This is a genomic window from Lichenibacterium minor, from assembly GCF_004137685.1.
Classification (GTDB): Bacteria; Pseudomonadota; Alphaproteobacteria; order Rhizobiales; family Beijerinckiaceae; genus Lichenihabitans; species Lichenihabitans minor.
Map to the genome: position 1 here is coordinate 1 of NZ_QYBB01000015.1, position 110,067 is coordinate 110,067.

The window sequence follows — 110,067 nt, forward strand, 5'->3', positions numbered from 1 at the left end:
TGACGCAGCAGAACGCCGCCATGGTGGAGGAGTCCACGGCCGCCAGCCACGCCCTGTCGCGGGAAACGGCGGAGCTCAGCCGGCTGATCGACGGGTTCCGGCTGGGCGACGCCGCCCCGGCGGCGCGCCACGCCCCGGCACCCGCACCCGCACCCGTTCCGGCCCGTCGCCCGGCCTCGACCCCGGTCCCGGCCCTCCGCACCACGGGCCGGGGCGGCGCCGCGCTCGCCCCGGCCGCCACCGCCGCAGATTGGGAAGAGTTCTGATGGCCGCCGCCCCCCGCACCAACCGCCGCCGGGTTCGTCCCAGTCCCGCCCCGGCCGACCTCACACCCGAACCGGTGCAGACCATGACCCCCTTCAGGCTTGACGAGACCCTGGACCTCCGCGCGGCGGGCGTGCTCCGCGCGGCTCTCCTGGAGCGCCGCGGCGCGGACCTCCAGGTCGACGCCTCGTCGGTCGTCCACCTCGGCGGCCTCTGCGCCCAGGTGCTCGCCGCCGCCGCCCTGACCTGGGCCGCCGACGGCGTCGCCCTCACCTTCCCGGCCGCTTCCGACGCCTTCGAGCAGGGCGCGCGGCTGCTGGGCCTCCATTCAACTCTGCTTTCCGAAGGTTTTCCCACATGACCAAGACGGTTCTCACGGTCGACGACAGCCGAACCATCAGGGACATGCTGCGCGTGACCCTGTCCTCCGCCGGCTATGCGGTCCTCCAGGCCGAGGACGGCCAGCAGGGCCTCGACATGTTGGGCGACGCCAAGCCCGACGTGATCATCACGGACATCAACATGCCCCGGCTCGACGGCTACGGCTTCATCGCGGGCGTGCGCGCCCACGGCGACCTGCGCGCCGTGCCGATCCTGGTGCTGTCGACCGAAAGCGACGCTGAAAAGAAGCAGCGCGCCCGCGCCGCCGGCGCGACCGGCTGGATCGTCAAGCCGTTCGACCCCGCGAAGCTCGTGGACGCCGTCCGCCGCGTCGCCGCCTGACAGCCCAGACCGCCGACATCGAGGAACCCCCATCGTGGACGCTCTGGCCGAAATCAAACAGACCTTCTTCGCGGAATGCGAGGAGCAGCTCGTCGAGCTCGAGACGGGCCTGCTCGCCATCGAGGCGGGCGACCACGATTCCGAGACCATCAACGCGGTGTTCCGCGCGGTCCATTCCGTGAAGGGCGGGGCCGGAGCGTTCAACCTCACCGACCTCGTCCACTTCGCCCACACGTTCGAGAACGCGATGGACCTCGTCCGGGTCGGGCGCCTCGCCCCCGCCCCGGCGCTGATCCGGGTGATGCTGCGCGCCGCCGACATCCTGGCCGACCTCGTGCGCGCCGCGAGGGCCGACGCCCCCCACGACGCCGCGAGCGCCGCCGTGGTGGCGGCGGATCTGACGGTCGCCTGCGCGGGCGCCGCCCCCAAGGGCAGCACCGCGGCGGCCCAGGCCGCCGCCGCGCCGGCCGAGGACGCCTTCGCCTTCGTGCCGCTCGCCGTCGACCTGTCGGAGTTCGGCGACCTCGGGGACGCGGTCGACCTCGCGCCCGCCCCGGCGGCGAACCGCTTCCGCATCGTGTTCCAGCCGCGGCCCGAGCTCTACGCCAAGGGCAACGACACCACGATCCTGATGCGCGAGCTGGCGTTGCTCGGCGCGCTCGACGTGTCCTGCGACGCGTCGGGCCTGCCCGGCCTCGCCGACATCGACCCCGAAGGCGCCTACCTCACCTGGACGGCGACGCTCGACACGGAGCGCGACGAGGCGGCGGTGCGCGACATCTTCGACTTCGTCGAGTGGGACAGCAGCCTGACGATCGAGGCCGTCGCCGACGCGGCGCCCCCGGCCGAGCCGGAGTTCGAGTTCCAGGCCATCCCGGTGCTGGAACTGCCCGACCTCGACCTGCCCGAGCCGGAGCCCGCCCCCGAGGTGCAGCAGCCCGCCGCCGCCAACGTGGTGGCCCTGCCGACCCCGTCCCGCGAGGCCGCGCCTTCCGCCGAGGCCGCAGCTCAGCCCGGCGTGCAGGCGTCGCCGACGATCCGCGTCGACCTCGTGCGCGTCGATCGCCTGATCGACCTCGTGGGCGAACTCGTGATCAACCAGGCCATGCTGGCCGAGCGCGTGAACGAGGCGGGCCTCGCCCGCATGTCGCAGGTCGCGGTGGGCCTCGACGAACTGGAGCAGCTGACGCGCGAAATCCAGGACAGCGTCATGGCGATCCGGGCGCAGCCGGTGAAGTCGGTGTTCCAGCGCATGCCGCGCCTCGCCCGCGAGGTGGCGGCCCAGGTCGGAAAGACCGTGCGCCTCGTCACCGAGGGCGAGAACACCGAAGTCGACAAGACCGTGATCGAGCGGCTGTCCGACCCCCTCACCCACATGATCCGCAACGCCATCGACCACGGGCTCGAGAAGCCCGAAGCGCGGCGCGCGGCCGGCAAGCCCGAGGAAGGGCAGGTGCGCCTGTCGGCGCTGCACCGTTCGGGCCGGATCGTCATCGAGATCTCGGACGACGGCGTGGGCATCAACCGCGAGCGCGTGCGCGCCATCGCGGTCGAGAAGGGGCTCATCCCGGCCGACAGCAAGCTGACCGACGACGAGACGGACAACCTCATCTTCCTGCCCGGCTTCTCGACCGCCGCCGTGGTGTCCGACATTTCGGGCCGGGGCGTGGGCATGGACGTGGTGAAGCGCTCCATCCAGGCGCTCGGCGGCCGCATCTCCATCGCGTCGGTGCCCGGCAAGGGCTCCACCTTCACGATGAGCCTGCCGCTGACCCTGGCGGTGCTGGACGGCATGGTGGTGACGGTGGCGGGCCACACGCTCGTCATCCCGCTCACCGCCATCGTCGAGATCCTGCTGCCCAAGGCCACCGAGGTGCACGGCTTCGGCGGCGCGTCCCGGGTCATCCGGGTGCGCAACGGCTTCATCCCGCTCGTCGACGTCGGCGAGGTGATGGGCTTCCGCGGGCCGCTCGACGACGCCCGCGCCGGCGTGGCGCTGCTGGTCGAGGTCGAAGGCGGGGCGCGCTCGGCGCTCCTCGTCGACGCCATCCAGGGCCAGCGCCAGGTCGTCATCAAGAGCCTCGAATCCAACTACGGCCACGTTCCCGGCATCGCCGCCGCCACGATCCTCGGCGACGGCCGCGTGGCCCTGATCCTCGACGTCGACGCCGCGGCGGCTTCCGGGCCGCGCGGCACCGCCGACCTCACCCTCGCCCTCGCAGGATGACTTCCCCGATGAACCAAGCCCAGAAGACCGAAGGCGCGGGATCGCGCGAGCTGATCTCCTTCCTGATCGGCACCCAGGAGTTCTGCGTCGACATCATGTCGGTGCGCGAGATCCGCGGCTGGACTCCCGCGACCCCGCTGCCCCATTCGCCGCCCTTCGTGCGCGGCGTCATCAACCTGCGCGGCGCCGTGCTGTCGATCGTCGACCTCGCGGCCCGGCTGGGCTTCCCCCCCACCGAGCCGTCCGCCCGGGCCGTCATCATCGTGGCCCAGGTCGGCTGCCAGGTCGTCGGGCTCCTGGTCGACGCCGTGACGGGCATCCTCACCGTCACGGCCGACACCGTGCAGCCGACGCCCGACGTCGCGTCCGACATGGCGCGCAGCTTCGTCACCGGCGTGCTGGCGGTCGAGGGCCGCATGATCAGCCTGATCACGCTGGACCACGTCCTGCCCTCTGTCGAGCGGCAGGCCGCATGACCGTCGTCCAGGCCTCCTCCCGCCCGCGGCCGGGAGTCGCGCGTCCGGACAGCATCGTCGAGGGGGAGTTCGCGTTCCGGGCGGAGGACTTCCGCCGCATCGCCGCCATCCTGCACGCCGATGCGGGCATCTTCCTGCCCGAAACCAAATCGACCCTGGTGTATTCGCGGCTCGTGAAGCGGCTGCGGCTGCTCGGCATCGGCTCGTTCCGCGACTATTGCGCCTTCCTCGACGAATCGTCGGGCGCCGACGAGCGCCAGCAGATGATGGCGGCGCTGACCACCAACGTGACGCGGTTCTTCCGGGAGCCGCACCACTTCGAGCACCTCAAGACCGCCGTCCTGCCGCCCCTGCTCGCCGCCGCCAAGCGCGGCGGCCGCGTCAGGATCTGGTCGGCGGGCTGTTCGCGGGGGCACGAGCCCTATTCCATGGCGATGACGGTGCTGTCGCTGATGCCCGACGCGGCCGACCGCGACGTCCGCATCCTCGCCACCGACATCGATCCCAACGTGGTCGAGGAGGGGCGCGCCGGCGTCTACGACCGCGCGGCGCTCGAAGGCACCCCGCCGGCCGCGCTGACGCGCTTTTTCCGGCAGGACGGCGCGCGCGGCAACGCCGCGCTGTTTTCCGCCACGGACGACATGCGCCGCCTCGTCACGTTCCGCGAGCTCAACCTCATCGGCACCTGGCCGATGGCGGGGATGTTCGACGTGGTCTTCTGCCGCAACGTGGTGATCTACTTCGACGAGGCCACGCAGGCCAAGGTTTGGGCCCGCTTCTCCGAAAAACTCGTGCCGGGCGGTACGCTCTGCATCGGCCATTCGGAACGGCTGTCGGGCCCCGCGCAGGGCCGTTTCACCAACGTCGGCATCACCACCTACCGCCACGACGGGGGAAAGACAGCATGAAGAAGAGCCGCGTCCTCGTCGTCGACGATTCGGCCAGCATGCGTCAGCTCATCTCGGCGGTGCTGTGCACGGCGCCCGACCTCGAGGTGGTGGGCCACGCGGCCGACCCGCTCGAAGCCCGGCAGGCCATCAAGGACCTGAGCCCCGACGTCGTGACGCTCGACGTCGAGATGCCCAACATGAACGGGCTCGAGTTCCTCGAAAAGCTGATGCGGCTGCGGCCCATGCCCGTCATCATGGTGTCGAGCCTGACCTCGCGCGGCGGCGAGGTGACGACGCGGGCGCTGGAGATCGGGGCGATCGACTGCGTGACCAAGCCCGCCCTCGGGGACGCCCGCCCCTTCGGCGACCTCATCGAGAAGGTCCGCATGGCGGCGACGGTGCGGCTGGGCCCGGGCCGCACGGCGCCGGCCGCGCCCGCGGCGCGCGGGGCCGACGCCTACGCGCCGGACGGGCGCATCGTCGCCATCGGCGCCTCCACGGGCGGCGTGGAAGCGCTGACGGCGGTCCTGACCGCGCTGCCGCCGAACTGCGCCCCCGTGGTGGTGACGCAGCACATGCCAGCGCTGTTCACCCGCAGCTTCGCCGAGCGGCTCGACAAGCTTTGTGCCGCCACGGTGGCGGAGGCGACCGACGGCGCCCCGCTGTCGCCGGGGCGGGTCTACATCGCCCCGGGCGGGGGACAGCACCTGGAGATCACGGGCGGCTCGTCGCTGCGCGGCAGCGGCAATCCGCCGCGCTGCCGCCTCAGGGAAGCGCCGCCGGTCAACGGCCATCGCCCGTCGGTGGACGTGCTGTTCGGCTCCGTCGCCAAGGTGGCGGGCGCCGAAGCCCTGGGCGTGATCCTCACCGGCATGGGGCGCGACGGCGCCGACGGGCTTCTGGCGATGAGGCGGGCCGGGGCGGCGACACTGGGACAGGACGCGGCGAGTTCGCTGATTTACGGTATGCCCAAGGCGGCCTTCGAGACGGGCGCGGTGGAGCGGCAACTGCCGCTCCGCAGGATCGGCGCCGAGATCACGGCCATGACGAACAAGACTCACAGGACCTGACCCCGATGCCGCTCGCCTCAGTTCTGAAAGTGATGATCGCCGACGACCAGCAGACCAGCCGTCTGTTGATCCGCTCTGCGCTGTCGGACATCGGCATCACCAACGTCGCCATGGCCAAGGACGGCGAGGAGGCGCTCCAGATGTTGATGAAGAGCCCCGTCCACCTGGTGATCTCCGATTACCACATGCCCAAGCTCAACGGCGTCGAGCTGTTGCGCGCCGTTCGGGCGCATGGGCCGACCCAGAAGAGCGCCTTCTTCCTCCTGACCGGCGTTGAGGACACGGAGTTCCTCAAGCTGGCCATGAGCCTCAAGGTCAACAACTACCTGAAGAAGCCCGTCTCGGTGCCCGAGCTGAAGAAGAAGATCGAAGCGGTCTTCGGGGGGCTGCAGTGAAGCGGGCCGAGGACGGCTCCTTCAACCTCAACATCGTCCAGGGCGAGCAGCGGGTCAGCGAGGACCCGTCCGAATGCGTGTCCACGCTGCTCGGCTCCTGCGTGGCGGCCTGCCTGCACGATCCCGTGGCGCGGGTGGGGGGCATGAACCACTTCCTGCTGCCCGGCGGCGAGGGGGACCGCAGCCACGCCGAGCGCTTCAGCGTCCACGCCATGGAACTGCTGGTCAACGCGCTTCTGGCGCGCGGCGCGTCCCGGTCGCGGCTCGAGGCCAAGCTGTTCGGGGGCGCCAGCACCATGCACGGCTTGTCCGACATCGGCGCCATGAACGCGGGCTTCGCGGTGCGGTTCCTCGCGCGCGAAGGGATCGGCCTCGGGTCCTCCTGCCTCGGCGGGGACCGGGGCCGGCGCATCCAGTTCTGGCCCGTGTCGGGGCGGGCGCGGCGCCGCTTCATGGCGGCGACGGAAGCCCTGCCGCCGCAGCGCGCCGCGCCGCCGCCGCCCGCTTCGGGCGCGCTGGAGCTCTTCTGAGAAGCGGTATGCTGATGACCATCGACCCGCTCGCCCCGCCGGCGCGGACCGCACGGCGCCGTTCTCCGGCGACCGTCGCCGCCGACCCGGCCCAGACGGCCGCCGCCGCCGACGCCGCGCTGCTGGTCCGCCGGGTCGGCGACGCGCTCGGCGACCTGGCGCTCGCGGTCGACGGCCTCCAGGTCGGCCTCGGGCCGACCCTGGCGGCCGCGGCCGTGCAGGACCCCGCCCTCCTGCTGGAAGCGCAGAAGCTCGATCTCGTGTCCCAGTCGCTGAGGGGGCTGATGGACTTCCTCGCCGCCGTCGGCCAACGCCGCATCGGCCAAGAACCCCTCCACATCGACCGCGTGGCCGCCTCGCTCACCCTGAAGAGCCTCGCCGACCGCCTGGGCGGCGCGTCTCCCGCCATCGCCGCCGACGAGGCGGACTGGTTCTGACGACCCGGTCGGCCTGATCCACCCCCCAGACATGGGATCGATCGGCAGGGCGATCGGCCATCGCGGACGCGGTGAAGCAGGCCAGGTCCGGTGTCACCAACGGGGTGCCGCGCACGAACGTTTCTCGTGGCGCGAGTTCCAGCTTGGCGGAAACCGGACCGCCATGGCGGCCGTCCCGAGTTCGAGCCGACCGCCGGTGTCCGCCCGCTCTGGAGCCCGCTGTCGCGCGGCACGGACGGCGATCGCGGGTCGGCACCGGCTATCGTCTGCCGGACGGCAGGGCTGGGCGGGAAGCGCGCTGGCCGGCTTCAGGCGGAGGTCGTGGGGCGGCGGCCGACGGGCACCGCTCGGCACCCTCGCCCCTCCGACGCCGGACCGACCCGGCCCCCCGGTCTCCGACGGATCGCCCCCAGGGCGAACCTTGCCGGCCCGCCCGGTTTGGTCGACGGCTCCTGGATCACCGATGTCCGCGCGCGCCGGCGAGGCGCATCGGGGAGGTCGACCGCAGCGGACTGCTGGACCGGCCGATGCTGTAGCTCGTCCGGCTGACTGCGAAGTCCTCGAGCGGGACGGGTTTCGAGAAGTAATAGCCCTGAGCGTGGCGGATCTTGGTCGCACCCGCCAAGTACGTCAGCTCCTCGATGCTTTCGAGCCCTTCGGCGATGACCGTCATGTCGAGAGCGTGGCCGAGCGACTCGATCGCCTTCAGGATGATCTGGCTGCGCGGCCGGCGGTGAATGTCCGAGATGAACGAGCGATCGATCTTGAGTTCGTCGGCCGTGAGGTCGGCCAAGGCCGACAGGGACGAGTAGCCCACGCCGAAGTCGTCGATGGACACCTTGGCGCCGATCTGGCGCAGCATCGGCAGAACGTGCGCCTGGAGCGCGCTCTTGACGAAGAACGCCTCCTCGGTGAACTCGATCATGAACCTTTCGGCGAGCCCGGTGTCCGCGAGGTCGCCGACGAAGTCCGTCATGAAGCCGATGTCGCCGGCCTGCTTGGCGGCGACGTTGAGGCTGATCGTGGTGCCCTCGCCGAACACGGCATCGATGTCCGCGACCGCCGCGACGGTCTCGTCCAGCACCATGCGGGTGATGTCGTCGATCATGCCGAGTTCCACCGCGAGGGCGATGAACTCGCCCGGCCCCTGGATGACGCCGGCCTCGTCACGCCACCGCAGCAGGACTTCCACCCCGACGGTGCGGTGCGTGTGGATGTCCACCTTGGGCTGGTAGGCACACAGGAAACGCCGGTCGCGGAGCGCCGAGCGGAGGCGCTGCTCGGCCTCGGTGCGCGCCGCGGCGGCGCTCCGCATCGCGCCGTCGAACACGGCGATCGCCCCCTTCCTGTCGCTCTTGACGCGGTACATCGCGAGGTCGGCATTGCGCCGCAGCGTTTCGAAGTCCTGACCATGGCCGGGATAAAGGCTGATGCCGATCGACGCCGAGGTGAAGATCTCGTGGCCGTCCGCCAGCATGGGCTCCTTCAGCCGCCGCAGCGCGGTCTCGACGTCCGCCATCCTGTCGGTCGCGCCGTCGAGCAGGATGACGAACTCGTCCCCTCCGATGCGGGCCAGGAAGCTGCCGCTCGGGAGGCAGCCGTTGAGGCGCCCGGCGACCCTGATGAGGATCTCGTCGCCGACGGCATGGCCGTAATGGTCGTTGATCTGCTTGAAGCCGTCGAGGTCCACGAAGGCCAGGGTGAAGGCGCATCCGCCCCGGCGCATCAGTTCGGTGACGGCGTGCTGCAGGTGGAACCGGTTCGGCAGCCCCGTGAGGTCATCGTAGTAGGCGCGGCGGAACAGTTCCGGATCGGTGCCGACCTGCGGCTGCACATCGACGCCCGTCCGCCGCGGGTCGCCATCGTGGTGTCGCGGGGCGCCGGGCACCGGCGCGGGGGCGTCGAACATGGGGTGAATGTCCTGTTCCGGTCGGGCAGCGTCCATCGACGGCGGCATCGCGGCGCTCACGTGGGCTGGGCCCGGAACAGGGTCGACTCGAGCCGGTTCCGCAACAGGCGCAGGTCGGTGTTCTCCTCCTCGGGTTCGGCCTCGTCCTGATGGGGCCTGCCGCTCATCGACGCCCCGCGCCACCGCTCGACCACGGCCTTGATGAAGTCCGGGCTCGTCGGGTCGAGATGGGCGACGCCGAGGGCCCGCGACGCCTCGTTCTGGGGCAGGCCCGCTTCGGGCAACTGCCGGAACGTCAGGCGGACCGGGACCGACACGCCTTCCCCGAACGCCACCGCTTCCCCCGTCGCCAGCGTGGGAACGAAGGACAGGAGGTTCGCCGCGGCGTCCGACACCGCCGACCGCAGCAGCGCCTGGTCCCGCTCGTTGGCCATCCGCATGGCGAACAGCGTGCCGCATTGGGCGATGATCGTCGCATCGAGTTCCGCGGGCCGCTGCGTCACGAGGCCGAGGGAGACGCCGTATTTGCGCCCCTCGCGGGCGATGCGGATCAGCGCGCGTCGCGTCGGATTGAAGCCGGCGGTCAGGTCGGACGAGGCGTAGCGATGCGCTTCCTCGCACACGAGCAGCAACGGCACCGCGCCCTCGCTCCAGACGCCGAAATCGAAGGCGAGGCGGCACAGCACGCACACGACGGCGTCCATGGTTTCGGCGGGCAGCCCCGCCATCTGCATGACGGTGATCGGCTTGCCCTTGGGGTCGAGCCTGAACAGGTTGGCCAGAATGGCGCCCATCGTGTCGCCGCCCACGTTGGCGTTCTCGAACATGAACGCGTAATGCGGGTTGTTGCGGATCGTCTCGATGCGCGCCATCAGCCGATGGTAGTGCATCCGGGCGCCGCGGTTCTCGAGCCGGCCCATCCTTTCGTCGATCTGGGCGACGAGGTCCTGGATCGTATAGGGCACCGGGGTGTCGACCGTGTGGCCGGAGGATTTGACGTCCCCCTTGCGCCTGACCGTGCGGTCGACCGACTTGTACTGCGAGTAGAGCGCCTTGGCGATCGGGATGACTTCGGCGAGGATCTCGATCTCCTCGGCGACGGGCGGGCGCCCCCCGTAGACGACGTCCATCAGCTCTTCGAAGTTGAACAGCCAGAAGGGCAGCTTGACGCTGCGCGACGTGACGACGTTGGCCCGGTTCCCGAAGCAGCGCCCATATTCATTGTGGCCGTCGATCAGGAAGATGCGCTGCTGATCGCGCGACGTCATGACCTCGTCGAGGATCACCGCCATGCCGCTCGACTTGCCTACCCCCGTCGTGCCCAGGAGGGCGAAGTGCTTGTTCACCAGGCCTTCCACGTCGATGCAGGCCGGCAATGCGTCGTCCTGGTGGAGCAGGCCCACCGTCGCCAACGCGGCATCCTCCGTCGCGTAGATCAGCCGGAGGTCGGACGAGGACAGCGGGATGGCCTCGTCGCCGATGGCGGGATATTCCGACACGCCCCGCTTGAAGCGGCGCACCCCGTTCCGTCCCTGCCGGATCTCGCCCATCAGGTCGACCAGGATGGACGCTTCGAAGCCCCGATCGCGCGCCCCGACGGGGAGGTCCGCCGTCGCTTCCGTCACCATGGCGACGATGAACGAGCGGCCGATCCGCAGGCCGACGAACCGGCCCACCGTCGACGAATGCTGCGCCACCCGGTGCTTCGCCGACATCACACCTATGCTGGCCCGCGAACCCGTCACGCCGATGACGCGGCCGAAAGGGGCGGCATTCGCCGCGTCCACCGAGACTTGATGCGTTTGGTCGTCGTTCATCTCAGAAGGCCACCCGGTCCGACGAAGTTCTGTCCGCCACTTGAGCACCGGAGTGAGAAGAAAGTGCTATCGCCTCTCGTTAAGGCCCGTGAAGGCTAACCCGGCCTTAACTCCCCGGACCTCGCAGCGGGACCTCCGACACTCCGGTGTTTCTCGGGGCGCTCTGCCTCGCGGGGAAGGATCGTCGGCGCCCGTCGAGCCGACGCGGCCCCGGTGCGGGGCTCGTCGTCGCGACCCGATGCGGGATCGGGCTGCAACGGCCGGGCCGGGTCGCCACCCGACTCGCAGGCATCGTTGCAGGCCATCACAGGAGCCCGGGACGCCGGTCGCGACGGTCATCCCCGCTCAGGCCGCGGGCCGTGCCAGACCCCGAAGGGGACGCGCAGCCACAAGGCCGAGGGCCGGTGCGCCGACGGGAGCACTCGAGGCGAGGGGCCGACGACGGCCGTGTGACGGTGCATCGCGTCGACGGGACCACCGCTTCGGGGCGTGGCGCGACCGCCCTCGACCGCCCCGAGTGGGTGGGGAAGCGGAACGGCTGTTGCTTGGGGGGGACCGGCGCGACGGCGGATGTCCGTGCGCAGAACACCGACCCTCGTTTCGTGGAGCAGGGGCTCGTTCGCCGCGGCCGTGCGATCGTCGACGGGGCCTGAGAGACACGGCCAACCGCGAGCGGGGGAACGCACGGGCCCGACGGCGTTCACGCGCCGTTTACGCGTCGCCGTCCGACCGCGTCTCGATCGTTCACGCCGATCAGGCCCATCACAGCACTCCCGGCGGCTTCCGCCGCGAGAGGCTTTCCCATGCTCGACCTCGCTTTCCTGGCCACCGGCGCGGCCCTGTTCGCCTTGGCTGCCGCCTACGCGGCGGCCTGCGACCGCCTGTGAGCCACGCCGTGAGCGAACCCCTGATCGGACTCGCGGTCGCGGCCTGCCTGGGCCTCTACCTGCTCGTCACCCTCATCCGCCCCGAACGCTTCTGAAAGGGACGCCGGCCTCCGAGGCCGGCGGGACATCACCAATGACCATCGTGGGTTGGCTACAGATCGCCATCGTCCTCTTCGCCGTCCTGGCCGCCGCCGCGCCGCTCGGCGGCTACATCGCCCGCGTCATGGCGGGCGAGCGCACCCTCCTGTCGCCGGTGCTCGCCCCCGTGGAGCGCGCCTTCTACGCCGCCATGGGCGTCGACCCACGCCGCGAGCAGGGCTGGCGCGGCTACACGCTCGCCATGCTGGCCTTCTCGGCCGCGGGCTTCTTCTCCCTCTACGCGCTGCAGCGGCTGCAGGCCGTGCTGCCGCTGAACCCGCAGGGGTTCGACGGCGTCGCGCCCGACCTCGCCTTCAACACGTCGCTGAGCTTCGTCACCAACACGAACTGGCAGAACTATTCGGGCGAGACCACGATGGGCAACCTCGTGCAGATGCTCGGCCTGACGACGCACAATTTCGTGTCGGCCGCCACCGGCCTGGCGGTGGCCTTCGCGGTGGTCCGCGCCTTCGCGCGCTCGGAAGCGGCGACGCTCGGCAACTTCTGGGCCGACCTCACCCGCGGCACGCTCTACCTGCTGCTGCCGATGGCGGTCGTCACCGCGCTGGTGATGGTGGCGCTCGGCGTGCCGCAGACGCTGGCGGGATCCGTCGACGCGGCGACGCTCGAAGGCGCCAAGCAGGCCCTCGCGATCGGCCCGGTGGCGAGCCAGGAGGCCATCAAGGAGCTCGGCACCAACGGCGGAGGCTTCTTCAACGCCAATTCCGCCCATCCGTTCGAGGACCCGAGCGTGTGGACGCTGATGCTCCAGATCTGGGCCCTCCTGGTCATCCCGGTGGCGACGGTGTTCGCCTTCGGCCGCGCCATCGGCCGGCCCGCGGAAGGGCGCGCCCTGCTCGCCGCCATGGGCGTCGTGCTCCTGCTCGGCACCGCGGTCGTCTACGGCGCGGAATGCTTCGGCGACCCCATCGTCCACGCGCTCGGCGTCGGCGCCGCCGGGGGCAACATGGAAGGCAAGGAGGTCCGCTTCGGGCAGGCCCTGTCGGCGCTCTTCACCGCCGCCACCACCGGCACGTCCACGGGCGCGGTCGCCACGATGCACGATTCGCTGACGCCGCTCGGCGGCCTGGTGCCGCTGTTCAACATGCTGCTCGGCTGCATCACCCCCGGCGGCGTCGGCTCGGGCCTCTACGGTATCCTGGTGCTGGCCGTCGTCGCGGTCTTCGTGGCCGGGCTGATGGTGGGGCGCACGCCGGAATACCTCGGCAAGCGGATCGAGGCGCGCGAGATGAAGCTCGCCATGCTGGCGGTGCTGATCTACCCGCCGCTCGTGCTCGGCTTCACGGCCGCCTCGCTGCTGCTGAAGACCGGCCTCGACAGCCTCAACAACGCCGGCCCGCACGGCTTGTCGGAAGTGCTCTACGCTTATGCGTCGACCACGGCCAACAACGGCTCGGCCTTCGCGGGGCTCAACGGCAACACGCCCTGGTTCAACACGTCCCTCGGCATCGCCATGATGCTCGGCCGCTTCGCCTACCTGGTGCCCGTGCTGGCGCTGGCCGGCTCGCTCGCCGCCAAGAAGAAGGCTCCCGCTTCCGCCGGCACCTTCCCGACCGACGGCCCGCTCTTCGTCGGCCTGCTGCTCGGCGTGATCGCGATCCTCTACCTGCTGCAATATTTCCCCGCCCTGGCCCTGGGCCCCGTCGTCGAGCACTTCTCGATGATCGCCGGCCAGACCTATTGAGACCCGCACCATGGCCCCCCGCTCCCCCTCCGCCCGTTCGGCGCAGAAGCTGTTCGACCCCGCGATCCTCGGCCGCGCCGCGCTCGACGCCGTCACCAAGCTGAACCCCCGCACCCTCGCCAGGAACCCGGTGATCTTCGTCACCGAGGTCGTGTCCCTCGGCGTCACGGTCCTGTGGATCCGCGACCTCGCGACGTCCGGCGGCCAGGCGCTGTTTTCCGGCCAGATCGCCTTCTGGCTCTGGTTCACGGTGCTGTTCGCCAACTTCGCCGAGGCGGTCGCGGAAGGCCGCGGCAAGGCGCAGGCCGATTCCATGCGGCGCACCCGCTCCGACACGGTGGCGCGGCGGCTCGCCACCCTCGACGCCACCGCCACCGAGGCCGTGGAAGCGCTGTCGCTGAGGGAAGGCGACCTCGTGCTCTGCGAGCCCGGCGACCTCATCCCGTCGGACGGCGAGGTGGTGCGCGGCATCGCGTCCGTCAACGAATCCGCCGTGACGGGCGAGTCGGCCCCGGTCATCCGCGAGTCCGGCGGCGACCGCTCGGCCGTCACGGGCGGCACGATGGTGCTGTCCGACCGCATCGTCGTGCGCATCACGGCGGCCCCGGGCGCCTCCTTCCTCGACCGCATGATCGCGCTCGTCGAGGGCGCCGAGCGGCAGAAGACGCCGAACGAGCTGGCCCTCTCCATCCTGCTGTCCGGCCTGACGATCATCTTCCTCGTCGTCTGCGTGTCGCTGTGGCCGCTCGCATCCTATTCGGGCACGGCGCTGTCGGTCACCGTGCTGGTGGCGCTGCTGGTGTGCCTCATCCCGACCACGATCGGCGGCCTGCTGTCGGCGATCGGCATCGCCGGCATGGACCGGCTGATCCGCTTCAACGTGGTGGCCACCTCGGGCCGCGCCGTCGAGGCCGCCGGCGACGTCGACACGCTGCTGCTGGACAAGACCGGCACCATCACCTTCGGCAACCGCATGCCGTCCGAGTTCATCGCGGTGGGCGGCGTGCCGGAGCAGGACCTCGCCGAGGCCGTGCTGCTGGCGAGCCTGTCGGACGAGACGCCCGAGGGCCGCGCCATCGTGGCCCTGTGCAGGAGCCGATACGGCCTGGCCGAGGCCGACATCGCGGCCGCCACCATCGTGCCCTTCACGGCCCAGACCCGCATCTCGGGCCTCGACGTCGGGGGGCGCGAACTGCGCAAGGGCGCCGTCGAGTCGGTGCTGGAGCGCGTCGGCATCGCCCCGGCCTCGGCCCCGGCGGACTTCCGCGCCGCCGTGGACCGCATCGCCCGCACGGGCGGCACGCCGCTGGCGGTGTCGGACGGTCGGCGCCTGCTCGGCGTCGTGCACCTGAAGGACACGGTGAAGCCCGACATCCGCGCCCGCTTCGCCGAGCTGCGCGCCATGGGCATCCGCACCGTGATGGTGACGGGCGACAACCCCGTCACCGCCGCCGCCATCGCGGTCGAGGCCGGCGTCGACGATTTCCTCGCCCAGGCGAAGCCCGAGGACAAGCTCGCCTATATCCGCCGCGAGCAGGCCGGCGGGCGGCTCATCGCCATGTGCGGCGACGGAACCAACGACGCCCCGGCGCTCGCCCAGGCCGACGTCGGCGTGGCCATGCAGACCGGGACCCAGGCGGCCCGCGAAGCCGGCAACATGGTCGACCTCGACTCGGACCCCACCAAGCTCATCGAGGTGGTGGGCATCGGCAAGCAGCTCCTGATGACGCGCGGCTCGCTGACCACCTTCTCGATTGCCAACGACGTGGCCAAGTATTTCGCCATCATCCCGGCCCTGTTCGTGGCGAGCTTCCCGCAGCTCGCCGCCCTCAACGTGATGCGGCTCGCCTCGCCGCAATCCGCCATCCTGTCGGCGGTGGTGTTCAACGCGCTGATCATCGTGGCGCTGATCCCCCTCGCCCTGCGCGGCGTGGCCTACCGCCCCGTGGGCGCCGCCGCCCTGCTGCGCCGCAACCTGCTGATCTACGGCGTCGGCGGCCTCGTCGCGCCCTTCATCGGCATCAAGCTCATCGACCTCGCCCTTTCCGCCCTCCATCTCGCGTGACCGCCATGCCGTCCCACCTCCGCCCGGCCGTAGCCTCGGTCGTGCTCTTCTCAGCCCTCACCGGCCTCGCCTATCCGTTCGCCATCACCGGCATCGCGCAGGCGCTGATGCCCCGGCAGGCCAACGGCAGCCTGATCGCCCGCGGCGACGGGTTCGTGGGCTCGACCCTGGTCGGGCAAAGCTTCACCGCCGACCGCGACTTCCACGGCCGCCCCTCCGCCACCCAGGCTGTCGACCCCGCCGACGGCACCAGGACCGTCGACGCCCCCTACAATGCCGCCAACTCGGGCGGCTCGAACCTCGGCCCGACCTCGCAGAAGCTCGTCGACCGGGTGAAGGCCGCCGTGGCGGCGCTCGGCGGCGGGCCGGACCATCCCGTGCCGGCCGACGCCGTCACCACATCGGCCTCGGGCCTCGACCCGGACATCACCCCCGCCGACGCGGCCGCGCAGGCGGCGCGGGTGGCGGCGGCCCGCGGCCTGCCGCTCGACAGGGTGGTGGCGCTGGTGCGCGACGGCACACAGGGGCCGGGCCTCGGGATCTTCGGCGAAGCGCGGGTGAACGTGCTCGGCCTCAACCTCGCGCTCGACGCCGCCGGCGGGGCCACGACGCCGCCGCAGAAACCTGGTCGATAGGGCGCGATGCACCCCACGGCCGACCTCCGCCCCGATCCCGACGCCCTGCTGGCCGCCGCCCGCTCGTCCGAGCGCGGCCGGCTGAAGGTTTTCCTCGGCGCGGCGCCCGGCGTCGGCAAGACCTACGCCATGCTGGCCGGCGCGGCGCGGCTCAGGCGGGCGCAGGTCGATGTCGCGGTGGGCGTGGTCGAAACCCACGGCCGCGCCGAAACCGAGGCGCTGATCGCTGGCCTGGAGGTGCTGCCGCGGCGCCAAACGCTGTATCGGGGCACGGTACTCGACGAGTTCGACATCGATGCCGCCCTCGCACGCCGCCCGGCGCTGCTCGTGGTGGACGAGCTCGCCCACACCAACGCGCCGGATTCGCGCCACCCCAAGCGCTACCAGGACGTCGAGGAGCTGCTCGCCGCCGGCATCGACGTGTGGACCGCCGTCAACATCCAGCACGTCGAAGGGCTGTCCGACGTCGTGTCGCGCATCACGGGCGCGACGGTGCGCGAAACCATCCCCGACACCGTCATCGAGCGGGCCGAGGAGGTGGTGGTGGTCGACATCACCCCGGCCGAGCTGATCGCGCGGCTCGCCGAGGGCCGCATCTACCTGCCCGAGACCGCGCGCCGCGCCGCGCAGGGCTTCTTCAAGCCGGGCAACCTCACGGCGCTGCGCGAGCTGGCGCTGCGGCGCACCGCGGACCGCGTCGACGACCAGATGATCGACCACCTGCGCGCCAACGCCATCCAGGGCGCTTGGCCGAGCGCGGAGCGGCTGATGGTCTGCGTCGGCGCCGACCCGTCCTCGGAGGCCGTGGTGCGGGCCGCGGCGCGCATCGCGTCCGGCCTCAACGCGCCCTGGACGGCCGTGACGCTGGAGCGCATCGGCCGCGAGGTCGCCGACGCGCAGGCGCTGCGGCGCATCGACGACGTGCTGGAACTCGCCGAGCGGCTCGGCGCCGACACCCGGCGCCTCGCCGGGCGCGACCTCGTCGAGGAGATCACCGGCTATGCCCGGCGCAACAACATCACCCAGATCGTCATCGGCCGCTCCAAACCCGCGCGCTGGCCTGGCCCCTGGGGCGCCGCCGGCCTGACCGACGCCCTGCTGCGCCGCGCGTCCGACATCGCCGTGCACGTCGTGGTGGGCGAGGGGCCGCCGAAACCCGCCGCGACGGCGGGTCGCCGCGACGCCACGGACGCCGCCGCGCTGACGCGCGGCGTCCTCGGCGCGGTCGCGGCGGTGGGCTGCGCGGTCGCGTGCGGCCTCCTGACGACGCGCTTCATGGCGCTGCCGGAAGTGCCCATGCTGTTCCTGGCGGCCGTGCTGGTGACGGCCGTGACCCTGGGGGTCTGGCCCGCCGTCGCGGCGGCGATGCTGGCTTTCCTGAGCTACAACTTCTTCTTCATCCCGCCGGTCTATTCCTTCACGGTGGCCGAGCCCCGCGAAGTGCTGAGCCTCGCCGTGTTCCTGCTCGTCGCCGTGACGACGGGCGGCCTCGCCGGCCGGGTGCGCGAGAACGCCGAGGCCGCCAAGAAGCGGATCCTCACCATCCAGGCCCTCTACGACCTCAGCCGCAAGCTCAGCGGCGCCACGCAGCTCGACGACGTGCTCTGGGTCGTGGCCCGCCAGGCCGCCGAGGCCGTCCGGGGCCAGGTGGTGATCCTGCTCCCCGGGAGCGGGACGGCGGAAGCGCGCCGCGACCTCCAGGTGAGGGCCGCCTTCCCGCCCGAGGACGCCCTGCAGCCCGGCGATGCCGCGGCCGCCCGCTGGGCCTACGACCGCGGCGAGGCGGCGGGCTGGCGCACCGCCACGCTGCCCGATGCCCGGCTGCGCTTCCTGCCCATCCGCACGGCGCGGGGCACGATGGGCGTGCTCGGCTTCGAGCCGGCCGACCGGGCGCGCGAGATCCCGTCGGACGACGCCCGTGCCTTCGCGGCGCTGCTCGACCAGGCCGGCATCTCGCTCGAACGCGCGGCCCTCGTGGCCCAGGCGCGCGCCGGCGAAGCGCTGGCCGAGCGCGAGCGGCTGCAGGCGACGCTGCTGTCGTCGCTGTCGCACGACCTGCGCACCCCGCTGTCCTCCATCCTCGGCGCCGTGACGAGCCTGCGCGGCTACGGCGACCGGATGCCGGCCGGCGACCGCGCCGACCTGCTCGCCGCCGTCGAGGAGGAAACGCGCAAGCTGGCGCGCTTCGTGGCCAACCTGCTCGACATGACCCGCGTCGAAGCGGGCATGCTCGACCTCCGGCGCGGCTGGATGGACGTCGAGGAGGTGGCGGCCGCCGCCGCCGCCCGCGCCCGGCGCGCCTTCCCGGCACGGACGCTCGACCTGTCGATCCCGGACGACCTGCCGCTCGTGCGGGGCGACGCCGGGCTGTTCGAGCAGGTGGTCTTCAACCTGCTCGACAATGCCGACAAGTACAGCGCGCCCGGCACGCCGACGCGGCTCGCGCTGCGCGCGGACGGGCCATCGGTCGCCGTGACGGTGGAGGATCGCGGCTGCGGCATCCCCCCGGCGGACCTCGACCGGGTGTTCGGCAAGTTCACCCGCCTCGGCGAGGGGGACGGACGCCCGGCCGGCACCGGGCTCGGCCTCGCCATCGCCAAGGGCGTGGTGGAGGCTTTGGGCGGCACGATCCGCGCCGAAAGCCCGGCCGCCGAGGGGCGCGGCACCCGGTTCGTGGTGCGCCTGCCGGTGTCGGAGACGGAGCCGGGGCACCCCCGCCTGCTCGCGGGGGCGGAAGGGTGACGGCCGGCTCGCATTACGTCCTCGTCGTCGACGACGAGCCGCAGATCCACCGGTTCCTGCGCCCGACCCTGCAGGCGGAGGGCTACCGCGTCGAGGCGGCGACGACGGGCCGGGATGCCCTCGCCATGGCGGCCCGGGCCGAACCCGACCTCGTGCTGCTCGACCTCGGACTCCCCGACATGGACGGGCTCGAGGTGCTGCGCGCGCTGAGGGCGAGATCGCAGGTCCCGGTGGTGATCCTGTCGGCCCGCCACGCCGAAGGCGCCAAGGTGGCGGCGCTCGACGCCGGCGCCCACGACTACGTCGACAAGCCCTTCGGGGTGGCCGAGCTGATGGCACGGATCCGCGCGGCGCTGCGTCACGCCGTGGCGGCGAGCGGGACGACCGCGGTCTTCTCCGCTGGAGATCTCGTGGTCGACACCTTGGCACACCGCGTGACGCTGCGCGGCGAGGTCGTGAAGCTGACCCCGAAGGAATACGACCTGCTCCACGTCTTGGCGCGCCATGCGGGGCGCGTCGTCACGCACCAGCAGATCCTCAACGTCGTCTGGGGGCCCGCTCACGCGGAAGACGCACAATACCTCCGGGTCTTCGTTCGCCGCCTGCGCCGCAAGATCGAGACCGAACCCGCCGTGCCGAAACTGCTTCTCACGGAATCCGGAGTCGGCTACCGGCTCGAAGCGCCCGAGGTTTGAACGGGGCGCGTCCCCCACGAGACAGTCTGCGAGGCCAGCGGTTCCGTCGATGGACCGCTGGGGCGCGAGCCGCGGAAGTACGCCACCCATATCGCGATCGCACCGTCGTCGATCGGTCCGTTCTCGGGCGGAGGGGTCGAGCCGGAGGGAGCGCGCCGAGGCGGGCGAAGGCCCCGCCCGCAGAAGCGAGCGGTCCGGCACGGCAGTCGGTGCCGAGCCGCACCGACTGCACGGCGCCGAGCACGATGGCGTGGCTGTGCCGTTCGATGGTTTCCTCGACGTGGCTGTGGACCACAGCCAAGGCGCCGACGAGGGAAGGCGCTCGTCACGGTCGTGCCCGTGCGCTCGAGGCCGGTGCGCTCGAGGCCGGTGCCCGCCGTCATGATCGACACGCCACCCGCTGCGGCCCGCAGGGCGAGGTGCAGGTCGTCGGCCAGGGAGGAGGGGGACAGGAGAGCGTCCGAGCGAGCTCCGAGGGTCCGGATTTTCGGAAAGCCCGGGCCCGAGGCGTCGCCGGCACCTGCGTTTCAGCCGGCAGGGGCCTGGCGACCCCCGCGCAGCTCTCCGGCCGTGAAGGAGTTGGCGACGGTTTCGCCGAAGGGCCCGGAGTTGCGGGCGCGGCCGCGATCGATCCCCGTCGTGGCGCGCAGGGGAAGCTTGGGGAAGACGAGTTCGGCGAAGCGATAGCATTCCTCGAGATGGGGGTAGCCGGACAGGATGAAGCGGTCGATGCCGAGCTCCATGTACTCGCGCATCCGCGCCGCGACCTCGTCGGGGTTTCCCACCAGCGCCGTGCCGGCGCCTCCGCGCACGAGGCCCACGCCTGCCCACAGGTTGGGCGCGATCTCGAGCTTGTCGCGACGGCCCCCGTGCAGCTCCGCCATGCGGCGCTGGCCCACCGAATCGTAGCGCGAGAACACCTTCTGCGCCTTGGCGATGGCGTCGTCGTCCACGTAGCGGATCAGGTCCTCGGCCGCCGCCCACGCGTCGCGCGAGGTTTCCCGCACGATCACATGCAGGCGGATGCCGTAGGAGAAGCTGCGCCCGCGGGCGCCGGCGGCCCGCTTGGCGTCGGCGATCTTCTTCGCCACGTCGGCGGGCGGCTCGCCCCACGTTAGGTAGGTGTCGACATGCTCGGCGGCGACCCGCATGCCGGCCTCGGACGAGCCGCCGAAATACAGCGGCGGGTGCGGCGTCTGCACGGGGGGGAACAGCAGCCGTCCGTTCTCGATGCGGAGGTGTTCGCCCTCGGCCGACACGGTTTCGAGGCGGAGCAGCCGCCGGTAGATGTCCAGGAACTCGTCCGTGACGGCGTAGCGGGCGTCGTGAGGCAGGAAGATGCCGTCGCCGCGCGCCTCGACGGGGTCGCCGCCGGTGACGACGTTGATGAGCAGGCGTCCGTTCGAGATGCGGTCCAACGTCGCCGTCATGCGGGCCGCGACGGCCGGCTCCTGCAGGCCGGGCCGCACCGCCACGAGGAACCGCAGCCGTTCGGTCAGCGGCGCCAGCGACGAGGCCACCACCCAGGAATCCTCGCAGGACTGGCCGGTGGGCAGCAGCACGCCGAAATAGCCGAGCTCGTCGGCGGCGCGGGCGACGCCGGACAGGTAGCGGTGGGTGACGTGCCGGGCGCCGGTCTCGGTCGCGAGGTAGCGGCCGTCGCCGTGCGTCGGCAGAAACCAAAGGACGTCGGTTTCGGTGGCGGGCGCGGGCAGGTCGAGGTCCGGAAAGGCTGTCATGGGATGTCCCGTTCGATGCAGGGGGGTGGCGCGCCGGGAAGCGGCGGCTCGTGTCAGGCGACGGACGTGGGGCGGCTCGCGCTCCGCGGCGGCCGAGGCTGGTCGACGGTCGGCGTCAGGGGCTGGGCTTCCAGACGGCCGCGGCGACGTCGAGCTTCGCCGGGATGAGGTGGAGCTTCAGGAACGCGTCGGCCACGGCCTGCTGGTCCGCCGTCACGTCGGGCCCGATCGGCAGCACGCCATGCGCCTGCCGGCCCAGCGCCGTGGCGACGACCGGGACGGGCAGCTTGATCGCCGCGGCGAGCTCCGCCGCAGCTTCGGCCGGATGGGCCGCCTCCCAGGCGTCGACCTCGCGCACCGCGTCCGTGATGGCCGCCACGGCCTTCGGGTTCTGCGCCGCGAAGGTCCGGTCGGCGAGGTAGAACTGCAGATTGCCGGCGACGCCCTCGGCCGTCGCGAGGGTGCGGGCGCCGGTCGCCGCCTGGGCGGCAGCGAGGTAGGGATCCCAGATCGCCCAGGCATCGACGGCGCCGCTTTCGAAAGCCGCGCGGGCGTCGGCCGGCGCCAGGAACACCGGCGACACGTCCCCGTAGGACAGGCCCGCCTTTTCCAGCGCCTTGACCAGGAAGTAATGCACGTTGGAGCCCTTGTTCAGCGCCACCCGCCGGCCCTTGAGGTCGGCGAGCGAGCGGATGCCGCTGTCCTTCGGCACCAGGATGGCTTCGCCGTCGGGCGCGGCCGGCTCGTTGGCGACATAGACGAGGTCCGTGCGGCCGGCCTGGGCGAAGATCGGCGGCGCGTCGCCGGTCTGGCCGAAATCGATCGCGCCGGCGCGCATCGCTTCCAGGATCGGCGGCCCGGACGGGAACTCGCTCCACTCCGCCGCGTAGCCGAGCGGCTTCAGCCGGGCGTCGAGGCCGCCGTGCTGCTTCAGCAGCAGCAGGTTGCCGTATTTCTGGAAGCCGATCCGCACGCTGCGATCGGCCGCCGCGGCCAGCGGCGGCGCGGCGAGGATCAGGGCGGTGGCCAGGGCCGTTCGCAGGAGGCGCATGGGATCTCGATCGCTCGCGATGGGGTCGGCCGGCGTGGCCGTGGTCTGTCCGGATCTGTCATTGACTTCGTCTATAAATTTTGTCAACTGACGGCGAGCGGAAGATCGCAGAGGCTTCGCGGCCGGGAGTTCGGAGATGCAGGGCGACCTGTCGGAAGTGGGCGGGCGCATCGCGCCTGCGCGGGCCCTGCCCTGGCGAGGGCTCGCGTCCCGCATCGTTGCCGTCGGGGCGTCGCCGCACGCGGGCTGGCTCGCGCCGGGGGCGCTGCTGCTCGCCTGGCAGGCGGCGAGTTCCGCGGGCATGATCTCGGACGCCGTGCTGCCGTCCCCGGCCGCCGTGGCGGCGGCCGGGTGGTCGCTGACCCTGTCGGGCGAACTGCCCCATCACATGGGCGTCAGCTTCCTGCGCGCCATGGCGGGCCTCGCGGTCGGGGGCGGCATCGGCTTCGCGCTCGGCCTCGCCAACGGCTCCTCGGCTCTCAGCCACCGCGCCACCGACACGGCGCTGCAGATGGCCCGCAACGTGCCCCATCTCGCCCTGATCCCGCTGGTGATCCTGTGGTTCGGCATCGGCGAGGAGGCCAAGCTGTTCCTCGTCGCCCTGGGCGTGTTCTTTCCCGTCTACGTCAACACGCTGCACGGCATCCGCAGCGTGGATCCGCAGCTCGTCGAGATGGGCCGCTGCTACGGCATGACGCGCGCGGCCCTGTTCCGCCGCGTCGTCCTGCCGGGCGCGCTGCCGAGCGTGTTCGTCGGACTGCGCTTCGCGCTCGGGGTCATGTGGTTGACGCTGATCGTGGCGGAAACCATCGCGGCCCAGTCCGGCATCGGCTACATGGCCATGCAGGCCCGCGACTTCCTCCAGACCGACGTGATCGTGCTGGCGATCCTGATCTACGCGGTCCTGGGCAAGCTGGCCGATGGCGTGACGCGGGCGCTCGAGCGCCGCTGCCTCGCCTGGAACCCGGCGTATCGCGCATGAGCGCCGCCCTGGAACGCCCGGCCGCTTCCGGGCCGGGGCTCGCCGTCACGGCCCGGGGACTGTCGCGGCACTTCGGCGGTGCGGCCGTGCTGCGCGGGCTCGACCTCCATGTCCCGGCCGGACAGTTCCTGGCGGTGGTGGGACGGAGCGGCTCGGGCAAGAGCACGCTGCTGCGCCTGCTGGGCGGCCTCGACCGGCCGGACGGCGGGCACGTGTTGCTGGGCGACCGAGGCGAGTCGACGGCGGCCCGCATCATGTTCCAGGAGCCGCGCCTCCTGCCTTGGGCGACGGTGATCGACAACGTCGCCGTGGGGCTCGGCCCCCGGCCGGGAGCCGGCGGCCGGATGCGGGCCCAGGCCGTGCTCGATCGCGTCGGCCTCGGGGCGCGAAGCGGGGAATGGCCGGCGGGGCTGTCCGGCGGGCAGAAGAGCCGCGTCGCGCTCGCTCGCGCCCTGGTGAGCCGACCTCGGCTGCTGCTGCTCGACGAACCGCTCGGGGCGCTGGACGCCCTCACGCGGATCGAGATGCAGGGCCTCGTCGAGGCGGCCTGGATCGAGGGCGGCTTCACGGCGGTGCTGGTGACACACGACGTGTCGGAGGCCGTGACCCTCGCCGATCGCCTGATCGTCATCGAGCATGGCACCATCACGCTCGACCTCAGCCTCGATCTCCCCCGTCGCGAGCGGCGCGGATCGGCGCAGGCTGCGGCGCTCGAGCGGCGCGTCCTCGATCACCTGCTCGGGCCGACACGCTCATAGGCGATCGAACGTCCGCTTCGGAGTTCGTCGCGCTCGGCCACGGACGACCCGTTTGGATCGACAACAATCGCAGCGGCTCAGCCGGCAATCGGTGCCGGCTCAACGAGCCGCCGCCTTCAACGAGAGACGACCTGCCTACGGGTGATGCGGGAGCTTCACGGAATCGCCTGTGTGCTCGACGCACTGTGAGGACAAAACCCGTATCATTTTAGAGGTCGAGGAGGCGGTGGCTGGGGGACCTGGATTCTCAGCCATTTTGCGATCCGCCCCGCTCTCCTCTGGGCCGCGACGGTCTCGTGCGCCTGTCGCGGAGGCGAGTGGACCCACTCGGTGGACCTGTGTCAAGCGGAGCTGCTAACTTAACAATACCACTTTGGGATGAGGTGTTGATCGCTGCTGATGGAGTGACCTGCAGCGCGTCGGCCACGACGATCGAGCTCGCACATCGTGCGTCGATCAAGGCTTCCACAAAGGATCGCGACGCTTCGGTACCCTCGTCCTTGCCGTAGCGCTCGCCCACTGCGAGACTAGCAGACGGGTACCGGACGAGTTCGATGAGTTCCACATCTACACCGGCGCAAGACATGCGAGCTGCCGGCCTTGAATGGGCGGAGTACGTCCTGTGGTCCCGCATGCAAGCAGAGGCCGGTCAAAAACTCGGCACGATTATCGCCCGCAAGGAGGTCGAGCGGCGGGCCGGGCGGGGCACCTTCTGCTGGGGTGTCGGTAACGCGCCCTCAACCCTCATCAGCGCGCTGACACGCACCCGCGCCGAGGTCCCCGTCGTGTTCTCGATCATGAAGGGACGCCCGAGGGCCGTCGATCTCGCCCCGGCCCGGACCGTCGTGTGGCGACGCTTCATCGACTCGGACGGGGTGGAGCGGGACCTCCCGTCGAGCGCCGTCGTCACGAGCCGCGGTGATGGGGGCTGCGGCCCGAAGCAATCCCACTACGCGTTGATGTGCTCGTCAACGCGTCCGTTAGAGTTGACCTACGGGACGCCGTTCGACGTGTCCGCCCACCGCAACGCGGGCGGCAGCGGCGCGCCTGTTGGGGCCTCCCAAGTGACCGCCCTCCTGCGGCGCGTGGAGGCGCGGGGCGAGTCGGTGGGATACGAGGTCAACCTGCGGGCCACGCTGACGAGCGGCTACTGGGTGCGCCTGACCGATCCCGCCGATATAGACACGGACCTCTCCGCGGCCCTGGCGGAGGCCGCGGTTCTGGACGTCGCCGGATGGCTCGACCTAGCGCGACGGTTCCGCGGACTGCCCTCGCGCGTACCCGCAAGCGGCGATCTCCTGCTCATCTGATGGTGGAGTCCCACCGCGTGTCCTGGTAGCTAGGATCAGGCTCGCTAGCGGAGCCGGGATGGCGTGGGGCATGTCGACCGACACGGACCACTTGAGGCGCAGCCTGCGCGAAGCCGGGCTCGGCGATCATGCGATCGAAGCCGCGTGGCCGTCCTGGTGGAGCGAGGAGCTCGCGAACGACGCGTCGGGACGGGCTGAGCTTCGGTTCGCCCTGGCGAGACGGCTCGGCCTTTCTCCGAGATCGCTGGTGGGCGATCGGGTGGAGTTCGTCTGGAACGACGAGGCGCTGTTCAAGAACCTGTCCGTCGTAGATGCGGGAAAGCGGGCCGCTCTCACGTCCTTCGGCATGACCGTGGGCCGGTCGCTCCTGCGTGCGACGGCGCCTGGCCCATCCCTCGCCGGCGTCGGTGCCACCGAGTTGCGAGACGCGGTGCTAGCGGGACGCGAGTTCGTCGACCTCGCCTCGCTGCTCGGCACCTGCTGGGCGCTCGGCGTTCCCGTGATCCATCTCCGGGTGTTCCCGCTCGACACGAAATCGATGCACGCCATGGTCGTCTCCTCGAACGGACGCCACGCCATCCTGCTCGGCCGTGATGCCACCTACCCCGCCCCGGTCGCGTTCACCCTCGCGCACGAGATCGGCCACGCGGCCCTGGACCACCTCGGCGAGGCGCCGGCGCTGCTGGACATGGAGGATCCCGCCGCCGCGATCCCGCGGGACGAGCAGGAAGCCCAGGCGGACCGCTACGCCCTCACGCTGCTGACCGGGCGTGCGGATCCCACCTTCGAGACGGGCCGGGAACGCTTCAACGCCCCGACGCTCGCCGGGGCGGTGAGGGAGGCGGCCGCGCGGTACAGGATCGAACCCGGCACCCTCGCGCTCTGCCTAGCGTACCGTCGCCGGGCCTGGCCCGTCGCAAACGCCGCGATGAGAATGATCTACGACCGGCCCCGTCCCGTCTGGCGGGAGGTGAACGGCATCGCTGCGCTCCAGCTCGATTGGGGCGCCATCACCGCGGACGCGGCGGCTTGGCTTCGTACGGTCATGGACACACATGGCTGAGCCGGCGCTGGTGGACAACGACGTGGTGCTCAAGCTGTGCTGCTACGGGTACCACGAGTCGCTCGGAGAGGCTGTGGGTCACGCCGCCGTAGGCATGCTGTCCATCGCCCGCCACGTCCTCAGGGACGCCATGCGGCGGAGCCGCTCAATTGCGCATCGGGACAAGGTCGTCGAAGCCCTGGAAGGGGCCTTCGCGTCGTCAATCATGTTGGTGGTCGACGAGGCCGAACTCGCGCTGGCCACCGAGTTCGCGGAGCGGGCCGCGCGGGTGGGGGTCGACCTGGACACGGGTGAGGCCCAGTTGCTCGCCATCCTGTTGAGCCGGGCGGCCCCGCTCCTGGTGACGGGGGACAAACGCGCTGTCATGGCCATCGCCGAGCTCGGCCTGACCGGTGCCCACGGTCGGGTGGCCTGCCTCGAGCAGGTCCTTGCGGCCCTCGTCGACCTCCACGGGACCCAGGCTGTCCGGGCTGCGGTCTGCGCCGAACCGGCCGTCGACCGCGCCGCTACGACTTGCTTCGCATGCTCGGCCGACACGGTGTCTGAGGAGGACGTGCGCGCCGGCCTGGAGAGCTACGTCGGCGACCTGCGTCGGCGCGGCGGCCCGGTGCTGGTCGGGTTCGGATGACCCTCTCAGGGCGCTCAGCGGTAGTTACGCAGGAACACGGCGTAGGGCCTGCGCAGGTCGGCCACGAGGTGGATCGGCCTCGGCTCCGGCGGCTTGCCCTCATTCGCACGCTCGGGCGCGGCCGCCACCTCGAGGCAGGCCTTGTCGACCCGTCCCGTCACGTAGCGGCTCCCCAGCCTCCCGGTGCTGGGGCCGACCGCTACCCTGGTGGCGTCGAGGGAGAGCTCGTCCTCCACGCGGGCGAGACTTCCGATGACGAGGGCGAAGCGAGACCCCCTTACCTCGATCTCCTCCGGTATCTGGTGCCAGGTGCGGTTGTCGTCGGAATATTCGGCCGCGCAGAGGGGTTCTGCCCAATGACTGGAGTTCATCTCCTCCATGACGAGGCGGATTGGTTTGCCCTTCTCCGCCAGGGCCTCGGCGAATGGCTGGACCATAGAGGACGGGTGGCAGGTGTTGCCGCCGTACCCCCAGAGACCAAAGCCCGCCCGTTCGATCTCCTTGGTCTTGCGCACGATGATATCGGCCAGGCTCTCCTGGGCGTGCGTGCCGACCTTCATGTACAGGAGCCCCGCCCCTGGTCGGATGATCTCGGTCACTCCGTCTCCTCGTCGTTCAGGTACTCGAGTGCGTACTCCTCCTGCGGAGCTTTTCCGTAGTCGGGCCTCTTCACCTCTCTAACAAAGCGCACCCTGGGCTCCTTGGAGCGCCCGTAGAAGTTACGCAGGCTATCCGGATCCGTGAGCGGCGCGCTTGCCACGCCGTCGCCGGTGTTCCCGGGCAGGCTGGAGATGAACAGGTTGCACGATCTGAGGTCGGGGGCGTCGTCCAGATGATACTCGTGGAGCTTGCGGTTCATGCGCGACACGTAAAAGCCGCGCGTGCCGGCGTAGGATTGCACGCTCGCCAGGACCTGCTTGGGCCACGGCAAATCGTCGTCGTCCGCGATGACGATGCAGCCCTCGCCCTCGTGCCTCACGGCCTCGATGCCCCGCTGCACGAACGCGTTGACGCTGGCCCCGCCGTTGGATGCTCCCCAGGGCGGGTTCGTGTAGAAGCAGTCGAACTTGTTGCTGTCGGGAAAGGCGTCCAGCACGTTGTAGCGCACCGCGTCAAGGTGCTCGATGCGCTCCTTGTCGGCGAAACGTTTGACCGCGTTGACGGTGCGCTCGTCGAAGTCGAATACCGTTATCTTGCTCGGTCCGAAGTCGAGCACTCCCCGTCGCTTGAGGTAGGCCACAGAGACGGAAACGGCGTCTCCGTCGCCAATGAACGCGAGGCGCTTGCCGTCGGCCCACGCGGCCACGGCCTCGCTCTGCATGACCATGTCGCCCGTCTTCATGTGGATCTGGTCGAACTCCCGCAGGGGTCGCGGACGGTTCTGCACCACGTCGGACACCGCGTTAATTGCGACCCTCATGTCCACCTTGACCATGGCCCTCCCTTCCCGGCGGCGCGCCGGCACGAACGCCCATCCAGGGCCTCGACTCCACGATCAGCGTTCCAGGCGACCGGCGAGGTCTCGCACGAGCGCGTCCGGGTCCCGGTCGGTGTCGAACACGTGCACGGGGCAGCCGGCGATGATGCCGTAGGTCGTCGCCACGGAAGCCTGGAGGAACGTGTGCATGCGCGCCGTCTCGATGTCGATCGCAGGACGGCCGCCCGGGTCGTCCCGGATGCGGGACACGGCCACCTCGGGTGTCGTGTAGAGCACCCAGATCTCGTCGGGTCGCAGTCGGACGAAGTCGGATTGCGAGAAGGCCGTGACGCGGAAGCCGTAGTCCTCCTTCGTGACGGGATGGCTGTCAATCAGCACGTGCGCGCCACCGCGTCGGTCCTCGACGAAAGCGAGGAGGAGACGGTCGAGCTCCCGGATTGTCCCGGCCAGGGCGACCTTGGACGACTCCCGTCTCAATTGGTTCTGGTCGGCGAGGTCGATCCCCTCGCGCCGGAGATGGTCGGTGAGGCGCGCTCCGTACTCCCAGCGCTCGATGCCGGGCACCATGGCGGCGAGCAGCCCGGTGGTCGTGCTCTTGCCGGAAGCGGGAGCGCCGGTGACATACACCACCTTCCCCATGTGACACCTCGCATCGTCAGATTACGCTCGTCGGCAGTAGGAGGTTCACACCTCGTGATCCGATTTGGCAATCAAAAATTGCGAGACGGGACACGACACCTCATATGCCATGTAGCTATGCGGGCTGGAGAACCACATAGCGGGATGGCTTGGTCGCGAGAGCACGCCCTTCGACGGCATACGATCGAGACCTCACGAATACCTACCATGGGCCGTCCCCGGTTGCGGCTTGCATGTCGCACTACACTGTGATGCCCACCGGAATCATCGACTGCTAGGGTGAGGGCAGTTGCCACCGCAGCATTCGGGCGATGCTTCGCCACAAAAGTGCAGAAAATGTAGGGGTGATAAGCTAATCCATCGCGTCCAACGTGTTCCTGATCCGAAATGAGCCGCCCAGATCTAAGACAAGGTGGCGAAATATCCAGATCCAACCTGCCCGACGGTGTCGACCAGCAACGAGCGATCGAGATATAGGTTGCGTGCTTCACAACTCGTCTCCGAGATCAGGAGGCAGCCGTGGCAGGCGGCTCCGTGAAGCATGCGGTCCTCGTCGGCCGAGGGCGGGTCGTGGTCGGCACAGACGGGATCGCCCGAGCAGAGCTCCAGGCGTGCAAGCGCGGAAGCCAGGACGCGTCCGAAGCGACGCGTGACCTCGACGAGGCCGCCGAGAGTCCCCTGGTTGCCCGCCGTCGCCGTGTAGATCAACAGCCCGCACCTCCGCGGCTGTCCCGGCGCGACCGGCAGGACGTAGACGCGCTCCTTCAGCGAGCTGGCCGGATAGCCGCAATCGATCGCGACCTCCGTCACCAGCGCGTGGGCGAGGCTGTGGACCATGACGTAGTCGGGCCGCTCGCGCTCATGGGAGGGCGGCACCGTCTGCCCTCGCGCTTCCTTCGCACGCCGCCATGCGTCCGCGCCGTCGCGGAGGCGCCGCGCCCGTTCTCCAACTTCGGGGCGCGCGAGCCAGCGTTCGAGCGCTTCGGGCGCGAAGCGAATGAAGAACCCTTCTCCGAACTGCTCGACGGCGGGCAGCCACTCCGGCTGCCGGCCGAGTGCCGCCCCCCGCACCGCGAGCCCGACGTCCTCGAGGTCGTCGGAGGCCAATGGTGCGGGTTCGAAGCGCGTGAAGCCATAAAGACACGACACCTCGCGCAGCCTATGGACCGCCACGAGGGATGCGATGCCGTCGAGCAGCTCGGCCCCGTGCGGGTCCCACACGTCGCGCGGCAGGGTCTCGGCGTGGAGCTTGGCCGAGAAGCTGTTCTCGCCGATGAGGCCGCGCCCGGACGCGAGCACCTCGTATTCGGCGATGCGGGGGTCCTCCGCCTCCGCCATCGCGGCGGTGGTCCCGGCCGAAAAGGTCTGCAGGCGGTCGAAGACGTCGTCATCGGGGAAACCCGCGAGGCTGGCGCCGAGGGCGGGGTTGAACTTGCGCGCGAGGGAGACCTCCATGGCGCTGCCGCACTGCTGCAGCACCGACCAGAACTCCTCGACCAAGCGGGACAGCCGGTCCTCGCTCTGGGGCAGCGAGATCACGCTCGCAACCTGCGGGAAATAGGTGTTGGTGGCGCTGCGGGTGAGCAGACGGAGGCCGTCTGGCGCCGTGCAGGGTTCGGCGTCCCCATCCGCATCGCCGATCCAGGGCCGCCGGCCGGGACAGGGGCCGAGGCGCCCGCGCTGGAACAGTTCCTCCAATGTCACCGCCGCTCCGCAATCGCAGGCGACTTTGGTGTCGCGGGGATCCCCGCTGACCCCGTCGACAAGCCACATCTGCTCCGCGCACCGCGCCTCGCCGGGCGCGCCCCTGGTGCCCGACCGAGCCGTGTGGACGACCTTGCGCCACTCGATGTCCTGCAGATGTCCCTCTTCGCAGCCGCACACGAAGCGGATGGGGGAAGCGCGCCGACGCTTGCCGTCCTCGCCGAGGTGCTCGTGCCGTTTCGGGGGTGTGAGAATGTGGAACGGGACGAGCCGCCGCCGGTTGGGCGCGTCGCCGTCCAGGGCGTCGCAGGCGAACCAGCGCGGGAAGACGGTCGCCTTGATGCCGGGCGACAGGCGTCGGGGATCCCCGGGGTCGAGCGGCGGCGTGCGCAGCTCGGGCGGGCGACCGCCCACCACGCGCCCGTCGTCGGCGAGGCGCTGGTGCAGCAGGCGGGCCAGCCGCGGCTCCTCGACGGTCAGGAACGTGCGCTTGCCGCCCATCTCCCAATGGTCGAGCCCCTGGACCAGGACGGAGCGGTCCGGCAGGTCGAGCATGGCGCCCGGCCCGAAGACGCCCACCACTTGGCTCAGCCGTACTGTGTCGTTCGGCATCGTCGGTCAGCTCATCCGTTCAGCGCTTGGCCGTAGGGGTCGGTGATCTTGAGGATGGACGCGTGCTCGACGTCCCGCATCGACCGCCCCGCGGTGAACGCCCGGAAGCGCGGGTCGATGGTGGGCAGCAGCGGATCGAGCGGGTCGTGCAGCAGCGCCTTGGTGCGGGGATAGCCGTAATAGAGCCGGTCGCTGTCCCCGGTCTGCGCCGCGGCGAGCTCCGCCCAGGTGTCGAAGAGCCGTTCCACGCAGCTGATTCATAGCCGATCGGACCAAGAGGAGCAAAGGCGGATGGCTTGCGAGGAGCTTCGGCGCGACCGACACAGCCTCTCAGGCGGGAGAACAAAAGCCTGCTGCTGAAAACGGGAGAAAAATAAGCGCAATCTCCGATAAGACAGCGAGAAGCTCCCTTGATCTGATAAGAGAGATCATTGGAGAACAGTCAACCTATTACCAGTCGTGTGACAAAGTCACTTAGGATCTCGCGATCCTAAATGACTGTGCCGTAACTCTCAGAAAATCATCACGGCCCACCCGAATTTTGACTGGGCTCGCCGTCTCCTGCGGTCTTTCGAGAAGCCTTCCACCGCTCGAACTCCTGCCGTTCGCGCTCCTGCCGCTCCTCTTCCATCTTCTTTTGGCCCATCTCCGCTTTCTTCAACGCTTTACCCTCCTCGCGCTTCCGTAAAATGGAGTTATATTCCTCCACAACGACTTGGCGCTGCTCAAGATAGGGGCCATCAAGCTCGATATTCTCGAAGTTTGACGCCAGCAGTACGTCCCGCTTCGTTTTACCATCAGGCAACCCCTTCGCCATCACGGTCAGGAGCTGTTTTCGCTGGAGAGGCCCGCTCTCAAGAAACCCATGACCGAAGATGAGTGCGGCGCGATTTCGCAGCCTCACACGCTTCGCGCGCTCTGAAAAACTCTCGAACATATCATTCTCCGCTCTCGACCCAACCGGGGCTAGGAACCGTCCTAGCTGCTCACCGTGGTCGATAACGGTAGAGTATGAAATGAGGATGGTACTTCAAGCTTAAACTGACTTCGAAACGGATGAAATTGCGTCACTCTTGAATTTAAGGTCTTGACAGGTGAAAATACCTAGAAACGCACGCACGATTCGTGATCCTATAGAAATCTGTTGGCCTTCGTTTCAGATTCGATCACTCGACTCAATCAGCTGAGACGACGATCGCTCTTGACCAGCTCCGCGCTTCTGCAAAGCTACGAGTAGCATGATGAACGTTGGGCCAGGAACCAGGCCCAATCTCAGCGACCCACGAGAGACAGGCTCAAACATGGCTGAGAGGCGATTGGCCCGCTTAAGCAATTTTCCGAGCGGAAAACTGCGGTAATGGAGGGCGTGGGGCACGTGCGATCCCTGGGCGCTGATCCGCAGAGCGGACCAGCGATGCCGCGCGGCGTCATGGGTTTCTTTCATTACAATCTACAGTGGATCCATGCCGAAGCAGGGAGCATCGTCGGTCTCGCTAAAAGTCACTACATCAACCGGCACGAAGGATATGCGGTCGAAGCGCCTGAGTCCGCGCGATCGATGCGAGAGAAATCCGTAGCCAACAGTGCGGGTCTCTCCGATTACATCAACCGCAATGGTGACGAGGCAAACCCTGAACTCGGACATTACCTGCTGATAACCCGAGATCTTCCGGTTCGCGACGGGGCGGGGCTGGCGCGTCTGCTGGATGCCCGAGAGCGCAAGCAGGACCGGACCTATCGGCAATACGGCGGCCGAATGCCCCGCGTCGGTTGTCATGGCATCGTCAGCTTTCAGTGGGGAATTTCAGATGAGGCTGCCGTCGACGCGCTGACGGGGCACGCGCGAATGATCTCGGATCGCCTCCGCGTGCCGATCGAGGGGAGGATCCACTACAAGGCAGGCCGACCCGATCACGCCCATATCCTCCTCGGCACGCGCATCGTCGAGCATGGCCATCTCGGCCGCAAGCAACGGCAGCTCGACGCCGTTAGTGAGAAAGCCGACGGCCGAGGTCTTGTCGCCGACGATCGTGTCCTCGGGTCGACCCTCGAGTTCCTGCGCGCGGACTGGGCCGAACGAATGCGTCAGGCGAGCGGGGACGGCGAGATCGACCATCGCAGCTACCGGCGCCGCGGCCTGCCTGTCTATCCCGTCACGCACATCCCGCGAAGCGAGATCGAATACCAGAAGCGCCGGAACTCCGAGGCTTGGCGCACCCAGCGATCGGAGGAGCTGGCCATCCGCACCAGCACCAGCGCGGCGGCCGTAGTAGATCAAGCGAGCCGTATAGAGCCGATCGGGATTGACATCGAAGCCTCTGTGGAGAGCGGCTCCGCTCAATCGATGCACCAGGGCGTGGATGGAATCAGTCCGCGGCAGGACATTCGGCGAAAGCGAGATAGGGATGGAGTGGGTGCGAGCGGTCCTGCACATGATCATGCGATCGGACCCCCCGCGACCGCTATCTCGGCCCGTCTCCGTCCGGTGGTCGAGGTGTATCAGGAGTTCCAGCGCGCTCATCGGCTGACCTCGGATCGTGAGGCGATCCTTGCCGCGACTGCAGGTGTAGACGTCGCCGAGTTGAAGCGCGCGGCGGCAGACGCGTTGGGCCATGAGCGAGAGCTAGGCGCGGCAAGACCGGTCGAGGCTCGCCCTTCGGACCTCCTTAAGCTCGTCTGTCTCTGGCAGGAGGAGGACCGGCGGGCGCGTGCCGGACGGCGTCGCGAGAAGCGGGCAGGAAGTGGGACCCCGGTCACCGATTGCACAGTGACAACAGCTGCCGGGAACATCGTCTTCAGGGAGGAAATCTCGAATTTGGATTGGAGCAGGCTCGATCCGCCGGCGGCCGTAAGCCCCGCGTCGAGCGCAGGGCTAGATTGCCCGTGCAACGGTCCGAACTCAGCCTCAGCCGCGCCGCACAACGATCGGCGCACCTCCGCGATCGCGGCGCACATCGAACTCTCTCGTCGCCACCGCCTCACGGCCGAGCGGGAAGGCATTCTCGGTGAGGTGGCGGGCTTCGACGTCGCCGAACTCAGGCGCGCCGCCGAGCTTGAGACGGCGAGCAGCAAACTGAGCGATCGATCCAGATCAGCCGTTAGCCCAGAACTCTGGTCGCGGCCTGTGGCGCAGCTGTGGCTTGCATGGGTCGCCGAGGATCGGGCGGCACGCGCCGAGCGGCGGCGAGAAGGAGGACGACGTCCGGACAGCGAGATTTCGGCCGCCGTCGCCACACCCTGTTCGCAAGCAGCTCCGCTGCGGTCCGTCGATAGTGATACCGCTGACGGATCGCCCGACCGCGCCGCGCAGCTCGCCGAGCAGCCACTGCAGGAAGGTACAGCTCGACTAAAGCCCACGCCCTCGGCCGGCGACCCGATACCCGTGCCCGACGTCACGGCGGGACCAGGCGCAATCGCAGGATCGGAAGCGCTCGCCCGCGCGGTGGTAGACGCCCACGTCGATGACATCATCGCCCGCGCCTACGACGCGAACCGCCCGCCTCTGTCCGATGGCGAACTGCGGCGAGCGGTGGCCCTCCGATTGCGGGCGAGCGAGTATGATCGGGCGGAGATCGCCCTGACGCTTCGGGGGCGGCACCTGGCAGGAGGTCTGCCCGGCGATATCGAGGTCGACCGCGCGGTCGATGAAGCCTTCTCGGATCGTTCCACGACTTGGCTGGACGCACGGGCTGGATTCTGTGCCCGTGCCGCACAAGTCAGCCACCGCGCCGAGATGGCCACCTATCGCCGCCTCCGGAATGAGGCCCTGGCGCATCTACAGCGCGACCTCGACGATGTCTGGCGCACGCGCCGCGCCGACCTCGATTGCGTGATGGCATGGCATCGGCGCGACATGGCCTGGATCCGCGATCTGCGGTGGCGAAACAGACGGTTGCGTTCCAGAGGCCTGATCCTGGCCATCCTGTCGCTCGCGGTGGAACTCGCCGTCTTGCGACCGCTGCAGGCTCTCGAGAAAACCATCACGGCCCAGGAACGCCGTGAGCTCGACGATGCGGCGAAGGCCGCGACGACACGACTGCGGGCTTTGCGGGAGGAATGGCGGACCGCTCGTGGCGTGGTGTGTAGGTTGCCTGTGCGCCAGGACAATCGGTCTGCGCCGCAAGACAAGATGACGGTCGGAACCTCGCCCGATCCAGCGCGGGTCGACGCCTATTCAGCGAATGCTCATCATCGGCCGCGTTATGAGGCATCCAGCCCACACAACGACCGGCGCATCGAAAGGTCGAATGGCCATTCGAGCGTTCTCGATGGAGAGCCGTCAAGCGCGGTCGCTTCGCTTCCATCCGCGGCCGGCACAGCTGCCCGAGCTTCCGTGTTCGAGAAAAACACAGACATCGAGCACCCCGGGACGCCTCCGGTTTCGACCCTCGCTCCTCTGGCGGCGGCCGTTCCGCTACAGGCTGCACCTGTGCCAGAGCCGGACCGATCGATCCCGTCCGGAACTTGCAAGCCGGCGAACCCGCGGACCGCCGATGAACCAAGCGTCGCCGTTCCGCCCACCGTCGGCCCGACGGGCACGCCGCAAGGTCGATCGGAAACGGCGGTGCCGATACGGGTGGACGCGCCGCTCCCATATCGAAAGCCCGAGCCCAAGCCGATCCCGGACAGGGGTGACGGGCGACTCGCGGAGCTGGCTGCGAACAGAGGAGGAGACGACAGGAGCATCAGCGACAGGCGACGCCTTGTCGTCGACTACGGCCTCGTCCTCGCCGCGCATGGCGCATGGTCGAGCAAACGGAGCGCATACTTGGCGGCCCTGATCGGGGCGACGCCGGACGCCCTTTGGAAAATGGTGCATCGGCGATGTTGGGAGCGATATGGAAGGAACGCCCCGAGCGCGATCGATGAAGCCGACAAGCAGGCGCTGCGCCGGGATACGTGGAGGTCGAGCAAGGCGATCAAGTTCGAGGACCTGCTCCGCGTCATGACGATCAGTACGACAAGCCCTCGCGACCGGGGCAGGCGTGACGACGATTGATGTAGCTGATGCCGGTCAACCACGAGACGTGCCAGACCGTGATCGGCATCAGTCCATGTGGTCACCGTCGATGCGGATCACAGGCTGACGTTCGGAGAGGGCGAAGCGGCGACCTGAACAGGAGCGAGCCGGCTCATTGTTCCCATCGAAGGCCGGAGCATCTGCACGAGAGATGGATCGCCGACCTTATCCGCGCGGCTGGCCGACGATCTCTGAAAACCGATCTCGTCTGGGTTCGACCGGATCGAAGCCCCAGGACGTAGCCCCGAAGCGTCTCCTGTTCTCACGATGCCAATCGTTCTTTCTCAGGGGATGAATTTCCTAACTATCGAGCCCCAGTTGGAGATTTGACGCCGAGCGTAGGCCGTTTCGACGATCATCGATCGGGCTCAGGTGAAATGAGATGATTATACCCTTCAAAGACCCGTGTCGCTCCCGTGTCGATCCCGAAGTTCTGGGTCGCCAGATCTGGGACGAGATCCACCGACTCTATGTCGAATGGGCCAACGCGGTCGAGATGCAGGATGATGTCCAAGCACTGATCATGGAACAGCAGGTCCGGGTTTTCGCGCTCGTCTACGCCTCCCTGGTGTTGGATGGGCACGCGGTGACGACCGGGCGCAAGGCGATCGTGCGGTCGATCTACGCGCGACTCGGCGGCGCCGACACAATCAACGTTGTGGCCATGGTCAACGCGGTGATCGCGCGCGAGGAGGCGGCGGCCCGACCCTGAGTACGGTATCGCCGCGCCGACCGAGCGCCTCGGACCAACTGGAGCCGCGGACCGTCTCGAACCGACCTTCCCCGGCGGGGCAGGTCGGGAACGTCGGCCCGTCGTCATTGAAGGATCGTCGCGTGGGCGGCACATCGCCCTGTCGGTCGGGTCCGGAACCCGGTCGACGCCTGCGGAGCCGTGCCGGCGATGCATCTGCGGGATTGGCCGCTTTCCCCGAACCGTTCGGCTGGTGGGCCGGCGAGGCTGGTCGGGGACCGAAAAGGCATGGGCGCAACACGGGTTGGAGGTGATCGGATGGAAGGGCTGGAGGGTGGACCCCAGTGGAGGAAACGATGACGAGCCAGGACGAGATGCAAGATCAGCCGTCTCCCGTGCCGGTGGGGGCGGAGGACCGAGTGATGAGGGTTCAGGGAGCGATGGTCGAGGGGACGAGAGAGCGATCCCCGATGGAAGTGGAGGAGGGAGGGATGGAACAAAACATGAACATTAAGCAGGCGAACGGGCTGAGCGAAGCGGCGCTGGCCATGCTGGCCGCCATCGGGCGGCTCGCTGAAGCAGATCGCGCCGCGGTGCTGCGGGCACACGGGCTCGCGCTCGGGCCCCGGCTATGGCGCGTGCAGGACGGAAACAGCCTGCCGACCCTGACCCGGCTTCTGCCCGATAGAGACCGCGAAGCGATCTACGCGTCCGACGCCTGGGCTGCCGCCCACAGGCCGGTCGAAACGCTGATCGCTTACGTGCTGCAGGCGCCCGGCTTGGCGGAGCTGTCGGCCCTGTTGGGCGGCGTACCCCTGGCGAAGTTGGGCACGGCCGCGAAGGTTGCCGTCGTGCGGCGGATCGCCGACCTCGGCGCGGCCGAATACGGCGCCTGGTCCCGAGGACCGCAGCGCTACTCGCGGATGAATGGCTTCGACCGCTTCACGCCGGCGCCCCGCCTGCAAATCGCATCGCAGCATCCACTGTCCCCGGTCAGGCTCGGGCTCCATGGCATCGAGGTCGACCTGCTATGCAACCTTAGTCGCAACCGGTTCGAGGCGGAGTTCAACGCGAGAGTGCTGCCGCTGCGATTGCAGACGGTCGCGGGCGACGACGTCGGTCGCGAGCTCTGCCGTCGCACCGGCGTCGACCCTCAGATCCTGAGGCGTCATTATAAGATCGGAACGGGTTACCGCGCGGCGACGGAGGTGACGCTCTTCAGGGCGCAAGCCGACAGCAACGCCCTGGCTAAGCTGGCGGCCGACATCGTCATCGATCACGTTCTCGGTCTCCTGCCGCGGCGGTCCGGCCGGTGAGCGGCATGCCGCATGAACCCACGCCGGCGCGTCGCTCCGCGCCGCCCCGACCATCGGCGCCGCCGACCGACACCGCGGCAATGATCAGCGCCACGCCGCCCGGCACCGTCACGCTTGGCCGACTGCTGGCGCGCGCCGGCGAGGCCGTGCGGGTGGGACTGCCCGAGCCGATGTGGGTGTTGGCGGCAGTGGCCGCTGCTAAGCCCGCGCGCGGCGGCCATACATTGGAGCTGGTCGAGGCGGAAGCGTCTGGAGCCAGCGGGCAGTTGCGCGCCTACCTGCCGGACTCTGCCGTCGAAGCGCTGCGTCGGGTCACCGGGCACGCCATCATCGCCGGCCATCTAGCCGGGCTCACGGCGGTTTTGCAGCTCCGCTGCAACTTCGACGCACGATGGGGGCTTTCGGCGCGGGTGACGGCGCTGGCACCGGGGTTGGAAACGTCCCTGGTGGCGCGGGCCGTGGAGGCGGCTCGCGCCCGCCTCCGTGCCGAGGGGCTGCTGGACCGGCAGCGCCAGTTGCCGCTCCCGCGCGATGTGACGCGCGTCACGGTCGTGCATCCGCACGATGCCGCCGGTTGGGCCGATGTTGCGGGTGAGTTGCGTCGTTGGGCAGCAGCGGGCGTTCTCACGTTCCGTTCCATGCCGGTGCCGTTCGAGGGCGCAGATGCGGCGGCGGGGCTCGCCTCGGCTGTCGGTCGCGCCACATCGAGCTTCGACGGAGTCCTGCCTGATCTACTTTTGGTTGTACGCGGAGGCGGCGCTCGGGCTGGTCTCGCCCCGCTCGACGACGAGGGGCTCGCCCGCGCCATCGCGACGGCGCCGGTGCCGATCATCACCGGGATCGGCCACGCCTCGGACTCGACCCTGGCCGACGATGTGTCCCTGCGGACGGACACGCCCAGCAAGGCCCTGGCGTTTGTTCGAGAACTGATTGTGCAGCCTGCCCGGCGCGCGCGGATCGATTATGCCGCCATCCTGGCGGCCGCATCGGGCGGCGTCGATCGGGCTGCGCCTAGGTTGGCCGCCACCGAGCGGCTCGTCACGGCCGAGGCGCTCCGGCACGCCGGTGTCGCTTCGGAGCGTCTACACCGCAACTGGGGTGCGGTCCGCGAGGCCGCCCAACAGGCGCGCGGGCAGCTGGCGCGTCTCGACGACGCTCTCGACCACATCGTGGCTGACGTCGCCGGGGTACTGCCCCTCCACCTCGGCCGAACGACGTCCGAACTCGCTGCGCTGATGGAGGCGATCCGGGCCCGGGCAAGACGGGATGGCGACCGGGCCGATGATGGCGCCCGCCACCTCGACGTCGTTGCGGACCGTGCCGTCTCGCTCCTCGACACAGCGGCCACGACTCTTCTGACGCTCGGCGGGGCGGCGAAAGCAGCCGCAGTCGCCAAGGTCGCCCGCGCTTCATCGGAACTGGAGGCGCTCACGCAGACCGTCCGTGAGCGAAGCCAGAGGCATGTGACCAGTACGGATGACGGGAGCCGCGCGGTCGCCACCATCGAGGCCGCGGTCGCCGAAACGTGCCGTGCCCAGCTCGTCGAAATCCTGCGGTTGCTCGAAGCGATCGAGACCGCCGTCGATCGACGCCTGGCCGCGGCTGAAGCCGCACTGGATCGCGCGCTGGCGACACTCGACGGCGCAGACCCTGCCAACATCCTGCGTCGAGGCTTTGTCCTGGTGATGGACGGGCAGGGGCACCTCATCACCTCCGTCGCGGCCGCCACGGCGGCCGTGGACCTCGTCCTCAGCCTCGCCGACGGCATGATCGCCGTACGGCTAACCACATAACCCAACCCGTTCGGAGAAAAATCATGAAGACTGGTATCCCCACCGGCACCGAGACCTACGCTTCCGCCTACGCTCTTCTGTCGCAGATCGCTGAGAAGCTCAAAACGTCAGGTTCTGCCGCAAACGTAGACAGTATAGTGGAAGACCTGAGAGCGGCTCGACTGGCCTATGCCACCTGCAAATCGAGGCTCGAATCCATCCGTCGCGAGGTGGAGGCGGAGGTCGAGGCTGCCGATGAAGCGAACGTCTGACGGGTCACCGCATCACCGATGACGGGCGAGCAGGGCCGGTCGGCACGAGGATGCCCTATCAGGCTGTTCGGTCGCGCCCGGTCCAGACCTCCAGGGATCGCCACGCGCCCGCGGGATCGGTCGCGGGCGTCACCGTCCGACGTTGCCCGGCAAGCCTTCATGATCAGCGACGGCCGGACATCCTGTGAGGTTCGGAGCAGACAAGTACGATCCAGCGAAGGATCAACCCCAGCATTAAAGAAGGACGGAAGAAACGCCATGACCCAATCTGCATCGATCGCGGATGAACCGATCGAAGCCCTGGTCAGCCAGACATCCATCGTCGATCCCGACGTTCCGACAGGGCAGACGCATACGGCCGAGCAGGTGCGTCGATTGTCGGCATCCCGACGCAGCCTTGCTGGCGACATCGGCCTCGCGGTCGGCGCTCGTTCGCGAGGGGACAACCGATGACCGAAGCGGATCGCGGCATGACCGGCACGGAGAACGGGCAGCTGGTCGCCCCGGATCGTCAGGCGCGCTACGACGCCGGCGCGCGATCTCTCGCGACAGGTGACCAGGGCCGTCTGGTGGTTCGACACGCCAGGGCCAGCGCTGTCCTCGCTGGATCGGGAGATGACCGCATCGCGCGGGGGGCCGCAATGACCGCCGCCGTGGAGGCATTGCGTCTGGTGGCGACGCCGGCGCGATCGGCGCAGGACTTCGGCGCCAAGCGCGCGGCGCTGAGGGACTTCATCGCTACCATCGTCGACGAGACGCGACGGGACGACCTGAGCAGCCTGCTCGACGCGGGCCTGTCGGTCGAGGCCGAGATGCGGATGACCGCCGGCCTGCCGATGCAGGGCCACCGGCTCGGAGGATGGTTGACGTCGAGCTTGGAGGGCGGGACCCAGGCGGCGGAGCCCGGCTTCGCCGTGCTTCCGGCCCAGGCAATCCCCACCGGCGATCTCGCGCTCTACGCTACGGCGGCATCAGCCGGTGACGTGGACCGGACCCTGGCCGATGCCATCCAGATCATCTCGGACGTGATCGTGCTCCGGAAGCGGGGGGCCTCGACCAAGGGGGCCTGGAACTGGCTCGAGCGGATCGCCTTCTCGGTCTGCGCGCGCCCGATGGGTTCGCTCCTCGCCGAGGATGAGGATCGAAACACGCTCGGTATCCTGATGCGCACCCTGGAACGGCGGCGCCCCCTGGCGGCGGCGATCCTCCGGGTCAGGATCGAGCGAGGTGACCGACGCGTCACCGAGGTCCAACACGGAAAGACCTGAGCCCGGCGACTCGTCGAGATTCGTGAAGGGCGCGCCACGCAGCAGATCAATACAGAGACCGCCTTCGCTTTCAACACTGAGATGAGGAGATACCGATGAACGAGAATGACCGATTTTATGTCGTGGAGGCGCCACGTCGTCCTGCAAAGCCACAGTTCTCGAGCCCGTCTTTGCAAGCCTGCGTCGACCACGTCACGTCGAGAAATCGTCCGGGCATGATCAGGCTGGCGATCTGGTCTGTTGCCGATCCACCGGACGAAGGGCCGGACGCCGCGATCTGCGTGCCGGCACGATTGACGTCGGACTGGCAGGCGCTCGCCCTCGATGCCGTCGAGCGATGGGACGAGCGCTGGCTGTTGATCGAATCCACACCGTTCCACCATCGATCCGAGGCGAGGGAGGATCTCGTGCAAGTCGTGCTGACCGCGCTCGTGAATGCCGCTGCGAGAGGGATAGGTTTGGCGGAGCTCGAGGAGATCGATGTCGGGTTCTGACCGCTGACGGATCATCCACGGTCGGCGGGGACGATGAAGGACGACGGACGGGCGGCCGGTGAAGCTCGCTCAGGTGAGCTGACCACCGGCGTCGGTAAGCCGCCCGAGTTCGAGCGCGCGAGAGGCAGCGGCAGCGACAAGATCGGCGAAACCGGCGAGGGCGCGAAGGTGACCGCGGCACCCCCAGGCGCTCACCTGCAGGATGCCGGGTGACAAACTCTGGGCTCTCGGGAGGCCGGGTCGAGGTGGAGGCCGGGTCGAGATGCACCTTGGCGCCGATGGACCAGTCACGTCAGCTCAGGCGATCTGCAGACAGCGTCGCCATGGCCGGAGCCACGCCTGTCCGCTGGCCGAGGCTCATCACCTCGACCCTGCGCCGGGGCGGGTCGTGCCGCATCCCTGACGAGGTTCTGGGAGGCCTGGACACGACCGCGATGCGGCGCCGCTCCACAGGCTGCCGTCACACAGCCGCAGAGCTCGTAGTTACCCAGGACTCGAGCAGGATCAGTTTCGGTGGAGCCTCGATTAACAGACCGGAATGAGACCGAGACGAAGTTGACCCTTCACCAAAGCAGGCATCAGCACGCAATAAGTATGAGTTGATCCAATGATGGATTGACCCCAGGCAGAAAATTAGAAAAGGCGAATACCATGACACAAATCCTGAGCTCTTATGAACTGATCGACCGTCTCGTCCGGCAAACCTTTGGAGTCGAACCGGATGTGATGGCGACACTGGCACACGGAGACGCAGAGGTGCAACTCCGACGTCTGCCCGACACAAAACCGTCTTCGGACCCGCATGATGGGGTTGAAGTTTTCGTGCGCAGAGTTGTCGCGATTTCAGTGGCGATGCGCCATCACCGCGGCGCCGTCACGCTCTATACCGACCAACAGGCCCGGGCCGCAGGCTGGCCGTCGGCGAGGCTCGCCAACATGGCGATCATCCTGTCGTGGGCCCTATACATCTCGCAAGGTGAGACCTTGTTCGTGCCGCTGTTGCTCGAAGCCGACGAGGATGACGGTGACTATGCTGACGTGCTGCTCGGCATCGATATCGACCTGCCTGCGTTCGATGTGCTTCGTCACGAGCTGTATGGAAACTGCAGTGTCGTCACCGATCCAGTGGAGCAGATTGATGAGACCCACATGGCCGCGCCCATCTGCAGAGGGCGGCACCTCGTCCGACTGGATGCGCTGGCGGCCGAATGGTTCGGCATCGATACATCGGCAATCAGCTTGCCGTCTGACCTTCACTATCCGAAGATGAAAAGCGCAAAAGCGCGTGGGGTGGCATTATTTGTGTGGCTGATCAACGAAGCGCTAGACCTGGGGGCCGACATGCGACGTGAGATGATCGAGGCTGTGCGCGTCAAGACTGACGGTGACGCCGCGGTCGCAGCGGAGCCGGGTGCGAAAGCCTCGAATGCCGTGCTTCTCTTGGCAGCCTCGATCCGCCACGGTGAGGGCTGGACTGTTCACACCCTGCAGCCACGAGACGGCGTAGCTGCAGCCCTCGTCGAGGCCGGTCGGCGAATGCAGGAGGATCGCCGACGAGCGGGCGGCGACGAAGAGGCGAAGACCGCCATCTACTACGAGGCCCAAGACTTCGCGGCCCGTGAGCACGTGCATGTCGGACGACGTAACATCAATCGGGTGGCGTGGCGTCTGATCGAGGCCACTGCCTGAACGGCGATCTGGGTTGCCGCAGCCAACGAATGGTCCTGTGTGCGGCGATGCCCGCTTGCCCGCCGCCCCTGTTGATGTCTCAAGCGAAAGATCTCGAATGCAGCCGATACCTGAAGCTGCTGCTTCTCAGGCCGGGTCAGCAGCATCGTATTCTGCCGCAACGAAATCCTCGGAACGCTCGTCGGGCTTGTTACATGGGAACGGCGGATCTGGGTGGAAAGCGGAACGGCCGCTGTTGAGGGAGCGGCTGGAATAAGCGGGCGCTCGTGTGCCAGTCAGCATGACGCTATCCGTGGTCGTCTGACTTCAAACATTTCGGGACGAAGCACTTCGACATCGCCTTATAGGCGAGGAGCATCTCTCGGAGCCGTTTCGAACTGCAGCGCCGCCGCCTGCGCGACAGCGAGCAGGCCCGCCCGATCCATCTGGGCAGAGACCGCAAAGGTGAGGTCGCGCTCTGAGCGGTAGAAGGTCGAGATCCCATCGCTCTCCGAAAAGCGCAAGTCCGTGCCTGCCACCATGCCGACCCGAGCGTAGACGGTGAGCCGTATGCCACGATCATCGTCATACATCATCAGCGCCGCCGTGCGCCCCGCGCCATCGGGCAGCACGCGTCCTCCCATAAGGCGGAACCCCTGCGGCCCGAGGTCAGGAGGCACGATGCTGCGGTCGAGCCGGTTCGACAGCCAAGTCGAGAGCTGCGCGTCCCCCGCCTCGGCCCGGACCTCGACCGGGTGACGGATCTCGACCGTGAAAGTGCGGTAGGCCGCCACCGCGTCGGCGGTCAATCGACGATCGGGATCGGGCGTTCCTGCGAATCCGCCGTGGGCCAGCCACCCCGCTCCGCCGCCCAGCGCGACAAGTGCCAGCACGGCGGCGACACGACCTAGCATCTGCATGCGGCCGCGTCGGATCTCGGCCTGGAGACGGTCCACGCGCAGCCGCGCCGGTATAGGCTCCTCGAACTTGGACTGGAGGGCTTCGCGGAGCGCGAGGTCGTTCTCCGCCATGGCGTCTTGTCGCCGTGCCGCCTCGGAATGAGCCGCCAGATAGCGCTCCACTAGGGCGCGCCGCTCGGGCGGGAGACGGCCGTCGAGCGCCGCTTGGAGATCGTCTTCGCCGATCGGCCTGGGGTCGCTCATTTCACCCTCCGCAGGGCGGGTGCCCGCTCGCCGTCGAGCAGACGGCGCAGGTTCTCGCGCGCCCGGCTCAGCCGCGACATCACGGTGCCGAGCGGGATGCCGAGCACGGTGCCGGCGTCCTCGTAGGACAGGCCCTCGACCCCGACCAGGAGCAGCACAGCGCGCTGTTCCTCGCTGAGGCTCCGAAGGCCGCTCACGATGTCGCGCCGCAGCAGGGCGCCATCCTGGTCTGGGGGCGTCGGGGTATCCTGGTCATTCAGCTCGTCCATGGCGCCGCGGCGGCGGTCGCGGCGCTTCCCGCCGATGTAGAGGTTGTGCAGGATCGTGAACATCCAGGCCCGCAGGTCACCGTCTGGCCGGCGCAGGAACCAGCGGCCGAGCGCTCGCTCCAGCGTGTCCTGCACGAGGTCGTCGGCCGCCGCGGCATCACGCGTCAACGCGTAGGCATAGCGCCGCAGCGCCGGGATGTGGGGCTCGACCTCGGCCGCGATCCTGCTCGACATCGCTCCCGCTCCCGGCCGCCGCCCGCACCGCTACTGCTGCAGTTGGATGGGGGCACCCGGCTTGCCGCCCTCCGCGGGCGCGATCACCAGATAGCGCTTCGCGACCCCGCCGTCGCCCGTCACGATCTGTCGGATCGGCCCGACCGCGTTGACGATGGCGGCGCCGGCCGGATTGGTCATGAAGCTGGCGAGCGGCTGGAGCGCCCCCGTGCCTTTGGCGTCGTCGGCTAGGGCCAAGACATAGGGCTGCTTCGGCTTCAGTCCCGTCACGGCGGCCTGGAGCACCTGGACGAGGCCCTGATCGAACAGCGACACCTGGGTGTCCGCCTTGGCGACCGCACTCCCGAGCGTGAGATGGGCGGCATTCGCGGCGACGCCGAGCGGCTGCAGGTTCTCGGTGCCGGGACCCTCGGGCACGGCGTCCGGCACGTAGGCCACGCCCTGCGGCGCTTGGCCGATCGGAATCGTGGCCGTGACAGTGTTGGTCAGCGTGTCGATAGCCGCGACCGCATCGGCGTTCTCGAGGCCGACGTAGATCCGCGTGCCATCGCCCGACGGCCAGAGCCCGTGAGGCAGCGCGCCGGTCGGAATCTCGGCCACCTGGGCGAAGCTGGCGGTGTCGAAGACCTTCACGACGTTGAGGCCTCCCACCGTCACATAGGCGAACTGGCCGTGAGCGTTGCGCACGATGTTGACGTGGTTGGTGATGGGGCCGGTGTCGATGGTCTTCAGCACCGCGAAAGGGGGCTTGGCGTCGAACACCATGGTCCGGCCGATGTCCTTCAGGGTTAACCAGACCTGACGACCGTCCGGCGTCGCTGCGACGTCGGGGCTGAACGGGCTATCCTGCTTGACGTGGCCGACAACCGCATGATCGGCGGTCGACACCACGACGGTCTCGGGCGTGAAGCTCGACACCACATAGGCGTAGATGCCGTCGGGCGAGAAGATCACCATGCCGGGGCCGTTCGGCACCGTGATGCGGCTCTTCTCGGCATAGGTGGCAGCGTCCAGCACCGCGATGTAGTTCTCGCCGCGCACGCTGACCCAGACTTCCCGGCCGTCCGGCGTGAAGAAGGCCTCGTGCGGCGAGCGGCCCACGTAGGTAGTGTGTTTCACCGCGTTGGTGGCCGTGTCGATGAACGTGACCGAGTTCGAGCCGATCGACACCGACAGCAGGGTCTTATGGTCGGGTGAGAAGCCCATGCCGTGGACGAGGAGCTGGCCGCGGTAGAGGGGGCTCAGGTTGCCAGGGGTCTGGTCTCCGAGCCGGATCACGCCGAGCAGCTTGTTGTCCGCGGGGTCGATCACCGACACGGTGTTGGAGAACTGGTCCGATGTGTAGAAGCGGTCGCGATGGCTGACGGGGATGTCCGGCGACGCGGCGAGGCCGGGGACCTGTCCGGCTCGGGCCTGGGGGAGAATGACGGCGAGCGACGCGGCGGTGCCGAGCAGCAGGGCGGCGAGTGAGGATCTCATCTCAATGACCTTTGGATATCGGGTTCTGCATGCCGCCCATCGACATGGTGGGCATGGAGGCATGCGTTTTGATGCCACCGGCGGGCGGCGCCGGTGGCAGGCTCGCCAGGGCGTCGCGCATCACGACGATCTCCTGACGCTGCTCGACGATGATGGCCTGGGCCAGCCGGCGAAGCCTCTCGTCGTGGCCGAAGCGGAGTTCGGCCTCGGCCATGTCGATCGCCCCTTGATGGTGTGGGATCATCATGGCGGCGAAGTCCCGGTCGGGATCGCCGCTGAGCGGCGCCATCATGGCGCGATCCATCGTCGCCATGGCGGCATCCATCATCGCGGTGAACGTATCGGCCCCCGCGATGGCGACGACCGGACGTACAAGACCCAGGGTCCCCGCGGCGATGACGATGACCGTCGCGGCACGAAGACGAAGACGGTTGGATGCCATGGCAGGACTCCGGCCGATTTGATTGCTGGATCAATACTTACCGTTGGGATCGACCTGCCAGATTTCGTCGACGAGCTTGCCGTCCGTGTAGAGCATGACGTAACGCACCTTGACGGCGTTCTTGCCGGCGAAGACGACGTTGGCCGTCACCGTGGCGCCCTTGGGGTTCGCGGCCTCGCTCAGGTCCGACACCGTCGCCTTCTGGTCGCCCTGGGCCGACGTGAACTTGGTCCAGACCGGCTTCTGCGCATCGACTGAGGCGTAGGTGCCGTCGAGCGGGCCGCCGATCCAGTGCAGGGTGGCGCCCGGAGCGGTCGAGGCCATGACGGCGGCGACGTCGCCCTTGGCGATGGCGGCGATGTGGGCCTGGGCCATGTCGGCGGCCGGGCCTGCCACTGCAGGCGCGGACAGGGCTGCGAGGGCGAGGGGCACGAGGGCGAGAGAGGCAGTCTTCATCACGTCGGCATCTCCGTATCGAAGGGGTAACGGAGAGAGAGACGCCGCCGTGTCCGGGTTTATTCCAATGCTGCAATCCCATTTTGTCGAGCGGAGCGTCAGGGGCCGCCCTTTTTCGCTGCGTCGACGATGTCGTCAGCCGTGACGGTGGCGATCCGCCCGTCGTCACGGCAAAGATGGCGAGCCCGCCAAAACGAGACCGCGCCGACCGGTCGTCCCCGTTCGTCGATAGCCTGAGGTGGAGGCGCATCGCCGTCCGGCAAAATCCGCAGGAGATCGTCACAGCGGGCCGCGACCGGGATGGCGGGCGGACCCGCCGCGTCGACCGCCTTCGAGCCGTCGTGGATGATACAGGCATGGAAAGCAGAGCCGTTCCACGGAACGCGCTACCAGCATGGCACCGCCGACCACGATCGGCACGGACACCATCAACATGCCGAGACGTTGGGTCAGCTCAATTATCGATACGAAGGCGGGAAACCTGCCCCCTGGAGGTCGCGGCGAGCACGGCCACGGCCGCCGACGACCTATAGGCCCTGGTGGCGGGATCACCGGCCAAAGCGGACTCCGGCACCGGCCCGCCGGTCCCCTCAGCACCGCGCCGAAGCCGACCTTCATCAGCGCCAGCGGGTCGTTGGAACGCTCGCCATCGCGCCAAGCGTCGAACTTGCCCGACTGGTAGCCGCCCGGCCAGGACCGGGAAGACCGAACCCACGCCGATCCCACCACCTCCTCCCGATGTCGTCGTCCGGCTCTTCAGCCGCCGGTCTTGGCCCGTGCCCTGGCCTTGGCGACGGCGTCCTTGAACCCGTCGTAGTCGAGCGCCTGCGCGACCTTGAAGGGACCGATCAGGAACACGGGCGTGCCCTCGAGCCCGAGCGCGTCGGCTTCCGCCAGATTGCGCTTGAGCAGCGCGTCGATGTCGGCCGCATGCGCCTTGGCGTCCGCCTCGAGCCGGTCCATGTCGACGCCCGACGCCGCGATGGCCGCCCGCATCTGCTCCTCCGGGATGCGCCGGCCCGGGATCGCCATCAGGGCGGCGTGCACGGCGTCGTACTTGCCCTGGTACTTGGCCGCGAGCGCCATCCTGGCGCCGTAGGTCGACGCCGGCGTCAGGATGGGCCAATCCTTGTAGACGAGGCGCACGCCGTGGTCCGTCGCGACCAGCTTGGCGAGGTCCGGCGCCGCGTGTTTGCAGAAGGGGCAGTTGTAGTCGAGAAAGGCCACGACCGTGATGTCGCCCTTCGGGTTGCCGGCCACGGGCGCGTCCGGGTCGTGCAGGATCTGGTTCACGTCGATTCCGTCGCTCCAGGCCGGCGTGGCGCGGAGCAGCGGCGCCGCCGCGAGGGCCAGGGCGCAGGCCGTGATCGTCCAGTTGAAGCTGCGTCGGTTCATCGGATCGGTCTCCTCGGGTGACGTTCAGGTTGAGGGCAGGCCGGCGCGGTCGAGAGCGCGGTCGAAGGCGGCGCGGCTCGGCTCGCCGACGAGGCGGGTGCCGGGGATCTCGGCGCCCCGCGACAGGAACAGGACGGTGGGCGGCCCGACCACGTCGAAGCGGCTCATCAAGGCGCGGGCGCCGGCGTCGGACGCCGTCACGTCGGCGCGGATCAAGAGCACGCCCGCGGCGAGCGGCGCCCGCACGGCGGGGTCGGCCAGCACGTCGCGCTCGAAGGCCCGGCAGGCGGTGCACCACGCGGCGGAGAAGTCGACCATCACGGGTCGGCCTGCGGCCCCGGCCAGGCTGGCGTCGAGCGCCTCGGGCGAGCGAACGACCGCGGCCTCCACGACAGGCATGGCCCCCGCGACGGTCTCGCCGCGGGCCAGGAAGCCGAGCGGCTGCAGAGGGTCCGAGGCGCCGCCCGCCGCGCCGACCAGCAGCGCGAGGCCGTACGCGGTCGCGACGAGGCCGGCCGCCTTGCGCAGGCGGAGTGCGGTGACGGCACCGGGCGCGAGCGCGTCGAGGCCGCCGACCACGACGCCGGTCCCGACCGCGAGAACGCCCCAGAGCGCGAGGCTCGCGGAATCCGGCAGCGCGCGCCCGGCGACGCCGATCGCCAGCGCCAGGAACACCACGCCGAACGCCTGTCGCACCGCCAGTAGCCAGGGGCCCGAGCGCGGCAGCAGCTTCGAGCCGAATGTGCCGGCGACGACGAGCGGCAGGCCCATGCCGAGGCCGAGCGCGAACAGCGCGGAGGCGCCGCGCAGGGCGTCGCCGGTGCGCGCGACGTAGAGCAGTGCAGCGGCGAGCGGGTGCGTGACGCAGGGCCCGACCACCAGGGCCGACACGAAGCCGAGCGCGGCCGCGCCGGCGAGGGTGCCCCGCCGCGCGGGTGAGATGCCGGACAGGCGGGTCGCCAGCGCGCTCGGGACCTGTAGCTCGAAGAGCCCGAACATGGACAGCGCCAGGACGGCGTAGAGCGCCGCGGTGGCGAGGAGCACGGCCGGCCGCTGCAGCGCCGCCTGCAGGCTCTCGCCCGACCACGCCGCCGCCACCCCTACGAGCGCGTAGGCGGAGGCAGAGGCCAGCACGTAGCAGCACGAGAGCAGGAAGCCCCGCGCCGCCGTGGGCCGGCCACCGTTCGCCAGGGCGCCGGCTAGGATCGGCACCATCGGGAACACGCAGGGTGTGAGGCTGAGCAGCAGCCCGAGGCCGAAGAAGGTCGCGAGGGTCGGCAGCAGGGCGCCCGACAGCGACGGCCCGGAAAACGATGCGGGGGCGGGCGATGCGGGGGCGGGGGCGGCCTCGACGGGGGCTGGTGCCGCGACCGGCGCGGAGGAGACCGGCGCGTCGGCCAGGACGGGCGCCGCCGCGGCCTCGACCGCGAGCGTGACGGGGTCGACGCGGCTCGCCACCGGCGGGTAGCACAGCCCGCGGTCCGAACACCCCTGGTACGACACGATCAGGTCGCCGGATGGCGGCAGATCGTGCGCCGCCACGGTCGCGTGGGCCGCGCCGCGGTATACCTCGCTCGGGCCGAAGGTGGGATCGTCCTCGGAAAGGCCCGGCGGGTCGGCGACCGGCACGGGCCCCCCGTCCGCGGTCGCTGCGGCGATGCGGTCGCGGTAGAGGTGGGCGTCGGGCGCGATGGTCCAGTCGAGCGCGAGGCCGCCGTCCGCCGCCCTTGCCGCCGACAGGTGGAACACCTGCTCGGCCGTCGGGGGACGGGAGGCCGCGTGGGCCGCGGTGGCTCCGAGGCCGAGGAGGCAGGCGAAGAAGATGCGGCGGAGCGCCATGGCGGGTCTCGGACGGCGACGATGGAATCACCTTGGGACCCGAGCTTAAGCCAGCCTTAAGCTCGGGAGCGCTCGCCGGGCGGCGGAGGAGATGATGCGCGTCCTGCTCGTGGAAGACGACGACCTCCTGGCCGACGGCATCGCGGCCGGGCTGGCGCTCGCCGGGGCGACGGTCGACGCCGTCCGCGGCATCGCCGACGGCCGGCACGCGCTCGGCTGCGGCGCCTACGACGCGGTGGCGCTCGACCTCATGCTGCTCGACGGCTCTGGCCTCGACCTCCTGCGGGACATGCGCGCGGCGGGCGACCGCACCCCCGTGTTGCTGCTGACCGCGCTTGACGAGGTGGCGGACCGGGTGCGCGGCCTCGACGCGGGCGCGGACGATTACCTCGGCAAGCCCTTCGACCTCGACGAGCTTGCGGCGCGCCTGCGGGCGCTGGCGCGCCGCAAGGAGGGGCGGGCCGCCGCGAAGATCGCATGGCGCGACCTCGTGCTCGACCCGGCCACGCTCGGCGCCACGGTGTCGGGGCGGCCCGTGGCGCTGTCGCGCCGCGAGTTCATCGTGCTCCAGGCTCTGGTCGAGAGGCCGGGTGTCATCCATTCGCGCGCCGAGCTGGAGGAGCGGCTCTACGGCTGGCAGGAGGGCGTCGAAAGCAACGCCGTCGAGGTCTATGTCCATAACCTGCGAAACAAGGTCGGCCGCGACGCGATCGAGACGGTGCGTGGCCTCGGCTATCGGGCGAGGGTCGCGCCGTGAGGTCCCTGCGCCTGCGCCTCTTCGCGATCTTGGCGCTGGCGACGGGCGCCCTGTGGGTGAGCGCCGTCGTGTGGATTGACCTCGGTACGCGCCGCGAGCTGGAGCACGTGCTCGACACGCGGCTGCAGGAAGCCGCGCGCATGGTCGACTCGCTCGTCGCGCCGGCCGACGGCGCGCGCACCGCGGTGGCGGCGGCCGACCCGCTGCTTGGGGGCGCGTCGGCGCGCGAGGGCTACACGCACCAGCTGTCGTGCCAGATCTGGTCGCTCGACGGCCGCCTGATGGCGAGCTCCGACAGCGCGCCCGCGGAGGCGCTCGGCCGCGAAGGTGGCTTCTCGGAGCGGACCATCGATAGCGAGCGCTGGCGCGTCTTCACCGTCGAGGACGCAGCCAAGGGCGTGCGCGTCGTGGTGGGCGACCGGCTCGGGCTGCGCGAGCGGCTGGTGCGCGACCTGATCAAGGGCCTGCTCGCGCCCGCGGCGCTGATCGTACCGCTGCTGGCGGCGCTGATCTGGGCGAGCCTCGGCAGCGGCCTGAGGCCGCTGCGCGCCATGGCGCGGGAGGTGGAGGAGCGCGGGGCGGGCGACATGCGCCCGATCGATCCCGGTCACGCGCCGCGTGAGATCCGCCCGCTCGCCGCCGCGCTCAACGCGCTGCTGCGCCGGCTGGAGGCGGCGCGGGAACACGAGCGCGCCGTCACCGCCATGGCGGCGCACGAGCTGCGCACCCCGCTGGCTGGGCTGAAGATCCAGGCGCAGGTGGCCCTGGGGACGTCGGACGCGGCCGCGCGCGAGCGTGCCCTGCGCCAGATCCTGGCCGGGGTCGACCGGGCGACGCGGCTGATCCGACAGCTCCTCGCCGCCTCGCGCCTCGACGCCATGGTGGACGGGGGACGGCGCGACCTCGTCGGCCTCGGCGACGTGCTGGGCGACGTGGTCGACCCCGCCGCCGACGCCGCCCAGGGCGTGCAGACGCGCGTCGACCCGGGGCTCCTCGCCCTGTCGTGCCACGCCGACCGCGACAGCCTCGCGCTCGCGCTGCGCAACCTGCATGAGAACGCGGTTCAGCATATGCCGGCAGGCGGCGCCGTGCGCTGGTCCGGGCGACGGGATGGCTGCCGCGTGCTGCTCGCGGTGGAGGACGAGGGGCCCGGCATCCCGGACGACGAACTGGGGCGCGTGCGCGACCGCTTCTTCCGAGGGCGCCACCGCAGCCCGACCGGGACGGGCCTCGGGCTCGCCATCGTCGACCTCGCGCTCGGGCGCTGCGGCGGCCGCCTCAGCCTCGCCAACCGCCCGGAAGGGACCGGCCTCAGGGCGGAGGTCGACCTGCCGGCGTGAAGGCCGGCGCAGCCTCAGCCCCAGTTCGCGTTCGGAAAGGCGTCGAGCGGGATCTTGAGGTAGCGGCGCCCGTCGGCTTCTGGCTCGGGCAGGCGCCCGCCCGCCACGTTGACCTGCAGGGCGTGTAGGATGAGCTTGGGCATCGGCAGCGTTTTGTCGCGCGCCGACCGCAGTTCGGCGTAGGCATCCTCGTCCATCCCCGGCGCGACGTGCTTGTTGGACCGCTTCTGCTCTCCCACCGTGCTTTCCCAAGCCGGCTCGCGCCCGCCGGGCTGATAGTCGTGGCCGCAGAACAGCCGCGTGCCGTCCGGCATGGCGACGATCTCCTGGATCGAGCGCCACAGCTGCCGCGGGTCGCCGCCCGGGAAGTCGGCCCGCGCCGAGCCCGCGTCCGGCATGAACAGGGTGTCGTGAATGAAGGCCGCCTCGCCGACCACGTAGGTGACCGAGGCGAGCGTGTGGCCGGGCGACAGGATCACGCGGCACGGCAGGTGCCCGATCTCGAACCTGTCGCCGTCCGCGAACAGCCGATCCCACTGCGAGCCGTCGCAACGAAAAGCGGCGGGGAGATTGTAAATGCCTCGCCACATGCGCTGCATCTCGACGGCCAGGGCACCGATGGCGGTGCGGGCGCCGGTGCGGCCCTTGAGGTAGTGTGCCGCCGATAGGTGGTCGGCGTGGGGATGGGTGTCGAGCACCCACTCCACCTCGAGGCCGCGCTCGCGCACGGCGTCGAGCAGGGCGTCGGCGCTCGCCGTCGATGTCGATCCGGACTTCTCGTCGTAGTCCAGAATAGGGTCGATCAGCGCGCAGCGGCCCGTCGCCGGGTCGGCCGCGATGTACTGGATGCTGAAGGTGCGGGGGTCGTAGAAGCCCGTCACCTCGGGGCCGCCCGCACGGGTGGGCGAGATGGCGCTCAGCACGGCTTCCTCACGCCGCCTTCGCGAACGATCGCTCGCGGTGCTTGATGTCGAACTCGCTGCCGCGTAGCATCCAGCTCCAGTAGAGGTGGGGCAGGAAACGCGTCTTGAGGTGCCACATGCTGGAGCGCGGCACCCGCGGGTCGAGCGGGAAGCTCGGCGTGACCCTGCCACCGTAGGTAAACTCGGCCATCACCACCTCGCCGTAGGCGGTGGTGAGCGGGCAGGAGCCGTAGCCGTCGTAGCTTGCGGTCAGCGGCTTGCCGTCGAGTGCGGCCACGACGTTGCGCACCACCACTGGCGCCTGCAGGCGCACGGCGGCCGCAGTCTTGGCGTTGGTGGTGCCGGCGGCGTCGCCGAGCCCGAACACGTTGGCGTGGCGCACGTGGCGCAGCGTCGAGGGGTCCACCTCCACCCAGCCGGCCTCGCTGGCCAGCGGGCTCCGCTTGACGAAGTCGGGCGCGCTCTGCGGGGGCACGACGTGCAGCATGTCGAACGGCATGACTTCCTCGCGGCTCGACCCGTCCGTGCCCGTGATCGTGAAGATCGCCCGCCGGGCCGGGCCGTCGACGGCCGTGAAGTTGTGCTTGTAGGCCACGTCGATGCCGTAGTGGTCCACGGCGGCCTGAAGCGGGGGCACGAAGAAGGGCACCCCGAAGAGGACGTCGCCGGCGAGGCAGAAGCGGATCTTGGTCGCGGCGAGCAGGCCCTGCTTCCGCAACCGGTCGGCGGTCAGGTACATGATCTTCTGTGGGGCGCCGGCGCATTTGATTGGCATCGGCGGCTGGGTGAACAGGGCCGTGCCGCCCTTCAGCCCCTTGACGCACTCCCATGTGTAGGCTGCGGCGTCGATGCGGTAGTTGCTGCACACGCCGTTGCGGCCGAGCGTCTCCTCGAGCCCCTGCACCTTGCCCCAGTCGAGCTGCAGGCCGGGGCAGACGATGAGCTGGTCGTAGCCGACGCGGCTGCCGTCCGCGAGTTCGATTGCGTCCGCGTCCGGGTGGAACAGCGCCATGGCTTGCCGGATCCAGGTCACGCCAGACGGGATCAGGGTCTCTTCGCGCCGCTGGGTCTGCTCGGCCGTGAACACGCCGGCGCCCACGAGCGTCCATCCCGGCTGGTAGGAGTGCGTCTCGGATGGGTCGACGATCGCCACGCTAGCCTTCGGCCGGTGGCGCCGCAGCTCGGCCGCCACGGTGATGCCGGCGGCGCCGCCTCCGACGATGACGACGGTGAAGCGGCGCTCGGCCGCCGGGCGACCGGACAGCGTGGAGCCGACGGACTCAGGTCTGAAGGGCGCGTTCATAGCAGGGCCTCCGGCGGGTGCGGCGGAAGCCCGGCGGGCCGGCTGCGATGATTGCACGATCAAAGTTATGCGCCTATGGCAAACATGCAAGTGATTTCGTAACCTCTGTCCATGCAGCCATCCATCACTTCGACCGAAGCGTTCGGCCACGCCCTGAGCGGGCCGCCTCTCCTCTACGACCCTGCGCCGGAGTTTCACGCCCGCACCACGATGGGCGAGCGCTCGCTCGCCGACTATCGCGGCCGCTGGCTGGTGTTCTTTTCGCACCCGGGCGACTTCACCCCCGTCTGCACGAGCGAGTTCATCGCGCTGGCCCGCGCCGCGCCGCGTTTCTGCGCCATGGACTGCGACCTCCTGGCCCTGTCGGTCGACAGCCTGCTGTCGCACCTCGCCTGGCTGCGCTCCATCCGCGAGGATTTCGGCGTCGAGATCGGCTTCCCCATCGTCGAGGACCCCTCGATGGCCATCGCCTGCGCCTATGGCATGATCCACGCCCGCGCCGCGAATGCGGCCGCGGTACGGGCCGTCTTCGTCATCGACCCCGACGGCATCGTGCGGGCCATCACCTGGTATCCGCTCACCACCGGCCGCTGCGTCGAGGAGCTGCTGCGCCTCGTCGAGGCCCTGCAGACGTCCGACCGGCACGGGGTCAACACGCCCGAAGGCTGGCGCCCGGGGGATGCGGTGATCCTGCCGCCGTCCCTCACCTTCGGCGGGGAGGCGTTGCCGGACGACCGGGACGGCGGCTGGTACTACCGCACCGGGCCGCTGCCCGGGCCGGAGGGCGGTAACCCGTGACGGCGCCGCCTGAGCTCGACACGGCGGCAGAGCGGCTGCGCGCCCTCGCCAACCCGGCGCGGCTGCGCATCGCCCTGCGCCTGCTCGACGGCGAATGCGCCGTCGGGGCGATCGAGGCGGAGCTCGGCATGCGTCAGCCGGCGCTGTCGCAGCAACTCGCAGTGCTGCGGGAAGCGGGCCTGATCGCCTCCCGCCGCGACGCCAGGGCGGTGATCTACGCCCTGTCCGAGCCCGACGGAGCCGCGCTGGTGCGCGGCCTCGCGGCGGGGCTGGGCCTGGCCGGGTCGTCGGCACCTGCGCCCGCCGTCCCGATCCGCCGGCCCGCGTCCGCCCTGATGGGCGCGGCCTTCGCCAGCGTCGGGAGGCCGGCATGACGGCGGCCGACGCCCTGCGGGGCGTCGCCGGGGGCGCCCTGATCGGCACCTCGGCGGCCCTGCTTCTCGTCGCGGACGGCCGCATCGCCGGCATCAGCGGCATCGCGGCGCGCCTGCTCGGCCGCCCGGACCACGACACGCCCTGGCGCGGCGCCTTCCTGCTCGGCCTCGTCCTCGGTCCCGTGCTCTACGCCGCCGCGTCGGGCGGCTGGCCGGCGGTGCAGATCGAGGCGCCCTGGCCCGTCCTCGTCGTCGCGGGGCTGCTGGTCGGCTTCGGCACGCGGCTCGGCTCGGGCAACACGAGCGGCCACGGCGTGTGCGGCCTCGCCCGGCTGTCGGGCCGCTCGGCCGCCGCGGTCGCGACCTTCATGGCCGTGGCGGTCCTCAACGTCTTCGCCACGCGCCACCTGGGGATTCTCCCGTGAGGGTCCGCGTCGCCGTCGCCCTCCTGGCCGGACTGCTGTTCGGGGCGGGGCTGGCCCTGTCGGGCATGATCGACCCGCGCCGCGTGCTCGGCTTTCTCGACGTCGCCGGTTCCTGGGATCCGACGCTCGCCTTCGTGCTGGCGGGCGCCGTCGGCGTGTCGGCGCTCGGCTACCGCGCGGCGCGGCGTATGGGACACCCGCTCTGCGCCACGCGCTTCGACCTGCCCACGCGCACCGACGTCGATGCGCGGCTCCTCGTCGGGGCGGCGCTGTTCGGGGTGGGCTGGGGCCTGTCCGGCTTCTGCCCGGGCCCCGCGCTCGCGGCCCTGCCGCTGCTGCCGCCGAAGGGCGCGCTGTTCGTCGCCGCCATGCTGGCCGGCATGGCGCTCCACCGCGCGCTCCCCGCGAAATCCTGAGAGGACCGCCATGGACCCGCTGCACCTGTCCCTCGCCGTATTCTGCGGCGGCCTCGTCGGCCTCACGCTGGGGCTGATCGGCGGCGGCGGCTCCATCATGGCGACGCCGCTGCTCCTCTACGTCGTGGGCCTGCCGCCGCACGTCGCCATCGGCACGGGGGCGCTGTCGGTATCGGCCAACGCCCTGTTCAACTTCGCCGGCCACGCCCGCTGCGGCCACGTCCGCTGGCGCAGCGCCCTGATCTTCGCGGCCGTGGGCACGCTCGGCGCCCTCGTCGGCTCGACGCTGGGCAAGCACTTCGACGGCCAGCGCCTCCTGTTCCTGTTCGCCGTCCTCATGATGGTGGTCGGGCTGCTCATGCTCCGGGCCAAGCCGGCCGCCGCCGAGGCCGATCGGACATGCACGCTGGGCAAGGAACTGCCGCGGGTGTCGGGTGCCGCGCTGGCGGTCGGCGGCCTTTCGGGGTTCTTCGGCATCGGTGGCGGTTTTCTGATCGTGCCGGGCCTGCTGGTGTCGACCCGCATGCCGATGATCTTCGCGGTGGGCTCGTCGCTGCTCGCGGTGGCGACCTTCGGCCTTGCCACGGCGCTGAACTACGCCGCCTCGGGGCTGGTCGACTGGCCGGTCGCGGGGCTCTACGTCGTTGGCGGCGTGCTCGGCGGCCTCGCCGGCAGGCGCATGGCCTCCGCGCTGGCGCCGCATCACACCGCCTTTACGCGTCTCTTCTCTGGCGTGATCTTCGTGGTGGCGGCCTACATGCTGTGGCGCACGGTCGGCAGCATGGCTACCTGAGGGCCGATCCAGAACGAGGTGGTTCGCGACATCGCCGTCGCGGCCACGCGGGCCTCGTCCGGGCCCATCGCGTCGATCCTTATCGTTCGCAGTAGCGGTACGTCACCTTCACGCATTCGTTCATCCAGTCGACGACCGTCGGGCTCCTCACGTCGAGCACGACGTCGGCCGTGTCGGCCTGTGCTCCGGGGTAGCGGCAGGTCGGTTGGGCCCTGCGGGTCCTGTCCGGCCCAGGTGCGAGGGCGATCCTGCAGTCGTCGTCTTTCGACCGCGTCCGGTCCGGCCCGAGGAAGCGTGTGCCGGGCGAGGACGGGTCGTCGCAGCCGTCGCTGGACCAGCGCCCCGTCATCCAGGGCGACGGCGGGGAAGCCCAAGCCTGTGTACACAGCTCCAGGACCGTGCTGAGGGACACGACCGCCACCTTCACGCGCGCTGCACCGCCCATCCTCGTCCTCCGCGCATCGGTGGCGCGCCGATCCGGTCGATCGAGCGCCAGCCTCGCGCGATCGCGAGAGCCCGTGTCCGTGAACGAAGTGGTGATGGTCGGGCGTCGTCAACGCGACACGCCGAGCCAACGCGGGACGCGCCGTTCGTAGGCGACCCAGTCCTCCCCGAAGCGCGCCGCCATGTGTCGCTCTTCGGGCACGATGGCCAGATCCGCCACGGCACGCGCGGCTAGGGCAGCGCCCACAGGCAGCCAGGGGTTGGACGAGAGGATGCCCGCCCCAGCCAGCGCCAGGGTGTTGCCGAGGTAGATGGGATTGCGTGTCAGCGCGAACGGCCCCGACGTCACCAGCGCCGTGGCGGGGCGGTGGGGCAGAATGTTGGCCCGGTGCCGGCGCATGGTCGCCATGGCGGCGACGTCGAACGCCAGCCCCGCCGCGAGCGCGGCCGCGCCGAACGCGCGAACGCCCGTGGGCAGGCGCCGCCTCAGAGGCAGCGCGCGCCCGAGGCCGACCGCGGCGACGGCCGCCACGCCGACGACGAGCGGCGGCCATGGCACGGTCGACGGGGCTGCAGCCCCGTCGTCGATTGTCGTCACCTCGGCGCCGTCCAGCCCCAGCGCTCGAAGATCGCCTGGCCGCTCGGGGAGGCCAGGAACTCCGCGAAGGCCTTGGCCTCGGGCTTCTTCTCACCGGCGGCTGTCAGCGCCACGCCGGTGTCGCGGTAGATGCGGTACTCTGGCTCGACCGGCACGGCGTCGGCGATGGTGGGGTTGGCCACCTGCCAGATGTCCCAGATGATCCAGGCGTCGATGCTGGTGTCGTCCGTCCAGGCCTTCTTGGCCTCGGCGCTGTTCTTGGCGAACGCGACGATGTTGGCCCGCAGCGCCTTGACGTCGGAGATCCTGCCGGTGCGGCCCGCCATGTCCTCCCACAGCCCGCCCTGGCCCGACCCGTTCACCACAAGCACGCGATGTCCGGGCTTGAGCAGGTCGGCGAAGCCAGCGATGTGTTTCGGGTTGCCCGGCCGCACCAGGATGGACGACGGGCGAAGGTAGAGCGGCGTGACCGTCGCCGGGTCGAGCACGCCGGGTAGCGCGTTGGCGAAGTCCGTCATCATGGTCTCGGCACCGCTGTAGATCACATCGCCGTCCGCCTTGGCCCTGTCGATCCAGGCCGGCGTCGGCCCGCCGACCACGTCCACCGTGACGCCGGCCTGCTTGCCGTAGGCCGCGGCGGCCTCCTTGACGGCGGGCAAGGGGCCGCCGGGCCCGTAGACGTGTAGAGTCTCGGCGGCCGCCGCGGCGCCGCTCCAGCAGAGAACAACCAGTGCCGCGGCCGTACCGGCCTGACGCAACGTGCGCATGTTGGTCTCTTTCATCGCGACATCCCCAGTTGCTCGAAATGTCCGCGAGGCAGCCGCGGACGTCGTCCTGTGTTCGTGGGTCCAGCGCGCAGCGTTACGACCGCAATCGATCGTCGTTCGCGATCGGTATCGCGTCTTCGCCCGCCCGCCATCGGAACATCTCCGAGCGCCGGTTGCGGTCGGCAGGTCGGGCGAAGAAAGCAGGGCAACCGATCTGTTCTCTCGATCGAAACGAGCGTCGATCGATATTGGTCTCAGGACTGAGTGACCATCATCTCTACGGCATGGGCATCGGACGATGCCGCCCCCTGACCTAGAGATGCGACCATGACACATCTGAGAAGCGCCATCCTGATAGCTTTCGCCCTGGCATGCGTCGCTGCTTCGGGGACGGGCGGTGCGGAGGCAAGACCCGCGCGTCCGCCAGCCAATTTGGCTGCGCCGGAGCGGCTCGTCATCCCGCCCGACGACTACCGCGGGCCCGACGGCGCCTATGGGTCGACGGCCGACATGGTCCGTTCGATCGAGGGGACGCCATGCGGGCAAGCCTGCCAAGTCAGGTCGTTTCAGCGCTGGAATCCGCCGGGCGGCCGTGACTGAGATGGACTGGGCCACCCGTCGCGGCGGCGTCGCCCCGCTGCCAGCCGGGACTGCGTCGGCTACCGGTCGACCTTCATGGCCGCGAGATAGGCGACGATCTCGTCGGCGTCCTGATCCGACACGGGCGCCTTGAACACCTTGACCATCTTGGTGACCTCGTTCCGCCATTCCGCCCGCGACAGGGCGGGCTGGTTGAGTACCATGCCGGCGGAATGGCAGGCGAGGCAGTTGCTCTCGATCGCGTCGGCATGGGGACCCGGCGGAAAGCCGCGGTCGCTCGAGGGGAGCGTGACGACGGCGCTCTTCAGCGTCACGCCGCCGCCCGACACGGTCGCGTCGGCCGCGTCCGCGGCCGAGGCGGATCCGGCGCCGAGCAGCAGGGCTGCTGCGGCAACCAGCAGGCCGGCGGCGTGCCGTCGGGGTGCTGTCGAGTGGCGTCGGAATGGCATGGCGGTCTCCTGTCGGGACGCGGGGTCAGGCCACGGGAAGGTCGAGCGTTTCGACCACGTTGCGCATGAAGCCGTTCGGGTTCCAGTTCGGCGACGAGGGCTGTGAGCGGCCGTCCGTGTCGGTGCAGCGCACCGCCAGCCTGAGCGAGCCGGATGCCGGCGCGGAGGGCTCGGCGGTCCAGCGCCGGAACGAGTAGGTGCCCTCGTCGGTCCCGAGCTTCGCTGCCGCCCAGGTCGCCCCGCCGTCGGTCGACAGCTCTACCTTGCCGACGCCCTTGTCGCCTCCCATCGCGATGCCGCGCAGGGGCAGCGTGGCACCCGCGGGCACGCGATCCCCCGGCGCCACGCTGGTGAACCAGCTCCGCGGCACCATGCGGTTGATCGGTACCGTGGGATAGCCGGTCTCGCCGGGCCTCACGCTGGCGTGCGGCGTGTCCGGGATGCGGTAGGCGTTCTTGGTCCAGAAGCTGTCGTCGGGCTTGTCCAGCACCTCGATGTCGGACAGCATCTTGACCCAATAGGTCGAATACCAGCCCGGCACCACGAGGCGCAGCGGGAAGCCGTTCAGCACGGGAAGCTGGTCGCCGTTCATCTGGAAGGCGATCATCACCTCGCCGTCGCGGGCGTGGTCGATCGCGAGGCTCTTCATGAAACGCGGTGCCTCGTCGACCACCGGCGTCTCGAGACCATGCGTTCGGACCGCGACGGCCCCGGATTTGACGCCGGCGCGGTCGAGCACGTCCCTGAGCGTGACGCCGACCCATTTGGCGTTGCCCATGGCGCCGTTCAGCCACTGCGCGCCGGCGACGCGCGGCTCGAACAGCCCGCGCGAGTTTCCGGAGCACTGGTTGATCGCGGCGAGCTCGACGTGACGCATCCCGAGCAAGCTCCCGAGCGTCATGGCTTCGGGACGCTCCACGTGGCCATGGATGTTCAGGCGGAAGCTCGCGACGTCGACGATCTGCGGGATCACCGCCCAATGCCACCGGACGAAGAACTGGTCGTTCGGGGTGAAGACGCTCTCGTTGAAGGCGGACAGCGGCGTCTCAAGCAGCGGGGGGCGCGTGCGCTGCAGGATCATCGCTCTCTTGCCCGGAAAGGCATCGGTGATGGCCCGATCACGCGGATCGCTCGGCAGGGGCAACGCGATCTCGGCGGCCCGCGCCTTGGCGACGCCGATCGCCGCGGCGGCGAGGCCCGCCTGGCCGAGCAGCGCCCGTCTCGTCGTGGGGCGGCCCGCGTTGAATGGCATGTCGTCCCCGTCCTCTGAAAGCTACGTCACCTTGCCGTTTGGGCGCGGTGCGGTCCAATCGCCTCTTGCGAATGGTGGACGGGTCGCACCCGCGCGTAGGCCTCGGCCAGGACGAGGAAGAACGCGGTGTGGGCCAGCGCGAAGGCCGCGATGCCGAGGCTTCCGAGGTGGCGCGAGCCCGCGAAGCCCTCGCCGGTCGCCGGCAGGACTAGGGCGGCGTTGACGAGCCAGACCGCCAGCGCGGTCGCCAGCGCCTTGCACCACGGCGGCCCCGGCAGACGCGGCTCGACGGCGGCGTAGCCCAGCGCCATGGCGAGGCCCACGGCGGCGTGGAAGCCGATCTGAAAGGCGGGCGTGGGCGCCGGCAGGGCACCCATCCTGGCCGTCGCCAGCGCAACGTCGGCGGAGCTTTTGAGAAGCCGCAGGAGCCCGCCGTGTGCGGTCGGCACGCCCAAGGCGTCGAAGCCCCACAGCATCGCCGTGTTGAGGGCGTCGGCGGCGACGCCCGCCGCTAGGGCCGCGCCGGCCATTCGAAGGGGCACCCTCAAGGCACGTACTCCGTCAAGCCGCGGAGCGCGTCGACCGGCCGGCCATAGATCGCGTGCCGCTCCGGGAAGCCGCGCAGCGCCACCGTGTCGACGAGGTCGAGCGGGAGGTCGAGCCCGTCCACGAAGGCGTCGGTCGCCAGCAGCGGCAGGGCGTAGGACTTGCACAGGCGCTCGACCCGGCTGAGCAGATTGAGGTCGCGCCCGATGGCGGTGAAATCGAGGCGGTCGCCGCCTCCGACGTTGCCATAGGCGACGTCGCCGACGTGGAGGGCGACGCCGACCTCGAAGGGCTGTCCGGCTTCGTCCCGCAGGTCCGACAGGGCGGTGAGGCCGTCCTCGGCCGCCGCGAAGGCCGCGCGACGCGCCTCGGCCACGCCTCGGCCAGCGTCGAAGACCGCCAGCACCCCGTCACCGGTATATTTCAGCACCTCTCCGCCCCGCGCCTCGATCGCGGGCACGAGGGCGCCGAACATGCGGTTGAGGCTCGCCACGACCGCGTGGGCCCCGACCCGGTCCGACAGCTCGCCGAAGCCGCGCAGATCCGTCAGCATCATGGCAGCCCGCATAGGGCGGACGTCGCCGCGGCGAACCGTGCCGGCCAGGATGCGGCGCGCCGGGTCGTGGCCCACATAGGCTTCGAGCACGTCGCTCAGCATGCGGTCGAGGCCCTTCAGCTCGAAGACGAGCGAGAACGGGTCGGCGAGCGCGACGAGCGCCGCGACCGCCTCCGGCGAGAACCCGCCCGCGGCGTCCGTCGCCCAGGAGGCTGCGCCGGTCCGCCCTCCGGAAGCCCTGAGCGGCACGATGAGGTAGTGGGTGAGGCCCTCGGCCCTGAGCTCCTCCAGCATGGGGAAGGGCAGCGGCGCCAAGCCGTCGAGCCGGCACAGCAACGGCTCGCCGGTGGCCACGACGTGCTCGACGGGGTTGCCGTGGAACACGTCCGTCCCTTCGACGCCGTGACGTCTCCGCAGTTCGACCGTCGGCCGGCCGCGGTGCCAGACGCGCATCACCCACCGATAGGACGGATGCAGCGTCGGCGCATGCGTGGTGGCCCGGACCAGCGGGAGGCCGAGGTGGATCAGACGTGCGCTGAAATCCTCGAGCAGCGCTCGCGCGTCGGGAACATCCCGTCCCGCGCCGCTGAGCCACGACGCTGCCTCCCTGCCGAAACCGGGTCGGAGCCCACACGCATCGATCATCGTTCTAATCCCCGCGCAGGTATCACATCATCCGGTCGAGGTCGTCCATGCTCGGACTGCCCACATGCTTGACGCCGTTGACAAAGAATACGGGAGTCGAATCCACCGCAAAGGCGGACGCTGCCCGATCGCGCTCGGCATTGATCGAAGAATAGAGGGCCTGATCCTGCAGGCAGCCTTGGAAGGCGTCGTGCGCGATGCCGGCCTGCTTGGCCGTTTCTTCCAGCGCGGTGACGGGCTTGTCCGTGAAAGCCCAGTCATTCTGCTTGGTAAAAAGGAGGTCGAGGACCGCGTCCCGCTTCTCGGCCCCGGCACACCGCCCGAGCATGAAGGCTGCGGTCGAGAGCGGGTCGAGCGGAAACTCGCGCAGCACGAAGCGCGCGCGACCGGTATCGATGTACTTGGCCTTCAAAGCCGGCCAGACGTCGGCATGGAAGGCCGCGCAATGGGTACATGTCATGGACGCGTATTCGATGATCGTGATCGGGGCGTCGCCTTTGCCGATCCAAAGATCGGGCAGCGGCTGCTTCGACATCAGCTGACCCACGTCGACGGTCCTCTCCGCCGCGTCGGTTCCCGGCGCGATCCCGGCGCTGGCGATCAGGATGAGAGAGAGGAGGAAAGGTCGAACCGCGCGAGACAGGGCGGATCCGGATCTCGCCTCGTCGACCGGAGGACATCCGGCTCGCTCGATACGTGCCTTGGGAGCGACAAATCCCTCACAATCGATCAGCTTCATGCTTTCATAAACTCCAACTCAGTGCGTTCTAAAGATCACGACATCCGCCTTGGGGGTGTCGCTCCGCCCGCGCCCTGTTTCGTCGCGCCTCAAGCGAGGCCGAGGACGCGGATCAGGCCGAGGCTCAGCGCGCCGAGGGCGGCGAGGGAGAGGGTGACGGCGCCGGTGACGCGCAGACCGGCCCTGGCCACCACCCGGACGTCGACGCCGAGGCCGAGCGCCGCCATGGACAGGATGGTGAGCACGTTGGCGACGGTGGCCGTGGGGGCGAGGGCGGAGGCGGGCACGAGGCCGGCCGAGCGCAGGGTCGCGAAGGCCAGGAAGGCCAGGATGAAGGGCGGCACCATGCGGTGGACCGGGACGTGGCCGGGCTTCGGGCGGTCGCCGGCCGTGACGTTGGGGGCGGGCTCGTCCGTCTCGTCGCGCAGGCGGCTCGCCAGCATGGACAGGACGAGGACCACCGGCCCGAGCATCAGCACCCGCACGAGCTTGACCAGCGTGCCGATCTGCACCGCGGCGGGGCCGACCGGGGCGGCGGCGGCCAGCACCTGGGGCACGGCGTAGACGGTGAGGCCGGCTAGTGCGCCGAAGCGGAGCTGGCTCATGCCTAGCGCGGCGCCGAAGAACGGCAGGCCGAGCACCACCAGCACGCCGAGCACGGCCGTGAAGGCGATCGAGGCCGCGACGTCGTCGCCGTCCGCCCCGATGGTGGGCGCCACCGCCGCGATGGCGGAGTTGCCGCAGATGGAATTGCCGCAGGCGACCAGCACGGCCATGCGCTTCGGCAGGCCGAGCAGGCGACAGATGCCGAAGCTCGTCGGGATGGCCAGGACCACGACGCCGGCGATGCCGAACAGGAGGCCCGGGCCGACCTCGGCCAGGGTGCGGAACGAGATGGACACGCCGAGCAGCGCGACCGCGACCTCCAGCATCTGCTTGGCGCCGAAGGTGATGCCGGCGCGGAACCGTGCGCCGGGCGTCCAGGCGGTGCGGACGGCGGTGCCGGCCAGGATGGCGAGCACGAGGGCTTCGAGCCAGGCGCGGCCGAACAGGTGGGCCTCGCCGGCCTCGAGCCCGTAGGCTGCGGCGGTGACGCCGGCGCAGAGCGCGAGGCCGGGCAAGACCTTGGCGGCGCCGCGGCCGACGCCGGCGAGCGGCAGGGGGCGGGCTCCGATCTGCTGCGGGATGAGGGGCTGGTCCGACATGGCGTCCTCGTTGTCTCGGTGACAGCAAGGTCGCGCCAATCGACCGTTCGATCCAACGCAAGATGACGAACGAATCGATCGAGGTGGCCGATGATTCTTGCGCCTTCTCGACCGTAGCCTTCCGATCCGATTACATCGATTTAATCGATCGTTCTCAGTGGAAATGACGGTTGGAACGATGGACGGCTCAGTTTCACATCAACGTCATGTTTGGTGGATGATCCGCCGACTGCTCGGGACCAGAGGACGACCGACATGGTCAGATCCGATGCGAACTGAGATGAAAGAAAGATGTGAACATGACGACGTTCAAGATCGCCGCCGCTGCCGCTTTGGTCCTCCTGCCTCTCGCTGCTGTACCGATGCCGGCGCTCGCCGCCTCGGCCCACAATTCTCGGCTCGGTGCCGACGGCCCCGTGTCGAACAACTCTGCACCGACCGGGATGGCGGCTCGCGCGAAAGCCATGCGGCAGCACAAGGTTCGCTGATCGTGCGACCGGGCCGGGGTATCGGCGCTCCGGCCTGGAACTATCTGCGACCCGCCCTCGGGCGGATCGCTTGATCGCGACACGACGGCACGCGACGCGATATCGGGCATCTCGCTGCTGATCCGAGGGACAGCCCTTCAAGCGGCACACCGACCCGTGTCGCCTGGCCGCCGAGCCGTCGTGGATTCGCCCAGGCCGAGCAGCACCCAGGCCGCGGCGAGCTGGAGCGGCATGCCGGCCACCAGCATGACGAAACCCGCCCATTTCTGGTCGACGAGTGGCGGCACGTCCCAGCGGCAGATCACGTCGAGGTAGGGCGTGTAGATGACGGCGGGCGCCATCATCCAGACCACCGCCACGACGGTCATCGGGAGAGTCCCGACCCAGACCAGCAGTGCGACGCGCCAGTCGGCGTGGATGCGCCGCGTCGCCGGCATCACCTGTGCCCAGATCATCAGGCCCGTCAGCAGCTCCAGCGCGCCGAGCGGCGCGGCGTAGAGGGCTCCGGCCAGCGTCGGGTTCAGGAGGCCAGGCAAGCTCACCGCCGCGCTGAGCGCTCCGAAGGTCGCGAGCGAGAGGATCGGATCGAACAGGACGGCCGCGGCACCGACCGCGGCGCTACGCGATCGCGGCAGGGCCGCCAGCAGCAGCGGCGGCACGAGCTGGTTCAGCGCCATCAGGGCGCCCGTGTAGCTCGCCATGGAGGCCAGGGGATCGCGCAGACTGGCCGCGGCCGCGGCCGCGGCTGCGAGGCCCGCGATGCCGGCCGCGGCCCTCAGGGCCGCGCCGTCACGCGCCATGGATCAATCCCTCGACATCGCGCGCGAGGGCGGCGGGGTCCGCTGATTGTGAGAAACCATAGCGCAGACGTGCCCGCCCGTCCGGCCCCACAGCGGTCACCACGGACGAGTGGTCGAGATAGGCGCCGCCTTCCGCGCTACGCCACGTCACGCCCCAGGCCCTCGCCGAGGCAGCGAGCGCCGCCTCGTCCGCCACCAACCCCACAAAGGGGGCACCCGCCTCGGGGGTAAAGCTCACGAGGTAGTCGGCGAGGAGCGGACCGGTATCACGCCGCGGGTCGAGCGTCACGAAGACGACGCGCACCCGCTCGGCATCGGGTCCGAGGCGGCCGACGGCATCCCTGAGGTCGGCAAGCGTCGAAGGGCACACGTCCGGGCAGTGGGTGTAGCCGAAATAGACCAGCACGACGCGCCCGCGCTCCGCCCCGATATCGAACGGATGCCCGTCCATGCCGGGGAGTGCAAGCGGCAAGCGCGGCTCACCCGGCACCGGCGAGCCCGCCGTCGCCGGGGTCGTTCCCCGCAGAGCCCAGGGCAGTGCTGCGGCGATCGCGAGCAGCGGCGCCGACCGAAGCAGCCAGCGCCGGCCGAAGGCCTTCACCAGACCGACCAGCCCTGCGCGCGCGTGATGTTGTTCACGAAGGGCCAGAAGATCGGCACGTAGGCGGCCGCGGTGGCGACTGCCGTGAAGGCCGTGATGAGGCCGAGTTGTTCCAGCGCCTTGGCGAGCGGCGACAGGTGGCGGTGCGCCACGATGCCGATGGGCTCGCCGCCGTCGAGCGAATAGCTTTCCGCGCCGCCGAAGGCCTGCGCGAAAGGGATCGGCACCGGCGTGGACAGGCGTCGCGTGAAGAGGCTTCCGAGAAACACGACGTAGAAGCAGAACGTCGCGAGCCACAACACGATGCCGCCCACCGCTACCATCGTCAGCGGAAAATGCGCGTCGCCGTAGAACCGGTCGTAGACGGTCTGCGGCAGGAATGAAACCCAGGCGCGGCGCGGCACGCCGTGCAGGCCCGCCCAGTGCATGCCGAGCGCGAAGACCGACATGCCGCCGAACCAGAGCCACGCCGCCACGAGCGCCAAGCGACGGCTGAGCAACTTGCGGCCGGTTAGGTGCGGCATCATCCAGAAGGCCACGCCCATGAAGGTGAGGGCCGAGGCGGTGCCGACCGTGATGTGGAAGTGGCCGGGGATCCACGTCGTGTTGTGGACGATGTTGTTGAGCTCCCAGCTGCCGTTCACGATGCCGCCGGCCCCCCCGAAGATGAAGGTCACCATCGCGAGCACCTGGGCGGCCACGCTCGGGTTGCGCCAAGGTAGCGCGGTGAACCAGCCGAGCACGCCGCGCCCGCCGGCAAGACGGCCCGAATATTCGAGGCTGAGGCCGATCGTGAAGGCCGTGATGAGGCTCGGCAGCGCCACCGACAGCGTCAACGCGGTGAGGATGCCGCGCCACACGGGCGAGAAGCCGGGGTCGGTGAATTGGTGGTGAGAGCCGACCGGCAAGGAGAAGACCAGCAGCAGTGCGAAGGTCAGCCGCGCCATGGGGTCGGACACGAGCTTGCCGCCGCATTGCTTCGACAGCAGTCCGTACCAGGACACGTAGGCTGGCATGAGCCAGAAATACACGATGGGGTGGCCCGTCCACCAGAACAGGGTACGGCCCACGATAGGGTCGATCGTGTCGACGAGGCCGGCCGACCAGGGGTCGAGTTGGACGATGAGTTCGATCGCCGCCCCACCGCCGGCGAGGCCCCACATGAGCATGGTGGTGGTGCTCATGTAAGTCACGAGCGGCGTCACCTCGCCCGGGCGGCGGGCCTTCCAGCGCGCGCGCATGTCGAGCAGGATGGGCAGCGGCAGTAGGCTGCCCAGCACCACGAGCGTCATACCGAAGTAGAAGAAGGGGCTTCCCTTCAGCGGCGGGTAGAAGGTCCACAGCACGCTCGAGCTGTTGTCGAACATGGCGTAGAGCAGCATCAGCGTGCCCGCGGCCATCAGGCCGAAGCAGGACCGCCACAGCAGCATGTTGGGCGCGAGCCCGAGCTCCCGCGCCGGCAGGTAGATCAGCAGCCCACAGGTCACGAAGAAGGTGAAGATATAGGCGTTCAGCACGCCGTGGATGGTCAGGCCCTGGTAATAGGTCTGCAGCACCGGGGCGAGGGCCGGATAGACGTTGATTCCGCCGTAGTTGAGGGCCTGCAGCGGGCCGATGGCGGCGCCGATCATCAAGGCCGAGAAGCCCCAGACCAGGAAGGCCAGCATGGTGCGGCGCTGCGCCGCCAGGGCGTCGCCGGCCGGGCGGGACAGGGCGCCGGTGGGCGCGAGGGCGATGCTCATGCGGGGCTCTCGATGCTCACGCGGGGGGCTTGGGGTCGACGATGATGCGGCCCAGCATGGCTTGGTGCTCGATGCCGCAATATTCGTTGCATATGATGTCGAGCGTGCCCGCGTGCTTGAACATGTAGGTCACCTCGCCCGTGATGCCGGGCACTGCGGTGACGTTGATCGTGGTACCCTTGACCTCGAAGCCGTGCAGCACGTCGATCGACGTGACGTAGAACGTCACGGTCGCGCCCTCCGGGATGTGGAGCGGGCTCGGCGTCCAGCCCCACATATGGGCGACCATATGGACCGCGTAGGCGTTCGGCCCGGTCTTGACGAGGCCCGCATCGGCGGCCGGGACGACGCCCGGGGCCGGGCCGCCGAGCGCCGTCGGGTCGGAACGATATGCGGCCGTGCGGACCACGACGCCATAGTCATAGACAACGAAGTACATGGTGCAGGCCAGGATGCCCATCAGCATGACCAGGGTCACGAAAACCCAGGCCCGCTCGTGGCGCTCGGCGGCCTTGTGGAAGGCATCCTCGAAGCCGGGACGCCCGGCGATGTCGCTCATCGTTTGTCTCTCAGCTGCGGGCTTGGAACACGGCGGCGGTGAGCCACCAGATCACCGTGATAGCGAAGACGAGGAAGCCTGCCACGACCCAGGTCCCGGTCGGCCGCACGGGCCGCTCGTCCACCGAGCCGACCGTCTCGTCCGTCCGCCTCGTTCCGCCCTCCGCCATCACTTCGCCTCCCCGGACGGCGTTGGCGCGCTCGCGGCAGGCGGCACGGTGCCGGCGGGCGGCGTGACGGCGGGATCGCCCAGCACGGCGCCATTGACGGTCCGCCCGTACATCGAGGTCGGCGTGTTGTGGAACTTCATGCGGGTCTCCTGGACGTCGCCGGTGAAGCGCGGGTCTTGCGGGCGCACCTGACTGTCCATGTAGGTTGCGACGTCCCAGGCCTCCTGATCGCTGAGCGAGCCGGCGAGGCCGAGCGGCATGTTGGCGTGGATGAACTCGGCCGCGTTTTTGACAGAGCCCATGCCGGCGCCCCAGTTGAAGGAGCGCGGCCCCCACAGCGGCGGGAAGGCAATCTTGCCGCCCGAGGACTGCCCCTGGCCGTCCGGGCCGTGGCAGGACGCGCAGTGCTGGGCGTAGACCTGCCCGCCACGCGCGAAATCGGCCGGCAGCGGCGGCTTCGGTAGCTCGGGGAAGCCGCGGCCGGGCGCCTTCTCGTCGACCGGAAGGCCCTTGGCGAGGAAGTAGGAGTAGCTTTCGAGCGCCACCAGCACGGGGTCGCCGAGCGGGGGGACCTTGCCGTTCATGCTGTAGCGGAAGCAGCCCTGAAGCCGCTCCTCGAAGGAGTTCACGTGGCCGTTCTTGGCCCGGTAAGCCGGATAGGCCGTGTAGGCCGGGCCCATCGGGGCCGAACCGGCGAGGCGCCCGGCCGCGAGGTGGCAGTTGCTGCAGCGGAGGTCGTTGCCGACGTAATGGGCCGCGTAGGTGCCGGGCTCGCGGAAGATGTTCTGGCCGAGCCGGACCTCGTCGCCGAACTTCCCCTCCGGGATGGCGCTGTTGGGTGGCGGCTCGTAGGTCTTGGCGGCCGGCTTCGCGTCGTCGCCGGACCACGGCAGCCCCCAGCCGCCGACCAGCGTCGCCAACGCGGCGAGCGCCGCCATGCTCGCGGCGGTCCCGGCCAGGGCGGATCCTATCCTCATGGCTTGCCCCCATCCCTCGGCAGCGACGCCGCATAGTCGGCGACGGCGCGCATGTCGGGCGTGTCGAGCCGCCCGGCTATCGCACGCATATACTGCCCCTTGGGGTCGCGATCCGCCCCGCCGTGCCAGCGCTGGAGCTGGTCCACGATATAGGCCGCGGACTGCCCCGCCAGCCGCGGCGAGAAGCTCCCTACCCCGAGCCCATCCGTGCCGTGGCACTGCGAGCAGGACAGCAGCCCCTTGTCGGGCGCGCCGTTGAGGAACAGCGTCCGCCCATGGTCAAGGGCCGCCGCGGCGACCGGCAGCGGGTCGGGGTTCCGCGGCACGGGGAGACTCGCGTAATAGTCGGCCACCTCCCGGCGTTCGGCCGGGGTGAGCGCCGCCGCGTAGGACGACATGACATAATTGCGGCGCGCGCCGGAGGCGAAATAACCGAGTTGCTCGTGGATATAATAGGTCGAGAGCCCCGCGAGGCGCGGGATGCCGACGTCGGGCTGGCCGGCGCCGTCCTGGCCGTGGCACGACGAGCAGGCGGCCCGCCCCACCACCGTGCCGTGCGCCGCGATGGCGGCCCCGGCCGCGACCGTGGCCTCGTCGGCCCACGCCGCACCGCTCGGCATGGCCCAAGCGGCCACGACCAGCGCCACCCACGCTGCTCTCGCCGTAGCCAAAGATCCGCGATGGCGCAGCCCGTCGACCTTCAACGCCTATCCCCCATTTGAACTGCCGAAAAACAGGCGCCGAACCTCGACAAGGCGGGGCCTCGGCGCCCGTCGACAGTGGGCCGGCGCTCCCCACCGGTCCAATCGTTTGATCGGAACGGTTCCATCTCACGGCTCCTCGCCGTCCGCCGGCCTTCTGCGGGCGAGTTCGAGGGAGAAGCGCCTCACCCGCTCGCGGGCCTGGTCGACCCGGCGCAGGACGGCCTGAGCCTCCACGAGCAGCACGGCTCCGCCCGGCGTGAGCCGCAACCCGCGGCCGACGCGGTCGAACAGTGCCACCGCAAACTCGGCCTCTAGCGCCGCCACGGAGGCGCTAACGGCCGACTGAGCGATGTGGAGGGCACGGGCCGCATCCGTGAGGTGCTCGCGCTCGGCGACCGCGACGAAGACGCGCAATTGCTCGAGAGTCACGCGTGCGTCCCGCGCGGCCCGGCCGGTCCGTCCCGGCGTCGCGCCCTCCTTCGGAGGCCGCCTCCGGCGATCCGTCTCCGGCTCGCCCTGCGCCGCAGCGCTCACGGGCTTGCCCCATAGGGCTTGAAGCCGTAACCCTCAAAGATCTTCAGGGCGGTCGGCGAGCGGATGAAGGCCAGCCAGGTCCGCGCGGCCTCCTCGTGCGGCGCACCCTTGACCATCGCGCCCGCGTAGACCGCGGTGGCATTGTCGGCCGCCGGGATGGCGACGTGCGCGATCGGGTGTCCCACCTGCTCTTGGAACACGGCTTCGGACTGCCATGTCACCCCTGCCTGCGACACGCCCTGCATGAGAAACAGCGGCGTCTGCCGGTGGTGGATATGGGTGAGCGTCGTCGAGCCATCCTTCACCTTGGCGCCGTAGACGGCGTCCGCGAGCGCGTCGCCGCCGGCCTTGCCGAGGGCGATCTTGATCTGCCGCGCCACCCCTTCGAACTCGGGGTTCGGCATGGCCAGCTTGATATCGGGCCTCCCCAGGTCGGCAAGGCTGGCCACGTGGGCTGGGTTGTCCTTCGGTACCATGATGGTGAGCGTGTTGGTGGCGTAGGGCACGGCTGGGCCCGCGAGATGACCGTCGTCGATCAGGCCCTGCACCTTCTTCAATCCAGCAAAGTAGGCATCGGGCCTGACCTTGAAGGTCATGTTGCCGACCGTGATCACGCCCCCAGCCTCCATCTGCTTGACGAGGAGCCCCGGCGGGATCGTCTCCCAGAACAGGCGCCCCTTGTACTCCGGGTGCTCCCCCTCGAAGGCCTTCACAAGCGGCGCCATGGCGAAGAAGTAGTTCCCGCCCACGAACAGGACGAGCTTCGGGTCGTCGAGGCTGCCGTGGAAGTCGGCCATCACGTCGACCTCGGGCACCGTGAAGGCGAGGCCGCGGTCGGTCGCGTCGTTGTTGGCCCCGTCCTGCCAGGGCGGGAACACATAGTCGGGAAAGCCCGAGGTGGTGCCCTCGGCAGCCCGCGCCCCGGAGGCGCCGAGCGCCAGGGCGCAGCCGAGCAGGAGGGTTCGGATCGTGCGTGTCATCGGGGAGCCTTCACTTGGTGTAGGAGAAGCCGGCCTGTTCCAGCTCGGGGATCGTGCCGACGGCGCCGGGGGTCAGCACGACGCCGGGCACGAGGTGGTTGGTCAGCTCCGCCGCCAGCGCCTCGTGGCTCAGCTTGTCGGGGTTGACGCCCTTTTCGATCAGGCCTGCCGCCTCTTCCCAGATGGCGTTGTGGCAAGACATGAAGACGACGCCGCGCGCCATCAGCGCGGGGATCGCGTTGTCGGCGGGCGAGAACGCGCCGGCCGGGTTCTCGTAGTCTGACGGATCCGACGACTGAGCGCCTTTCTGCAGGATGAGCGTGTTATCCTTGAACTTGCCCCCCGTGAGCTCGCCGAGCTTGTACTTGTCCCAGGTCGGCTGATCGTAGAGCGCGAGGTGGGCCGTGCCGTGCGTGGCCGAGACCGCGAGAAAGTCGGGGTGCTTGAAGGACCAGATCTGGGCGTTGAGCGCGTTGCGCATCAGGTTGAGCCAGGGGCTCGCGATGTCGGTGTTGTCCCAGACCTGCTTGGGGCTGGGCCTGTAGGCCAGCACGGCATCGAGCGCCTCGGCGTCCCACTGGTCGCGGTCCGTTAGGATCATGGGGACCGTCTTGAAGTCGCGTCGGCGGGGCGCCTTCGCGAGGCGGTCAATGAGGTCGCGCAGCGTGTCAGCGCCGGGCGGCGTCAGCGGAGCGGCCGCCTCTGCGCGGGCCGGGCCCGACAGGGCGACGCCGGCGAGGCCGAGCCCGAAAGCGTGGAGCACGGTGCGGCGGGGGAGAAAGGTCTGCATGGGTCGTCCTCCTGGAATGCCACAGAGATCGTATCCGAGGAGGCCCGCGTCCAACGTCGGTTTCCGATCGCATCGTTCGACGCGACCGATGGGAACCCTGGACCCCTGCGGACTATTCGCGTCGGCGCCGCAGCCGGGTAGCGGTCCGCCCCCTCGTTCCGCTCGACCACGGCAACAATCTCCATCGGCCCTTGAGGGGAGGCGCATTATTGATGATCGGACACCGGCGCATCCTCGACCGTCAGCCACGCACCTGGCGGAGGACGAAGTCTCCGGCCGCCGCGGTGGCCAGCGGGCCGTCATCGCGGCGGGGGTGGAGCGCGCGCTCGGCCGACACCTCGCCCACGTCCTCACCGTGCTCACCCACGACGCGCGGCACGGCTCCGCCGAGCGCGAGGAGGCGGAGGAGGTCGGGGTAGCGCGCCGCCGCGGAGATCGCGGGCGCGCCGGCCTCCTCGGCCCGCCGCATCCCGTCGTGGATGCGGCAGGCGTAGATCGAGCGCGGCTCCAGGAAGCGCGCCACAAGCATGGCGCCGCCGACCGCGAGCAGCACCGGCACGATCGCGGTGTCGAGCGTGCGCGTCAGCTCGAGCATCAGCACCACGGCCGAGGCCGGCCCCTTGGTGGTGGCGGCCAGCACGGCCGCGGCGCCGACCAGAGCGAAGGCGCCGGCTGGCGCGCCCGGCCACACCAGCCCCCATCCGGCGCCGGCGAGGCCGCCGAGTGCTGCCCCAAAGGCGATGGTGGGCGTGAACAGACCACCCGGCGCCTCGGAGCCGAGGCAGGCCGCTGTCGCGAGCGGTTTCAGGAGTGCGACGAGGAGCAGCGCGAGCGGTGCCGCCTCGCCCGTGAAGGCCAGCTGGACCATGTCCTTGCCGTTGCCGAGCAGCTGCGGCACCGCGAGCGAGGCCATTCCGAGCGCCGCAAAGACGACGAGGGGCGTCAACACGGTGCCGCGGCCGGACGGCTTGGTGCGGTCTGCCCGGGCGATCAGGCGCACGTAGAACGCCGACAGCGCACCCGCGACCGGTCCGAACAGCAGCGCGAAAGCGACGAGGCCCGCCGTGGTGCCGTAGGCCGGCACCGCGTAGGTCGGCTTGTCCGGCAGCATCAGCCAAGACACGGCGGTCCCGAGGCTTGCCGTCAGGGCGGCGGGCGCGATCAACGGCAGGCTCACGCTCCCGAGCAGCACCTCCAGCGCGAAGAGTGCGCCGCCCAACGGAACGTCGTAAACGGCAGCAATGCCGGCGCCAGCGCCGAAGGCGGCGAGCAGGCGGCGGTGGCTCGGCGACAGGCCGGCCCGGCCCGCGAAGAGGCTGCCGAAGGCCGCGCCGGCCTGCTTGGGAGCGGCCTCGCGCCCGAGGGAGGCGCCGAGGCCGACGACGACGATCGACAGCACCGCCTGCGACAGGGTCGGCCAGAAGGGCAGCCGGCCGGCGCGGAACCAGATCGCGGCGGTGAAGCCGCCCGCGTGGGTGCCCTCGTGCCGGATGGCGAGCCGGCCCAGGCCGGCCACGAGGCCGCCGAGGGCCAATACGCCGACGCGTTGCGCCGGGCTGGCCGCCTCGACGGCCCGCAGGAACCCGGCATCGCCCTCGCCCCAGGCAAGGCGCTGCACGGCGTGGAGCAGCAGCACGAGCAAGCCCACGGCGAGGCCCGCCGCGATCCCCGTGACGGGCACGAGGCACCAAAAGCGCCAGCCGAGCCCGTCGTCGCCCGAGGCGTTGGGCTGGGGTGTGGCGCTCACGCGGCCGTCACGCGGACGCGATGCCAAGCTGCCGACAGGTAGCCCTTGAAGTTCCAGGTGTCGTCGGGCAAGGCCGGCTGGGTCTGGCCGGCGGCGTCCCAGGCACGGACGCAGATCTCGTGCTCGCCGGGCGGCAGGTCCAGCGTGCCGTGCCAGAAGGTCCAGCCCCAGCGGGCGTCGCCGTGATCTTCGTTCGTCGCTTGCACCCACGTGCGGCCGCCGTCGCCCGACAGGTCGACACGGATGATCGGCCGGTCGGTCGCGACCGCATAACCCTTCACCGCCACGCGCCCTGCCTTTATTTCCGCGCCCGGTGCCGGCTCCGTGATGGCGCTGTTGAGCGGCATGGCGTCGATGGTGATGCCGCGCGACAGGTCTTCCGTGTCGGGCCGCATGTCGGGCGGGAACAGCTTGTAGTCCCCGGCCTGCTGGTGGGCGTCGGAGGGCCGGTCCTGCACCGTGACAGTGCTGAGCCACTTCGGGCTGCGCACCCCCGCCCAGCCCGGCGCCACGATGCGCAGCGGGAAGCCGTGCTCGACGGCGAGCGGCTCGCCGTTCATGGCGAAGGCCACGATCGTATCGAGGTCGAGCGCCTTCGCCATGGGGATCGACGCGCCGAAATGCGCGCCGCCGTCGCTCGGCTGGCAGGTGTCGGCGCCCGTGAAGGCGACATGCAGCCCGTCGCCGGTCTCGGCACCCGCGGCTTCCAGCACGGCCGCGAGCGGGGCGCCGGTCCAGTCGGCGCAGCCGATGGCGCCCGCCGCCCAGGGGTCGCCCTTGACGGGCCGCACGCCGCGCATGTCGGCGCGTCGATTGCCGGCGCATTGCATCACGGCCCGCACGGTGCGGGGCGGCAGTGCTCGCACGTCGGCGAGCGACAGCGACAGCGGGCGTGACACCCGGCCCTCGACCGCGACGCGGTGAGCCTCACCGTCGAGCTCGGGGAGGTCGCCGTGTGAGCGGACGTAGAGCAGGTCCTGCGGGGTCAGGTAGTTGTCGCGCAGCTTCGGCAGTGGCGGCTCGGCGTTGAGCGGGTGGGCGCCGTGGACGATCAGCTCGGGATGTTTGCGGAACGGGTTGAGCACGGTATCCTCCTCATGTCTGTATCCGCAATCGATGGGGGAGGACCGCGGTTGCGGCCCTCCCCAGTTTTCAGAACTTACCGTTGGGGTCGACCTGCCAGATCTCGTCGGACAGCTTGCCGTCCGTGTAGAGCATCACGTAGCGGACCTTGACGGTGTTCTTGCCGGCGAAGACGACGTTGGCCGTCACGGTGGCGCCCTTCGGATTGGCGGCCTCCGCGAGGTCCGACACGGTCGCCTTCTGTTCGCCCTGCGCCGTCGTGAACTTGGTCCAGATGCCCTTCTGCGTGTCGGCGCCCGCGTAGGTGCCATCGAGCGGGCCGCCGACCCAGTGCAGCGCCGCGTTCGGGGCCGTCGAGGCCGTGATGGCGGCGACGTCGCCGCTAGCGATGGCGGCGATGTGGGCCTGCGCCATGTCGGCGGCCGGACCGGCCAGCGCCGGGGTGGCCAGGGCCGCGAGTGCGGCGGGCAGCAGGGCGATGTGCGAGATCTTCATGGTTAGGCTCCCGGGGTGGTGTTCGAAGGTGCGGCGGCTCCCCAGGCCGCTCGCGCCCTATTCGTTGTCGCGGCTCAGGCGAGACCGAGGACGCGGATCAGGCCGAGGCTCAGCGCGCCCAGGGCGGCGAGGGACAGCGTCACGGCGCCGGTGACGCGCAGGCCGGCCTTGGCTACCACCCGGACATCGACGCCGAGGCCGAGCGCCGCCATGGACAGAATGGTGAGCACGTTGGCGACGGTGGCCGTGGGGACGAGGGCGGCGGCGGGCACGAGGCCTGCCGAGCGCAGCGTGGCGAAGGCGAGGAAGGCCAGGATGAAGGGCGGCACCATGCGGTGGATCGGGACGTGGCCGGGCTTCGGGCGGTCGCCGGCCGTGACAGCGGGTGCGGTCTCGTCGGTCTCGTCGCGCAGGCGGCTCGCCAGCATGGACAGGACGAGGACCACCGGCCCGAGCATCAGCACGCGCACCAGCTTGACCAGCGTGCCGATCTGCACCGCGGCGGGGCCGACCGGGGCGGCGGCGGCCAGCACCTGCGGCACGGCATAGACGGTGAGGCCGGCCAGCGCGCCGAAGCGGAGCTGGCTCAGGCCGAGGGCGGCGCCGAAGAAGGGGAGGCCGAGCACGACCAGGACGCCCAGCACGGCCGTGAAGGCGATGGAGGCCGCGACGTCGTCGCCGTCCGCCCCGATCACGGGCGCCACGGCCGCAATGGCGGAGTTGCCGCAGATGGAATTGCCGCAGGCCACCAGCACGGCCATGCGCTTGGGCAGGCCGAGCAGGCGGCAGATGCCGAAGCTCATCGGGATAGCGAGCGTGACCACGCCGGCGATGCCGAACAGGAGGCCCGGGCCGACATCGGCGAGGGTGCGGAACGAGATGGACAGGCCGAGCAGCGCGACGGCCACCTCCAGCATCTGCTTGGCGCCAAAGGTGATGCCGGCGCGGAACCGCGTGCCCGGCGTCCAGGCAGTGCGGACGGCGGTGCCGACCAGGATGGCAAGCACGAGGGCTTCGAGCCAGGCGCGGCCGAACAGGTGGGCCTCGCCGGCCTCGAACCCGTAGGCCGCGGCCGTGACGCCGCCGCAGAGGGCCAGGCCGGGCAGCACGCGGAGGGCGCCGCGGCCGAGGCCGGCCAGCGGCAGGGGGTGGGCTGTGATCCGCTGCGGGATGAGGGGCTGGTCCGACATGGCGTCCTCGCTGTCTCGATGACGGCAATGTCGGCCCATTAGATCATTCGATCCAACGCAGGATATCGAACGGAACAATCTATCCTTTCGATCGATCGGGGCGGCCCTGAGCGCGTCGCTCGGAACAGCCCACGACGTTTCGGCGCTCTACTTCGAGGCCAGCTCGTCGTAGTACTTGCCGTTCACCTCCTCGCCGATCACCGCGAAGGCGGCGGGCGGGCACTTGTCGATCGGCTCCGTCCGGAAGGTGAAGCCGGTCGAGGGCACAGACACCTCGGCCTCCATGCGGCAGGTCGCGAGGAAGCCCTGCACGCGGAAGCGCTTCAGCTTGTCCTCGTAGGTGACCGGCTTGTCGGTCGCCTCGAACGTCATGCGGAACGTCATGCGGGCCGGTGTGGCGCGGGAGTCGATCGCCGGCCAGGTCGGCTGGTCGATCACGGGGACGTCGCGCACCGCGAGCGTGGCGGACTTGCCGTCGGCGCCCCAGGTGAGGCCGCCGGCCGGCACCGGAACCACCCAGTAGAGGCCGGCGTCGGTGATGGGCGGGTGGAAGTCGTGGATCTGGTTGGCCGGGCCGAACTGGCCACGGAACACCGTCAGTCAGATGTGGGTGAGGGCGGCGGGCTGCGGCTTGCGGGCCGCCCAGTAAACGCCGTCCATGATGCCGTAGTCGGTGGTCTTGGTGCCGAACAGCAGGCGTTCGCCCGCGCCGTCGATGCCGGCACCATCGAAGCCTGAGCAGCGGGCGACGCGGCCCTTGAAGTGGTACACGTGCGAGGGTTCGAGGTCCGGGCCGGCGGGCTGGTTGTGATTTCCGTTCGCGTCGAGCCACGGGATCGGGAAAGGCCCGGAGGGGCCGTCGGGAGCGATGGGCTCGGCGCCGGCCTCGGGCGCCGCAGCGGCGCCGCCGGAGAGAGCCGAGGGCAGCAGCAGAGCGCCGCCCGCGGCGGCGCGGCCGAGCACACCTCGGCGGCTGAGAGGGCCTGTGATCGTTCTCATCGCGTGTCTCCTGTCCTACGCAGTCTGACGGCTGCGGACTGGACGAACGCGGGGCGGGACCGCGCGTTGCGCTCTGACGAGAACTGTTCGTGAAAGACGATTGGTTCGAACGGAAAGCGAGATTGTTGGTCGGCGGACACCTCGCCTAACGTGAAATGGAGGACACGGGGAGGATCGATATGCCGGACGCCGACATCGCGACAGGGACCACGCGACGCCGCGTGCTGCAGGGGCTCGGCGCCGGAGCGCTGACGCTCGGGGCGGGCCGCGCCCTCGGTGCCGACGTGCGCCTGCCGCTGCCGAGCGACCCGCGCGACCGTCCGATGACCGGCGCCTTTCCGCAGAAGGGTTCGATGATCCTGCAGCGCACGCGTCCGCCGCTGCTGGAAACGCCGTTCGAAGTGTTCGACCAAGGCGTGTTCACCCCCAACGACCGCTTCTTCGTGCGCTGGCACTGGGCCGTGATCCCCGAGAGCGTCGACGCCGCCGCGTTTCGGCTCGCCGTGCGGGGCAACGTCGAGCGGCCGCTCAGCCTCTCGCTCGAAGACGTGCTGAATTTGCCGAGCGTCGAGCTCGCCGCCGTCAATCAGTGTTCGGGCAACTCGCGCGGCCTGTTCGAGCCCCGCATCGCCGGTGGCCAATGGGACAACGGGGCGATGGGCAATGCCAAGTGGGTCGGCGTGCGACTCAAGGATGTGCTCGACCGCGCCGGCGTCAAGGCAGGCTCGGTGGCGGTGCGCTTCAACGGGCTCGACGAGCCCGTGGTGCCCGACGCGCCCGACTTTATGAAGAGCCTCGACCTCGACCACGCCCGCGACGGCGAGGTGATGATCGCTTACCGGATGAACGGCGAGCAGCTGCCGCTCCTGAACGGCTTCCCGCTGCGCCTGATCGTGCCCGGCTGGTACTCGACCTACTGGGTCAAGATGCTGAGCGACATCGAGGTGCTGGACAAGCCGGACGAGAGTTTCTGGATGAAGACGGCCTACCGCATCCCGGACACGCCGCACGCCAGCGTCAGGCCCGGCGAGACCGGCTTTCCCACGGTGCCGATCAACCGCATGGTGCCGCGCAGCTGGTTCACGGGCTTGGCGAACGGGGCGAAGGTGAAGGCCGGCGCGTCGGCGCCGCTGCGCGGCATCGCGCTCGGCGGCGACCGGGGCGTCAAGGCCGTCGACGTGTCGACCGACGGCGGTGCCACCTGGGCGGCGGCCAAGCTCGGCGCCGACGAGGGCACCTACTCGTTCCGCCGCTGGACCTTCGACGGAGCGGCCGCGCCGGCGGCGGGCGGCAAGCTCGAAGCCCTGGTGCGCTGCACCAACGCGGACGACGTGGTCCAGCCCATTTTGCAGCCCTGGAACCCGGGCGGGTTCATGCGCAACGGGGTCGAGACGCTCGACCTCACAGCGGCCTGAAGGAGGCGATCATGCAGATCTCGTTCGGAACCGTCGCGTTCGGCGTCGTGGTCGCGGCGGCCCTCACTCTCGCCATTGTCGGTTCGCCCGACGAGCGTGGCCGCCGGCAGGTCGCCGAGACGCGCGCCGCTGCCGTCGCTGCGGCCGCCGAAGCCGCGGCGCCGAAGACGGCCTCGGCCGACGGCGTCACGCTGACCAGCGTGTCCTTCACGCTGCCGACCAGCGACCGCGAATACCCGGCCGGCCCTCACGCGGATGCGATCAACGGCAACTGCCTTTCCTGCCATTCGGCCGGCATGGTCCTGACCCAGCCGGAGCTCAGCCGTGCCGAGTGGCAGGGCGAAGTCAACAAGATGGTCAAGGTGTACAAGGCGCCGGTGTCGCCCGAAGATGCCGCGGCGGTGGTCGAGTACCTCGCGCAATTGAAGCCCGGCCGCTGACGGGAAGGGCTGTTACGCCCCTCCGCTATGTATATCTATCAAAGAGCGACGCTCCGGGGCGGGACCGGAATCGACTGGGCAATCTCGGCACTGCTCTTCACTCAGAGTCCAGATCCTCGATGGTCGAGACGTCGGCTTCGGTGAGCTCCGCTCGGCCGGGAGCTGTCATACCGAGCTTCCACCGCTCCAGATGCTTGTAGACCATCACCTTGTCGGTCAGCAGATCGCCGTGCGTTCGACAGAAACTCTCCAGCGTCGCCTTAGGGCCGATCATCTCGACACACATGGTCAGTTCGCTGTTCATGCCCTCGACTTCACGAACCTGGACGTGTCCGTGATTGCTGAAGCCGTAATGCGTATGATGGGCGACGGCGTTGACGAGGCCGGCCCGCTTCGCCCGGTTGACGATCTCCTGATAGAGGGGACGGCCGGAGAACGCAGCCTTTAATCGGCTTTCCCCGGCTTGGCGAAAACGCTCCTTCGGCGTGAGGTAGACGCGGAGCATCCCGATTTCTTCGGCCGTGACGTGATGTGATGGCAGCATGGTGTCGTCCAGAGGTGATCGGAAAGCGTTCTCGTTGCCGAAGCCCAAGCCCAGGGCGGAGACGTCGAGCGACGCGCGGGGGAGTTGCCGGACATGGCGGAGCGCGATGTCGGGCGGGATCAAGGCGCCGGGTGTCTTGGGCACCGCCAGGCGCTGGGCGAGGTAGATCCCAGAATGGCCGCTGCAGAGGTAAGCCACGAAACACGCCACCGCGATGTAGATGGTGTTGCCCGAACCGAAGAGCTCAATGCCCATGATGGTGCAGGCGAGCGGCGTGTTGGAGGCGCCGGCGAAGATGGCGACGAAACCGAGTGCGGCGAAAAGGTCGGTCGGCGCTCCGAGCAAGCCCGACAAAGCGTTGCCGAGACCGGCACCGATGAAGAAAAGAGGCGTGACCTCGCCGCCCTTGAAGCCCGTCGCCAGGGTCGCGACCGTGAAGACGATCTTCCAGGCCCAGGCCCACGGGAAAACATGGTTCCCGAAGAACGCCACGATCGACGCGGCGTGTGGATCGGGCGAGGTGACGCCGAGGCCGAGATAGTCTCGCGTGCCCAGCGCATAGGTCAGACCGATGACGGCGAGACCGCCGATGGCCGGTCGGAGCCAGGGTATCGTGCACAGCCGTTTGAAGGCCGAACCGCACCAGTGCATCGCTTCCGAGAACAGAAGGCTCGCCAAGCCGAAGGCGACCCCGGCCAGGGCGACTTTGGCGAGAAGAACGGGATCGGCATGGAACGAGCCGGCCGGCCCGTCCGTGACGCTGGAGAAGGCGACGTGGTACGCCACATGGGTGATGCCCCAAATGTGGCAGGCCCAGTCTCCGACGATCGCCGCCAGCACGCAGGGAACGAGGGCGCTGTATTGCACCCGCCCCACGGCCAGCACCTCGAGCGCGAAGACCGCGCCGGCGATCGGGGTGCCGAAAACGGCGCCGAACCCAGCCGCGATTCCGGTGGTCAGGAGCATGCTGGTGTCGGCGGGCCCGAGGCCGAAAGGCTTGCCGATGGCGCTCGCGATCGTCCCGCCGAGCTGAACCGCGGTCCCTTCGCGCCCCGCGGAGCCACCGAAGAGGTGTGTGACCAGGGTCGAGATGACGATGAGGGGCGCCATGCGAAGCGGTATGCCGCCGCCCGGCTCGTGGATCTGGTCCACGATGAGGTTGTTGCCGCCCTCTGCCGGTCGGCCGACCCAGGCGTAGACGGCACCGATCGCCGCACCGGCGCCGGGCAAGCCGAATAACAACCACGGATGCATGAAGCGCGCTTCCGTGACCCCGTCGAGAAGCCAGAGAAAGGCGGCGCAGAACGACCCCACGACCAGCGCCATGGGGACCGTCAGGCCTATCCACTTGATCGCCAGCAACGCATGGACCGCGCGTTGCACCACGAACGACCGTAGGTGCCGAAAAGACCGCTGCACAGATGCGGACTGACGCCGACGAATGAGTGAAACGGACAAACGGATTCCCCCTTACGACATGCAAGGTAGGAATCATCAGCCCCGAACGGGGCGGTTCGACCCAAGAAAGGGTCAGGCAGAAATCCATTGCCGGACGCATCCATAGCGCTCGACGCGGAGAGCGTAAACCCACGGACGAGGCGTTCATGCATCTTTTCCACGATCGATCCTGTGACGAACGCCGCCGCTGACGGACCCGGGAGACGGGCGGAGGCGCGAACAGTCGGGAAGATGCCTGTGCCGGCTCGCGCGCGCCTCTCGGGATTCGCGGCCCTCACCGACCTTCACCGAGCCGTCCACGCGATCGATCGAGCCTCACGATCGAACGTTCTGGAATGGAGATTGGACGGCGCGGGCCGCCCGTCTCCTATCTCCCGTCACCCGACAGGGGGCGACCGCCGCAACCCTCGCGTCGACCCATCCCGAATCAACGAGGTGAAGATCTTGTCCCGCATCCGCCCCTCCCTTCTGCCCGGGCTGGTTCTCTGCGTCGCCGTGACCCTGGTGGCCGTGGCGTTGCAGGCCATCGAGACGCGGATCGTCGGCGAGCCCTACCTCGAAGCGCTCGTGCTGGCGATCCTGCTCGGGGTCGCGATCCGCTCGCTGTGGACGCCGGGTCCACGTTGGGCACCCGGCATCGCCTTCTCGGCCAAGGTGCTGCTGGAGGTCGCGGTGGTGCTGCTCGGCGCGTCGGTCAGCGCCGCAACGGTCCTGGCGCTCGGCCCGGCGTTGATCGGCGGCATCGCGCTCGTGGTGGCGCTCGCCATCGCGTCGAGCTACGCCCTGTGCCGCCTGCTCGGCCTGCCGAAGCGCATGGCCGTGCTGGTCGCCTGCGGCAACTCCATCTGCGGCAACTCCGCCATCGCGGCGGTGGCGCCGGTGATCGGGGCGGACGGCGACGACGTCGCCTCCTCGATCGCCTTCACGGCCGTGCTCGGCGTCGTCGTGGTGCTGCTCCTGCCGCTGCTGGTGCCGGTGCTGGCTCTGTCGCTGACCCAATACGGCGTTCTGGCCGGCCTCACCGTCTACGCCGTGCCGCAGGTTCTGGCCGCGACGCTGCCGATCGGGGCGCTGTCGAACCAGGTCGGCACCGTGGTCAAGCTCGTGCGGGTGCTGATGCTCGGCCCCGTGGTGCTCGCCCTGTCGCTCGTCACGCGCCGGCTGCGCGACGAGCCGGACGAGCCCGCGCCGCACGTCACCGCCGGGGACCGGCCGCGCCGCGGACGCCCCGCGCTGCACGAGCTGGTGCCGTGGTTCATCGTCGGCTTCCTCGTCGTGCTGCTCCTGCGCTCGCTCGGGCTGATCCCGGCACCGGCCCTGCCGCCGATCGGCGCCACAGCCAGCGCGCTCACCACCGTGTCAATGGCGGCGCTGGGCCTCGGCGTCGACGTGCGGGTCGTGGCGAAGGCCGGCGTCCGCGTCACCGCGGCGGTGACGGCCTCGCTGGTCGTGCTTGGCCTCGTCAGCCTCGCTCTGATCCGCGTCATGGGCGTCGCCTGACGGGCGCCGTGGGGCGCGTCAGTCCTCCTCGATGCTGGCCTGGACGATGGGCACGGCGCCGCCGTTCAGCGCCGCGCCCGTGAGGTGGCCGAGCGCCACGGAGGCGAGGCACAGCGCCACCGAGGCCGCGACGTTGACCGCCGCGCGGCCGAGGGCACCGGCGCGCAGCAGATCGAGCGTCTGCAGGCTGAAGGACGAGAAGGTCGTGAACCCGCCGCAGAAGCCCACCATCACGGACAGGCGGGCGACCTCGGGCGCCGGATAGCGGCCGTGCGCCAGCGTCAGCGTGCCGAACAGCCCGATGACGAAGGAGCCGGTGACGTTGATGACCACCGTGCCCCAGGGCAGCGTGCCGCTGATCGGCGCGAGGGCCAGCGCCAGCAGATAGCGAGCCACCGTGCCGAGTGCGCCGCCGAGCCCGATAGCGATGACCGTCACGGGATCCAAGCAGCATGCTCCTTGTTCGCACGGGATGCCGCCCGTGCTTCCGTGGCGAGGACAGGCCCGCGCCTCTCGACATGCATGCCGATCTCCTCTTTCACTCTTCCTCTCACCAGCTCATCGTGCTCCAACCCGTCACCTGGCCCGGTTTCATGTCGAGCAGCGCAAACACCTTGTCGGGCACGCGCTCGACGTCGAGGACCTCTGCGAAGGGGTCGTGGTTGCGCAAGCCCTTCTCGGCTTCCGCGCAGTCGTCGGTCGCGACGATGTAGCAGAGCAGCCGCTCCTGCCGGCGGCACCAGAATTTCCATCCACCTCGTTCCATCCGCTGCTCCCAGTTCAAAGCCTCGCGCCGTCAGTGCGCGAGGAACACCGGTATCGTCGCCTCGCGCAACACGGTCTCGCTGACGCTGCCGAACAGCCAGTCGAGGAAGCGACCGCGCCGGAACGCGCCCATCACGAGCCAATCCGCGTCCCCGGCGGCCGACACCAGCGCGTCACCACGCGAGGACGCCCCACCGTCCACCGCCAAAAAGTCGGCGACGAGGCCGAGATCGCGAAACAGCGCTCGCGCGCCGTCCAGGGCCGCGTCGTCGCCTCCGTCGATAGCCAGGATCCGGATGGCCTCGGCGCGCTCCAGCCAGGGTCGCGCGTCCGCAACCGCGCGGCGACAGGCCGCGTCCTCGTGCCAGCCGACCGCGATGCGTCGCACCGGCCGGTGCCGGCAGCCGCGTGGAACCACCAGCACCGGGCGGCCGGTGTCGAAAAGGGCCGCGTGGAGCGCTTCCTGCGCCTCGCCCGCATAATGCCGCTCGGGCACCGCAGCGGCGATCAGTGTCGCGCCGGCGGCGTGGGCGTCGATGGCCGCCGTCTCGGTTCCCCCCGCGTCGATCCAGCGGAAGCCCGCGGGGCCGAGCGCGGCCACAACCGCGTCGTAGACGTCCCGCACGGCCCGGCGCTCCTCCGCCTCCTCGCGCAGGATGGCGGCGCGGCGGTCGTCGGTGAGGATCTCCTCGGTCGGCAGGATGGTGGAGGCGGGATCGACGGCGACGTGCAGCGCCGCGACCTCGCCCCCGACGGCCTCGGCGGCCGCGAGAGCGGCTTCCAGGCAGGAGCGGGCGCCGTGCCGGTCGGCCAGCACGGCCAGGATGGTCGTCGTCATGTCTATGCCTCCGTTCGATTAAACATCGTATTCCACCCGCCGTGGCGGGACGGCAACACGGCCGGCGCCCGGTGAGCGTCTCTCCGCTGTTCCGCACCGTCCCGTCCGTCGGCGGGGCCGGTACCTCCCGACGACAGCGAGACGGGGTGGGCCATGGATCGGAACGCGACGAGCAGCGTCGCGAGATCCGCCTCCAGGTCATCCTCTTCGACGGCGAAGGGTTCACCCTTACGGTATCGATCGTCGATCATGATCCTCCCCCCGTATCTTACGCCGACAGTCGAGTCCTGCTCTGCAAGAAAATCCACTTGGCTTCTCCGATGATCTCGTTCGCTCCGCTCGATCGATGGCGCGAACTCAGCGGGACACGAGCAGGGCCGTCGAGGAATCGTCGATCAGGCGGGCGACAAGCGTCGGCACGGCCGGTGCACGCCAGCGGGCCGGCCCTCCGAGACCGACCACGATCAGGTCGGCCCCGACCCGCCGCGCCAGCGGCGCGAGGGCGCTGTCGGCATCGTCGACGCTCGCCTCCGCCCGGACCCTAACGCCGCGACCGGCGAGGCGGCGCATCACGGTCGCCGGCGACCCGTCGTCGAGCGGGACGAGCACGACCTCGTCCGCGGTCTCCAGCAGCGGCATCGCGTCGTGGATCGCACGCGTGCACGCGCGGTCCGCCCGCCAAGGGAAGAGGATGCGCCGCCCCGCTGGCCCTGCGCCCCCGTCGGCCTCGATCAGCACGGGAGGGCCGAGGGCGCCGAGCGCGGGTGCAGAGATGCCGGAACGATGAGGCGAAGTCGCGGCGCCCCGTCCGGCGATCACGAGATCGGCCGACAGCGTGCGTTCGAGCAGCCCGGCCGGATCGGCCGGGGCCATCTCGTGGTGCCCATCGACCCCGCCGAGGCGGAACGCGGCCCGCATGTCCTCGACAAATTCGAGGGAGGTCGGAGACGACGCCATGCCGAGCGCATCGGGCGCACACAGGTCGAGCACGCAGAGGCGCGCCCGGCAGACGGCCGCGCGCGAGACGGCCTTGGCCAGCAGCGCCGGAGCGTCCAGCGTCGTCGAGTCGAGGCAGACGATCAGATCCACGACCATGCCGCTTCCTCCCCGTCCTATGGTGTTCCGCTTAATGAGACAGCAGCACGGGCAGGAGGTCCTGGCCGAGCAGGTCCTGCGTCGCGCCGCCGAACAGGCGCTCGGCGATACGCGGATGGCCGTAGGCGCCCGCCACGATGAGGTCCGAGCGCTCGCGGTCGAGGCTGGCGAAGAGGGCCGACAGCCAGTCGCCGCGGCCGTCGTCGCGCCAGCCGTCGACGATCACCTCCGCGCCGTGTCGATGCAGGTGGGCGGCGAACCCCTCCACCGCCGTTTCTCCCAGGCCGTAGCGGGCGTCGAAGGTGAACAGGGCCGTCCGTTCGGCATCGCGCAGGAAGGGCAGCGCGTCGTGCGCCGCGCGGGTCGCCTCGCCGGTGCCGTTCCAGGCGACGGTCGGACGTCGGCCGATCGCGCGGGCGGCGTCCCAGCCGACGGGGAGCATCAGGAGCGGCACGCCAGCGGCGAGCAGGAGGCGGCCGGGGAAGTCGACCGGCACCGCCCCGGCGTTCCGCCGATCCGGCTGGGTCACGACGAGCAGGTCCGCGTCGTGGGCGAAGAAGTCGCGCGCGGCACTCGCGTCTGGCGAAACAGCGCGATGGCCGTTGGCGACGCCCGCCCGCGAGGCGACCTCCTCGAAAGAGGCCTGCAGGTTGTCCCGGCAGAGCTGCCAGCCTCCGTCGGACGACACCGCGGGAACGAGGTTCACGGCGGTGAGGCGGGCTTCGAACCTGCGCGCCAGCTCGACAGCGGCATCGACCCGCGCCGACGTCGCCGAACCGGTGTCCAAGTAGACGATGATGTCACGATAAGTCATTCCGCCCTCCGTCGGTCGGTTGCGGAAGGCGAAGCTCCGCATCCATTAGCAATGTCGTGCAGGTGTCATCAGCCCTGGGGGCGGTCGAAGGCGGACTCCATCGCCTGATGTCTCGGCGTGGGATATGTGGTCTGGGTCTGGCCATCACGGCGGGTTCCGGTCGGTGGTCTTGCCCACATCGGCCTTGACGAGCAGGGCGGCCGCGACCGGCGCCGCCGCCACGATGTAGAACCCCGCCTCGCCCCACCACAGCAGCACGCTGGCCCCGGCCAGCGCGCCAAGGATAAAGCCCGCGAAGAGGGAGCCCGACTTGGCGAGCCGCACCTCGTCGGTCCGCCGGAGGCCGTTGCGGCGCGCCCCGCCCGCGACGTCGAAGAGGAGGTGGCCGATCTCTCGGCCGAGGTCGGTCACCATGCCGGTGACGTGGGTGGTGCGGACCTGGTCGCCGAGCAGCGCGCTGCTGGTGGCGTTCTGCTGGCCCATGGCGAAGGCGAGCAGCAACACGGCCGCGAACTCTGCATCTCCGCCCCGGCCGAAGACCGACAGGGCCAGACCGGCTGACGCGACCAGGGTGCCCTCGACGATCAGCAGGGACCGCAGCGTGCCCGTTTCCGACCGCTCCTCTCGGATCGCGATGTACAGCCCGCAACCGACGGCGCCGGAGAGGAAGCTCGCGATCAGCGCGATGCCGAGCGTTGCGGCATCGCCCCGCCCGTGCATGAGGTGACCCATCACGGAGGTGGTGACGCCCGAGACGTGGGACGTATCCCGCCCCGTCGCGGCGACGCCGATGCCGTTGACGGCACCGGCCACGAGGGCCAACCATGCCGCTACGGCCGGCTGCGCAGAGACGGGATGGGACGCCATCAGCGGGGGGCCGCGAGGCTGTGGATCCAGCCCACGACATCGGCGTAGCGCGTCTCGGCCGCATCGCGGCTCGTGAACTTGCGCCGGCACAGCAGGGCTTCGCCGACCTCGTCCGAGTCAGGGTCGACGCTCGGCACGTAGCGCAGCGTCACCTCGAACTCGCCGTCGTCGAGCTTGTCCATCTCGACGATCTCGGCCTTATCGCCCGTCCCAGCGACCTCTTCCTTGATCTCGTTCTTTGACATGATGAAGTCTCCTCTACTGAATGTTGTTCTCCCGCGGTCATCGCGAGGACCGTCGAAGGTGAAAGATTATCGGGCATGATCGCCCGTTCCGTGCCGTCAGACCGCGAAGGGGTTCCTGAAGTCGGGATCACCAAGTTCGCGCTCGATCGCCAGTAAACGGTTGTATTTGGCGATCCGCTCCCCCCGGCACGGCGCGCCGGCTTTGATCTGCCCGGTGCCGAGCGCCACCGCGAGGTCGGCGATGAAGCTGTCGTCGGTTTCGCCCGATCTGTGCGACACCACGCAGCGCCAACCGGCCTCCCGGCACAGCGCCACAGCCGTCATCGTCTCGGTCAGCGTGCCGATCTGGTTCGGTTTGATCAGCGCGGCATTGGTGCTCCGCTCGCGGATGCCGCGGGCGATGAGGGCCGGGTTCGTCGCGTAGAGGTCGTCGCCGACGATCTGGAGGCGATCGCCTGCCGCCGCCGTCTGGCCACGGAACCCGTCCCAGTCGTCCTCGGCGAAGCCGTCCTCGATCGACACGATCGGGTAGGCGGCGGCGAGCCGGCCGTAGAGGTCGAGCAGCGCTCCGGACGACAGCCGGCCACCCCCGTCCCGGAGGGCATAGCCGTCGCCGTCGCGGAACCCCGTCGCGGCGGGGTCGAGCGCGATGCCGACGTCGCGACCCGGTTCCAGACCGGCCCGGCGGATCGCCTCGACGAGGAGATCGCAGGCTTCCGCGGCCCCGGCGAGGCGTGGCGCGAAGCCGCCCTCGTCTCCCACCGCGGTCGACTGGCCGCCCGCCCCGAGCAGCGCCTTCAGCGCGGCATAGACGGCGACGCCAAAGCGCAGGGCCTCGGAGAAGGTCGGCGCGCCGACCGGCACCACCATGAATTCCTGCATGTCGAGCCCGCTGTCGGCATGCGCGCCGCCGTTGATGACGTTCAGCATCGGCATCGGCAGGCGCCGCGCCGCGACCCCGCCGAGATAGGTGTAGAGCGGAAGGCCGGTGTCGAGAGCTGCGGCTCGGGCGATGGCGAGCGAGGTACCGAGGATCGCGTTGGCACCCAGCTCCCGCTTGTCCGGGGTGCCGTCGAGCCGGCACATCATGTGATCGAGCATCGCCTGCCGCCGGGGATCGTGGCCGACGAGCTTGGGGCGGATACGGTCCTCGACGCTCGACGTCGCGCCGATCATGCCGCGGCCGGCGTAGCGGGCGGCGTCGCCGTCCCGGCGCTCGCGCGCTTCGGCCGAGCCGGTCGACGCGCCGGCCGGGACCGAGGCCGAGCCCACGAGGCCGTTCTCCAGCGTCACTTGAACGTCGAGAGTGGGATTGCCGCGGGAGTCGAGGATCTCCAGCGCCCGGATGTCGGCGATGCGGGATGTCATCTCAGGCCTCCCCGGTGAGGAGAAGGCGGACCGACGGCCGGCAATCGGCGGTCAGGTCCTCGGACTGTAGGCCAAAAGCGGCCTCGCACGCCCGGGTCATCGTCGCGCGTAGGTCACGCTCGTCGACGCGATCGGCGGCCATCATGAGACGGACGATCGGTTCATCTAAGATTTGATCGAGGGTAAGGGAGTTCGCCTGCATGACACACCTCTGCTCTTCCCATAACGGGTCTAAGCAGGAGTCATCAGCCACGAGGCGGTTAAACGGGAACTCCATCCCGGTATGATAGAAATAGCGCTTCGGCGCTTTCCCTGCAAGCCCCCTTCACCTTATTTCGACCGAGCGCCTCGTCCGAACGCGCGTTCTCCGCCGACGACGAAGCAAACGAGCGCCGATGCGATGGCGGCGGCGACGATGGGGAAGGTGATCCTGTAGCCGAGCCACCCGATGAGGGGGCCGGCCAGGATGGGACCGCCCGCGTGGCCGATGTCCCACAGGCTGCCGAAGACGCCCATCGCCGCGCCGTAGCCGCCGCGGGCGGCACGGTCGCCGATCAGCGCGGTGGTGGACGGCGTCACCATGGCGGTGCCGGCCCCGAACGCGGCGCAGAGGACGAGGAGCAAGGCATAGTCGCTGCACCACGGGACCGATGCCAGGCAGAGGATGCAGAGGCTCATACCCGCCACGATGACCGGACGCCGGCCGACGCGGTCCCCGAGAGCGCCCATCGGCCCGCGGAGCAGGATGGAGGCGACGCCCTGCACGCCGAAAAGCCATCCCACGTCGACGATGCGGATGCCGATGCCGGTCGCGTAAAGGGGAAGGTAGGCCTGCAGCGTGCCCACGCCCGCGTAGAGCGCGCCCTCGGCGAGGCTGGCGAGACGGATGCCGGGATCGCCGAGAATCTGCGCGAGCCCGCGGCGGAGGTCCGCGAGGACGTACCGGGGCGGGCTGCTCGGCTTCGGGCCGCCGCCGCCTGGCAGCGGCAGCAGGGCGAGCAGGGCGGCGACGCCGATCAGCCCCGAGACGACGAAGGCCGGGGTGAACCCCACCCACGCCAGCACCGCAGCCCCCACCACCGGGCCGAGCACGACCCCGGCGTTCTCGGCCGCGCCGTAGAGGCCTAACCGGCGCCCGCGTGCTTCCGGGTAGAGGCTCGCCACGCGGGCCGAGGCGGCCGGTGCGTAGAGCGCGGTCGACAGGCCGTGGTAGAGGCGCAGGGCGAGGAGCTGCGGCCAAGCCGTGACGAGCGGGTAGAGGAACGGCGCCGAGGCCTTCACGCAGAGGCCCGCCAGCATCAGTCGCCGGAAACCGAACAGGTCGGCCAGGGCGCCCGATGGGAGCTTGACGACGATGCCGGTGACCGTGACGGCCGCGACCAGCAGGCCGATGGCCGCGGCCGGGGCGCCGAGATGCGCGGCGTACAAGGCCGTGAGCGGGCTCCGCGCCATTTCGTAGCTGAGGCGGCCGAGGAAGCCGACGGCACACAGCAGCACGAAGGCCCCAGGCCGCCGCGCCGCGGCGTCGGGCGCATCCGTCCCCCCCTGGTCGGCGTCGTCGTTCGAAGGGGTCCGATCGCGGTTCGGGGATGTCACGACGGTCTCATGCCTCCGGGTCGGTGCACGGCTTCGGGCCGAAGCGCGCCCTGATCGCCTCGATCTCACGATCGGTCATGCGCTCGATGCCGATGTATCGGTTGTCCGCTGCCACGAGCACGGCCAGCAAGGTGTCGAGCTTGGCGTGCATAGCCTCGCTGTCGCGGTTCTGGGCGTTCTGGATCAGGAACACCATCAGGAACGTGACGACGCTGCTGACCGTGTTCATGATGAGCTGCCACGTGTCGGAGAAGCCGAGGGCGGGTCCTGCGACGGACCACAGCAGGACGACCGCGAAGGCGAGCGCGAACACCGCCGGGCGCCCTGCCGCATTGGCGATCCAGGTCGACGTGGCGGCAAAGATGCGGTTCATCGGGGCTCTCCGCCGGTGTGTCGGGCGCTGAAGGCCGCCTCCAGCGGTCGCTGGCATTAAGATATCGCGCGGGAGGCCCCGCTCGGGTCGGCGCCGTCATGGCGCCGTGCCCCTCCCACGCATCACGTCGAGGAAGGCCTGCTCGGCGCGGCTGCGGTAGCGGTCGCGATGGCGCAACGCCGTGAAGGCGCGCTCCGGCAGCGGAGAGCCGACCTGCACCAGCAGCCCCGCCTCCATCGACGGCGCCGCCACCGACGCCGAGAGTGCCGTCGCGCCGAGACCGGCCTCGACGGCGCCCCGCACGGCCTCGTTGGACGGCAGCTCGCAGGCGATCGGCAGGCCTTCCAGTACGCCGGCCGCGGCGGCAGCGGCCTCGAAGATCGAGCGCGTGCCCGACCCGCGCTCGCGCAGCACCCAATCGCTGTCCGGCCATGCGTCCGGCGCCACGGCCGGCCGTTCGGCCCAGGGGTGGCCTGGGGCCACGACCACCACGAGCCGGTCACGCGCGACCTCCTCGGCGAGCAGCGCGGGATCGTCGACGTGGCCCTCGACGAAGCCGATGTCGGCGGCTCCCTCCCGGACGCCCGCGGCCACCTCGGCGGTGTTGCCGATCCGCAGGCGGAGGTCGATCCCCGGGTGGGTGCGGCGGAAGGAGACGATGTGGCGCGGCAGCCAATAGCTCGCGATCGTCTGGCTTGCGTAGACGTTGAGCGTGCCGCGCTTGAGCCCGCTCAGTTCGGCCAGCACGCGCTCGGCCGCCTCGGCGCGGGCCAGCACGGCGCGGGCCTCGCCGAGGAAGAGCGCGCCCGCCTCGGTGAGGGCGATGCCGCGCCCGACACGGTGGAACAGCTTGGCGCCGTGGCGTCCTTCGAGGGACGACACGGCCGCGCTGACGGCCGACTGCGCCATGTTGAGCGCTTCTGCGGCGCGGGTGACGTGGCAGCGTTCCGCCACGGCCACGAAGATGCGGAGCTGTTCCAGCGTCATGGAGGACTCACCGTCCGGCCCGTGCCGGATCGGGTTCTACCGCGGGCGCCATGGGCGGAAAGACTGCGGCGAAGAGGTCCGAACCGTAGCTCGTCCGCAGCGGCTCCCCCTCCGTCACGGCGAAGGAGCGCGCCCCGTTCTCGCCCCGCGCCGCGCGGAGAAACAGGGTTGCGCGTCCACCGCGGTCCCGGAAGGCGCGCGCGAAGGCGTATTGGTGCGTCACGAAGGCGACCCGGATGCCACGGGCCAGCAACGCTGACACGATCTGGCGGGCCACCTCCGAGCCCTCCCGCTCGTTGGTGGCGGCGAAGGACTCGTTAAACAGCACGAGCGCGTTGGGGACGAGCGCGTCGGCGGTGGCCGACATGCGCGCGAGCTCCTCGTCGAATTTGCCACTGTGGAGCGAGGCGTCCTCCTCACGGCGCCAGTGCGTGAACACGCGCTCCGGCACCTCGCCCGCGAAGGACCGCGCCGCCACGAACAGGCCGCAGCGCATCATAACGGCGGCGAGACCGATGCTGCGCAGGAAGGTCGACTTGCCGCCCCGGTTGGCGCCCGTGACGATGACGAGGTCGCGACCGTCCGCCTCCAACGCGTTGCCGACGATCCCGTGCCCGAGCCCGAGGGCCAGGCAGGGGTCGCACAAGCCATCGGCCGAGAGCGCGCGGTCGCCGGGCGGCTTCGCATCCGGGAAGCAGGTCGGGCTGCCCGCCACCGCGAGCGCCTCGTGGAGGTTCAGCGCACCGACGTAGAAAGCGAGTTCGGAGCGCAGCGCGCGGAAGAACCCGATGACGTGCTCGGTCGAGCGCGCGACGGCGCCGCTCGCGACCGCCACGCCGCGATCGCGCAGCTCGGCCAGCGCACGTGCCCCGCTCTCGTCGCGCGGCGCTAGCGTGAAGTCGTAGCCTTCGGGGGCGCGGCCGACGAACCGCGCCAGACGGTCCCGGCGCAGGTCGGCTCGGCGCAGGGTGTAGTCCTGCCCGGCGTTGCCCGGGCCAAGGCGCGCGCTCATCAGCACGCCGCCCGGAAAGGTCAGGCGCTTGAGGCTGCGGTCGACTTCGGCGAGGTAGCGCTCGTCGAGCTCGCGGCGGAGCATCGAGAACAGGGTGGCGAGACCCGCCGAGCGGAAGGCGGTGCCTTCCCGGTCCGCCACGGCGCGCAGGCGCCGGAGGAAGCCCGAGAGCACGCCCATCAGCTCGACGGCCCGGGTCAGCACCATGGAGGGCGATCTGAAGAAGGCGCCGATGCCACCCTTGCGCTCGGCCTCGATGGCCTCGACCGTCAGCCGGTAGAGCTCCCGGATCACCTCTGGGCGGGCGATGGCGTCGCGCAGCACCCCCTGGCGGTGCCGGATGGTGGCGAGGTCGGGGGTACCAGCGAGCAGCACGCCGCGCGCCGCGTCGTGCAGGCGCTCATCACCTTTCGCCATCGCGTCGACGAGGGTGGTCAGCGCGAGGTCGCGGACGAGGTCGCCGGTCCCGGGGGGGTCTGGGCGTTCCCATTCGAAGTCGCGGTCGGAGTGGAGCAGCAAGGCCTGCATGGCGTTCGGCTCGCGTCGGTGCTTCAGAAGTGGAGGCGGTCGCTCAGGGCTGCATAGGTCAGCCTGTGCTTCTCGGCGATCGCGAGCGCGTAGCTGCGTCCGTCGGCGGGTCGCCGCACGATCTCGAAGGTGCGGCGCGCGGGGTCGTCCGGCACCACCGTGCTGACGGCGCTGACGATCGTCGGACTGAGCGCGACCAGCTCGTCGAGGAACGTCACGAGAACGCAGAGCACGTCCAGAGCAACGACACGTCGGAGCACCTCGCCGGCCAGGAACACTGCGTCGTCGAGGGTGGTCGAGCTGAAGATCTCGTTGAGCACGATGACCGAGGCCGGCGTCGCGGCCCCGAGCAGGTCGCGCACCCGGACGAGGTCGTCCTCGAGCTTGCTGCGCTGGTCCACGACGCTCTCCTCTCGCTCGAAGTGGGTGAAGACGGCGTCGGCGAGGTGAAGCGTGGCGGCGCTCCCCGGCACGGGCAACCCGAGGCTGGCGAGGTGGTGCATCTGCCCGAACGCGCGGGCGAAAGTGGTCTTGCCCCCCTGGTTGGGGCCCGACACGAGGAGGATGCGCTCGCCGGCCGCGAGGTCGAAGCCGTTGGTGACGACGGGCGTCCCTTCCCGAACGAGCCGCGTCGCCAGCGCGACGTCGAAGCCGTCGCGGCTCGACACCGCCTTCTCGCGCGTGACGGTGGGCAGGCAGAAGCGCAGGCCGGCGCGCCGCAGGGGCGCGATCGCGTCGCGGTAGGCGAGGAAGAACTGGAACTCGCGGTCGATACGGCACAGCGTCAAATCCAACGCGGCCCGGGCGCCCTCAGCGAGGACGGCCATCCGGTCGAAGAGTTCGGGCTGGAGGCGGGCCACGAACTCCAGGATCACCTCCTCGATGGAGTTCAGGCCGGGGGCGTCGCGCGGTTCGGGCGGCCGTTCGGCTGGGGCCCCCTGGCGGAACTTGGCGAAGAGCGTCTCGACCTCGGCGCCCTGATCGTGGCCTTGCCCCCTCCTCTCGACCCGCAGGCCGCCCCCGTAGACCTTGACGTCATAGCGCACCGCGGCGAGGCCGGCCGCGACGGCCTCCGTCTCGCGGCGAAGGGCACCGAAGGCATCGCTTCTGACGAGAGCGAACAGGAAATCGTCGAGGGCGCGGAGGCCGGACGATGAAAGGGAGCACCGCCCCAGCGTATCGGCCAAGGTCGAGACGCCCTCGCAATAACGTTCGAGCGCGGCGAGCAGGAGACGCCGCTTCTGCAACTCGTGGCGATGCCGGTCAGCCTGCACGAAGCCATCACGGACCCGTTGCATGGCGTCGGTGAACGCCTCGCAGATGCGGGCTATCCAATCGTCGAGAAGATCTCGCACGACTGCCTGCCGATGATGGACGGCTCCGATCTCGATGAGCGGCGCCCAGTACAGCGGCGCCAGCGTGTGCTGCTCGCGTCCCGCGATCAGCCCGGCCACGAAGCCTTCGAGGGCGAGGTCGTGAAAGCAGTCGGGCGCACGAGCCGCCTCATTCGCTTCGGCTTCGGCTCGCCAGAGCAGGCTCACGAACACTGTAGAGGAGGGCTCAAAGCTCGGAGTCGTTGAAGTCGCTTCGTCCATGGCGGATGCTCCCGGTTCCAGTCCGGCAGGAGTCATCAGCCTCGCGGCGATTGCGGGGAACTCCATCCCCTCTGGTCGAAGACCAGTGCTTCTGCAACGCCATGACGCCGTCGGAGGTTCCCCGCCGCGCCAGCTCCGAAAGGGACTTCTCCACGAACGGGGTACGCGGCCCTTCAGTGCATCGAGGCGGACCGCGATCCTCGTCGCATCACTGCGTAGGACGTCACAGGCATGCCGGATTCGGCCACGAGGCCGGAAGATCATAAGAGAGGGTGAGCCGCCTGCGCCCGCGGCTGCTCGGTCTGGACGGCCCAACTCTCCCTGAGCAGATTGGCGTCGAACGCGTCGATGACCTTCGCGACGTACCACCCCCGATGCAGGGAACCGGGGCCGGCAGGCACCTCGGCCACTGTCGTGACCCGGACGAAGCGGCCGCTCGGCGCCTTCAAGACGACGTCGATGATTCCCGCGGCGTCGTTCGCGACCTGCGCGAAGGGCACGCAGGTTTCCGCCGTCAGTTCTTCTCCGTCGACCTCGAAGACGGCGAGGTGGTTGTCGTCGGCGCTCACGGCGCGTCTCTGAAGCATAGTGATCCTCAACTGTCGGCCTCGACGTCGCGAAGCCCGCCTTTACTTCAGCCTCTAACCCAGTCGACTCGACGATGGTTCGGCGCGAGGGCGAGCCGGTGCGCCCTGGACGGGCCTGTCCCGAGCCCCTCAATCGGGTACGCCTTCGCCGACGAGCCTCGCGAAAGTGCGGTCCATCGCGCCGGACCGGCTGAGCAGCCAAGGGAAATGGCCGTAGCGGAAGGAGAGCTGCCCGGCAGCGACTTCGGGTGAGCGATGAAGTACCAAGCGCTCGTAGAGGGCGGCCGCGAGGCCGGAGCGGTCCGCCCCCGCCTCGCAATGGATCAGCAGCGGCGCCTTCGCGCCCTCGAGATCGCGCACCAGGGCTGCAAGCGTCGCTGGATCCGGCTCGTGATTGGCCGACAGCGGCACGCTCAGATAGGCGGCCCCGGCGCGGCGCACGGCTTCCGCTTCGGCGTCGTACCAGGACCGGCCCGGGTTGGCCCCGCGCAGGTTGATGACGGTTGCGATGCCATGCTCGGCCAGGAAGGACGACAGGCGGCCGGCACCGAACTGGCCCGAGCGATAGATTCCCGGCTCGAACTCGTGGACGTTGCCGGTCACGCGGAGCAGGCCAGCCCAGCCCGCGACCGACAGGGGCGGCCCGAGGAGCAGCGCAGCCAGGACGAGTGCGAGGCGGCGGCGGGCGGCACGCGATGAGGGCGCGTCAACCACGACGGCCTCCTTCGGTCCGGCTCCCCCGCGGTGGGTCGAGCTCCGCGCGCAGTGCGCCGAGCCGGTCGAGCGTCGCGAGCGAACCGTCGCCGGCCGCCGCCATCAACCCGAGAACGAGGGCTTCCAGCGCCGCCATCGTGCCCCCGTGCAGCGCAGCCCGGCCCGCGGCACCGCGCGGCACCTTCAGCACCACGTCGGCCAGCGCCGCGAGGCGGTGGTCGCCCTCGCCCGTCATCAGCACGGCCGGCAGGCCGAGCCGACGCGCCTCGCCGAGCACGACGGCGATCTCGCGATAGGGCCGCCCGTAGGCGAGCGCCAGCAGGACATCGCCGCGACCAAGGTCGAGGAGCTGGTCGGCGAGGCCGCGGCCGGTGCGGTCGAGCAGCAGCGTGCGGCGGCCGGCACGGCCGAGCGGAACGGCCGCGTAGCGGACGAGATGCGCGGTCGGCCCGACGCCGAACAACGCGATCCGCCCCGCGCGGTCGAGCGCCGCGACGGCCGCCGCCATGGCGTCGCGGGTGCCCGGCGCCCGCAGCACCCGCAGCGCCGCCTCCTGCGCGTCCAGCACGGCGTCGACCGCGCGACCGACGTCCGCCCCGACCTCACCCAGCGTGCGGCGCATCTCGTCGGCCGGAGTCGAGGGCTCGTCGCCTACCTCGGCGAGCGCGTCGGCGAGCGCCCGCTTGAGCTCGGGCAGGCCCGCGTAGCCGAGGGCGCGCGCGGTCCGCACCACGGTGGCGTCCGAGGTGCCGACGAGGCCGGCGATGTCGGCTGCCGAGGCGGCGAGCACGCGGGCGCGGTGCCTGTCCATGAAGCGCGCGACCTTGAGCAGGCTCGGGGCGAGCCCCGCCCCGAGCCCGTCGAGCCGCGCCCGGAAGCCGTCAGCCGTCGCGGTCCCTCTCGCTGTCGTATTCATGACCTCATTGTAGGGAGACGTCATCGATACGACAAGAGCCGTCCACGCGTCGAGAGGATCCAAATCGACAGCCGAGGCGACCGACGGCGGCACCGCGTGGGAAAATCCACAGACCCCGCCGACAGGTGAGAGCAACGTCCCACCGCTCGCCGTGAGCGAGTCAGCAAGTGGAGATGATCGATGAAAGCTGTTCTGGCCCTCTTGGTGTTCGTCGGTATGGCGGCTCCTGCGCTCGCCGACCCGCACGAAGACAGCGGCATCCGGAGGAAAGACTACGACAGGCACGAGGACCGCGATGTCATGAAGCAGGGCCGCGCGCGGGATGCCGGCGGTGAAGCGGGTGACGCGCGGGCCGAATATGCCCCTGCGGGCCGCGCCGTCCCGGCGCGCTGACCGAGGGCGCCCCGACCCGCCCCGGCGCGAGTCCGACCCGCGCGGGTCGCAGTGTCCCCGGCCGGGTCGCCCCTTTGGTGATGGGGCGTCGATCCGCCGGACGGGGGACGCGTCCCCCGTCCGGCACGGCTTTTCCGCGCCCGTCGGCGTCATGCGCCACGGGGGCCGAGGCGGTCCGGGTTCCTGATCGACAGGGTCCGGCCGCTCAGCTCGATCACGCCGAGCCGGCGGAGCCGGCTCAGCTCCTTGGTGACGGCCTCGCGCTGCGTCCCCGCCCGCGCGGCGAAGGCCTGGTGCGTCACCATGCACTTCACGACCGGCGCGTCCCCGCCCGGCGCATCCCGCCCCGGCGCATCCGCCAGCCGCAGCAGCTCGGCGTGGATCCTGTCGCGCGTCGACGGCGTCGAGGCTTCGGCCAGGCGGAGGCTGATGCGCTCCAGCCTCCGGCACATTGCGTCCATCGCCGCCAAGGCGAAATCCGGGCAATCCATCGCGCGCCTCCTGAACTGCGCCCGGGTCAGCACCCAGGCCGAACCCGCGCTTTCGACCGTCACGATCGAGGTCGTGGGACCGGCGTCCAGCGCCGCCCCTTCGCCGACGATCTCGCCCGGGAGGAGGTCCGTCAGGAAGACGTCGACGCCCCCCGCCGTCGGCATGGCGATCGCCGCCCGCCCGCTCGCCAGAAGCATGACGGGGGCTTGCGCGCCATCGTCGATGGTCAGTCGATCGCCCACGGCGAGGGGGCTGTGCCGGGCGCCGGCGGCGCGCGGGTCGGCCGCGATCAACGCGAGGAGGGAGGGGCGGCTTCGGGCTGGCCCGGGGCCGGGCTCGGGTCTGTGGATGGGAAGCATGGCGAGGATTTCCGGCGCGCGACGCGGCATCGGGCGGCCGCGGCCGGGCGGCCGGGCGCGGAGAAGCGCGCTGCGGTGAAGGTCGAGACGAGGGCGTATGACGAGGGCCGGCTCAGGCGAGCCTCGGCGGCCTGTCGGGTGCCTCGTACGCCGACTCGGCCGGATGCGGACCGTCTGGCCAAGCCGGGCGGGTCGGCGTGCCGCCGCGCGCCGCCGGGTGCACCTCGGCCTCGGTGGAGGCGAGCGCGGGACCGGGGCTGGAACACAGCTCGTCATCGACGCCGCGGTCGTCGTGCTCCGGAGGCGGGGGACGCGACGGCGCGGCTCGCGCCGCCGGAGCAGCCGCGACCGAGGCCGGGCTGGGAGCCGGATGGCACGCGGCTCGACCCATCGCCGCACCGGCCGAGGCCGTGGACGCCAGCGCGCCGAACAGGATCAGAACGGCCGCGAGGCGGCGGAGTGCCGGCGCGGCGAGGCGGGCACAGCCACGAAGAGCTTGGCCCAGGATCCACGCCCGGGCGGGGATGACGCGGCTGCGTGTCATGCGACGGGCGTCCCGTCTGGGGCGGGCGGCGGCCATCTCCGGTACGGCCTTCAGCGGGCCGGCTGGATGCGCGTGATCAGGGTTTGGCCGTCGACCGCCTCGGCCGAGAAGCGCACCCTGTCGCCGGCCTTGAGCCCCGCCAGTGCGGCGGGGTCGCGGAGCCGATAGGCCATGGTCATGGCGTCCATGTCGATGTTCGGGATTCGAGCGTGGTCGAGCGTCACCTTGCCGGATGCGGCATCGACCTTCTTGACCGTGCCGGCGACCAGGGGCGCGCTCGACGGCGGCGCGGCCGCGGCCGGCGGGGTCGCGGGCACGCCCGCAGCCACGGCCGGCGGGGCCGACGGTGCCGCGGCCGGGCGGGTCAGGTCGGCGGCGCTCTGCCGGTCGAGCGGGCCGGAGCCGGGCGGCGGCTGATCGGGCTGGGCCCGGTAGCTGGCCTCGCGCGACCTGACCTGCCAATCCCGCAGGTCGTTGATGCTCCTGCGCGCGTCGTCCCCGACGCGCTGCGCCACCTCGCGCAGGTGCCGGTCGCCGCCGTATTCGAGCTGCGTCTTCGACAGGAACACCAGCTCCTCGTCGACCGCGGCAAGGAGGGCGGCGAAGTCACGGTCGGGGTCGCCCACCAGCGGCTCGTCGCGGAAGCGGCCTACCATCACGTCGCGCACCCGCGCGAAAGCCGCTGGCGCGCCCCGCGCGGCCTGGGCTAGTGCGGAACGGCTCGGCTCGAAGAGGGCTGGGGCCGCGAACGCCAGCAGCGCGGCGGCGAAAACCTCGCGTCTCATGTCGACTTCCTTTCAGGGGGCTGTAGCGGTCCGACCGTTTGGCCGGACCGCCCGGACAGGGTCGTGGAGGTCAGTCGCTACTTGGCGCGCTCGATCTTGGTCACGACGTACTTGCTGTCGACTTCGGCAGGGTCGAAGCGGACCTTGTCGCCGGCCTTCAAACCTTTGAGCATGGCGGGGTCCTTGGCGGTGTAGACCATCGTCATGTCTCCCATGTCGAGCGCGGGGATCGGGCCGTGCTTCAGCGTAACCTTGCCTGTGGCGGCGTCCACCTTCTGCACGTCCCCGTTCACGGTAGCGGCGAGGGCCGCGCCCGCGAAGCCGAGCACGGCGGCGAGGGCGACGAGGGTCGTCGAGATCCTGTTCATCTGTCTCTCCTTCAGCGTTATTTCAGGGCCGTTTCAGCGCACCACGACGGTCGAATGCATCCCGGCCTCGTAGTGACCCGGCACGAGGCAGGCGAACTCAAAGGTCCCGGGCTTGCTGAACTTCCACAGCACGTCGGCGGACTGCCCGGCCGGGACCGTCTTGCCGTTGGGGTCGTCGTGCTCCATGCCGGGATGCTTCTCCATCGCGATCTTGTGCGTCGCGTTGTGCTCGACGGTGTCGAGCATGAACTCGTGGTCGGCCCGGCCGGCGTTGGTGATCTTGAAACGGATCTGCTCGCCCGCCTTCACGTCAAGCTTGGCCGGGAAGAACACCATCCTGCCGTCGTCGGTCTCGCGCATCGTGACTGGGACCAAGCGGGCGGGCTTGGACGGGTCGCCCGGCTCGCCGGCGCCGAACTCGTGAGCGTGCCCCGGCGCGCCCGGCCCCGCCAGGACGGTGACGGCCGGCAACGCCGCGAGGGCCAACGTCGCGGCCATCGCTGCAAATCTTCTCATCATCTGGCTTCCTCTGCCTCGTGTCTTCGATCGCGAGCGGGCCGCAGCTGTCCCGGTCCGCATCGGCGTCCGGCTCCGGCCCCTCGACTTCCATCGGCCGTGGTCGGCCTGGATCTGTGGCTGCTCGCACTGGCTCGCAGCGACAGCTCTCGATCCCTGTGTTGACGAGCATCTTCACGCGATCTGGCGATCCCACCCGATCGCGATCTGCTCTAGTGCACCGGACCAAACAGATGCTTCAGCATCCGTTCGGTGCGACTCTGTGCACCGCTTCAAAGCTGGTAGGTCGGCCCGCTAGTGCTCCATGCCGCCGGCCGCGGCGGACCTGCGGCGCGGGTCGACGACGCGGAACGCGGCGGGCTTCTCCCCGGCCGCAGGGGTGCCCGGGGCCTCAGCTGAGCCCGGCACGTCGCCGGTCCATTCGTGGGCGACCGTCCCCTCGGGGTGGCGGTACCAGCCGGGATCCGCGTAGTCGCCCGGCGCGAGCCCGGGGCGGACCTTCATCACCGTGAACATGCCGCCCATCTCGACCGAGCCGAACGGCCCGTCGCCGCCCATCATGGGTAGCGTGTTCTCCGGGATCGGCATCTCCATGTTGGCCATGGCGCCCATGCCGTTCGAGCCCATCGGCATGTAGCCGGGGGCGATGCGCTGGATCGCCTTCGCGGTCTTGCGCATGTCCACGCCGATGTAGGTCTTCACCGTGTGGCCCATGGCGTTCATGGTGTGGTGCGACTTGTGGCAGTGCACCGCCCAGTCGCCCGGCACGTCGGCCACGAACTCGATCGCGCGCATCTGGCCCACCGCGATGTCCACCGACACCTCCGGCCAGGACGCCCGCGGGTCCACCCAGCCCCCGTCCGTGCCCGTGACGCGGAAGTCGACGCCGTGCACGTGGATGGGATGGTTGGTCATGGTGAGGTTGCCCACGCGCAGCCGCACCCGGTCCCCCTGCCGCACGACGATCGGGTCGATGCCGGGGAAAACGCGGCTGTTGAACCCCCAAAGGTTGAAGTCGGTCATCGTGTTGACCTTGGGGACGTAGGACCCCGCCTCGATGTCGAAGGCGTTCAGGAGCCACACGAAGTCGCGGTCGACCCGCCGCTCGGCGGGGTCGCGGGGATGGACCACGAAGAAGCCCATCATGCCCATCGCCATCTGGACCATCTCGTCCGCGTGCGGGTGGTACATGAAGGTGCCGGAGCGGCGCAGGATGAACTCGTAGACGAAGGTCTTGCCGGGCGGGATGCCGGGCTGGGTCAGGCCGACGACGCCGTCCATGCCGTTCGGCAGCGTCTGCCCGTGCCAGTGGACGGCCGTCGCCTCGGGCAGCCTGTTGGTGACGAAGATCCGGACCTTGTCGCCCTCGACGGCCTCAATGGTCGGACCGGGCGACTGACCGTTGTAGCCCCAAAGGTTGGCCTTCATGCCCGGGCTGAGCTCGCGCACGACCGGCTCGGCCACGAGGTGGAACTCCTTCCAGTCGCCGCGCATGCGCCAGGGCAGCGTCCAGCCGTTGAGCGTGACCACGGGCTGGTAGTCCGTGCCGGAGGTCGGCGCGAGCGGCGGGCGCATGGTGCCGTCCGTCACGGTCGGCGCTTCCGAGATGGCGGCGGCCGCGGCCCGCCCACTCACCGCCGCGGCACCGAGGAGCGCCATGCCGCCCGCGCCCGTGCCGATGAAACCGCGCCTCGATAGTCCTGTCATGATCCCAGCCTCCTCGTCGGTCGTGTGTGGTTCGGCCCTCATCCGCCCGCGGCTCCGGTCGGGCCGGGCGCGGCGTCGGCGAGCGGCGCGGCCGCCTCCGGGGCGCCGGGGCCGAAGCCGCCCCCGATCACCGACGCGTCGAGGTCGGCGGCCGCGATCCAGAAGTCCCGCCGCGCCTCGATCGCCTGGATGTTCGACAGGATGCGCGTGCGCGCGTCGATGATGAGCTGGCTGACGTCGACCAGCATGCCGCTGAACTGCAGCACGGACTGGTCGAGGATGGTCTTGTTGAGCGGCAGCACCGTTTCCGCGTAGTGGCGCGTGATGTCGTATTCGCCGCGATAGCGCCCGTAGGCTTCCCGCACCTCGGACCGGGCCGAGATCGCGCGCTCGGCGAGCCGGTGCGCGGCGGCGAGGTAGCTTTCCCGCGCGCCGCGCACCGCCGTCTCGCCGAAGTCGTAGATCGGCACCGCGAAGTCGATCGACGGACCGCGGCGCTGGACGTTGTCGCGGGCGATCGTGGGCGTTCCGTCCGGGGCGACGCCGGCCTTGGCGGTCGATTCCGGGTTGCTGAGGAAACTGATGTCGAAGGCGCTGACGAGGCGCGTGGCGGTGCCGAGGTCGTACTCGCCCGCGAGAGCCGCGAGGTCCGATCTCGCGACGCGGAGGTCGATGCGCCGACGCAGGGCTTCGGCCTCCAGCGCGCCGCCGTCCCGCGGCCGGCGCGGGAGCGACGGGAGGGCGGATGGGAGCCTGAACGCGAGTTCCGGCCCCCACAGCCCCAGGCGGCGGACCAGCGCTTCCCGCTCCACGCGCTTCTGGACCCGCGCCCGGGCGAGCTGGGCGCCGATCTCCGCCGTGAAGGCGTGCTCGCGCGCCTGCTCGAGCTTGTTCAGCGCGCCGCTCTCGCCGAGCTGGGTCGCGAGGGTCGAGGCTGCCTCGGCACTGGCGAGCGCCTGTTCGAGAAACGCGACCGACTGGTCGGCCGCGACGGCGCGGTAATATTGCCGGCGCGCCTCCGCGGCGAGCGTCAGCGCCTGCTCGGCCGCGCGATCTTGCGTGGCCCGGAAGCGGCGCTCCGCGATTCCCTTGCGGGCCGGGAGCGTGGCGAGGTCGAACAGGCTGGCCACCACGGCGTAGGTCACGTCGATCTCGCCGGGCCCCGTCAGCCGGGCGTAGGTGAAGCGCGGGACGGGCGGCAGCGAGGCCTGCACGTAGGCCGCCTCCGACACGCCCAGATCGTGAAAGGCCGCCTGCAGGCCCCTGTTCGACAGCAGCGCGACCTGCACGGCCGAGCCCGGTGTGAGATGCGCCCGGAGCAGCCCCGCGACGGCACGGTGTGCCGTTCCGGCCGTGGCCTCGTCGGACACCTTGGACACGCCGGCCCCGACGCCTGTCGAGATTGTCGCCTGCACGGCGTCCATGCCCCCATCGGGCGAGAAGGACGCGCAGGCAGACAGCGCCAGGCCGGCGACGGGGGCCGCCGCGGCGCGAAGCCGGGAGCGTGCGCTCATCGCACACCCTCCTGAGCGGCAGGGGCGGCGCCCAGGGCCGCCTTCGGCCCGACCTCGCGGTTGAGCGCGACCCAGTCCCTGGGCCCGACCACGCCGAAGCGCCGGAAGCCGGCCGTGACCGGGGCGTAGCGGAGCCGGGTGGCACCCCTGGCGGGGTCCGCCGGCGCGAGCAGCGACGGATAGGGTTCAGCGGCGGCCGCGGCACCGCAGAGCAGCAGGCCAGCGGCCGCCGTCATCGAAAGTTTCATGTCGTCGGATCCGTGCGCGGATCGCCGCCCGGCGCCGGGGAGGCGGTTCGATCCGGATCGTCTCGGGATGCGCCCAAGGGGGGCGCACGGCTGTGCTGATGGAAGGCGCGGGGGTCGATACCCGAGCAGTAGCAAGGGCCCGCGCGATCCGCGGCGGCCCGAACTCGCGCGGTGAGCCGATTGGATCGGGACGCCGATGCCGCGAACGGGTCGTGCGAGGGGTCCGAAGGCCGGCAGTTCAGCGACTCGCGCGGGCGGGAGTTCGGCGCCGAGCGGATCCGCCCGCGCGGTGGATCAGGCCGCGGTGGATCCAGCCACTGCGGATCTTGGAGGGCGCTCCGGCCCTCGGACCGGCAGCGAAGCGGCGGCCGCGTCGTCGCGCCGGAGATAGGCGCCGAAGCTCACGTCGACGGTGCCCTGCATGGGCAGATCGGTGGCCAGCACCGCATGGCAGAAAGCGTCGCAACAGCCGCCCCCCGTCGGGCAGTCGCGGTCGGGCGCGCCGTGGCCGTGATGGTCGGCGGCGTGCCGCTGCATCTGGTGCGTCGCCGCGACGTCCGCGTCCGCGGCGCGGTCGGACAGGCGGACGGACGCTGCACCGTGCTGGTCGAGGCCGGATCCCGCGTGGCCCGCGACAATGCTGCCCGCCACCAGGGCGAGGCAGAGCAGAGCCGCTTTGATCCACGTCGGAAACATCAATGATCCTCTATAGTAACGATGCCGTCACCAGCTCACAAAAGTCAAGCATCCATCGCGGCTGAGAGCAGTCAGAGAAGCAGATGCTTCGTCATTGAGCGGGCGCTCATCTTCCCCGGTGCCGCGCCGGTGCGAAGTCGGGCGCCCGCGGCCGCGACGGGCGGACATCCCCGCCGTCGGCGAACTCGTCGATGATGGGGCAGGCCGCCGCGGCGTCGCCCTGGCACACCTCCGCCAAGCGCCGCAGCGTGCGGCTCATCTCCAGCAGCGCCGCCGCCTTGGCGTCGAGCGCCTCCACGTGGCTGAGCGCCAGGCGCTTCACGTCCGCGCTCGCCCGCCCCTCGTTGCGCCACAGGCCGAGCAGCTGCGCGATCTGCTCCATGGAGAAGCCGAGGTCGCGCGTGCGCCGCACGAAGCGCAGCGTGCGCAGGTCGGCCTCCGTGTACTGCCGGTAGCCGGAGGCCGTGCGCGCCGCAGTGCCGATCAACCCACCCGCCTCGTAGTAGCGGATCATCTTCGGAGACACGCCGGACGCCTTCGAAGCCTCGCCGATGTTCATGCCGACCTCCCCGCTCCCGCGGCGGCCGCGACCGCGGCGGCGGACGGCCGCCAGCGCCGTAGCAGCAGTGCGTTGCCGACGACGCTGATCGAGGACAGCGCCATGGCGCCGCCCGCCACCACCGGGTCGAGGTGGCCCAACGCCGCCAGCGGGATGCCCACGACATTGTAGGCGAAGGCCCAGAACAGGCCCTGGCGGATCTTGGCGTAGGTGCGGCGCGAGATGTCGAGGGCATCGGCGACGAGGCGCGGGTCGCCGCGCATCAGAGTGACCGCGGCCGACTGCATGGCCACGTCCGTGCCGGTCGACATCGCCATGCCGACGTCGGCCGCGGCCAGCGCCGGCGCGTCGTTGACCCCGTCGCCCACCATGGCCACCACCGCCCCGCCGCGCCGGGCCGCCGCCACGGCCTCGCTCTTCTCGGCAGGCAGGACCTCGGCCCGCACCTCGCCGATGCCGACCTCGCGTGCCACCGCCTCGGCGGCGCCGCGGTTGTCGCCCGTCACCAGGAGGGTGCGCAGCCCCATACGGGTCAGCGCCGCCACGGCCTCGCGCGCCGAGGGCTTGAGCGCGTCGCCGAAGGCGAGGAGGCCCAGCACGCGGGCGCCCGTGGGCGCACCCGAAGCGCCGTCCTCGACCAGCCACGACACCGTGCGCCCTTCGCGGGCCAGCGCCGCGGCGCGCGGGTCCGCGGCCCCGTCGAGCCCGAACTCCGCGAGCAGACGCGCGCCGCCCATGCGCAGGCTCCGCCCCTCGACCCGGCCCGACACGCCGCGCCCCGGCAGGGCGCGAAAGCCGGAGAGGGCCGGCACGTCGAGGCCCCGCTCTGCCGCGGCGCGTGTCACGGCGCCCGCGAGCGGGTGCTCGCTGCCGGACTGGAGCGCCGCCGCCAGCCGCAGCAGCGCGTCCTCATCCCCGCCGTCCGCGGGCTCGACCGCCGCCAGGGCGGGCCGTCCCTCCGTCAGCGTGCCGGTCTTGTCGAACGCGACCGTGTCGACCCGGTGGGCGACCTCCAGCGCTTCGGCATCCTTGATCAGGATGCCGGCGCGGGCTGCCGCGCCCGTGCCGGCCATCACGGCCGTGGGGGTGGCGAGGCCGAGCGCGCAGGGACAGGCGATGACCAGCACCGCCACGGCGTCGAGGATCGCGGTCTCGGCCGAGGCCCCGGCCAGCAGCCAGCCCGCGAGGGTCAGGGCCGCGACGCCGAGCACCGCCGGCACGAAAAGCGCGCTGACGCGGTCGACGAGGCGCTGGATCGGCGCCTTGCCGGCCTGCGCGGCCTCGACGGCCCGCACGATGCGGCTCAGCGTGGTCTCGGCCCCGACCGCGACGGTCTCGACCGCGAGGAGGCCGTCGCCATTGACCGCGCCGCCGGTGACGCGGTCGCCGACGCCCTTGGCGACCGGCCGGCTTTCGCCGGTGATCATGGACTCGTCGACCTCGCTCTCGCCCTCGCGCAACGTGCCGTCGACCGCGATCCGCTCGCCGGGGCGCACCACGACGAGGTCGCCGACCCGCAGGGCCCCGACCGCGACCTCGGCGACCGTGCCGTCCGGCCGCCGCACGCGGGCCCGGTCGGGGAGCAGGGCGCCGAGCGCCTTGATGGCGGCGCCGGTCTGGCGTTTGGCCCGGCCTTCCAGCCACTTGCCGACCAGCACGAGTGTGATCACGAGGCTCGACGCCTCGAAGTAGAGGTGCGGCGCGCCGCCCATCGCGTGATCGAGTTGCGCGGTCGCGAGCAGGTAGACGCTGAGTCCGTAGGCCGCCGAGGTGCCCAGCGCCACGAGCAGGTCCATGTTGCCCGTCCCCGCGCGGGCGGCGCTCCAGCCGGCGCGGTAGAAGCGCGCCCCGAGCCAGAACTGGACGGGCGTGGCGAGGGCGAGCTGCAGCCAGCCCGGCAGCGGCGAGCCGACGCCCGCCAGCATGGGCAGCATGGCGAGGGCGAGCGGCGCCGACAACGCGGCTGCGAGGGCGGCGTGGATCCGTTCGCGCCGGTCCAGCGCTTCGCGGTGGTGCTGGCGCTCCGCCTCGGCCGGCCAGGCGGCGGCAGCCTCCGGCACGCGGGTGGCCGGGTAGCCGGCCGCTCTAGCGGCGCGCTCGACCTCCGCCGCGTCGAGCGCCGTGCCGGGCTGCC

General features: G+C 70.3%; 116 protein-coding genes, 1 pseudogene and 4 riboswitches (1 of these 121 only partly in view). Of the genes and pseudogenes, 43 read left to right on the plus strand and 74 right to left on the minus strand.

From position 1 onward, the window contains the following. The 10 genes and pseudogenes from D3273_RS14040 to D3273_RS14085 all read left to right on the plus strand — a co-directional run. Window positions 1–266, plus strand: a pseudogene (locus D3273_RS14040) (methyl-accepting chemotaxis protein); the annotation flags it as partial. A gap of 83 nt (window positions 267–349) precedes the next feature. Further along, window positions 350–625, plus strand: coding sequence for an STAS domain-containing protein (locus D3273_RS14045; RefSeq protein WP_129227519.1), 276 nt, complete (start codon window positions 350–352; stop codon window positions 623–625). Then, a complete protein-coding gene (locus D3273_RS14050; protein WP_129227520.1) occupies window positions 622–987 on the plus strand; it encodes a response regulator in 366 nt (121 codons plus the stop codon). The genes D3273_RS14045 and D3273_RS14050 overlap by 4 nt, the downstream gene beginning before the upstream one ends. 34 nt (window positions 988–1,021) lie before the next feature. Next, on the plus strand, window positions 1,022–3,214 hold the full coding sequence (locus D3273_RS14055) for a chemotaxis protein CheA (RefSeq protein WP_129227521.1): 2,193 nt from the start codon (window positions 1,022–1,024) through the stop codon (window positions 3,212–3,214). A gap of 8 nt (window positions 3,215–3,222) precedes the next feature. Next, on the plus strand, window positions 3,223–3,690 hold the full coding sequence (locus tag D3273_RS14060) for a chemotaxis protein CheW (RefSeq protein ID WP_129227522.1): 468 nt from the start codon (window positions 3,223–3,225) through the stop codon (window positions 3,688–3,690). Further along, a complete protein-coding gene (locus tag D3273_RS14065) occupies window positions 3,687–4,598 on the plus strand; it encodes a CheR family methyltransferase (protein ID WP_129227523.1) in 912 nt (303 codons plus the stop codon). The genes D3273_RS14060 and D3273_RS14065 overlap by 4 nt, the downstream gene beginning before the upstream one ends. Further along, window positions 4,595–5,650 carry a protein-glutamate methylesterase/protein-glutamine glutaminase gene (locus tag D3273_RS14070; RefSeq protein ID WP_129227524.1) on the plus strand — a complete coding sequence of 352 codons (1,056 nt, stop codon included), beginning with the start codon at window positions 4,595–4,597 and terminating at the stop codon, window positions 5,648–5,650. The genes D3273_RS14065 and D3273_RS14070 overlap by 4 nt, the downstream gene beginning before the upstream one ends. Before the next feature lie 5 nt (window positions 5,651–5,655). Continuing rightward, on the plus strand, window positions 5,656–6,045 hold the full coding sequence (locus tag D3273_RS14075; protein WP_129227525.1) for a response regulator transcription factor: 390 nt from the start codon (window positions 5,656–5,658) through the stop codon (window positions 6,043–6,045). After that, window positions 6,042–6,575: a chemotaxis protein CheD gene (locus D3273_RS14080; protein ID WP_129227526.1), complete on the plus strand. Its 534-nt coding sequence runs from the start codon at window positions 6,042–6,044 to the stop codon at window positions 6,573–6,575. The genes D3273_RS14075 and D3273_RS14080 overlap by 4 nt, the downstream gene beginning before the upstream one ends. 14 nt (window positions 6,576–6,589) lie before the next feature. Continuing rightward, on the plus strand, window positions 6,590–7,012 hold the full coding sequence (locus D3273_RS14085) for a hypothetical protein (protein ID WP_129227527.1): 423 nt from the start codon (window positions 6,590–6,592) through the stop codon (window positions 7,010–7,012). Between the two features lie 457 nt (window positions 7,013–7,469). Here the strand turns inward: D3273_RS14085 and D3273_RS14090 are convergent, their stop codons facing one another. Further along, window positions 7,470–8,921, minus strand: a complete 1,452-nt coding sequence (locus D3273_RS14090; RefSeq protein WP_245501161.1) for a putative bifunctional diguanylate cyclase/phosphodiesterase — start codon at window positions 8,919–8,921, stop codon at window positions 7,470–7,472. Between the two features lie 56 nt (window positions 8,922–8,977). Further along, window positions 8,978–10,738, minus strand: coding sequence for an ATP-binding protein (locus D3273_RS14095; protein ID WP_129227529.1), 1,761 nt, complete (start codon window positions 10,736–10,738; stop codon window positions 8,978–8,980). Window positions 10,739–11,621: 883 nt separating this feature from the next. On the opposite strand from D3273_RS14095, the gene kdpF reads away from it, so the two are divergent. From kdpF to D3273_RS14125, 6 genes are read left to right on the plus strand one after another with little or no spacing between them, the layout of a single operon-like run. Beyond that, a complete protein-coding gene (kdpF, locus tag D3273_RS28255; protein ID WP_165359493.1) occupies window positions 11,622–11,720 on the plus strand; it encodes a K(+)-transporting ATPase subunit F in 99 nt (32 codons plus the stop codon). A gap of 38 nt (window positions 11,721–11,758) precedes the next feature. Continuing rightward, the gene (gene kdpA, locus D3273_RS14105; protein WP_129227531.1) at window positions 11,759–13,468 is read left to right on the plus strand and encodes a potassium-transporting ATPase subunit KdpA; all 1,710 of its coding nucleotides are present in this window, start codon (window positions 11,759–11,761) and stop codon (window positions 13,466–13,468) included. A gap of 10 nt (window positions 13,469–13,478) precedes the next feature. Next, window positions 13,479–15,533 carry a potassium-transporting ATPase subunit KdpB gene (kdpB, locus tag D3273_RS14110; RefSeq protein ID WP_129227532.1) on the plus strand — a complete coding sequence of 685 codons (2,055 nt, stop codon included), beginning with the start codon at window positions 13,479–13,481 and terminating at the stop codon, window positions 15,531–15,533. Between the two features lie 5 nt (window positions 15,534–15,538). Then, window positions 15,539–16,168, plus strand: coding sequence for a potassium-transporting ATPase subunit KdpC (kdpC, locus tag D3273_RS14115; protein ID WP_129227533.1), 630 nt, complete (start codon window positions 15,539–15,541; stop codon window positions 16,166–16,168). Window positions 16,169–16,174: 6 nt separating this feature from the next. Next, a complete protein-coding gene (locus tag D3273_RS14120) occupies window positions 16,175–18,910 on the plus strand; it encodes a sensor histidine kinase (protein WP_129227534.1) in 2,736 nt (911 codons plus the stop codon). Beyond that, complete coding sequence (locus D3273_RS14125) at window positions 18,907–19,605, plus strand: response regulator (RefSeq protein ID WP_129227535.1); 699 nt, start codon at window positions 18,907–18,909, stop codon at window positions 19,603–19,605. Before D3273_RS14120 ends, D3273_RS14125 begins: the two co-directional genes overlap by 4 nt. A 527-nt stretch (window positions 19,606–20,132) precedes the next feature. Here the strand turns inward: D3273_RS14125 and ssuD are convergent. After that, window positions 20,133–21,344 carry an FMNH2-dependent alkanesulfonate monooxygenase gene (gene ssuD / locus D3273_RS14130; protein ID WP_129227536.1) on the minus strand — a complete coding sequence of 404 codons (1,212 nt, stop codon included), beginning with the start codon at window positions 21,342–21,344 and terminating at the stop codon, window positions 20,133–20,135. A gap of 115 nt (window positions 21,345–21,459) precedes the next feature. Continuing rightward, entirely contained in the window at window positions 21,460–22,395 is a 936-nt protein-coding gene (locus tag D3273_RS14135; RefSeq protein WP_129227537.1) for an aliphatic sulfonate ABC transporter substrate-binding protein, read from the minus strand. A gap of 136 nt (window positions 22,396–22,531) precedes the next feature. Between D3273_RS14135 and D3273_RS14140 the strand changes: the two genes are divergently transcribed. The 5 genes from D3273_RS14140 to D3273_RS14160 all read left to right on the plus strand — a co-directional run bounded on the left by D3273_RS14140 (window position 22,532) and on the right by D3273_RS14160 (window position 27,136). Beyond that, the gene (locus D3273_RS14140; protein ID WP_129227538.1) at window positions 22,532–23,377 is read left to right on the plus strand and encodes an ABC transporter permease subunit; all 846 of its coding nucleotides are present in this window, start codon (window positions 22,532–22,534) and stop codon (window positions 23,375–23,377) included. After that, complete coding sequence (locus D3273_RS14145) at window positions 23,374–24,135, plus strand: ATP-binding cassette domain-containing protein (protein ID WP_129227539.1); 762 nt, start codon at window positions 23,374–23,376, stop codon at window positions 24,133–24,135. Before D3273_RS14140 ends, D3273_RS14145 begins: the two co-directional genes overlap by 4 nt. 554 nt (window positions 24,136–24,689) lie before the next feature. Next, a complete protein-coding gene (locus D3273_RS14150; RefSeq protein WP_129227540.1) occupies window positions 24,690–25,445 on the plus strand; it encodes a hypothetical protein in 756 nt (251 codons plus the stop codon). Between the two features lie 70 nt (window positions 25,446–25,515). Next, complete coding sequence (locus D3273_RS14155; RefSeq protein ID WP_245501162.1) at window positions 25,516–26,508, plus strand: phage exclusion protein Lit family protein; 993 nt, start codon at window positions 25,516–25,518, stop codon at window positions 26,506–26,508. Beyond that, window positions 26,501–27,136 (plus strand): hypothetical protein, encoded by a 636-nt coding sequence (locus tag D3273_RS14160; protein ID WP_129227541.1) that lies wholly within the window; start codon window positions 26,501–26,503, stop codon window positions 27,134–27,136. Before D3273_RS14155 ends, D3273_RS14160 begins: the two co-directional genes overlap by 8 nt. A 14-nt stretch (window positions 27,137–27,150) precedes the next feature. Here the strand turns inward: D3273_RS14160 and D3273_RS14165 are convergent, their stop codons facing one another. From D3273_RS14165 to D3273_RS14190, 6 genes are all read right to left on the minus strand, one after another. Continuing rightward, the gene (locus D3273_RS14165) at window positions 27,151–27,735 is read right to left on the minus strand and encodes a hypothetical protein (protein ID WP_129227542.1); all 585 of its coding nucleotides are present in this window, start codon (window positions 27,733–27,735) and stop codon (window positions 27,151–27,153) included. Beyond that, complete coding sequence (locus tag D3273_RS14170; protein ID WP_129227543.1) at window positions 27,732–28,571, minus strand: bis-aminopropyl spermidine synthase family protein; 840 nt, start codon at window positions 28,569–28,571, stop codon at window positions 27,732–27,734. Before D3273_RS14170 ends, D3273_RS14165 begins: the two co-directional genes overlap by 4 nt. 60 nt (window positions 28,572–28,631) lie before the next feature. After that, entirely contained in the window at window positions 28,632–29,213 is a 582-nt protein-coding gene (locus D3273_RS14175; protein WP_129227544.1) for an ATP-binding protein, read from the minus strand. A gap of 402 nt (window positions 29,214–29,615) precedes the next feature. Then, entirely contained in the window at window positions 29,616–31,529 is a 1,914-nt protein-coding gene (drmB, locus tag D3273_RS14180) for a DUF1998 domain-containing protein (protein WP_129227545.1), read from the minus strand. An 11-nt stretch (window positions 31,530–31,540) separates the two neighbouring features. Further along, window positions 31,541–31,777, minus strand: a complete 237-nt coding sequence (locus D3273_RS14185; RefSeq protein WP_129227546.1) for a hypothetical protein — start codon at window positions 31,775–31,777, stop codon at window positions 31,541–31,543. Between the two features lie 275 nt (window positions 31,778–32,052). After that, window positions 32,053–32,466 carry a hypothetical protein gene (locus D3273_RS14190; protein WP_129227547.1) on the minus strand — a complete coding sequence of 138 codons (414 nt, stop codon included), beginning with the start codon at window positions 32,464–32,466 and terminating at the stop codon, window positions 32,053–32,055. A 477-nt stretch (window positions 32,467–32,943) separates the two neighbouring features. Between D3273_RS14190 and D3273_RS14195 the strand changes: the two genes are divergently transcribed. The 10 genes from D3273_RS14195 (at window position 32,944) to D3273_RS14240 (ending at window position 44,051) form a co-directional block, all read left to right on the plus strand. Then, window positions 32,944–36,528, plus strand: coding sequence for a MobA/MobL family protein (locus D3273_RS14195; RefSeq protein WP_165359494.1), 3,585 nt, complete (start codon window positions 32,944–32,946; stop codon window positions 36,526–36,528). Between the two features lie 403 nt (window positions 36,529–36,931). Continuing rightward, a complete protein-coding gene (locus D3273_RS14200; protein WP_129227549.1) occupies window positions 36,932–37,261 on the plus strand; it encodes a hypothetical protein in 330 nt (109 codons plus the stop codon). 335 nt (window positions 37,262–37,596) lie between these two features. After that, complete coding sequence (locus tag D3273_RS14205) at window positions 37,597–38,556, plus strand: hypothetical protein (protein ID WP_129227550.1); 960 nt, start codon at window positions 37,597–37,599, stop codon at window positions 38,554–38,556. A gap of 80 nt (window positions 38,557–38,636) precedes the next feature. Beyond that, complete coding sequence (locus D3273_RS14210; protein WP_165359495.1) at window positions 38,637–40,349, plus strand: exodeoxyribonuclease VII large subunit; 1,713 nt, start codon at window positions 38,637–38,639, stop codon at window positions 40,347–40,349. A 23-nt stretch (window positions 40,350–40,372) separates the two neighbouring features. After that, entirely contained in the window at window positions 40,373–40,600 is a 228-nt protein-coding gene (locus D3273_RS14215; RefSeq protein ID WP_129227552.1) for a hypothetical protein, read from the plus strand. Between the two features lie 258 nt (window positions 40,601–40,858). After that, complete coding sequence (locus tag D3273_RS14220) at window positions 40,859–41,053, plus strand: hypothetical protein (protein WP_129227553.1); 195 nt, start codon at window positions 40,859–40,861, stop codon at window positions 41,051–41,053. Next, the gene (locus D3273_RS14225) at window positions 41,050–41,868 is read left to right on the plus strand and encodes a hypothetical protein (protein ID WP_129227554.1); all 819 of its coding nucleotides are present in this window, start codon (window positions 41,050–41,052) and stop codon (window positions 41,866–41,868) included. The genes D3273_RS14220 and D3273_RS14225 overlap by 4 nt, the downstream gene beginning before the upstream one ends. A gap of 95 nt (window positions 41,869–41,963) precedes the next feature. Then, window positions 41,964–42,362, plus strand: coding sequence for a hypothetical protein (locus D3273_RS14230; RefSeq protein ID WP_129227555.1), 399 nt, complete (start codon window positions 41,964–41,966; stop codon window positions 42,360–42,362). A gap of 33 nt (window positions 42,363–42,395) precedes the next feature. Next, on the plus strand, window positions 42,396–42,575 hold the full coding sequence (locus tag D3273_RS14235) for a hypothetical protein (RefSeq protein WP_129227556.1): 180 nt from the start codon (window positions 42,396–42,398) through the stop codon (window positions 42,573–42,575). 438 nt (window positions 42,576–43,013) lie between these two features. Then, the gene (locus D3273_RS14240; RefSeq protein ID WP_129227557.1) at window positions 43,014–44,051 is read left to right on the plus strand and encodes a hypothetical protein; all 1,038 of its coding nucleotides are present in this window, start codon (window positions 43,014–43,016) and stop codon (window positions 44,049–44,051) included. Between the two features lie 341 nt (window positions 44,052–44,392). On the opposite strand, the gene D3273_RS14245 is transcribed toward D3273_RS14240, so the two are convergent. The 7 genes from D3273_RS14245 to dsbD all read right to left on the minus strand — a co-directional run bounded on the left by D3273_RS14245 (window position 44,393) and on the right by dsbD (window position 51,307). Continuing rightward, a complete protein-coding gene (locus D3273_RS14245) occupies window positions 44,393–45,193 on the minus strand; it encodes an anti-sigma factor family protein (protein WP_129227558.1) in 801 nt (266 codons plus the stop codon). Continuing rightward, window positions 45,190–45,696, minus strand: a complete 507-nt coding sequence (locus D3273_RS14250) for a sigma-70 family RNA polymerase sigma factor (RefSeq protein WP_129227559.1) — start codon at window positions 45,694–45,696, stop codon at window positions 45,190–45,192. The genes D3273_RS14245 and D3273_RS14250 overlap by 4 nt, the downstream gene beginning before the upstream one ends. Window positions 45,697–45,726: 30 nt before the next feature. Further along, window positions 45,727–47,175 carry a YncE family protein gene (locus D3273_RS14255; RefSeq protein ID WP_129227560.1) on the minus strand — a complete coding sequence of 483 codons (1,449 nt, stop codon included), beginning with the start codon at window positions 47,173–47,175 and terminating at the stop codon, window positions 45,727–45,729. Between the two features lies 1 nt (window position 47,176). Then, window positions 47,177–47,617 (minus strand): DUF305 domain-containing protein, encoded by a 441-nt coding sequence (locus tag D3273_RS14260; RefSeq protein WP_129227561.1) that lies wholly within the window; start codon window positions 47,615–47,617, stop codon window positions 47,177–47,179. Window positions 47,618–47,647: 30 nt separating this feature from the next. Continuing rightward, on the minus strand, window positions 47,648–48,073 hold the full coding sequence (locus tag D3273_RS14265) for a nuclear transport factor 2 family protein (RefSeq protein ID WP_129227562.1): 426 nt from the start codon (window positions 48,071–48,073) through the stop codon (window positions 47,648–47,650). A 756-nt stretch (window positions 48,074–48,829) separates the two neighbouring features. After that, window positions 48,830–49,468 carry a DsbA family protein gene (locus tag D3273_RS14270; RefSeq protein ID WP_129227563.1) on the minus strand — a complete coding sequence of 213 codons (639 nt, stop codon included), beginning with the start codon at window positions 49,466–49,468 and terminating at the stop codon, window positions 48,830–48,832. A 24-nt stretch (window positions 49,469–49,492) separates the two neighbouring features. After that, entirely contained in the window at window positions 49,493–51,307 is a 1,815-nt protein-coding gene (dsbD, locus tag D3273_RS14275) for a protein-disulfide reductase DsbD (RefSeq protein ID WP_129227564.1), read from the minus strand. 94 nt (window positions 51,308–51,401) lie between these two features. Here dsbD and D3273_RS14280 point away from each other — a divergent pair, with 94 nt between their 5' ends. Continuing rightward, the gene (locus tag D3273_RS14280) at window positions 51,402–52,064 is read left to right on the plus strand and encodes a response regulator transcription factor (RefSeq protein WP_129227565.1); all 663 of its coding nucleotides are present in this window, start codon (window positions 51,402–51,404) and stop codon (window positions 52,062–52,064) included. Then, window positions 52,061–53,404, plus strand: a complete 1,344-nt coding sequence (locus D3273_RS14285) for an ATP-binding protein (RefSeq protein ID WP_129227566.1) — start codon at window positions 52,061–52,063, stop codon at window positions 53,402–53,404. Before D3273_RS14280 ends, D3273_RS14285 begins: the two co-directional genes overlap by 4 nt. A gap of 14 nt (window positions 53,405–53,418) precedes the next feature. Here the strand turns inward: D3273_RS14285 and D3273_RS14290 are convergent, their stop codons facing one another. Together D3273_RS14290 and D3273_RS14295 are read right to left on the minus strand one after the other, a co-directional pair. Next, a complete protein-coding gene (locus D3273_RS14290) occupies window positions 53,419–54,327 on the minus strand; it encodes an MBL fold metallo-hydrolase (protein WP_129227567.1) in 909 nt (302 codons plus the stop codon). 7 nt (window positions 54,328–54,334) lie between these two features. Beyond that, entirely contained in the window at window positions 54,335–55,630 is a 1,296-nt protein-coding gene (locus D3273_RS14295) for an NAD(P)/FAD-dependent oxidoreductase (RefSeq protein ID WP_129227568.1), read from the minus strand. 111 nt (window positions 55,631–55,741) lie between these two features. On the opposite strand from D3273_RS14295, the gene D3273_RS14300 reads away from it, so the two are divergent. Genes D3273_RS14300 through D3273_RS14320 form a run of 5 tightly spaced genes read left to right on the plus strand, consistent with a single transcriptional unit; the run spans window position 55,742 to window position 58,436 of the window. After that, entirely contained in the window at window positions 55,742–56,428 is a 687-nt protein-coding gene (locus D3273_RS14300) for a peroxiredoxin (protein ID WP_129227569.1), read from the plus strand. Beyond that, a complete protein-coding gene (locus tag D3273_RS14305) occupies window positions 56,425–56,802 on the plus strand; it encodes an ArsR/SmtB family transcription factor (RefSeq protein WP_129227570.1) in 378 nt (125 codons plus the stop codon). The genes D3273_RS14300 and D3273_RS14305 overlap by 4 nt, the downstream gene beginning before the upstream one ends. Continuing rightward, on the plus strand, window positions 56,799–57,227 hold the full coding sequence (locus D3273_RS14310) for a YeeE/YedE family protein (protein WP_129227571.1): 429 nt from the start codon (window positions 56,799–56,801) through the stop codon (window positions 57,225–57,227). The genes D3273_RS14305 and D3273_RS14310 overlap by 4 nt, the downstream gene beginning before the upstream one ends. Then, window positions 57,224–57,643, plus strand: coding sequence for a DUF6691 family protein (locus D3273_RS14315; RefSeq protein WP_129227572.1), 420 nt, complete (start codon window positions 57,224–57,226; stop codon window positions 57,641–57,643). Before D3273_RS14310 ends, D3273_RS14315 begins: the two co-directional genes overlap by 4 nt. 19 nt (window positions 57,644–57,662) lie before the next feature. Then, on the plus strand, window positions 57,663–58,436 hold the full coding sequence (locus D3273_RS14320) for a sulfite exporter TauE/SafE family protein (protein WP_207210781.1): 774 nt from the start codon (window positions 57,663–57,665) through the stop codon (window positions 58,434–58,436). Between the two features lie 79 nt (window positions 58,437–58,515). On the opposite strand, the gene D3273_RS14325 is transcribed toward D3273_RS14320, so the two are convergent. The 9 genes from D3273_RS14325 to D3273_RS14365 form a co-directional block, all read right to left on the minus strand. Continuing rightward, window positions 58,516–58,881 (minus strand): hypothetical protein, encoded by a 366-nt coding sequence (locus tag D3273_RS14325; RefSeq protein WP_129227574.1) that lies wholly within the window; start codon window positions 58,879–58,881, stop codon window positions 58,516–58,518. A gap of 108 nt (window positions 58,882–58,989) precedes the next feature. Further along, window positions 58,990–59,478, minus strand: a complete 489-nt coding sequence (locus tag D3273_RS14330; protein ID WP_245501163.1) for a methyltransferase family protein — start codon at window positions 59,476–59,478, stop codon at window positions 58,990–58,992. After that, a complete protein-coding gene (locus D3273_RS14335; RefSeq protein WP_129227575.1) occupies window positions 59,475–60,260 on the minus strand; it encodes an extracellular solute-binding protein in 786 nt (261 codons plus the stop codon). Before D3273_RS14335 ends, D3273_RS14330 begins: the two co-directional genes overlap by 4 nt. A gap of 644 nt (window positions 60,261–60,904) precedes the next feature. After that, the gene (locus D3273_RS14340; RefSeq protein WP_129227576.1) at window positions 60,905–61,294 is read right to left on the minus strand and encodes a c-type cytochrome; all 390 of its coding nucleotides are present in this window, start codon (window positions 61,292–61,294) and stop codon (window positions 60,905–60,907) included. Window positions 61,295–61,319: 25 nt separating this feature from the next. Continuing rightward, entirely contained in the window at window positions 61,320–62,546 is a 1,227-nt protein-coding gene (locus D3273_RS14345; protein ID WP_129227577.1) for a molybdopterin-dependent oxidoreductase, read from the minus strand. Between the two features lie 26 nt (window positions 62,547–62,572). Next, on the minus strand, window positions 62,573–63,094 hold the full coding sequence (locus D3273_RS14350) for a hypothetical protein (RefSeq protein ID WP_129227578.1): 522 nt from the start codon (window positions 63,092–63,094) through the stop codon (window positions 62,573–62,575). Next, window positions 63,091–64,293 carry an adenylate/guanylate cyclase domain-containing protein gene (locus tag D3273_RS14355; RefSeq protein WP_129227579.1) on the minus strand — a complete coding sequence of 401 codons (1,203 nt, stop codon included), beginning with the start codon at window positions 64,291–64,293 and terminating at the stop codon, window positions 63,091–63,093. The genes D3273_RS14350 and D3273_RS14355 overlap by 4 nt, the downstream gene beginning before the upstream one ends. A gap of 22 nt (window positions 64,294–64,315) precedes the next feature. After that, the gene (locus tag D3273_RS14360; RefSeq protein ID WP_129227580.1) at window positions 64,316–65,032 is read right to left on the minus strand and encodes a thioredoxin domain-containing protein; all 717 of its coding nucleotides are present in this window, start codon (window positions 65,030–65,032) and stop codon (window positions 64,316–64,318) included. An 89-nt stretch (window positions 65,033–65,121) separates the two neighbouring features. Then, complete coding sequence (locus D3273_RS14365) at window positions 65,122–66,237, minus strand: YeiH family protein (RefSeq protein ID WP_129227581.1); 1,116 nt, start codon at window positions 66,235–66,237, stop codon at window positions 65,122–65,124. Between the two features lie 299 nt (window positions 66,238–66,536). Between D3273_RS14365 and D3273_RS14370 the strand changes: the two genes are divergently transcribed. Beyond that, the gene (locus D3273_RS14370) at window positions 66,537–66,725 is read left to right on the plus strand and encodes a hypothetical protein (RefSeq protein WP_129227582.1); all 189 of its coding nucleotides are present in this window, start codon (window positions 66,537–66,539) and stop codon (window positions 66,723–66,725) included. A 137-nt stretch (window positions 66,726–66,862) separates the two neighbouring features. On the opposite strand, the gene D3273_RS14375 is transcribed toward D3273_RS14370, so the two are convergent. The 16 genes from D3273_RS14375 to D3273_RS14445 form a co-directional block, all read right to left on the minus strand. Then, the gene (locus D3273_RS14375; protein WP_129227583.1) at window positions 66,863–67,525 is read right to left on the minus strand and encodes a cytochrome c oxidase assembly protein; all 663 of its coding nucleotides are present in this window, start codon (window positions 67,523–67,525) and stop codon (window positions 66,863–66,865) included. Then, entirely contained in the window at window positions 67,515–68,126 is a 612-nt protein-coding gene (locus D3273_RS14380) for an SCO family protein (RefSeq protein WP_245501164.1), read from the minus strand. The genes D3273_RS14375 and D3273_RS14380 overlap by 11 nt, the downstream gene beginning before the upstream one ends. Continuing rightward, window positions 68,123–69,868 carry a cbb3-type cytochrome c oxidase subunit I gene (locus D3273_RS14385; RefSeq protein ID WP_129227584.1) on the minus strand — a complete coding sequence of 582 codons (1,746 nt, stop codon included), beginning with the start codon at window positions 69,866–69,868 and terminating at the stop codon, window positions 68,123–68,125. The genes D3273_RS14380 and D3273_RS14385 overlap by 4 nt, the downstream gene beginning before the upstream one ends. A gap of 16 nt (window positions 69,869–69,884) precedes the next feature. Continuing rightward, window positions 69,885–70,427, minus strand: a complete 543-nt coding sequence (locus D3273_RS14390; RefSeq protein WP_129227585.1) for a cytochrome c oxidase subunit II — start codon at window positions 70,425–70,427, stop codon at window positions 69,885–69,887. Between the two features lie 10 nt (window positions 70,428–70,437). After that, a complete protein-coding gene (locus D3273_RS28260) occupies window positions 70,438–70,596 on the minus strand; it encodes a hypothetical protein (protein WP_165359496.1) in 159 nt (52 codons plus the stop codon). Further along, the gene (locus D3273_RS14395; RefSeq protein ID WP_129227586.1) at window positions 70,596–71,573 is read right to left on the minus strand and encodes a c-type cytochrome; all 978 of its coding nucleotides are present in this window, start codon (window positions 71,571–71,573) and stop codon (window positions 70,596–70,598) included. Before D3273_RS14395 ends, D3273_RS28260 begins: the two co-directional genes overlap by 1 nt. Continuing rightward, window positions 71,570–72,220, minus strand: a complete 651-nt coding sequence (locus tag D3273_RS14400) for a c-type cytochrome (RefSeq protein ID WP_129227587.1) — start codon at window positions 72,218–72,220, stop codon at window positions 71,570–71,572. The genes D3273_RS14395 and D3273_RS14400 overlap by 4 nt, the downstream gene beginning before the upstream one ends. Before the next feature lie 183 nt (window positions 72,221–72,403). After that, the gene (locus D3273_RS14405; RefSeq protein WP_129227588.1) at window positions 72,404–72,706 is read right to left on the minus strand and encodes a LysR family transcriptional regulator; all 303 of its coding nucleotides are present in this window, start codon (window positions 72,704–72,706) and stop codon (window positions 72,404–72,406) included. A gap of 101 nt (window positions 72,707–72,807) precedes the next feature. After that, window positions 72,808–73,791: a substrate-binding domain-containing protein gene (locus D3273_RS14410; RefSeq protein ID WP_129227589.1), complete on the minus strand. Its 984-nt coding sequence runs from the start codon at window positions 73,789–73,791 to the stop codon at window positions 72,808–72,810. A gap of 10 nt (window positions 73,792–73,801) precedes the next feature. Continuing rightward, complete coding sequence (gene tetH, locus D3273_RS14415) at window positions 73,802–74,581, minus strand: thiosulfate dehydrogenase (RefSeq protein ID WP_129227590.1); 780 nt, start codon at window positions 74,579–74,581, stop codon at window positions 73,802–73,804. 241 nt (window positions 74,582–74,822) lie between these two features. After that, window positions 74,823–76,328: a chloride channel protein gene (locus D3273_RS14420; protein WP_129227591.1), complete on the minus strand. Its 1,506-nt coding sequence runs from the start codon at window positions 76,326–76,328 to the stop codon at window positions 74,823–74,825. After that, window positions 76,325–77,413, minus strand: a complete 1,089-nt coding sequence (locus D3273_RS14425) for a molybdopterin-dependent oxidoreductase (RefSeq protein WP_129227592.1) — start codon at window positions 77,411–77,413, stop codon at window positions 76,325–76,327. The genes D3273_RS14420 and D3273_RS14425 overlap by 4 nt, the downstream gene beginning before the upstream one ends. A gap of 67 nt (window positions 77,414–77,480) precedes the next feature. Then, window positions 77,481–77,906: a nuclear transport factor 2 family protein gene (locus tag D3273_RS14430; protein ID WP_129227593.1), complete on the minus strand. Its 426-nt coding sequence runs from the start codon at window positions 77,904–77,906 to the stop codon at window positions 77,481–77,483. 74 nt (window positions 77,907–77,980) lie between these two features. Beyond that, window positions 77,981–79,096, minus strand: coding sequence for a YeiH family protein (locus D3273_RS14435; protein ID WP_129227594.1), 1,116 nt, complete (start codon window positions 79,094–79,096; stop codon window positions 77,981–77,983). Between the two features lie 147 nt (window positions 79,097–79,243). Further along, window positions 79,244–79,690: a hypothetical protein gene (locus D3273_RS14440; protein WP_129227595.1), complete on the minus strand. Its 447-nt coding sequence runs from the start codon at window positions 79,688–79,690 to the stop codon at window positions 79,244–79,246. Window positions 79,691–79,696: 6 nt separating this feature from the next. Further along, on the minus strand, window positions 79,697–80,095 hold the full coding sequence (locus D3273_RS14445; protein ID WP_129227596.1) for a hypothetical protein: 399 nt from the start codon (window positions 80,093–80,095) through the stop codon (window positions 79,697–79,699). Window positions 80,096–80,274: 179 nt separating this feature from the next. Here D3273_RS14445 and D3273_RS14450 point away from each other — a divergent pair, with 179 nt between their 5' ends. Both D3273_RS14450 and D3273_RS14455 read left to right on the plus strand, forming a co-directional pair. Next, window positions 80,275–81,510 (plus strand): molybdopterin-dependent oxidoreductase, encoded by a 1,236-nt coding sequence (locus D3273_RS14450; protein WP_207210779.1) that lies wholly within the window; start codon window positions 80,275–80,277, stop codon window positions 81,508–81,510. 11 nt (window positions 81,511–81,521) lie between these two features. Continuing rightward, window positions 81,522–81,950, plus strand: coding sequence for a c-type cytochrome (locus D3273_RS14455; protein ID WP_245501165.1), 429 nt, complete (start codon window positions 81,522–81,524; stop codon window positions 81,948–81,950). Window positions 81,951–82,047: 97 nt separating this feature from the next. On the opposite strand, the gene D3273_RS14460 is transcribed toward D3273_RS14455, so the two are convergent. Further along, complete coding sequence (locus D3273_RS14460) at window positions 82,048–83,856, minus strand: DUF190 domain-containing protein (protein WP_245501166.1); 1,809 nt, start codon at window positions 83,854–83,856, stop codon at window positions 82,048–82,050. 116 nt (window positions 83,857–83,972) lie between these two features. Beyond that, a riboswitch (Fluoride riboswitch) is annotated at window positions 83,973–84,053 on the minus strand. A gap of 325 nt (window positions 84,054–84,378) precedes the next feature. On the opposite strand from D3273_RS14460, the gene D3273_RS14465 reads away from it, so the two are divergent. After that, window positions 84,379–85,452 (plus strand): YeiH family protein, encoded by a 1,074-nt coding sequence (locus D3273_RS14465; RefSeq protein WP_428977779.1) that lies wholly within the window; start codon window positions 84,379–84,381, stop codon window positions 85,450–85,452. An 18-nt stretch (window positions 85,453–85,470) separates the two neighbouring features. On the opposite strand, the gene crcB is transcribed toward D3273_RS14465, so the two are convergent. From crcB to D3273_RS28265, 18 genes are all read right to left on the minus strand, one after another. Further along, window positions 85,471–85,899: a fluoride efflux transporter CrcB gene (gene crcB / locus D3273_RS14470; protein WP_129227599.1), complete on the minus strand. Its 429-nt coding sequence runs from the start codon at window positions 85,897–85,899 to the stop codon at window positions 85,471–85,473. Window positions 85,900–86,002: 103 nt separating this feature from the next. Beyond that, on the minus strand, window positions 86,003–86,218 hold the full coding sequence (locus tag D3273_RS14475; RefSeq protein WP_129227600.1) for a hypothetical protein: 216 nt from the start codon (window positions 86,216–86,218) through the stop codon (window positions 86,003–86,005). Window positions 86,219–86,248: 30 nt separating this feature from the next. Next, window positions 86,249–87,055, minus strand: a complete 807-nt coding sequence (locus D3273_RS14480; RefSeq protein WP_129227601.1) for a universal stress protein — start codon at window positions 87,053–87,055, stop codon at window positions 86,249–86,251. A gap of 2 nt (window positions 87,056–87,057) precedes the next feature. Further along, a complete protein-coding gene (locus tag D3273_RS14485; RefSeq protein ID WP_129227602.1) occupies window positions 87,058–87,363 on the minus strand; it encodes a hypothetical protein in 306 nt (101 codons plus the stop codon). A gap of 49 nt (window positions 87,364–87,412) precedes the next feature. Then, complete coding sequence (locus D3273_RS14490; protein ID WP_129227603.1) at window positions 87,413–88,150, minus strand: universal stress protein; 738 nt, start codon at window positions 88,148–88,150, stop codon at window positions 87,413–87,415. Between the two features lie 31 nt (window positions 88,151–88,181). Further along, window positions 88,182–88,964: a universal stress protein gene (locus D3273_RS14495; protein ID WP_129227604.1), complete on the minus strand. Its 783-nt coding sequence runs from the start codon at window positions 88,962–88,964 to the stop codon at window positions 88,182–88,184. Between the two features lie 52 nt (window positions 88,965–89,016). Next, a riboswitch (Fluoride riboswitch) is annotated at window positions 89,017–89,078 on the minus strand. 30 nt (window positions 89,079–89,108) lie between these two features. After that, window positions 89,109–89,831 carry a YoaK family protein gene (locus D3273_RS14500; RefSeq protein ID WP_129227605.1) on the minus strand — a complete coding sequence of 241 codons (723 nt, stop codon included), beginning with the start codon at window positions 89,829–89,831 and terminating at the stop codon, window positions 89,109–89,111. Then, window positions 89,831–90,076: a hypothetical protein gene (locus tag D3273_RS14505; RefSeq protein WP_129227606.1), complete on the minus strand. Its 246-nt coding sequence runs from the start codon at window positions 90,074–90,076 to the stop codon at window positions 89,831–89,833. Before D3273_RS14505 ends, D3273_RS14500 begins: the two co-directional genes overlap by 1 nt. 96 nt (window positions 90,077–90,172) lie before the next feature. Further along, window positions 90,173–91,444 (minus strand): phosphopyruvate hydratase, encoded by a 1,272-nt coding sequence (eno, locus tag D3273_RS14510; protein WP_129227607.1) that lies wholly within the window; start codon window positions 91,442–91,444, stop codon window positions 90,173–90,175. 1 nt (window position 91,445) lies between these two features. Continuing rightward, window positions 91,446–91,646, minus strand: a complete 201-nt coding sequence (locus tag D3273_RS14515; RefSeq protein ID WP_129227608.1) for a hypothetical protein — start codon at window positions 91,644–91,646, stop codon at window positions 91,446–91,448. Window positions 91,647–91,673: 27 nt separating this feature from the next. Further along, window positions 91,674–91,734, minus strand: a riboswitch (Fluoride riboswitch). Between the two features lie 40 nt (window positions 91,735–91,774). Next, the gene (locus tag D3273_RS14520) at window positions 91,775–93,040 is read right to left on the minus strand and encodes an MFS transporter (protein WP_207210780.1); all 1,266 of its coding nucleotides are present in this window, start codon (window positions 93,038–93,040) and stop codon (window positions 91,775–91,777) included. Between the two features lie 7 nt (window positions 93,041–93,047). After that, entirely contained in the window at window positions 93,048–93,413 is a 366-nt protein-coding gene (locus D3273_RS14525) for a low affinity iron permease family protein (RefSeq protein ID WP_129227609.1), read from the minus strand. A gap of 96 nt (window positions 93,414–93,509) precedes the next feature. After that, window positions 93,510–94,400, minus strand: coding sequence for a LysR family transcriptional regulator (locus tag D3273_RS14530; protein WP_129227610.1), 891 nt, complete (start codon window positions 94,398–94,400; stop codon window positions 93,510–93,512). Window positions 94,401–94,407: 7 nt separating this feature from the next. Beyond that, window positions 94,408–95,940, minus strand: coding sequence for a MutS-related protein (locus tag D3273_RS14535; protein WP_129227611.1), 1,533 nt, complete (start codon window positions 95,938–95,940; stop codon window positions 94,408–94,410). A 23-nt stretch (window positions 95,941–95,963) separates the two neighbouring features. Continuing rightward, on the minus strand, window positions 95,964–97,535 hold the full coding sequence (locus tag D3273_RS14540) for a MutS-related protein (protein WP_165359498.1): 1,572 nt from the start codon (window positions 97,533–97,535) through the stop codon (window positions 95,964–95,966). A gap of 19 nt (window positions 97,536–97,554) precedes the next feature. Next, window positions 97,555–97,614, minus strand: a riboswitch (Fluoride riboswitch). Between the two features lie 181 nt (window positions 97,615–97,795). After that, the gene (locus tag D3273_RS14545) at window positions 97,796–98,104 is read right to left on the minus strand and encodes a hypothetical protein (RefSeq protein ID WP_129227613.1); all 309 of its coding nucleotides are present in this window, start codon (window positions 98,102–98,104) and stop codon (window positions 97,796–97,798) included. A 147-nt stretch (window positions 98,105–98,251) separates the two neighbouring features. Beyond that, on the minus strand, window positions 98,252–98,836 hold the full coding sequence (locus D3273_RS14550; RefSeq protein WP_129227614.1) for a tyrosine-protein phosphatase: 585 nt from the start codon (window positions 98,834–98,836) through the stop codon (window positions 98,252–98,254). Then, entirely contained in the window at window positions 98,829–99,752 is a 924-nt protein-coding gene (locus D3273_RS28265; RefSeq protein WP_165359499.1) for a MurR/RpiR family transcriptional regulator, read from the minus strand. The genes D3273_RS14550 and D3273_RS28265 overlap by 8 nt, the downstream gene beginning before the upstream one ends. A gap of 180 nt (window positions 99,753–99,932) precedes the next feature. On the opposite strand from D3273_RS28265, the gene D3273_RS28270 reads away from it, so the two are divergent. Then, the gene (locus tag D3273_RS28270) at window positions 99,933–100,145 is read left to right on the plus strand and encodes a hypothetical protein (RefSeq protein WP_165359500.1); all 213 of its coding nucleotides are present in this window, start codon (window positions 99,933–99,935) and stop codon (window positions 100,143–100,145) included. 149 nt (window positions 100,146–100,294) lie between these two features. On the opposite strand, the gene D3273_RS14560 is transcribed toward D3273_RS28270, so the two are convergent. The 11 genes from D3273_RS14560 to D3273_RS14610 all read right to left on the minus strand — a co-directional run. Next, the gene (locus D3273_RS14560) at window positions 100,295–100,996 is read right to left on the minus strand and encodes a Crp/Fnr family transcriptional regulator (protein ID WP_129227616.1); all 702 of its coding nucleotides are present in this window, start codon (window positions 100,994–100,996) and stop codon (window positions 100,295–100,297) included. Window positions 100,997–101,108: 112 nt separating this feature from the next. Further along, complete coding sequence (locus D3273_RS14565; RefSeq protein ID WP_129227617.1) at window positions 101,109–101,540, minus strand: hypothetical protein; 432 nt, start codon at window positions 101,538–101,540, stop codon at window positions 101,109–101,111. A gap of 50 nt (window positions 101,541–101,590) precedes the next feature. Continuing rightward, window positions 101,591–102,325 carry a copper-binding protein gene (locus D3273_RS14570; RefSeq protein ID WP_129227618.1) on the minus strand — a complete coding sequence of 245 codons (735 nt, stop codon included), beginning with the start codon at window positions 102,323–102,325 and terminating at the stop codon, window positions 101,591–101,593. A 77-nt stretch (window positions 102,326–102,402) separates the two neighbouring features. Further along, window positions 102,403–102,693 (minus strand): copper-binding protein, encoded by a 291-nt coding sequence (locus D3273_RS14575; protein WP_129227619.1) that lies wholly within the window; start codon window positions 102,691–102,693, stop codon window positions 102,403–102,405. A gap of 33 nt (window positions 102,694–102,726) precedes the next feature. Then, on the minus strand, window positions 102,727–103,191 hold the full coding sequence (locus tag D3273_RS14580) for a cupredoxin domain-containing protein (protein ID WP_129227620.1): 465 nt from the start codon (window positions 103,189–103,191) through the stop codon (window positions 102,727–102,729). Between the two features lie 312 nt (window positions 103,192–103,503). Further along, window positions 103,504–104,916 carry a multicopper oxidase family protein gene (locus tag D3273_RS14585; RefSeq protein WP_129227621.1) on the minus strand — a complete coding sequence of 471 codons (1,413 nt, stop codon included), beginning with the start codon at window positions 104,914–104,916 and terminating at the stop codon, window positions 103,504–103,506. 38 nt (window positions 104,917–104,954) lie between these two features. Continuing rightward, window positions 104,955–106,430, minus strand: coding sequence for a TolC family protein (locus D3273_RS14590; protein ID WP_129227622.1), 1,476 nt, complete (start codon window positions 106,428–106,430; stop codon window positions 104,955–104,957). After that, a complete protein-coding gene (locus D3273_RS14595; RefSeq protein ID WP_129227623.1) occupies window positions 106,427–106,678 on the minus strand; it encodes a hypothetical protein in 252 nt (83 codons plus the stop codon). Before D3273_RS14595 ends, D3273_RS14590 begins: the two co-directional genes overlap by 4 nt. Before the next feature lie 294 nt (window positions 106,679–106,972). Beyond that, the gene (locus D3273_RS14600; RefSeq protein WP_129227624.1) at window positions 106,973–107,374 is read right to left on the minus strand and encodes a hypothetical protein; all 402 of its coding nucleotides are present in this window, start codon (window positions 107,372–107,374) and stop codon (window positions 106,973–106,975) included. A 106-nt stretch (window positions 107,375–107,480) separates the two neighbouring features. Continuing rightward, window positions 107,481–107,933, minus strand: a complete 453-nt coding sequence (gene cueR / locus D3273_RS14605) for a Cu(I)-responsive transcriptional regulator (protein ID WP_129227625.1) — start codon at window positions 107,931–107,933, stop codon at window positions 107,481–107,483. Beyond that, window positions 107,930–110,067: the 3' portion of a heavy metal translocating P-type ATPase gene (locus tag D3273_RS14610; RefSeq protein ID WP_281011291.1), read on the minus strand. The gene runs 205 nt beyond the window's last position; 2,138 of the gene's 2,343 nt are visible here — the last part of the coding sequence; the start codon falls outside the window, past its right edge — the gene reads right to left on this strand; it ends in the stop codon at window positions 107,930–107,932. The genes cueR and D3273_RS14610 overlap by 4 nt, the downstream gene beginning before the upstream one ends.

Excerpts from the sequence above, each read along its gene's own strand:
- D3273_RS14530 (WP_129227610.1), bottom strand. The coding sequence starts at position 94,400 with ATGACGCTGGAACAGCTCCGCATCTTCGTGGCCGTGGCGGAACGCTGC.
- D3273_RS14575 (WP_129227619.1), bottom strand. The coding sequence starts at position 102,693 with ATGAACAGGATCTCGACGACCCTCGTCGCCCTCGCCGCCGTGCTCGGC.
- D3273_RS14585 (WP_129227621.1), bottom strand. The coding sequence starts at position 104,916 with ATGACAGGACTATCGAGGCGCGGTTTCATCGGCACGGGCGCGGGCGGC.
- D3273_RS14245 (WP_129227558.1), bottom strand. The coding sequence starts at position 45,193 with ATGAGCGACCCCAGGCCGATCGGCGAAGACGATCTCCAAGCGGCGCTC.
- D3273_RS14300 (WP_129227569.1), top strand. The coding sequence starts at position 55,742 with ATGCAGCCATCCATCACTTCGACCGAAGCGTTCGGCCACGCCCTGAGC.
- D3273_RS28270 (WP_165359500.1), top strand. The coding sequence starts at position 99,933 with ATGAAAGCTGTTCTGGCCCTCTTGGTGTTCGTCGGTATGGCGGCTCCT.
- D3273_RS14065 (WP_129227523.1), top strand. The coding sequence starts at position 3,687 with ATGACCGTCGTCCAGGCCTCCTCCCGCCCGCGGCCGGGAGTCGCGCGT.
- D3273_RS14045 (WP_129227519.1), top strand. The coding sequence starts at position 350 with ATGACCCCCTTCAGGCTTGACGAGACCCTGGACCTCCGCGCGGCGGGC.
- D3273_RS14200 (WP_129227549.1), top strand. The coding sequence starts at position 36,932 with ATGATTATACCCTTCAAAGACCCGTGTCGCTCCCGTGTCGATCCCGAA.
- D3273_RS14445 (WP_129227596.1), bottom strand. The coding sequence starts at position 80,095 with ATGAGAACGATCACAGGCCCTCTCAGCCGCCGAGGTGTGCTCGGCCGC.
- D3273_RS14160 (WP_129227541.1), top strand. The coding sequence starts at position 26,501 with ATGGCTGAGCCGGCGCTGGTGGACAACGACGTGGTGCTCAAGCTGTGC.
- D3273_RS14085 (WP_129227527.1), top strand. The coding sequence starts at position 6,590 with ATGACCATCGACCCGCTCGCCCCGCCGGCGCGGACCGCACGGCGCCGT.
- D3273_RS14480 (WP_129227601.1), bottom strand. The coding sequence starts at position 87,055 with ATGACGACGACCATCCTGGCCGTGCTGGCCGACCGGCACGGCGCCCGC.
- D3273_RS14390 (WP_129227585.1), bottom strand. The coding sequence starts at position 70,427 with ATGAGCGACATCGCCGGGCGTCCCGGCTTCGAGGATGCCTTCCACAAG.
- D3273_RS14395 (WP_129227586.1), bottom strand. The coding sequence starts at position 71,573 with ATGAGGATAGGATCCGCCCTGGCCGGGACCGCCGCGAGCATGGCGGCG.
- D3273_RS14515 (WP_129227608.1), bottom strand. The coding sequence starts at position 91,646 with ATGCAGGCGAACTCCCTTACCCTCGATCAAATCTTAGATGAACCGATC.
- D3273_RS14490 (WP_129227603.1), bottom strand. The coding sequence starts at position 88,150 with ATGGTCGTGGATCTGATCGTCTGCCTCGACTCGACGACGCTGGACGCT.
- D3273_RS28260 (WP_165359496.1), bottom strand. The coding sequence starts at position 70,596 with ATGGCGGAGGGCGGAACGAGGCGGACGGACGAGACGGTCGGCTCGGTG.
- D3273_RS14120 (WP_129227534.1), top strand. The coding sequence starts at position 16,175 with ATGCACCCCACGGCCGACCTCCGCCCCGATCCCGACGCCCTGCTGGCC.
- D3273_RS14435 (WP_129227594.1), bottom strand. The coding sequence starts at position 79,096 with ATGTCGGACCAGCCCCTCATCCCGCAGCGGATCACAGCCCACCCCCTG.
- D3273_RS14310 (WP_129227571.1), top strand. The coding sequence starts at position 56,799 with ATGACGGCGGCCGACGCCCTGCGGGGCGTCGCCGGGGGCGCCCTGATC.
- D3273_RS14430 (WP_129227593.1), bottom strand. The coding sequence starts at position 77,906 with ATGAAGATCTCGCACATCGCCCTGCTGCCCGCCGCACTCGCGGCCCTG.
- kdpC (WP_129227533.1), top strand. The coding sequence starts at position 15,539 with ATGCCGTCCCACCTCCGCCCGGCCGTAGCCTCGGTCGTGCTCTTCTCA.
- D3273_RS14410 (WP_129227589.1), bottom strand. The coding sequence starts at position 73,791 with ATGACACGCACGATCCGAACCCTCCTGCTCGGCTGCGCCCTGGCGCTC.
- D3273_RS14475 (WP_129227600.1), bottom strand. The coding sequence starts at position 86,218 with ATGGAACGAGGTGGATGGAAATTCTGGTGCCGCCGGCAGGAGCGGCTG.
- ssuD (WP_129227536.1), bottom strand. The coding sequence starts at position 21,344 with ATGACAGCCTTTCCGGACCTCGACCTGCCCGCGCCCGCCACCGAAACC.
- D3273_RS14370 (WP_129227582.1), top strand. The coding sequence starts at position 66,537 with ATGACGACGTTCAAGATCGCCGCCGCTGCCGCTTTGGTCCTCCTGCCT.
- D3273_RS14230 (WP_129227555.1), top strand. The coding sequence starts at position 41,964 with ATGAACGAGAATGACCGATTTTATGTCGTGGAGGCGCCACGTCGTCCT.
- D3273_RS14220 (WP_129227553.1), top strand. The coding sequence starts at position 40,859 with ATGACCCAATCTGCATCGATCGCGGATGAACCGATCGAAGCCCTGGTC.
- D3273_RS14580 (WP_129227620.1), bottom strand. The coding sequence starts at position 103,191 with ATGGCCGCGACGTTGGCCCTCGCGGCGTTGCCGGCCGTCACCGTCCTG.
- D3273_RS14365 (WP_129227581.1), bottom strand. The coding sequence starts at position 66,237 with ATGTCGGACCAGCCCCTCATCCCGCAGCAGATCGGAGCCCGCCCCCTG.
- D3273_RS14600 (WP_129227624.1), bottom strand. The coding sequence starts at position 107,374 with ATGTTTCCGACGTGGATCAAAGCGGCTCTGCTCTGCCTCGCCCTGGTG.
- D3273_RS14095 (WP_129227529.1), bottom strand. The coding sequence starts at position 10,738 with ATGAACGACGACCAAACGCATCAAGTCTCGGTGGACGCGGCGAATGCC.
- D3273_RS14195 (WP_165359494.1), top strand. The coding sequence starts at position 32,944 with ATGCCGCGCGGCGTCATGGGTTTCTTTCATTACAATCTACAGTGGATC.
- D3273_RS14375 (WP_129227583.1), bottom strand. The coding sequence starts at position 67,525 with ATGGCGCGTGACGGCGCGGCCCTGAGGGCCGCGGCCGGCATCGCGGGC.
- D3273_RS14590 (WP_129227622.1), bottom strand. The coding sequence starts at position 106,430 with ATGAGCGCACGCTCCCGGCTTCGCGCCGCGGCGGCCCCCGTCGCCGGC.
- D3273_RS14140 (WP_129227538.1), top strand. The coding sequence starts at position 22,532 with ATGCAGGGCGACCTGTCGGAAGTGGGCGGGCGCATCGCGCCTGCGCGG.
- D3273_RS14070 (WP_129227524.1), top strand. The coding sequence starts at position 4,595 with ATGAAGAAGAGCCGCGTCCTCGTCGTCGACGATTCGGCCAGCATGCGT.
- D3273_RS14255 (WP_129227560.1), bottom strand. The coding sequence starts at position 47,175 with ATGAGATCCTCACTCGCCGCCCTGCTGCTCGGCACCGCCGCGTCGCTC.
- D3273_RS14250 (WP_129227559.1), bottom strand. The coding sequence starts at position 45,696 with ATGTCGAGCAGGATCGCGGCCGAGGTCGAGCCCCACATCCCGGCGCTG.
- drmB (WP_129227545.1), bottom strand. The coding sequence starts at position 31,529 with ATGCCGAACGACACAGTACGGCTGAGCCAAGTGGTGGGCGTCTTCGGG.
- D3273_RS14570 (WP_129227618.1), bottom strand. The coding sequence starts at position 102,325 with ATGAGACGCGAGGTTTTCGCCGCCGCGCTGCTGGCGTTCGCGGCCCCA.
- dsbD (WP_129227564.1), bottom strand. The coding sequence starts at position 51,307 with ATGGCGCTCCGCCGCATCTTCTTCGCCTGCCTCCTCGGCCTCGGAGCC.
- D3273_RS14075 (WP_129227525.1), top strand. The coding sequence starts at position 5,656 with ATGCCGCTCGCCTCAGTTCTGAAAGTGATGATCGCCGACGACCAGCAG.
- D3273_RS14090 (WP_245501161.1), bottom strand. The coding sequence starts at position 8,921 with ATGTTCGACGCCCCCGCGCCGGTGCCCGGCGCCCCGCGACACCACGAT.
- kdpA (WP_129227531.1), top strand. The coding sequence starts at position 11,759 with ATGACCATCGTGGGTTGGCTACAGATCGCCATCGTCCTCTTCGCCGTC.
- kdpB (WP_129227532.1), top strand. The coding sequence starts at position 13,479 with ATGGCCCCCCGCTCCCCCTCCGCCCGTTCGGCGCAGAAGCTGTTCGAC.
- D3273_RS14150 (WP_129227540.1), top strand. The coding sequence starts at position 24,690 with ATGAGTTCCACATCTACACCGGCGCAAGACATGCGAGCTGCCGGCCTT.
- D3273_RS14205 (WP_129227550.1), top strand. The coding sequence starts at position 37,597 with ATGACGAGCCAGGACGAGATGCAAGATCAGCCGTCTCCCGTGCCGGTG.
- D3273_RS14355 (WP_129227579.1), bottom strand. The coding sequence starts at position 64,293 with ATGATCGATGCGTGTGGGCTCCGACCCGGTTTCGGCAGGGAGGCAGCG.
- D3273_RS14145 (WP_129227539.1), top strand. The coding sequence starts at position 23,374 with ATGAGCGCCGCCCTGGAACGCCCGGCCGCTTCCGGGCCGGGGCTCGCC.
- D3273_RS14340 (WP_129227576.1), bottom strand. The coding sequence starts at position 61,294 with ATGCCATTCCGACGCCACTCGACAGCACCCCGACGGCACGCCGCCGGC.
- eno (WP_129227607.1), bottom strand. The coding sequence starts at position 91,444 with ATGACATCCCGCATCGCCGACATCCGGGCGCTGGAGATCCTCGACTCC.
- D3273_RS14295 (WP_129227568.1), bottom strand. The coding sequence starts at position 55,630 with ATGAACGCGCCCTTCAGACCTGAGTCCGTCGGCTCCACGCTGTCCGGT.
- D3273_RS14170 (WP_129227543.1), bottom strand. The coding sequence starts at position 28,571 with ATGGTCAAGGTGGACATGAGGGTCGCAATTAACGCGGTGTCCGACGTG.
- D3273_RS14235 (WP_129227556.1), top strand. The coding sequence starts at position 42,396 with ATGAAGGACGACGGACGGGCGGCCGGTGAAGCTCGCTCAGGTGAGCTG.
- D3273_RS14240 (WP_129227557.1), top strand. The coding sequence starts at position 43,014 with ATGACACAAATCCTGAGCTCTTATGAACTGATCGACCGTCTCGTCCGG.
- D3273_RS14385 (WP_129227584.1), bottom strand. The coding sequence starts at position 69,868 with ATGAGCATCGCCCTCGCGCCCACCGGCGCCCTGTCCCGCCCGGCCGGC.
- D3273_RS14495 (WP_129227604.1), bottom strand. The coding sequence starts at position 88,964 with ATGACTTATCGTGACATCATCGTCTACTTGGACACCGGTTCGGCGACG.
- tetH (WP_129227590.1), bottom strand. The coding sequence starts at position 74,581 with ATGCAGACCTTTCTCCCCCGCCGCACCGTGCTCCACGCTTTCGGGCTC.
- D3273_RS14500 (WP_129227605.1), bottom strand. The coding sequence starts at position 89,831 with ATGGCGTCCCATCCCGTCTCTGCGCAGCCGGCCGTAGCGGCATGGTTG.
- D3273_RS14280 (WP_129227565.1), top strand. The coding sequence starts at position 51,402 with ATGCGCGTCCTGCTCGTGGAAGACGACGACCTCCTGGCCGACGGCATC.
- D3273_RS14135 (WP_129227537.1), bottom strand. The coding sequence starts at position 22,395 with ATGCGCCTCCTGCGAACGGCCCTGGCCACCGCCCTGATCCTCGCCGCG.
- D3273_RS14535 (WP_129227611.1), bottom strand. The coding sequence starts at position 95,940 with ATGCAGGCCTTGCTGCTCCACTCCGACCGCGACTTCGAATGGGAACGC.
- D3273_RS14525 (WP_129227609.1), bottom strand. The coding sequence starts at position 93,413 with ATGAACCGCATCTTTGCCGCCACGTCGACCTGGATCGCCAATGCGGCA.
- D3273_RS14190 (WP_129227547.1), bottom strand. The coding sequence starts at position 32,466 with ATGTTCGAGAGTTTTTCAGAGCGCGCGAAGCGTGTGAGGCTGCGAAAT.
- D3273_RS14560 (WP_129227616.1), bottom strand. The coding sequence starts at position 100,996 with ATGCTTCCCATCCACAGACCCGAGCCCGGCCCCGGGCCAGCCCGAAGC.
- D3273_RS14260 (WP_129227561.1), bottom strand. The coding sequence starts at position 47,617 with ATGGCATCCAACCGTCTTCGTCTTCGTGCCGCGACGGTCATCGTCATC.
- D3273_RS14360 (WP_129227580.1), bottom strand. The coding sequence starts at position 65,032 with ATGAAGCTGATCGATTGTGAGGGATTTGTCGCTCCCAAGGCACGTATC.
- D3273_RS14175 (WP_129227544.1), bottom strand. The coding sequence starts at position 29,213 with ATGGGGAAGGTGGTGTATGTCACCGGCGCTCCCGCTTCCGGCAAGAGC.
- D3273_RS14155 (WP_245501162.1), top strand. The coding sequence starts at position 25,516 with ATGTCGACCGACACGGACCACTTGAGGCGCAGCCTGCGCGAAGCCGGG.
- D3273_RS14450 (WP_207210779.1), top strand. The coding sequence starts at position 80,275 with ATGCCGGACGCCGACATCGCGACAGGGACCACGCGACGCCGCGTGCTG.
- D3273_RS14505 (WP_129227606.1), bottom strand. The coding sequence starts at position 90,076 with ATGTCAAAGAACGAGATCAAGGAAGAGGTCGCTGGGACGGGCGATAAG.
- D3273_RS14345 (WP_129227577.1), bottom strand. The coding sequence starts at position 62,546 with ATGCCATTCAACGCGGGCCGCCCCACGACGAGACGGGCGCTGCTCGGC.
- D3273_RS14215 (WP_129227552.1), top strand. The coding sequence starts at position 40,373 with ATGAAGACTGGTATCCCCACCGGCACCGAGACCTACGCTTCCGCCTAC.
- D3273_RS14540 (WP_165359498.1), bottom strand. The coding sequence starts at position 97,535 with ATGGACGAAGCGACTTCAACGACTCCGAGCTTTGAGCCCTCCTCTACA.
- D3273_RS14325 (WP_129227574.1), bottom strand. The coding sequence starts at position 58,881 with ATGGGCGGTGCAGCGCGCGTGAAGGTGGCGGTCGTGTCCCTCAGCACG.
- D3273_RS14335 (WP_129227575.1), bottom strand. The coding sequence starts at position 60,260 with ATGAAAGAGACCAACATGCGCACGTTGCGTCAGGCCGGTACGGCCGCG.
- D3273_RS14455 (WP_245501165.1), top strand. The coding sequence starts at position 81,522 with ATGCAGATCTCGTTCGGAACCGTCGCGTTCGGCGTCGTGGTCGCGGCG.
- D3273_RS14210 (WP_165359495.1), top strand. The coding sequence starts at position 38,637 with ATGATCAGCGCCACGCCGCCCGGCACCGTCACGCTTGGCCGACTGCTG.
- D3273_RS14265 (WP_129227562.1), bottom strand. The coding sequence starts at position 48,073 with ATGAAGACTGCCTCTCTCGCCCTCGTGCCCCTCGCCCTCGCAGCCCTG.
- cueR (WP_129227625.1), bottom strand. The coding sequence starts at position 107,933 with ATGAACATCGGCGAGGCTTCGAAGGCGTCCGGCGTGTCTCCGAAGATG.
- D3273_RS14060 (WP_129227522.1), top strand. The coding sequence starts at position 3,223 with ATGAACCAAGCCCAGAAGACCGAAGGCGCGGGATCGCGCGAGCTGATC.
- D3273_RS14595 (WP_129227623.1), bottom strand. The coding sequence starts at position 106,678 with ATGAAACTTTCGATGACGGCGGCCGCTGGCCTGCTGCTCTGCGGTGCC.
- D3273_RS14225 (WP_129227554.1), top strand. The coding sequence starts at position 41,050 with ATGACCGAAGCGGATCGCGGCATGACCGGCACGGAGAACGGGCAGCTG.
- D3273_RS28265 (WP_165359499.1), bottom strand. The coding sequence starts at position 99,752 with ATGAATACGACAGCGAGAGGGACCGCGACGGCTGACGGCTTCCGGGCG.
- D3273_RS14050 (WP_129227520.1), top strand. The coding sequence starts at position 622 with ATGACCAAGACGGTTCTCACGGTCGACGACAGCCGAACCATCAGGGAC.
- D3273_RS14270 (WP_129227563.1), bottom strand. The coding sequence starts at position 49,468 with ATGAACCGACGCAGCTTCAACTGGACGATCACGGCCTGCGCCCTGGCC.
- D3273_RS14565 (WP_129227617.1), bottom strand. The coding sequence starts at position 101,540 with ATGACACGCAGCCGCGTCATCCCCGCCCGGGCGTGGATCCTGGGCCAA.